Annotated in this window: 113 protein-coding genes and 1 tRNA gene; 69 read left to right on the plus strand and 45 right to left on the minus strand. The window is 44.0% G+C overall.

Features of this window, described 5'->3' with window-relative positions; genetic code table 11:
- Positions 1-18: 18 nt before the first annotated feature.
- The 6 genes from crp to ACOSVQ_RS17070 all read right to left on the minus strand — a co-directional run bounded on the left by crp (position 19) and on the right by ACOSVQ_RS17070 (position 5,656).
- Entirely contained in the window at positions 19-651 is a 633-nt protein-coding gene (gene crp, locus ACOSVQ_RS17045) for a cAMP-activated global transcriptional regulator CRP (RefSeq protein WP_004728582.1), read from the minus strand.
- Between the two features lie 240 nt (positions 652-891).
- On the minus strand, positions 892-1,761 hold the full coding sequence (locus tag ACOSVQ_RS17050) for a phosphoribulokinase (RefSeq protein ID WP_165310126.1): 870 nt from the start codon (positions 1,759-1,761) through the stop codon (positions 892-894).
- A gap of 95 nt (positions 1,762-1,856) precedes the next feature.
- Complete coding sequence (locus ACOSVQ_RS17055; RefSeq protein WP_491983681.1) at positions 1,857-2,066, minus strand: YheU family protein; 210 nt, start codon at positions 2,064-2,066, stop codon at positions 1,857-1,859.
- 99 nt (positions 2,067-2,165) lie between these two features.
- Positions 2,166-3,146 carry a hydrolase gene (locus tag ACOSVQ_RS17060; protein WP_491983682.1) on the minus strand — a complete coding sequence of 327 codons (981 nt, stop codon included), beginning with the start codon at positions 3,144-3,146 and terminating at the stop codon, positions 2,166-2,168.
- A 120-nt stretch (positions 3,147-3,266) separates the two neighbouring features.
- Positions 3,267-3,737, minus strand: coding sequence for a TIGR02444 family protein (locus tag ACOSVQ_RS17065; RefSeq protein WP_491983683.1), 471 nt, complete (start codon positions 3,735-3,737; stop codon positions 3,267-3,269).
- Entirely contained in the window at positions 3,734-5,656 is a 1,923-nt protein-coding gene (locus tag ACOSVQ_RS17070; RefSeq protein WP_491983684.1) for an ABC transporter ATP-binding protein, read from the minus strand. The genes ACOSVQ_RS17065 and ACOSVQ_RS17070 overlap by 4 nt, the downstream gene beginning before the upstream one ends.
- 151 nt (positions 5,657-5,807) lie before the next feature.
- On the opposite strand from ACOSVQ_RS17070, the gene kefG reads away from it, so the two are divergent.
- The 37 genes from kefG (at position 5,808) to rplQ (ending at position 30,048) form a co-directional block, all read left to right on the plus strand.
- Positions 5,808-6,386, plus strand: a complete 579-nt coding sequence (gene kefG / locus ACOSVQ_RS17075) for a glutathione-regulated potassium-efflux system ancillary protein KefG (protein ID WP_491983685.1) — start codon at positions 5,808-5,810, stop codon at positions 6,384-6,386.
- A complete protein-coding gene (gene kefB, locus ACOSVQ_RS17080; protein WP_491983686.1) occupies positions 6,379-8,184 on the plus strand; it encodes a glutathione-regulated potassium-efflux system protein KefB in 1,806 nt (601 codons plus the stop codon). Before kefG ends, kefB begins: the two co-directional genes overlap by 8 nt.
- A gap of 68 nt (positions 8,185-8,252) precedes the next feature.
- Entirely contained in the window at positions 8,253-8,453 is a 201-nt protein-coding gene (locus ACOSVQ_RS17085) for a YheV family putative zinc ribbon protein (RefSeq protein ID WP_491983687.1), read from the plus strand.
- Between the two features lie 98 nt (positions 8,454-8,551).
- Positions 8,552-9,175, plus strand: a complete 624-nt coding sequence (gene slyD, locus ACOSVQ_RS17090; protein WP_491983688.1) for a peptidylprolyl isomerase — start codon at positions 8,552-8,554, stop codon at positions 9,173-9,175.
- Positions 9,176-9,288: 113 nt separating this feature from the next.
- Positions 9,289-10,248: an isoaspartyl peptidase/L-asparaginase family protein gene (locus tag ACOSVQ_RS17095; RefSeq protein ID WP_491983689.1), complete on the plus strand. Its 960-nt coding sequence runs from the start codon at positions 9,289-9,291 to the stop codon at positions 10,246-10,248.
- Positions 10,249-10,375: 127 nt separating this feature from the next.
- Positions 10,376-11,692, plus strand: a complete 1,317-nt coding sequence (locus ACOSVQ_RS17100) for an adenylosuccinate synthase (RefSeq protein ID WP_491983690.1) — start codon at positions 10,376-10,378, stop codon at positions 11,690-11,692.
- Positions 11,693-11,916: 224 nt separating this feature from the next.
- Entirely contained in the window at positions 11,917-12,552 is a 636-nt protein-coding gene (motX, locus tag ACOSVQ_RS17105) for a flagellar protein MotX (RefSeq protein ID WP_491983691.1), read from the plus strand.
- 218 nt (positions 12,553-12,770) lie between these two features.
- A complete protein-coding gene (rnr, locus tag ACOSVQ_RS17110; protein ID WP_491983692.1) occupies positions 12,771-15,218 on the plus strand; it encodes a ribonuclease R in 2,448 nt (815 codons plus the stop codon).
- 7 nt (positions 15,219-15,225) lie between these two features.
- Positions 15,226-15,969, plus strand: coding sequence for a 23S rRNA (guanosine(2251)-2'-O)-methyltransferase RlmB (rlmB, locus tag ACOSVQ_RS17115; RefSeq protein ID WP_491983693.1), 744 nt, complete (start codon positions 15,226-15,228; stop codon positions 15,967-15,969).
- A 412-nt stretch (positions 15,970-16,381) separates the two neighbouring features.
- Positions 16,382-16,693 (plus strand): 30S ribosomal protein S10, encoded by a 312-nt coding sequence (rpsJ, locus tag ACOSVQ_RS17120; RefSeq protein ID WP_001181007.1) that lies wholly within the window; start codon positions 16,382-16,384, stop codon positions 16,691-16,693.
- A 14-nt stretch (positions 16,694-16,707) separates the two neighbouring features.
- Positions 16,708-17,337 (plus strand): 50S ribosomal protein L3, encoded by a 630-nt coding sequence (rplC, locus tag ACOSVQ_RS17125; RefSeq protein ID WP_165310140.1) that lies wholly within the window; start codon positions 16,708-16,710, stop codon positions 17,335-17,337.
- Between the two features lie 16 nt (positions 17,338-17,353).
- Positions 17,354-17,956, plus strand: coding sequence for a 50S ribosomal protein L4 (rplD, locus tag ACOSVQ_RS17130; protein ID WP_102941165.1), 603 nt, complete (start codon positions 17,354-17,356; stop codon positions 17,954-17,956).
- Complete coding sequence (rplW, locus tag ACOSVQ_RS17135; protein ID WP_165310141.1) at positions 17,953-18,255, plus strand: 50S ribosomal protein L23; 303 nt, start codon at positions 17,953-17,955, stop codon at positions 18,253-18,255. Before rplD ends, rplW begins: the two co-directional genes overlap by 4 nt.
- 16 nt (positions 18,256-18,271) lie before the next feature.
- Positions 18,272-19,096, plus strand: a complete 825-nt coding sequence (gene rplB / locus ACOSVQ_RS17140) for a 50S ribosomal protein L2 (protein ID WP_102941164.1) — start codon at positions 18,272-18,274, stop codon at positions 19,094-19,096.
- 20 nt (positions 19,097-19,116) lie between these two features.
- Positions 19,117-19,395, plus strand: a complete 279-nt coding sequence (rpsS, locus tag ACOSVQ_RS17145; protein ID WP_042485188.1) for a 30S ribosomal protein S19 — start codon at positions 19,117-19,119, stop codon at positions 19,393-19,395.
- A 10-nt stretch (positions 19,396-19,405) separates the two neighbouring features.
- A complete protein-coding gene (gene rplV / locus ACOSVQ_RS17150; protein WP_042485189.1) occupies positions 19,406-19,738 on the plus strand; it encodes a 50S ribosomal protein L22 in 333 nt (110 codons plus the stop codon).
- 19 nt (positions 19,739-19,757) lie between these two features.
- On the plus strand, positions 19,758-20,459 hold the full coding sequence (gene rpsC / locus ACOSVQ_RS17155) for a 30S ribosomal protein S3 (protein ID WP_042485192.1): 702 nt from the start codon (positions 19,758-19,760) through the stop codon (positions 20,457-20,459).
- Positions 20,460-20,470: 11 nt separating this feature from the next.
- A complete protein-coding gene (rplP, locus tag ACOSVQ_RS17160) occupies positions 20,471-20,881 on the plus strand; it encodes a 50S ribosomal protein L16 (RefSeq protein WP_165310143.1) in 411 nt (136 codons plus the stop codon).
- Complete coding sequence (gene rpmC / locus ACOSVQ_RS17165) at positions 20,881-21,072, plus strand: 50S ribosomal protein L29 (protein WP_042485196.1); 192 nt, start codon at positions 20,881-20,883, stop codon at positions 21,070-21,072. The genes rplP and rpmC overlap by 1 nt, the downstream gene beginning before the upstream one ends.
- Positions 21,072-21,326 carry a 30S ribosomal protein S17 gene (rpsQ, locus tag ACOSVQ_RS17170; RefSeq protein WP_102941163.1) on the plus strand — a complete coding sequence of 85 codons (255 nt, stop codon included), beginning with the start codon at positions 21,072-21,074 and terminating at the stop codon, positions 21,324-21,326. The genes rpmC and rpsQ overlap by 1 nt, the downstream gene beginning before the upstream one ends.
- A gap of 160 nt (positions 21,327-21,486) precedes the next feature.
- On the plus strand, positions 21,487-21,858 hold the full coding sequence (rplN, locus tag ACOSVQ_RS17175; RefSeq protein ID WP_042485201.1) for a 50S ribosomal protein L14: 372 nt from the start codon (positions 21,487-21,489) through the stop codon (positions 21,856-21,858).
- Positions 21,859-21,871: 13 nt separating this feature from the next.
- Complete coding sequence (rplX, locus tag ACOSVQ_RS17180; protein ID WP_042485205.1) at positions 21,872-22,189, plus strand: 50S ribosomal protein L24; 318 nt, start codon at positions 21,872-21,874, stop codon at positions 22,187-22,189.
- A gap of 24 nt (positions 22,190-22,213) precedes the next feature.
- A complete protein-coding gene (gene rplE / locus ACOSVQ_RS17185) occupies positions 22,214-22,753 on the plus strand; it encodes a 50S ribosomal protein L5 (protein WP_042485207.1) in 540 nt (179 codons plus the stop codon).
- A gap of 17 nt (positions 22,754-22,770) precedes the next feature.
- Entirely contained in the window at positions 22,771-23,076 is a 306-nt protein-coding gene (gene rpsN / locus ACOSVQ_RS17190) for a 30S ribosomal protein S14 (protein ID WP_165310145.1), read from the plus strand.
- 29 nt (positions 23,077-23,105) lie between these two features.
- Positions 23,106-23,498 carry a 30S ribosomal protein S8 gene (rpsH, locus tag ACOSVQ_RS17195; protein ID WP_102941161.1) on the plus strand — a complete coding sequence of 131 codons (393 nt, stop codon included), beginning with the start codon at positions 23,106-23,108 and terminating at the stop codon, positions 23,496-23,498.
- 14 nt (positions 23,499-23,512) lie between these two features.
- Positions 23,513-24,046 carry a 50S ribosomal protein L6 gene (rplF, locus tag ACOSVQ_RS17200; protein WP_165310147.1) on the plus strand — a complete coding sequence of 178 codons (534 nt, stop codon included), beginning with the start codon at positions 23,513-23,515 and terminating at the stop codon, positions 24,044-24,046.
- Between the two features lie 9 nt (positions 24,047-24,055).
- Positions 24,056-24,409 carry a 50S ribosomal protein L18 gene (rplR, locus tag ACOSVQ_RS17205; protein ID WP_165310148.1) on the plus strand — a complete coding sequence of 118 codons (354 nt, stop codon included), beginning with the start codon at positions 24,056-24,058 and terminating at the stop codon, positions 24,407-24,409.
- Between the two features lie 14 nt (positions 24,410-24,423).
- Entirely contained in the window at positions 24,424-24,927 is a 504-nt protein-coding gene (gene rpsE / locus ACOSVQ_RS17210; protein ID WP_165310149.1) for a 30S ribosomal protein S5, read from the plus strand.
- Positions 24,928-24,934: 7 nt separating this feature from the next.
- Complete coding sequence (rpmD, locus tag ACOSVQ_RS17215; protein WP_000201159.1) at positions 24,935-25,111, plus strand: 50S ribosomal protein L30; 177 nt, start codon at positions 24,935-24,937, stop codon at positions 25,109-25,111.
- Between the two features lie 5 nt (positions 25,112-25,116).
- Entirely contained in the window at positions 25,117-25,551 is a 435-nt protein-coding gene (rplO, locus tag ACOSVQ_RS17220) for a 50S ribosomal protein L15 (protein WP_102941159.1), read from the plus strand.
- A gap of 20 nt (positions 25,552-25,571) precedes the next feature.
- Complete coding sequence (gene secY / locus ACOSVQ_RS17225; protein WP_491983694.1) at positions 25,572-26,906, plus strand: preprotein translocase subunit SecY; 1,335 nt, start codon at positions 25,572-25,574, stop codon at positions 26,904-26,906.
- Positions 26,907-26,949: 43 nt separating this feature from the next.
- The gene (gene rpmJ / locus ACOSVQ_RS17230; protein ID WP_000868186.1) at positions 26,950-27,063 is read left to right on the plus strand and encodes a 50S ribosomal protein L36; all 114 of its coding nucleotides are present in this window, start codon (positions 26,950-26,952) and stop codon (positions 27,061-27,063) included.
- Between the two features lie 148 nt (positions 27,064-27,211).
- A complete protein-coding gene (gene rpsM / locus ACOSVQ_RS17235; RefSeq protein ID WP_005450559.1) occupies positions 27,212-27,568 on the plus strand; it encodes a 30S ribosomal protein S13 in 357 nt (118 codons plus the stop codon).
- Positions 27,569-27,586: 18 nt separating this feature from the next.
- The gene (gene rpsK / locus ACOSVQ_RS17240; protein ID WP_001118870.1) at positions 27,587-27,976 is read left to right on the plus strand and encodes a 30S ribosomal protein S11; all 390 of its coding nucleotides are present in this window, start codon (positions 27,587-27,589) and stop codon (positions 27,974-27,976) included.
- A 27-nt stretch (positions 27,977-28,003) separates the two neighbouring features.
- Positions 28,004-28,624 (plus strand): 30S ribosomal protein S4, encoded by a 621-nt coding sequence (gene rpsD / locus ACOSVQ_RS17245; protein WP_042485224.1) that lies wholly within the window; start codon positions 28,004-28,006, stop codon positions 28,622-28,624.
- Between the two features lie 24 nt (positions 28,625-28,648).
- A complete protein-coding gene (locus tag ACOSVQ_RS17250; RefSeq protein ID WP_102941158.1) occupies positions 28,649-29,641 on the plus strand; it encodes a DNA-directed RNA polymerase subunit alpha in 993 nt (330 codons plus the stop codon).
- A 26-nt stretch (positions 29,642-29,667) separates the two neighbouring features.
- Positions 29,668-30,048 (plus strand): 50S ribosomal protein L17, encoded by a 381-nt coding sequence (gene rplQ / locus ACOSVQ_RS17255; RefSeq protein WP_491983695.1) that lies wholly within the window; start codon positions 29,668-29,670, stop codon positions 30,046-30,048.
- A gap of 93 nt (positions 30,049-30,141) precedes the next feature.
- Here rplQ and ACOSVQ_RS17260 read toward each other — a convergent pair whose 3' ends face one another.
- A complete protein-coding gene (locus tag ACOSVQ_RS17260; protein WP_491983696.1) occupies positions 30,142-30,621 on the minus strand; it encodes a DUF2780 domain-containing protein in 480 nt (159 codons plus the stop codon).
- A gap of 99 nt (positions 30,622-30,720) precedes the next feature.
- Positions 30,721-31,341, minus strand: coding sequence for a BamJ family beta-barrel-assembly machinery protein (bamJ, locus tag ACOSVQ_RS17265; protein ID WP_491983697.1), 621 nt, complete (start codon positions 31,339-31,341; stop codon positions 30,721-30,723).
- A gap of 232 nt (positions 31,342-31,573) precedes the next feature.
- Between bamJ and ACOSVQ_RS17270 the strand changes: the two genes are divergently transcribed.
- Positions 31,574-32,137 (plus strand): LysM-like peptidoglycan-binding domain-containing protein, encoded by a 564-nt coding sequence (locus ACOSVQ_RS17270; protein ID WP_491983698.1) that lies wholly within the window; start codon positions 31,574-31,576, stop codon positions 32,135-32,137.
- Between the two features lie 13 nt (positions 32,138-32,150).
- Here the strand turns inward: ACOSVQ_RS17270 and ACOSVQ_RS17275 are convergent, their stop codons facing one another.
- Entirely contained in the window at positions 32,151-33,023 is an 873-nt protein-coding gene (locus ACOSVQ_RS17275) for a DMT family transporter (protein WP_491983699.1), read from the minus strand.
- Positions 33,023-33,475, minus strand: coding sequence for a GNAT family N-acetyltransferase (locus tag ACOSVQ_RS17280; RefSeq protein WP_102941150.1), 453 nt, complete (start codon positions 33,473-33,475; stop codon positions 33,023-33,025). The genes ACOSVQ_RS17275 and ACOSVQ_RS17280 overlap by 1 nt, the downstream gene beginning before the upstream one ends.
- A 192-nt stretch (positions 33,476-33,667) precedes the next feature.
- Here ACOSVQ_RS17280 and dbpA point away from each other — a divergent pair, with 192 nt between their 5' ends.
- Positions 33,668-35,050, plus strand: a complete 1,383-nt coding sequence (gene dbpA, locus ACOSVQ_RS17285) for an ATP-dependent RNA helicase DbpA (RefSeq protein ID WP_491983700.1) — start codon at positions 33,668-33,670, stop codon at positions 35,048-35,050.
- Positions 35,051-35,056: 6 nt separating this feature from the next.
- On the opposite strand, the gene ACOSVQ_RS17290 is transcribed toward dbpA, so the two are convergent.
- Both ACOSVQ_RS17290 and cpdB read right to left on the minus strand, forming a co-directional pair.
- Complete coding sequence (locus tag ACOSVQ_RS17290) at positions 35,057-35,638, minus strand: Crp/Fnr family transcriptional regulator (RefSeq protein ID WP_491983701.1); 582 nt, start codon at positions 35,636-35,638, stop codon at positions 35,057-35,059.
- Positions 35,639-35,710: 72 nt separating this feature from the next.
- Entirely contained in the window at positions 35,711-37,672 is a 1,962-nt protein-coding gene (gene cpdB / locus ACOSVQ_RS17295) for a 2',3'-cyclic-nucleotide 2'-phosphodiesterase (RefSeq protein ID WP_491983702.1), read from the minus strand.
- A gap of 308 nt (positions 37,673-37,980) precedes the next feature.
- Between cpdB and cobA the strand changes: the two genes are divergently transcribed.
- The 4 genes from cobA to cysC all read left to right on the plus strand — a co-directional run bounded on the left by cobA (position 37,981) and on the right by cysC (position 41,982).
- The gene (cobA, locus tag ACOSVQ_RS17300; protein WP_491983703.1) at positions 37,981-38,862 is read left to right on the plus strand and encodes a uroporphyrinogen-III C-methyltransferase; all 882 of its coding nucleotides are present in this window, start codon (positions 37,981-37,983) and stop codon (positions 38,860-38,862) included.
- 99 nt (positions 38,863-38,961) lie between these two features.
- Positions 38,962-39,870 (plus strand): sulfate adenylyltransferase subunit CysD, encoded by a 909-nt coding sequence (gene cysD / locus ACOSVQ_RS17305; protein ID WP_491983704.1) that lies wholly within the window; start codon positions 38,962-38,964, stop codon positions 39,868-39,870.
- A 17-nt stretch (positions 39,871-39,887) separates the two neighbouring features.
- On the plus strand, positions 39,888-41,318 hold the full coding sequence (cysN, locus tag ACOSVQ_RS17310; protein ID WP_491983705.1) for a sulfate adenylyltransferase subunit CysN: 1,431 nt from the start codon (positions 39,888-39,890) through the stop codon (positions 41,316-41,318).
- A 43-nt stretch (positions 41,319-41,361) separates the two neighbouring features.
- Entirely contained in the window at positions 41,362-41,982 is a 621-nt protein-coding gene (gene cysC / locus ACOSVQ_RS17315; RefSeq protein ID WP_491983706.1) for an adenylyl-sulfate kinase, read from the plus strand.
- A gap of 47 nt (positions 41,983-42,029) precedes the next feature.
- Here cysC and ACOSVQ_RS17320 read toward each other — a convergent pair whose 3' ends face one another.
- The 8 genes from ACOSVQ_RS17320 to msrA all read right to left on the minus strand — a co-directional run bounded on the left by ACOSVQ_RS17320 (position 42,030) and on the right by msrA (position 48,273).
- Positions 42,030-42,926: a TIGR03899 family protein gene (locus tag ACOSVQ_RS17320; protein ID WP_491983707.1), complete on the minus strand. Its 897-nt coding sequence runs from the start codon at positions 42,924-42,926 to the stop codon at positions 42,030-42,032.
- Between the two features lie 295 nt (positions 42,927-43,221).
- Entirely contained in the window at positions 43,222-43,722 is a 501-nt protein-coding gene (locus ACOSVQ_RS17325) for a DUF3299 domain-containing protein (RefSeq protein ID WP_491983708.1), read from the minus strand.
- 62 nt (positions 43,723-43,784) lie between these two features.
- The gene (locus ACOSVQ_RS17330) at positions 43,785-45,044 is read right to left on the minus strand and encodes an ABC transporter permease (RefSeq protein WP_491983709.1); all 1,260 of its coding nucleotides are present in this window, start codon (positions 45,042-45,044) and stop codon (positions 43,785-43,787) included.
- The gene (locus tag ACOSVQ_RS17335) at positions 45,041-45,757 is read right to left on the minus strand and encodes an ABC transporter ATP-binding protein (RefSeq protein WP_491983710.1); all 717 of its coding nucleotides are present in this window, start codon (positions 45,755-45,757) and stop codon (positions 45,041-45,043) included. Before ACOSVQ_RS17335 ends, ACOSVQ_RS17330 begins: the two co-directional genes overlap by 4 nt.
- A gap of 93 nt (positions 45,758-45,850) precedes the next feature.
- Complete coding sequence (gene zrgA, locus ACOSVQ_RS17340; protein WP_491983711.1) at positions 45,851-46,492, minus strand: zinc uptake protein ZrgA; 642 nt, start codon at positions 46,490-46,492, stop codon at positions 45,851-45,853.
- A 59-nt stretch (positions 46,493-46,551) separates the two neighbouring features.
- Complete coding sequence (locus tag ACOSVQ_RS17345; protein ID WP_491983712.1) at positions 46,552-46,854, minus strand: DUF2607 family protein; 303 nt, start codon at positions 46,852-46,854, stop codon at positions 46,552-46,554.
- Between the two features lie 106 nt (positions 46,855-46,960).
- A complete protein-coding gene (locus ACOSVQ_RS17350; RefSeq protein WP_491983713.1) occupies positions 46,961-47,512 on the minus strand; it encodes a YtfJ family protein in 552 nt (183 codons plus the stop codon).
- A 122-nt stretch (positions 47,513-47,634) separates the two neighbouring features.
- Positions 47,635-48,273, minus strand: coding sequence for a peptide-methionine (S)-S-oxide reductase MsrA (gene msrA / locus ACOSVQ_RS17355; RefSeq protein WP_491983714.1), 639 nt, complete (start codon positions 48,271-48,273; stop codon positions 47,635-47,637).
- A gap of 178 nt (positions 48,274-48,451) precedes the next feature.
- Between msrA and tamA the strand changes: the two genes are divergently transcribed.
- From tamA to ACOSVQ_RS17375, 4 genes are all read left to right on the plus strand, one after another.
- Positions 48,452-50,167: an autotransporter assembly complex protein TamA gene (gene tamA / locus ACOSVQ_RS17360; RefSeq protein WP_491983715.1), complete on the plus strand. Its 1,716-nt coding sequence runs from the start codon at positions 48,452-48,454 to the stop codon at positions 50,165-50,167.
- Complete coding sequence (gene tamB / locus ACOSVQ_RS17365; RefSeq protein ID WP_491983716.1) at positions 50,164-53,928, plus strand: autotransporter assembly complex protein TamB; 3,765 nt, start codon at positions 50,164-50,166, stop codon at positions 53,926-53,928. The genes tamA and tamB overlap by 4 nt, the downstream gene beginning before the upstream one ends.
- A 63-nt stretch (positions 53,929-53,991) precedes the next feature.
- Complete coding sequence (locus tag ACOSVQ_RS17370) at positions 53,992-54,339, plus strand: gamma-glutamylcyclotransferase family protein (RefSeq protein ID WP_491983717.1); 348 nt, start codon at positions 53,992-53,994, stop codon at positions 54,337-54,339.
- Positions 54,340-54,432: 93 nt separating this feature from the next.
- Positions 54,433-54,768 carry a DUF2799 domain-containing protein gene (locus ACOSVQ_RS17375; RefSeq protein WP_491983718.1) on the plus strand — a complete coding sequence of 112 codons (336 nt, stop codon included), beginning with the start codon at positions 54,433-54,435 and terminating at the stop codon, positions 54,766-54,768.
- 65 nt (positions 54,769-54,833) lie between these two features.
- Here ACOSVQ_RS17375 and ppa read toward each other — a convergent pair whose 3' ends face one another.
- On the minus strand, positions 54,834-55,364 hold the full coding sequence (gene ppa / locus ACOSVQ_RS17380; RefSeq protein WP_042485295.1) for an inorganic diphosphatase: 531 nt from the start codon (positions 55,362-55,364) through the stop codon (positions 54,834-54,836).
- 255 nt (positions 55,365-55,619) lie between these two features.
- Positions 55,620-56,630 (minus strand): class 1 fructose-bisphosphatase, encoded by a 1,011-nt coding sequence (fbp, locus tag ACOSVQ_RS17385; protein WP_491983719.1) that lies wholly within the window; start codon positions 56,628-56,630, stop codon positions 55,620-55,622.
- Positions 56,631-56,890: 260 nt separating this feature from the next.
- Between fbp and mpl the strand changes: the two genes are divergently transcribed.
- The 5 genes from mpl (at position 56,891) to thiQ (ending at position 62,448) form a co-directional block, all read left to right on the plus strand.
- The gene (mpl, locus tag ACOSVQ_RS17390; RefSeq protein WP_491983720.1) at positions 56,891-58,249 is read left to right on the plus strand and encodes a UDP-N-acetylmuramate:L-alanyl-gamma-D-glutamyl-meso-diaminopimelate ligase; all 1,359 of its coding nucleotides are present in this window, start codon (positions 56,891-56,893) and stop codon (positions 58,247-58,249) included.
- Between the two features lie 14 nt (positions 58,250-58,263).
- Positions 58,264-58,884 (plus strand): flavin prenyltransferase UbiX, encoded by a 621-nt coding sequence (locus ACOSVQ_RS17395; RefSeq protein ID WP_491983721.1) that lies wholly within the window; start codon positions 58,264-58,266, stop codon positions 58,882-58,884.
- A gap of 239 nt (positions 58,885-59,123) precedes the next feature.
- Positions 59,124-60,122, plus strand: coding sequence for a thiamine ABC transporter substrate binding subunit (gene thiB, locus ACOSVQ_RS17400; RefSeq protein WP_491983722.1), 999 nt, complete (start codon positions 59,124-59,126; stop codon positions 60,120-60,122).
- Positions 60,123-60,151: 29 nt separating this feature from the next.
- A complete protein-coding gene (gene thiP, locus ACOSVQ_RS17405) occupies positions 60,152-61,750 on the plus strand; it encodes a thiamine/thiamine pyrophosphate ABC transporter permease ThiP (protein WP_491983759.1) in 1,599 nt (532 codons plus the stop codon).
- Positions 61,744-62,448, plus strand: coding sequence for a thiamine ABC transporter ATP-binding protein (gene thiQ / locus ACOSVQ_RS17410; protein WP_491983723.1), 705 nt, complete (start codon positions 61,744-61,746; stop codon positions 62,446-62,448). The genes thiP and thiQ overlap by 7 nt, the downstream gene beginning before the upstream one ends.
- Positions 62,449-62,503: 55 nt before the next feature.
- Here the strand turns inward: thiQ and yjgA are convergent, their stop codons facing one another.
- On the minus strand, positions 62,504-63,034 hold the full coding sequence (gene yjgA / locus ACOSVQ_RS17415; protein ID WP_491983724.1) for a ribosome biogenesis factor YjgA: 531 nt from the start codon (positions 63,032-63,034) through the stop codon (positions 62,504-62,506).
- Positions 63,035-63,154: 120 nt separating this feature from the next.
- On the opposite strand from yjgA, the gene pmbA reads away from it, so the two are divergent.
- On the plus strand, positions 63,155-64,498 hold the full coding sequence (pmbA, locus tag ACOSVQ_RS17420; protein WP_491983725.1) for a metalloprotease PmbA: 1,344 nt from the start codon (positions 63,155-63,157) through the stop codon (positions 64,496-64,498).
- A gap of 112 nt (positions 64,499-64,610) precedes the next feature.
- Here pmbA and mgtE read toward each other — a convergent pair whose 3' ends face one another.
- From mgtE to ACOSVQ_RS17480, 12 genes are all read right to left on the minus strand, one after another.
- A complete protein-coding gene (gene mgtE / locus ACOSVQ_RS17425) occupies positions 64,611-65,966 on the minus strand; it encodes a magnesium transporter (RefSeq protein ID WP_491983726.1) in 1,356 nt (451 codons plus the stop codon).
- Between the two features lie 225 nt (positions 65,967-66,191).
- Complete coding sequence (locus ACOSVQ_RS17430; protein WP_491983727.1) at positions 66,192-66,470, minus strand: HPr family phosphocarrier protein; 279 nt, start codon at positions 66,468-66,470, stop codon at positions 66,192-66,194.
- 10 nt (positions 66,471-66,480) lie between these two features.
- Positions 66,481-67,341, minus strand: a complete 861-nt coding sequence (gene rapZ, locus ACOSVQ_RS17435; protein ID WP_102941125.1) for an RNase adapter RapZ — start codon at positions 67,339-67,341, stop codon at positions 66,481-66,483.
- Positions 67,342-67,350: 9 nt separating this feature from the next.
- Positions 67,351-67,803, minus strand: a complete 453-nt coding sequence (ptsN, locus tag ACOSVQ_RS17440; RefSeq protein WP_491983728.1) for a PTS IIA-like nitrogen regulatory protein PtsN — start codon at positions 67,801-67,803, stop codon at positions 67,351-67,353.
- A 2-nt stretch (positions 67,804-67,805) separates the two neighbouring features.
- Positions 67,806-68,093 (minus strand): ribosome hibernation promoting factor, encoded by a 288-nt coding sequence (gene hpf, locus ACOSVQ_RS17445; protein WP_491983729.1) that lies wholly within the window; start codon positions 68,091-68,093, stop codon positions 67,806-67,808.
- Between the two features lie 23 nt (positions 68,094-68,116).
- The gene (locus ACOSVQ_RS17450; RefSeq protein WP_491983730.1) at positions 68,117-69,580 is read right to left on the minus strand and encodes an RNA polymerase factor sigma-54; all 1,464 of its coding nucleotides are present in this window, start codon (positions 69,578-69,580) and stop codon (positions 68,117-68,119) included.
- Between the two features lie 43 nt (positions 69,581-69,623).
- A complete protein-coding gene (gene lptB, locus ACOSVQ_RS17455) occupies positions 69,624-70,349 on the minus strand; it encodes an LPS export ABC transporter ATP-binding protein (protein ID WP_042485337.1) in 726 nt (241 codons plus the stop codon).
- A gap of 2 nt (positions 70,350-70,351) precedes the next feature.
- Positions 70,352-70,849: a lipopolysaccharide transport periplasmic protein LptA gene (gene lptA / locus ACOSVQ_RS17460; RefSeq protein WP_491983731.1), complete on the minus strand. Its 498-nt coding sequence runs from the start codon at positions 70,847-70,849 to the stop codon at positions 70,352-70,354.
- On the minus strand, positions 70,830-71,393 hold the full coding sequence (gene lptC / locus ACOSVQ_RS17465) for an LPS export ABC transporter periplasmic protein LptC (protein WP_491983732.1): 564 nt from the start codon (positions 71,391-71,393) through the stop codon (positions 70,830-70,832). The genes lptA and lptC overlap by 20 nt, the downstream gene beginning before the upstream one ends.
- Positions 71,390-71,947 (minus strand): 3-deoxy-manno-octulosonate-8-phosphatase KdsC, encoded by a 558-nt coding sequence (gene kdsC / locus ACOSVQ_RS17470; RefSeq protein ID WP_491983733.1) that lies wholly within the window; start codon positions 71,945-71,947, stop codon positions 71,390-71,392. Before kdsC ends, lptC begins: the two co-directional genes overlap by 4 nt.
- The gene (locus tag ACOSVQ_RS17475) at positions 71,947-72,921 is read right to left on the minus strand and encodes a KpsF/GutQ family sugar-phosphate isomerase (protein ID WP_491983734.1); all 975 of its coding nucleotides are present in this window, start codon (positions 72,919-72,921) and stop codon (positions 71,947-71,949) included. The genes kdsC and ACOSVQ_RS17475 overlap by 1 nt, the downstream gene beginning before the upstream one ends.
- A gap of 12 nt (positions 72,922-72,933) precedes the next feature.
- Positions 72,934-73,899 carry a calcium/sodium antiporter gene (locus ACOSVQ_RS17480; RefSeq protein ID WP_491983735.1) on the minus strand — a complete coding sequence of 322 codons (966 nt, stop codon included), beginning with the start codon at positions 73,897-73,899 and terminating at the stop codon, positions 72,934-72,936.
- A gap of 327 nt (positions 73,900-74,226) precedes the next feature.
- On the opposite strand from ACOSVQ_RS17480, the gene mlaF reads away from it, so the two are divergent.
- From mlaF to ACOSVQ_RS17520, 8 genes are all read left to right on the plus strand, one after another.
- Positions 74,227-75,030 carry a phospholipid ABC transporter ATP-binding protein MlaF gene (mlaF, locus tag ACOSVQ_RS17485; protein ID WP_491983736.1) on the plus strand — a complete coding sequence of 268 codons (804 nt, stop codon included), beginning with the start codon at positions 74,227-74,229 and terminating at the stop codon, positions 75,028-75,030.
- Complete coding sequence (gene mlaE, locus ACOSVQ_RS17490) at positions 75,020-75,811, plus strand: lipid asymmetry maintenance ABC transporter permease subunit MlaE (RefSeq protein ID WP_491983737.1); 792 nt, start codon at positions 75,020-75,022, stop codon at positions 75,809-75,811. Before mlaF ends, mlaE begins: the two co-directional genes overlap by 11 nt.
- Before the next feature lie 2 nt (positions 75,812-75,813).
- On the plus strand, positions 75,814-76,305 hold the full coding sequence (gene mlaD / locus ACOSVQ_RS17495; protein WP_491983738.1) for an outer membrane lipid asymmetry maintenance protein MlaD: 492 nt from the start codon (positions 75,814-75,816) through the stop codon (positions 76,303-76,305).
- Between the two features lie 3 nt (positions 76,306-76,308).
- Positions 76,309-76,947 carry an ABC transporter substrate-binding protein gene (locus tag ACOSVQ_RS17500; protein ID WP_491983739.1) on the plus strand — a complete coding sequence of 213 codons (639 nt, stop codon included), beginning with the start codon at positions 76,309-76,311 and terminating at the stop codon, positions 76,945-76,947.
- Positions 76,944-77,273 carry an STAS domain-containing protein gene (locus ACOSVQ_RS17505; RefSeq protein ID WP_491983740.1) on the plus strand — a complete coding sequence of 110 codons (330 nt, stop codon included), beginning with the start codon at positions 76,944-76,946 and terminating at the stop codon, positions 77,271-77,273. The genes ACOSVQ_RS17500 and ACOSVQ_RS17505 overlap by 4 nt, the downstream gene beginning before the upstream one ends.
- Positions 77,266-77,520: a BolA family iron metabolism protein IbaG gene (gene ibaG, locus ACOSVQ_RS17510; protein ID WP_042485365.1), complete on the plus strand. Its 255-nt coding sequence runs from the start codon at positions 77,266-77,268 to the stop codon at positions 77,518-77,520. Before ACOSVQ_RS17505 ends, ibaG begins: the two co-directional genes overlap by 8 nt.
- A 9-nt stretch (positions 77,521-77,529) precedes the next feature.
- Entirely contained in the window at positions 77,530-78,795 is a 1,266-nt protein-coding gene (murA, locus tag ACOSVQ_RS17515; RefSeq protein ID WP_491983741.1) for a UDP-N-acetylglucosamine 1-carboxyvinyltransferase, read from the plus strand.
- Between the two features lie 142 nt (positions 78,796-78,937).
- Positions 78,938-79,663: a 1-acylglycerol-3-phosphate O-acyltransferase gene (locus ACOSVQ_RS17520; RefSeq protein WP_491983742.1), complete on the plus strand. Its 726-nt coding sequence runs from the start codon at positions 78,938-78,940 to the stop codon at positions 79,661-79,663.
- A gap of 84 nt (positions 79,664-79,747) precedes the next feature.
- Here ACOSVQ_RS17520 and ACOSVQ_RS17525 read toward each other — a convergent pair whose 3' ends face one another.
- The 5 genes from ACOSVQ_RS17525 to ACOSVQ_RS17545 all read right to left on the minus strand — a co-directional run bounded on the left by ACOSVQ_RS17525 (position 79,748) and on the right by ACOSVQ_RS17545 (position 84,423).
- On the minus strand, positions 79,748-80,137 hold the full coding sequence (locus ACOSVQ_RS17525; RefSeq protein ID WP_491983743.1) for a RidA family protein: 390 nt from the start codon (positions 80,135-80,137) through the stop codon (positions 79,748-79,750).
- Positions 80,138-80,282: 145 nt separating this feature from the next.
- Positions 80,283-80,750, minus strand: a complete 468-nt coding sequence (gene pyrI / locus ACOSVQ_RS17530; protein ID WP_491983744.1) for an aspartate carbamoyltransferase regulatory subunit — start codon at positions 80,748-80,750, stop codon at positions 80,283-80,285.
- A 12-nt stretch (positions 80,751-80,762) separates the two neighbouring features.
- A complete protein-coding gene (gene pyrB / locus ACOSVQ_RS17535) occupies positions 80,763-81,692 on the minus strand; it encodes an aspartate carbamoyltransferase (RefSeq protein ID WP_491983745.1) in 930 nt (309 codons plus the stop codon).
- Positions 81,693-81,925: 233 nt separating this feature from the next.
- A complete protein-coding gene (gene argF, locus ACOSVQ_RS17540; protein WP_491983746.1) occupies positions 81,926-82,930 on the minus strand; it encodes an ornithine carbamoyltransferase in 1,005 nt (334 codons plus the stop codon).
- Positions 82,931-83,046: 116 nt separating this feature from the next.
- On the minus strand, positions 83,047-84,423 hold the full coding sequence (locus tag ACOSVQ_RS17545; protein WP_491983747.1) for a PhoH family protein: 1,377 nt from the start codon (positions 84,421-84,423) through the stop codon (positions 83,047-83,049).
- Positions 84,424-84,845: 422 nt separating this feature from the next.
- On the opposite strand from ACOSVQ_RS17545, the gene rapA reads away from it, so the two are divergent.
- Positions 84,846-87,755 carry an RNA polymerase-associated protein RapA gene (gene rapA / locus ACOSVQ_RS17550; RefSeq protein WP_491983748.1) on the plus strand — a complete coding sequence of 970 codons (2,910 nt, stop codon included), beginning with the start codon at positions 84,846-84,848 and terminating at the stop codon, positions 87,753-87,755.
- A 125-nt stretch (positions 87,756-87,880) separates the two neighbouring features.
- On the opposite strand, the gene ACOSVQ_RS17555 is transcribed toward rapA, so the two are convergent.
- Positions 87,881-89,155 (minus strand): Nramp family divalent metal transporter, encoded by a 1,275-nt coding sequence (locus ACOSVQ_RS17555; protein WP_491983749.1) that lies wholly within the window; start codon positions 89,153-89,155, stop codon positions 87,881-87,883.
- A gap of 269 nt (positions 89,156-89,424) precedes the next feature.
- Here ACOSVQ_RS17555 and ACOSVQ_RS17560 point away from each other — a divergent pair, with 269 nt between their 5' ends.
- Positions 89,425-90,162 carry a pseudouridine synthase gene (locus ACOSVQ_RS17560; RefSeq protein ID WP_491983750.1) on the plus strand — a complete coding sequence of 246 codons (738 nt, stop codon included), beginning with the start codon at positions 89,425-89,427 and terminating at the stop codon, positions 90,160-90,162.
- Between the two features lie 30 nt (positions 90,163-90,192).
- Positions 90,193-91,155, plus strand: coding sequence for a D-2-hydroxyacid dehydrogenase (locus ACOSVQ_RS17565; protein WP_491983751.1), 963 nt, complete (start codon positions 90,193-90,195; stop codon positions 91,153-91,155).
- Positions 91,156-91,235: 80 nt separating this feature from the next.
- Here ACOSVQ_RS17565 and ACOSVQ_RS17570 read toward each other — a convergent pair whose 3' ends face one another.
- The 3 genes from ACOSVQ_RS17570 to pepA all read right to left on the minus strand — a co-directional run bounded on the left by ACOSVQ_RS17570 (position 91,236) and on the right by pepA (position 96,233).
- Positions 91,236-94,097: a valine--tRNA ligase gene (locus ACOSVQ_RS17570; protein WP_491983752.1), complete on the minus strand. Its 2,862-nt coding sequence runs from the start codon at positions 94,095-94,097 to the stop codon at positions 91,236-91,238.
- Positions 94,098-94,211: 114 nt separating this feature from the next.
- Positions 94,212-94,661 carry a DNA polymerase III subunit chi gene (locus ACOSVQ_RS17575; RefSeq protein ID WP_491983753.1) on the minus strand — a complete coding sequence of 150 codons (450 nt, stop codon included), beginning with the start codon at positions 94,659-94,661 and terminating at the stop codon, positions 94,212-94,214.
- A 63-nt stretch (positions 94,662-94,724) separates the two neighbouring features.
- Complete coding sequence (gene pepA, locus ACOSVQ_RS17580) at positions 94,725-96,233, minus strand: leucyl aminopeptidase (RefSeq protein WP_102941102.1); 1,509 nt, start codon at positions 96,231-96,233, stop codon at positions 94,725-94,727.
- Between the two features lie 191 nt (positions 96,234-96,424).
- Here pepA and lptF point away from each other — a divergent pair, with 191 nt between their 5' ends.
- On the plus strand, positions 96,425-97,528 hold the full coding sequence (gene lptF, locus ACOSVQ_RS17585) for an LPS export ABC transporter permease LptF (protein WP_491983754.1): 1,104 nt from the start codon (positions 96,425-96,427) through the stop codon (positions 97,526-97,528).
- A gap of 3 nt (positions 97,529-97,531) precedes the next feature.
- Complete coding sequence (lptG, locus tag ACOSVQ_RS17590) at positions 97,532-98,602, plus strand: LPS export ABC transporter permease LptG (protein ID WP_491983755.1); 1,071 nt, start codon at positions 97,532-97,534, stop codon at positions 98,600-98,602.
- Positions 98,603-98,658: 56 nt separating this feature from the next.
- Here the strand turns inward: lptG and ACOSVQ_RS17595 are convergent, their stop codons facing one another.
- Entirely contained in the window at positions 98,659-99,132 is a 474-nt protein-coding gene (locus ACOSVQ_RS17595; protein ID WP_491983756.1) for an RDD family protein, read from the minus strand.
- Positions 99,133-99,321: 189 nt separating this feature from the next.
- Between ACOSVQ_RS17595 and ACOSVQ_RS17600 the strand changes: the two genes are divergently transcribed.
- From ACOSVQ_RS17600 to ACOSVQ_RS17610, 3 genes are all read left to right on the plus strand, one after another.
- Positions 99,322-99,406 (plus strand) — tRNA-Leu (locus tag ACOSVQ_RS17600).
- Positions 99,407-99,691: 285 nt separating this feature from the next.
- Positions 99,692-100,657 (plus strand): isopenicillin N synthase family dioxygenase, encoded by a 966-nt coding sequence (locus tag ACOSVQ_RS17605; RefSeq protein WP_491983757.1) that lies wholly within the window; start codon positions 99,692-99,694, stop codon positions 100,655-100,657.
- A 257-nt stretch (positions 100,658-100,914) separates the two neighbouring features.
- Positions 100,915-102,186, plus strand: a complete 1,272-nt coding sequence (locus ACOSVQ_RS17610; RefSeq protein ID WP_491983758.1) for a cyclic di-GMP phosphodiesterase — start codon at positions 100,915-100,917, stop codon at positions 102,184-102,186.
- Positions 102,187-102,543 lie beyond the last annotated feature (357 nt).

The following is a 102,543-nucleotide window of genomic DNA, read 5'->3' on the forward strand; positions in this document are numbered from 1 at the left end:
CTGTAATAGTGTTAACTATTAACGAGTTCCGTACACAACGATAGTCTTACCGTGAGCTGAAATTAGGTTCTGCTCTTCAAGCATCTTCAGAATACGACCTACTGTCTCACGTGAACAGCCAACGATTTGACCGATCTCTTGACGAGTAATCTTGATCTGCATGCCATCTGGGTGAGTCATTGCATCAGGTTGTTTCGCTAGGTTAAGTAGCGTCTGAGCAATGCGGCCTGTTACGTCTAGGAACGCAAGGTCACCAACTTTCTGGCTTGTTACTTGTAGACGGCGAGCCATTTGACCAGAAAGACGCATCAAAATATCTGGGTTAACTTGGATAAGCTGACGGAACTTCTTGAATGAAATTTCTGCAACTTCACATGGAGATTTAGCACGAACCCATGCTGTACGTTCTTGACCTTCTTCAAACAAGCCAAGTTCACCGATGAAATCACCTTGGTTTAGGTAAGAAAGGATCATTTCCTTTCCTTCTTCATCTTTAATCAGTACCGCAACAGAACCTTTAACAATGTAGTACAAAGTTTCTGCTTTCTCGCCCGCGTGAATTAGCGTGCTTTTTGAAGGGTACTTATGAATGTGACAATGTGAAAGAAACCACTCTAATGTTGGGTCGGTTTGAGGTTTACCTAGAACCATAATATCTCACTTCCTCTGCAGGGTACGCTTGCTGCTATCCATATTTAGCAAAGCTTAAAATAGGTTTACTAGAATAAGAGGACTTTATGGTCGCTGCAAGCTATCTTGTGTTTCGGTTAAGAATAGTATCCTTTTTCGGCAACTTTTTCTTGATTTTAATCGTGTCACTGCCATGATTTTGTACGCAAAAATGTGCACATGGTCACGGTATCGAAACTAAACTCTAAAACAGCGTTTCAATTAGCCGATTTTCCCAGTCTCAATCAGTTGTTGTAGGATTGGTCTTACGATTAATTCCATGGCAAAACTCATTTTCCCCCCTGGAACGACAATGGTGTTGTGTCGAGACATAAAGGAACCATCGATCATTGCCAGTAGATAAGGGAAGTCCACATTTTTAATGCCGCGTAGGCGAATGACTACAAAGCTTTCGTCCAAACTTGGGATACCTTTAGCATTAAGCGGGTTAGAGGTATCAACGGTTGGTACGCGCTGGAAGTTGATGTGGGTGCGCGAAAACTGCGGGGTAATGTAGTTCAAATAGTCGTCCATTGAACGGACGATTGAATCCATGACGGCTTCGCGAGAATGCCCTCTGTCACGGGTGTCTCGAACGTATTTTTGAATCCACTCAAGGTTGACGATAGGCACCATGCCGATCAAGAAATCGACATGCTGAGCCACATTCACTTCACCGTCTACCACACCACCGTGTAGCCCTTCATAGAACAGTACATCGGTATTGGTTGGCAGGTCTTGCCAAGGTGTAAACGTACCAGGCATTTGGTTATAGGGAACCGCTTCATCGAAGGTATGCAAGTAGCGTCGAATTTGACCTGTTCCGGCTTTACCGTATTGACGGAAAAATTCGCTTAAAGTAGCAAAATCGTTAGCTTCTGGGCCGAAATAACTAATATGGCGACCCTGTTCGCGGGCTTTACGAATTTCAATGTCCATTTCAGGACGAGTGAATCGGTGGAAGCTATCACCTTCAACCCATGCGGGTTTGACACTCATCATATTGAACATTTTGCGGAATGCTTCTGACGTTGTAGTAGTGCCGGCACCTGATGAACCAGTTACGGCAATAATTGGGTGTTTTGCTGACATGACTAACCTTGTCCATAAATCCTAAAAGAAGGCGCTGAAACCTTTTCATCGCCCAAGTTGCAGCCACTATAACATGGAAATTAAATTGTCACTGATTATCGATTATTAAGTTTGATATCAACACTTTCATGCAGTTCTGAATAAACAATAACCGCTTCTCCGCTCCTTAGTAGAGCTTTGATTTGATCTATTTTGTGTGCCAGAGAGACCTCAACTTCACCGTAGTCTGTACCTTCTCTAAGTACAAATTCGCTGATGAGATTTTCTAGTGTTTCAGGCGCAATATCTTGCCAAGGTACGATCATAAATTACTCGTAAATCAATATTGTATTGTTGCTGATTTTTAGCGTTCAACTACCCATAAACAGGCTAGCTGAACGCTTTCAAATGAATTGCAAAAAGGGTTAAGCGTCGATGTCTTTTAAGCTTTCATAGTAAGCCGGTAAGGCTTTTTCTAACCAAAACTCAGGTTTAAGGATGCTTCCAGATACAAAGCCAACATGTCCGCCTTGGTCAAATAAGCGATAGTCTATGTTGTCTGGCAGGATGAATTTGGGAATAACCGAGTCATTCATGAAAGGGTCGTCTTTGGCATGAATGATCTGAGTCGGTACTTTGATTTGCTGCAGTTTGTTAATGCCCGAGCATTTCTCATAGTAGTCTTGGGAGTTCTTGAATCCATGCAGTGGAGCAGTGATCAAATCATCGAAGTCACTCAGGTGAGTGACACGTTTAATGCTCTGATAGGAAAGCCCAAGTTCACCTTTAAGTAAATGGTGCTTTTTCATAGCGCTGTTTTTTAGCGAAGAGACTAAATAGCGACGATAGACTTTGGAAAAACCGTGCTCAATACGCTGAGCGCAAGCCGCTAAGTCCAAAGGTGCAGAAACTACTGTTGCGGCAGTAACGATGGGATCTTCGTTATAATCCGCCAAATAGTTCACTAACATGTTGCCGCCTAGTGAAATACCAGTTGCAACAATGGTTCGATTCGGGAACTGCTCTCGCAGATATTCCAGAACAAAACGGGCATCTTCCACTTCACCAGAATGGTAAGCACGAGCCAAATTATTCGGTTTACCGCTACAGCCGCGAAAGTGCATCATGACCGATAGCCAGCCGTCTTTGGCAAAGGCTTGCATTAGTCCATTAGCATAAGGGCTATAAAAACAACCTTCCAGACCATGAAACAGGATGAAAATAGGCTTTTTGGATGCGCTTTCGCTATGGGCGTCTTCGCTCCACGCGAGATCGAGAAAGTCACCATCTGGCGTATCTAATGTTTGCCAGATAGGTTCGAACAGCGCTTTCTTGCGAATAAAGCGAGGCACTAAAGTCTGTAAATGTGGGTTCTTCAAGCCTGTAGCGGCAACAAATTGGGTCATCGTCTAACCATCTAATTTAATATAGTTATCTTTGCCTATTTAATGCTGCAGCGCTGGCTACTGCAACTTCAAGTGTTCTGTTTATATTGAGTATATACGTATTTAAACAAGCGGGTAGGTTCAGTGTTTCGGTGCGGGTTTGGCAAATTGTTTAGCAAGATTTTCGGCACCGAGCTGGCGGCAGTAACGTTGCGTTAAAGGCGCATCATCATTGTTAATCAGTGTAAGGCTATTAATGCAGTCCACCAGATCTGACTGTTGTTGTTTCTCCAACTGAAGCTCAAACTGAAGCGCTTCGCGATAGAGCGTATCTGGTAGCGTTGTTTTGAATTTTCGTCTTAGCTCTCGGTAACTATGCAGCAGCGTTTCGGAACGACCAATACATTCGATCACTGTCTGCCAATCGTGTTCTTGGAAAGCGACCTGCTGCTCATCAAGCCATTTGAGCAGCAGAAGTAAATTCACGTTTCCGTTGAAATGGTTTTGCAGGTGTAAGCACGCCTCTTTAACTTCTCGAACGCTGTAGTACTGCAAACTGAATTGCCATAGTCGTTCCAACGTGAGTGAAATTCTGACGTGCTCTTGGCTCATTGACTGTTGAACTCCTGTTCCATTTCTTCCAGCGTTTCTTGCTCGCTCATCCACTCCATCTCAATCTCTTCGAGTTCAGATTTTGCTTTCGCTTGAGTTGCAAGAACTTGGTTAAGTTTAGCTTTGTTTTCTGCATCATACAGTGAGGACTCCGATAATTGTTGTTCAGAGTCCGCGACAATTTCGTTCAACTTATCCATTTTCGCTTCGAGTTGTGTCAGCTTTTTGCGAATTGGCGCAGTAAGTTTGCGTAGTTCTGCTTCACGGCGTTTTTGGTCTTTTTTGGCCGCAGCACTATTGGCGTTATCTTTGGGAGCGACTTGTGCTTGTTGTTCTTTGCGTTCTGCTTTTTGTTGATCCTGAAGCCATTTGTAGTAATCGGTTAAATCACCATCAAATGGTGCGACTTGGCGATCATGAACCAAATACAAATCATCGGTTGTTGCGCGAAGTAGGTAGCGGTCATGGCTGACGATAACCATTGCCCCTTCGAAACTTTGCAGTGCCAGAGTCAAGGCTTGGCGCATATCCAAATCAAGGTGGTTAGTTGGTTCATCGAGTAAGAGCAGGTTTGGTTTTTGCCACACAATCAGAGCAAGCACTAAGCGAGCTTTTTCACCGCCAGAGAACGGGCCAATTTTTTCCAATGCTTTATCGCCATTAAAGCCAAAGCTACCCAGATAGTTACGCAGTTCTAATTCGTTTTTCTCAGGCGCGATTTGCATCATGTGCTGCAAAGGCGTCTCTTCTGGATGAAGTGTTTCAAGCTGGTGCTGAGCGAAGTAGCCGATCTTTACACCTTGCGAATAAGTCAGATCGCCACCTTGCGGTGACAACTCATTGGATAGCAGTTTAATTAAGGTTGATTTACCAGCGCCGTTACGACCAAGCAGACCGATACGGCTACCCGGAACCAAATTAAGGCGAATCTTCTCAAGGATAAGGTTATCGCCGTATCCTGCGCTTACATCATCCATCATCAGAATTGGGTTCGGAAGCGCAGAAGGCTCGCGAAATTCAAAGCTGAATGGGTTATCAAACTGAGCCGGTAGGACCTTCTCCATTCTTTCCAGAGCTTTAATACGACTTTGAGCCTGACGAGCTTTAGAAGCTTTGTAGCGGAAACGGTCGATGTAGCTCTGCATATGACTCATCTGCTTTTGTTGCTTCTGATACATAGCTTGTTGTTGCAACATCTTCTGCGCACGTTGGTTTTCAAACGACGAGTAGTTACCTGTGTACTCGTTGAGCTTTTGGTTCTCGATGTGAATGATGCGGTTGATGATCGGATCGAGGAAATCACGGTCGTGAGAAATCAGAATCAGGGTTCCCGGATAGCTTTGTAACCAGCGCTCTAACCACATAACGGCATCTAAATCTAAGTGGTTGGTTGGTTCGTCGAGAAGAAGTAAATCTGAACGGCAGATCAGAGCTTGAGCAAGGTTGAGGCGCATGCGCCAACCACCCGAAAATTGAGTGAGGTTCCATGACATTTGCTCTTGGCTAAAACCGAGACCATCAAGTAGTTCAGATGCACGAGCGCGGATGCTGTAACCGCCAATAGTTTCTATTTTTCCGTGTAGCTCGGCAACAAGAGTGCCGTTGTCAGCATGCTCAGCTTCAGTGAGCTGACGCTCTAAATCGCGATATTCTCGGTCACCATCGATGACGTATTCCAAAGCACTGCGCTCTAAAGCCAGTGTTTCCTGTGCTACCCAAGCCAGTTCCCATTGAGCTGGCTTGCTGAATGAGCCTGCATCAATAGACAGTTCGTCTTTTAAAAGAGCAAAAAGAGTTGATTTACCGCAACCGTTTTTACCCACTAAACCCACTTTGTCGCCTGGGTTTATGGTTGCTGATGCTTGGTCTAGCAGAGGCTTTCCGCCACGTAGTAACTGGATGTCCGAGAAGATAATCATAAATTTGTATTAGCTATTAGAAAGAGTTGCCGTTGAGATTTCGCCCAGAATAGTAGGGGCAACGAGGATAAATGTCGATCATTATGCAATTTACGTTATGATGCTAAGCAACAGTTACCAATTTGATAACGTTACGGAGTGCAGTCAAGGAATGACAAAAGATACGCCGTCTGCTTCACAAAAGCCCAAAGTCTTAGTGATTTATGCTCATCCTGAGCCACATCACTCTATTGCTAACCAGGTGATGATCAAAAAGATCTCATCACTTGAACATGTCTCCATTCTTGATCTTTATGCGACTTATCCAGACTTCTTTATTGATGTTCAAGCTGAGCGACAGCGCTTACTCGAGCATGATGTGATTGTCTTTCAACACCCGCTATATATGTATTCGTGTCCGGCGCTACTTAAAGAGTGGATGGATAGAATCTTGGCTAAAGGGTTTGCTTTCGGTAATAAAAGTGAGCTGCAGGGCAAAGTCTGGCGTAGTGTGATAACCACTGGCGGTAATGTCGATGCCTTTGGTGAAAAGGGTTATAACCGCTATCCATTGAAAGATATTTTGCAACCTTTTGAACTGACGGCGGCGTTGTGTCGTATGGAATGGATGGAACCTTTGGTGTTGTATTGGTCGCGCAATGTCAGTGATGTTGAACGTTATCAGCATGCAGAAGCCTATCGACAATGGCTAAACGACCCTCTGGCTGAGCAAGGAGAGCATCATGGCTGAGTTAGGCAGTGATTTCCTGCAAAGTACAGCGGTATTCCTTACCGCAGCGGTTGTGGCAGTGCCTTTAGCACAAAGGGCTGGATTAGGTTCTGTTCTTGGATATTTGTTAGCCGGCGTGATTATTGGACCTTGGGGATTAGGTTTAATCAGCGATGTTGAAGCGATTATGCATTTTGCTGAATTTGGCGTAGTGCTACTGCTCTTTTTGATTGGCTTAGAGTTGAACCCAAGAAAACTATGGCAAATGCGCGGTCCTATCTTAGGCTTAGGCGGCGCTCAAGTGGTAGTAACGACCGCAGTGATTGCTAGTATCACCTCGCTAATGGGGAGCGGTTGGCAAAGCAGTTTAGTGATTGGCATGGGCTTGGCGCTTTCCTCTACAGCCATAGCACTGCGAGTCATCGAAGAGCGAGGGCTATCTCGCAGTGAAACTGGGCAATCTGGTTTCGCAGTCTTGCTGTTTCAGGATATTGCAGTCATTCCAATGCTAGCACTGTTACCCGTATTGGCGGGAAATACTGGGGGAAGCTGGCTTGATGTGGTTTGGATGCTGTGTGGCATCGTCGGTTTGCTGGTTGGAGGTCATTTCCTCTTAAGTCCACTGTTCCGCTATATCGTATTGAGCGGAGTACGTGAGCTATTTACCGTAGCCGCATTGCTGCTAGTTATCGGCATTGCACTGCTGATGCAGCAATTAGGTTTGTCGATGGCGCTCGGCACTTTCTTGGCAGGGGTATTGTTAGCCGAAAGTGAGTTCCGTCATGAGCTTGAAATCGCCATCGAACCTTTTAAAGGTTTACTGCTTGGGCTGTTTTTTATCTCTGTTGGTATGGCGGTCGATTTAGGACTGCTTGCTCTTCAGCCGTTAAGCATATTGTTGGCTGTGATTGGGTTGGTGACTGTCAAAGGTCTACTTCTTTATGTCTTAGCACGTTTTTCTGGCACTAGAGCAAAAGCGCGTAGTCGCATGGCCGCGATATTGAGTCAAGGTGGTGAGTTTGCTTTCGTTATTTTTACTGCAGCAAGTAATCAAGGATTGCTAAAATCTGAGCAAGCAGCATTCCTACTGGTCGTCGTGAGTTTATCAATGGTAACTACGCCATTATTGCTTTCCGCTCAGAACCGTTGGTTTGCCCGCAATTTAAATACTGCCGATGATGAAGCTATGGGGTCGGATATTTTTGACACAGAACCTCGAGTGATCATTGCAGGGTTTGGGCGTTTTGGGCAAATTGTTGGTCGCTTGATGTATGCCAACAAGATCAAAATAACCGTATTGGAAAGCGATGCCAGCCAAATAAAATTACTACGTAAATACGGATATAAAGTATTCTATGGCGATGCTACTCAACTTGAGTTACTGCGAGCTGCCGGTGCAGATGAAGCTGAAGCGATTGTTATCTGTACAGATGCTCCTGATGAGGTAGTGAAAATAGTCGAACTTTGTAAGCATCACTTTCCAAAGTTGAAAATACTGGCTCGTGCACGAAGTCGTGTAGAAGCCTATCAACTGATGAATCATGGAGTGGAACGCTACTCCCGTGAGACATTTTTAGGTGCGCTAGATCTTGGTCGACAAACGCTTATCTCATTGGGAATGCATCCTTATGAAGCGAAACGAGCAGAGGCGCATTTCCGTAAGCTTGATATGGCGATGCTCAAAGAGTTATTGCCTCAGCACAATGAAGGTAAACAGCTGAACTTGAGAGCCAAAGAAGCTCGTAAAGAGTTGGAAGAAATTTTTGGTCGCGAGATGGATGGAGACAGACAATCTCGTAGCTATTGGGAAAAAGATTAAAGCAAGAATTCAGTTAGAATAAAGAAGTCAGTTAGAAACTGAGTCGTAAAGTAGTAGGAAGTCCAAACGTGAACATAAAAAAACGCTTTATTGCAGGGGCAAGTTGCCCAAGTTGTAAAGCTCAAGATACTCTGCGCTGGTGGATAGAGAACAATATAGAGTTGGTGGAATGTGTTGAATGTGACTATGCAGAGCAGCGTAAACCGAAATCTGTAGAGAAAAGTGAACACGGGCAAGAACAAATGATCGGCATTTTTAAGCCGGAATAATTGAGTTTCTGCTCACGATCCCCATAATATCCACCGTTAGATTATTTTTAGACATGACTTAATGTGTCTAGAAGCACCAAAACCGCCCTGGAGCCGTTATGAAAATTGAAAAGAACGTGGTTGTAAGCCTTGCTTACCAAGTAAAACTGGAAGATGGCATCGTTGTAGACCAATCTACAGTGGAAGCACCACTAGATTACCTACATGGTCACAACAACCTAATCACTGGCCTTGAGAAAGAGCTAGAAGGCAAAGTAGCAGGCGACAAGTTCACTGCAACTATCGCACCTGAAGATGCATACGGTGAGCACAGCGATGATCTTGTTCAACGCGTTCCTGCAAACGTATTCCAAGGTGTTGACGAAATCGAAGTTGGTATGCGCTTCCTAGCGGATACAGACCAAGGTCCAATCCCTGTAGAAATCACAGAAGTAGACGGCGATGAAGTCGTTGTAGACGGCAACCACATGCTTGCTGGTCACACTCTGACTTTCGACGTTGAAGTTGTTGCAGTTCGTGAAGCGACAGCTGAAGAGCTAGAACACGGCCACGTACACCAAGCTGGTGGCTGTGGTGGTCACGGCCATGACCACGACCACGAAGGCTGTTGCGGCGGCCACGGTCATGAAGATGACCACGAATGTTGTGGTGGTCACGGTCATCACCATGATCACGACCATGACCATAAAGATGGTTGTTGTGGTGGTGGCCACTGCCACTAATAGTTGAGTTATGGGGTTGCGATAAGTAACGCCTAGCCCTATAAAGGAAAGCGCGAATCGAGTGATCGGTTGGCGCTTTTTTATTACCTCTTATCAATTCGTAAGGACGAGTTATGTCGCAGCCATTTTCAATCGCTATTCACGGTGGAGCAGGAACCATATTGCGTGAGCAAATGAGTGATGAACTTAAAGCAGAAATTCTGTCAGCGTTGGAAAAATCAGTAAAAGCTGGACATGATATTTTGGCTCAAGGTGGTGATGCGCTTGATGCGGTAGTGGCAGCAGTTAAAGTGCTGGAAGATGCCCCGCAATTCAACGCAGGCAGAGGTTCTGTCTTAACCAACAAAGAAATGGTTGAGATGGACGCATCCGTTATGCACGGAAGAGAAATGAATGCTGGTGCTGTGACAGGTGTCCGTCATATTAAGAATCCGATTGAACTTGCCCGCGATGTGATGTTGAAAAGCGATCATGTTCTGCTTATGGGAGAAGGCGCAGAAGAGTTCGCATTTAGCTTAGGCTATGAATATACAGAACAAGATTACTTTTTCACTGACCGCCGATATGACCAATTAGTGTCGATGAAAGAAAAAGGCTTGTTTGCGTTATCGGAAGCTAAGTATTCGACAGAAGAACAGTATCCGGATGACAAGAAGTTTGGCACTGTTGGCGCAGTGGCTCTCGATCGGCAGGGGAATCTGGCTGCCGCGACGAGCACTGGTGGCATCACCAACAAGAAATATGGCCGAGTAGGTGATTCTCCGATTATTGGCGCAGGAACCATTGCTGAAAACGATAACGTTGCAGTTTCAACAACGGGGATGGGTGAGTTCTTCATTCGTAAAATGGTCGCAGGTGATGTTGCTGCGAGAATGCGCTATTTACAGGAAGATGTTCACACGGCTTGTGAGCACATTATTCATGGAGATTTAAAAGCAATGGGTGGTGAAGGTGGCTTAATAGCGATAGATGCAAATGGCGAAATTCATTTTGCGATGAATAGCTTAGGAATGTATCGAGCAAGCGTTGATATTAAAGGTGATCTAGTTGTCAAAATATATGCAGATGATTGAGTTTTACTCCAAAAACCGAGAATGATTGTGCTCGCATTTATTCGACTATTTTTTGCCTAAAAAATGACTGCAAGGAATCAAATTCGGTGCTAGAATCCATTTTTAACTAGCAATCAGATTTGGAAAGATGGGTAATAACGTAGTCGTTCTTGGCACCCAATGGGGTGATGAAGGTAAAGGTAAAATCGTAGACCTTTTAACTGAAGATGCAAAATATGTGGTTCGCTACCAAGGTGGTCACAACGCTGGCCATACTCTAGTTATTGATGGCGAGAAAACAGTTCTTCACTTGATTCCATCAGGTATCCTTCGCAACAACGTGAAATGCATTATCGGTAACGGTGTTGTACTTTCACCTGATGCACTAATTAAAGAAATGACCGGTCTAGAAGACCGTGGTGTTCCTGTTAAAGAGCGTCTTTTCATTTCTGAAGCTTGTCCTCTAATTCTCCCTTACCATATTGCTCTAGACCAAGCGCGTGAAGCTGCTCGTGGTAATAAAGCAATTGGTACAACTGGTCGTGGTATCGGTCCTGCTTACGAAGATAAAGTTGCTCGTCGCGGTCTACGTGTTGGTGACCTTTTTGATCGTACAGCATTTGCTGAGAAGCTAAAAGAAGTAATGGCTTTACATAACTTCCAACTAGAGCATTTCTACAAAGTTGAACCAGTAAGCTACGAAGAAGTACTTGAACAAGCAATGGGTTACGCTGACCTACTAACTTCAATGGTTATCGACGTAACTGATGAACTCGATGCAGCGCGCAAGCGTGGCGATAAGATCATGTTCGAAGGCGCTCAAGGTACTCTATTAGATATCGACCATGGTACTTACCCATATGTAACTTCTTCTAACACGACTGCTGGTGGTGTTGCTGCAGGTTCTGGTTTTGGTCCTCGCCACTTAGGTTACATCTTAGGTATCGCTAAAGCGTACTGTACTCGTGTAGGTTCAGGTCCTTTCCCTACTGAACTGTATGATGGCAAAGAGAAGCAAGATCCAGTTGGTAAGCATTTGGGTAGTGTAGGTGCTGAGTTTGGTGCAACAACTGGTCGTCTACGTCGTACTGGTTGGTTCGATGCTGTTGCAATGCGTCGTGCAATCCAAATCAACTCAATTACAGGTTTCTGTATGACTAAACTAGACGTTCTTGATGGTCTAGAAGAGCTTAAGATCTGTACTGGTTACCAAATGGCTGATGGTTCAGTTGCTGAAGTATCACCAATGGCGGCGGATGCGTATGAAAACATTACGCCAATCTACGAAACGATGCCTGGTTGGTCTGAAACGACATTTGGTGCTAAGTCAATCGATGCACTTCCTCAAGCTGCACTTGATTACATCAAGCGTATTGAAGAACTAACTGGTGTTCCAGTTGACATCATCTCTACTGGTCCAGACCGTAACGAAACTATCATCAAAGTACACCCATTCAGCGTGTAACTTAGATACTCGTTTATTGAACCGGCTCAATGAGCCGGTTTTTTTATGCCACGCGTGATGGTATTTTGTACTCAGGTGGCAATTAATTGCCGATTATTTACAAGATTGACCTAAAGAGATTCGCTTAAGCGCCGATAAAAAATCAAACCAGCCATTATGCGTAATAACGCTATACTCAAAACACTGGAGTTGTGTGGCTATCGGAATTAAGTAAGAGTGCATGTATGAAGCTACGAACGGTAGCAGCTTCTCTTATATTGGCATTGCATTCCTCGTTTAGTCACGCAGCCGTGGCCGATGTGGGGGAGCCTGTACCAATTTATACAGAAGCTGAACTCATAAAATTGATTGAAGAAAATAAGCATTTGGAGCGTGTCAAAGCCGACAATTGTCAGTTGGTGGAAGATATCGTTGCACGTGCCACTCGCATCAATTTGCCATCATACGAGTTTTTGTATGGGGATATGTTGGCGTGGGGTGTCTGTGTCGATCAGGATGTCGAGCTAGGTTTGTACTACATGGAAAATGCTGCCCATCAAGGGTTGCCAACGGCACTCGAGCAGTTAGGTCGTTATTATTCTCGCGGAACGTTAGTTCAGCAGGACAAAGAGCGCGCTATTCCGTATTTACGTGAAGCTGCGTCTATGGGCAATTTAAACGCTCGTATTCAGTTAGCAGAGTTGTTGCTGCGAGACTACGGTAGTCCGTTAGATTACGAAGACGCCTATCGTTGGCTTTATAATTCTGCTACGGCTGATCAACGAGTGCATAATCGCATTAATATCCTTCGTCAAGGATTGGAAATGCGTATGCCAGAGAATGTCATCGCACGTGCCAAGCGTCGCGAAACGTTCTGGTAATCTCTCTTACAATTACACCGCACAAAAAGCATACTGGTTCATGCTCACATTTGATAATTGGGCATGAACTTCATTCCTTTCTAGATTGAATTTCACTTTTATTCCTTCAAAGATTGTTCATAAGAACTATCTTATTAGTATTACTCACTTTTTATCCTTAAGCTTGGCTACGCAGTAGGATATACTTTAGTTCCCTCTTACATTAAGTAGGTCTGCCTATGTCTGATTCCACCCATATTGATCCGTTTGCGGATCGCGAAGCCGATAATTACGAAAATCCGATTCCGAGCCGTGAGTTCATCATCGAGTTTTTAACTCAAGCGAACGTGCCAATGAATCGTAATGATTTATTTGAAGCGTTAAATCTCAAAGGTGAAGATCAGTATGAAGGTCTGCGTCGCCGTCTTCGCGCTATGGAACGAGATGGGCAGTTAGTCTTTACTCGTCGCCAATGCTATGCACTGCCAGAAAAACTCGAATTAATTAAAGGCTATGTCATTGGTCACAAAGATGGCTACGGTTGGGTTCGCCCAGACGGCAACACCAATAAAGACAACGATATTCTGTTACCTCACCATCAGATGAGAACCATCATCCATGGTGATTACGTATTAGTTCAACCTGCAGGGACGGATAAGCGCGGTAGAAAAGAGGGGCGTTTAGTTCGTGTATTAGAAGAGCGTAAAACTCAAATTGTGGGGCGTTTCTTCTTTGAGCATGGTTATTCCTATGTCGTACCTGATGACTCAAGAATCCACCAAGACATTTTAATTCCTAATGAGCAACGTAGCGGTGCTCGTATGGGTAATGTCGTGGTGATCGAACTTACCGACCGTGGATCGCGTAATCGCGGCATGATGGGTAATGTTGTTGAAGTGTTGGGCGAGAATATGGCACCTGGCATGGAGACACAAATTGCCATTCGTACCCATCAAATCCCTCATGTGTGGCCAGATGAAGTTGAAAAACAGGTGTCTGGTTTAGGGGAAGAAGTACCGGAAGAAGCGAAGCAAGGTCGAGTGGATTTGCGTGCTTTGCCATTGGTTACCATCGATGGTGAAGATGCACGCGACTTTGATGACGCTGTTTATTGTGAGGCCAAGAGAGGTGGCGGTTGGCGTTTGTGGGTCGCGATTGCAGATGTGAGCTACTACGTTCGCCCTGATACTGCTTTAGATAAAGAAGCGATTAACCGTGGTAACTCGGTATACTTCCCATCTCAAGTAGTTCCAATGCTGCCAGAAGTACTTTCAAATGGTTTATGCTCACTCAATCCTCAAGTAGATCGCCTATGTATGGTGTGTGAAATGACCATTTCAGAAAGCGGTAAACTATCTAGTTACAAACACTATGAAGCAGTGATGAATTCACACGCTCGATTAACCTACACCAAAGTTCATGAAATTTTGGAAGGGGATGAAGAACTACGCGAGCGTTATGTCGATCTTGTGCCACATCTTGAAGAACTGCATAAGATGTATCAAGTTCTTAAAGTTGCTCGTGAACAGCGTGGCGCGATTGAATTTGAAACAGTCGAAACCAAATTCATCTTCACACCAGATCGTAAGATAGACAGTATTGAGCCACTGATTCGTAATGATGCACATAAGCTTATCGAAGAGTGCATGATCATGGCGAACATTGCGTCAGCATCACTTGTTGAAAAAGCAAAAGAGTCAGCTCTATACCGTATTCACGAAACTCCGGGTGAAGAGCGTTTGATGGGTTTCAGAGATTTCCTTGGTGAATTGGGCTTAGAGTTATCAGGTGGGTTAGAGCCATCTCCTACTGACTATGCTCATCTCATGCAGCAAATTGGCGATCGCCCAGATAAAGAGTTGATTCAAACTATGCTGCTTCGCTCAATGAAGCAGGCAATATACAGCCCAGACAACGCTGGACACTTTGGTTTGGCATTGAAGCGCTATGCTCACTTCACGTCGCCTATCCGTCGTTATCCAGACTTATTGCTTCACCGTGCGATTAAATATCTGATTGCAAAACATGAAGGTCGTAACCAAGACCGTTGGACGCCAACAGGTGGTTATCACTATTCATTTGACGATATGAATTACTATGGCGAGCAGTGTTCGATGACTGAACGCCGTGCTGATGATGCAACTCGTGAAGTGTCAGATTGGCTCAAATGTGAGTACATGCAAGACCATGTCGGCGAAGAGCTAGAAGGTGTTATTGCTAACGTCACGGGTTTTGGTTTCTTCGTACGTTTGGCAGACCTACATATTGATGGTTTGGTGCATATTTCTACGTTAGCTAATGACTACTATCGATTTGATCCAATAGGTCAAAGACTTATCGGCGAGTCGTTTGGTAATACTTACCGTCTCGGTGATTCAGTCAAAGTGAAAGTGTTGTCAGTCAACCTTGATGATAGACAAATTGACTTTGAAATCGTTGAAACAAGTCGTAAGCTACGCGGCGCTGGTAAGACTGCTAAGAAACGAGTGACAGAATCGAAAGCAAAAGCGAAAGGCAAAAAAGCAGCTGCAAATATTGGTAGCAAAGCTGTGCCAATGATTGAACCAACTAAACGTCCAGAAGACGGTAGTGGTAAGCAAAAAGACAAAACGAGTAAATCTGCTAAGGTTCGTAAACAGAAAGCTCGAGCTCAAGCTGGCAAAGCTAGAGCGAAAAAGAAGAAATAGGTAACTCATGAGTAACGAATTAATTTATGGCATCCACGCAGTAAAAGCTGTGTTAGAGCGAGATCCTGCTCGCTTTGTGGAAGCTTATGTACTGAAAGGTCGTCAAGACGACCGACTACTACCTGTTCTCAATGAACTTGCACGCTTGGGCGTTTCAATTCAAGAAATGAACCGAAAAGTTCTTGATGACAAAGCGCAAGGTGCTAATCACCAAGGTGTCATTGCTAAGGTAAAACCAGCAAGACAGCTTAACGAGCATGACTTAGAGCTGATTGTCGACCAAACAGAACAACCACTATTTTTAGTACTGGATGGTGTAACTGACCCTCATAACTTAGGTGCGTGCTTGCGTAATGCAGATGCCGCTGGTGTGGCTGCGGTTATTGTACCAAAGGACAAATCAGCGCCATTGACTGCTACAGTAAGCAAAGTAGCATGTGGCGCAGCAGAAACTGTACCGTTAGTTCGTGTAACTAACCTTGCTCGTACTATGCGTGCAATGCAAGAAAAGGGTGTGTGGTTTGTTGGCACTGCTGGTGAAGCAACACATGACATCTACCAAAGCAAACTCACTGGTCCACTAGCGATTGTGATGGGCGCTGAGGGCGATGGTATGCGACGTCTGACTCGTGAAACTTGCGATGACTTAATCAAGATTCCAATGGCTGGTTCTGTATCAAGTCTGAACGTATCTGTAGCTTCGGGTATTTGTCTATTTGAAGCTGTCCGTCAGCGTATTAGTGCAAAATAATTCCTTATCTATAAAGAGAGTCAATGTTAGATGCTGACTCTCTTTTCTTTTATTTATCCTTTCTCTTGTTTGGTTAAAATTTGTTCGTTTATTTTTCAAACAGCGCTTGCATGTGAAACTGTGATCTGTATAATGCAGCGCACTGGTTAAGCCAGTTGTGAACCAATGAGCAGCGAGGAGCTAACAAGTCTTAGGGTTTGTTAGGTAATGTATACTCAGCTTATGTTCGCAGTTAATTAAAATTTAGCTCATAGTTATCTAATTTAGATAACTGAGGTTAATCACCTATTAGCTGACAATGTGCCCGATTTGGGTACTACGGTTTCACATAAATCAATCGGCATTCTCTCGTTTTAACGAGTTTGAGTGGCGATATTGTTTGTGTAATTTTTAATTATTGGAGCTCTGTCTCATGCAGAACCAACGCATCCGTATCCGCCTAAAAGCATTCGATTACAAACTAATCGACGCTTCTACAGCGGAAATCGTTGAAACAGCTAAGCGTACCGGCGCGCAGGTTCGTGGTCCTATCCCACTACCTACTCGTAAAGAGCGTTTCACTGTTCTTATCTCTCCACACGTAAACAAAGATGCACGTGACCAGTACGAAATCCGTACTCACAAGCGTCTGATCGACATCGTTGAACCAACTGACAAGACTGTAGATGCTCTAATGCGTCTAGACCTTGCTGCTGGTGTTGATGTTCAAATCAGCCTAGGTTAAGGGAGATTAGAAGAATGATTGGTCTAGTCGGACGTAAAGTGGGTATGACCCGCGTATTTACCGAAGAAGGCGTTTCTATCCCAGTAACAGTTGTGGAAGTTGAAGCGAACCGTGTTGCTCAAGTTAAAACTCTTGAGAACGATGGTTACACAGCTATCCAAGTAACTGCTGGTGCTAAGAAAGCTAGCCGCGTATCAAAACCAGAAGCTGGTCACTTTGCGAAAGCTGGTGTAGAAGCTGGTCGTGGTCTTTGGGAATTCCGCTTAGAAAGCGGCGAAGAGTTTGAAGTTGGTGCTGAACTAACTGTTGAACTTTTCAACGAAATCAAAAAAGTAGACGTTACTGGTACATCTAAAGGTAAAGGTTTCCAAGGCACTGTTAAGCGCTGGAATTTCCGTACTCAAGATATGACTCACGGTAACTCTTTGTCTCACCGTGCTCCTGGTTCTATCGGTCAATGTCAGACTCCAGGTCGCGTGTTTAAAGGCAAAAAAATGTCTGGTCACATGGGTGCAGAGCGTGTAACGACTCAAAACCTTGAGATCGTACGTGTTGATGCTGAGCGCAATCTGCTTCTTATCAAAGGCGCAGTCCCTGGCTCAATTGGCGGTAATGTTATCGTCAAACCAGCAGTTAAAGCATAACGTCTAGGAGTAAGTAATGGAATTGATGGTTAAAGGTGCTAACGCACTAACTGTTTCCGAAACTACTTTCGGACGTGAGTTCAACGAAGCTCTTGTACACCAAGTAGTTGTTGCGTACGCAGCAGGTGCTCGTCAAGGTACTCGTGCTCAAAAAACACGTTCAGAAGTTTCTGGCGGTGGCGCTAAGCCATGGCGTCAAAAAGGTACTGGCCGTGCGCGTGCTGGTACTATCCGTAGTCCACTATGGCGTACAGGTGGCGTTACTTTTGCTGCGAAACCACAAGATCACAGCCAAAAAGTAAACAAAAAAATGTACCGTGGTGCTATGAAGAGCATTTTCTCTGAGCTAGTTCGTCAAGAGCGTTTAATCGTTGTTGAAAGCTTCTCAGTAGATGCACCAAAAACTAAAGAACTAACAGCTAAGCTGAAAGAACTTGAACTTAACGATGTTCTAATCGTTACTGGTGAAGTAGACGAGAATCTATTCTTAGCTGCGCGTAACCTATACAAAGTTGACGTGCGTGACGTTACTGGTATCGACCCAGTTAGCCTAATCGCATTTGACAAGGTTCTAATGACTGCTGATGCAGTTAAGCAAGTTGAGGAGATGCTGGCATGATCCGTGAAGAGCGTCTACTAAAAGTTCTACGTGCACCGCACATCTCTGAAAAAGCAACTATGGCTGCTGAGAAAGCGAACACTATCGTTTTCAAAGTATCAATGGATGCAACTAAGAAAGAGATCAAAGCAGCTGTAGAAAAGCTATTTGAAGTTGAAGTTAAGTCTGTAAATACTCTTATCACTAAGGGTAAGACCAAGCGTCAAGGGGTTCGCCAAGGCCGTCGTTCAGACGTGAAAAAAGCGTACGTTACTCTTAACGAAGGTCAAGATCTTGACTTTGTTGGCGGCGCGGAATAACAGGAGTAGTTGAAAAATGGCTATTGTTAAATGTAAGCCGACTTCGGCTGGTCGCCGTCACGTTGTTAAAGTTGTTAATGCTGACCTATACAAAGGTAAGCCTTACGCGCCACTTCTAGAGAAAAACTCTAAGAACGGTGGTCGTAACAACAACGGTCGTATCACAGTACGTCACATCGGTGGTGGTCACAAACAACACTACCGTCTGATTGACTTTAAACGTACTAAAGATGGTATCCCAGCGAAAGTTGAGCGTCTTGAATACGATCCAAACCGTAGCGCAAACATCGCTCTAGTTCTGTACGCAGACGGTGAGCGTCGTTACATCCTAGCACCTAAAGGTGTTCAAGCTGGTGATGCTATCCAGTCTGGCGTTGATGCGCCAATCAAAGCTGGTAACGCAATGCCAATGCGTAACATCCCAGTTGGTTCAACTGTACACAACGTTGAACTAAAACCTGGTAAAGGTGGTCAGCTAGCTCGTTCGGCTGGTGCATATGCTCAAATCGTTGCTCGCGACGGTGCATACGTAACTATCCGTCTACGTTCTGGCGAGATGCGCAAAGTATTGTCTGAAGGCCGTGCAACAATCGGTGAAGTAGGCAACGCAGAGCACATGCTACGTGAATTAGGTAAAGCTGGTGCAAGCCGTTGGCGTGGTGTTCGTCCTACCGTTCGCGGTGTGGTAATGAACCCGGTTGACCACCCACATGGTGGTGGTGAAGGCCGTACGTCTGGTGGTCGTCACCCAGTTTCTCCTTGGGGTATGCCAACTAAAGGCTACAAGACTCGTAGCAACAAACGCACTGACAAGTACATCGTACGTCGTCGCAATAAGTAATCTATTTAAGAGGATAAGCCATGCCACGTTCTCTCAAGAAAGGTCCATTTATTGACCTACACTTGCTGAAGAAGGTAGAGAAAGCGGTGGAAAGCGGAGACAAAAAGCCTATTAAGACTTGGTCCCGTCGTTCAATGATCATTCCTACAATGATCGGTTTGACCATCGCTGTCCATAATGGTCGTCAACACGTTCCAGTTTTCGTAACTGACGAGATGATCGGTCACAAACTTGGTGAATTTGCACCAACTCGCACTTACCGCGGCCATGTCGTGGATAAGAAAGCTAAGAAGCGTTAAGGAGTAAATAATGGAAGCATTAGCTAAACATAACTTTGCTCGCATTTCGCCTCAGAAAGCTCGCTTAGTTGCAGATCAAATTCGCGGTAAGAAAGTTGACCAAGCTCTAGAACTTCTAACATTCAGCAACAAAAAAGCTGCTGAGCTAGTTAAGAAAGTTCTTGAGTCAGCAATCGCTAACGCGGAACACAACGAAGGTGCTGACATTGACGATCTACGTGTCGCTAAAATCTTCGTAGATGAGGGCCCTGTCATGAAGCGTATTATGCCTCGTGCTAAAGGCCGTGCGGATCGTATCTTGAAGCGTTCAAGCCACATTACTGTGGTTGTCGCAGATCGCTAAGAGACTAGGAGAGTAAGCAATGGGTCAAAAAGTACATCCTAATGGTATTCGTCTAGGCATCGTTAAGCCTTGGAATGCTACATGGTTTGCTAATACCAAAGATTTCGCTGACAACCTAGACGGCGACTTCAAGGTACGTCAGTTCCTAACTAAAGAACTGTCAAAAGCGTCTCTTTCACGCATCGTTATCGAGCGTCCTGCTAAGAGCATCCGTGTGACTATTCACACTGCTCGTCCAGGCGTTGTTATCGGTAAGAAAGGTGAAGACGTTGAGAAGCTACGCACAGCTGTAGCTAAAATTGCAGGTGTACCAGCGCAAATCAACATCGCTGAAGTACGTAAGCCTGAGCTAGACGGTCAATTAGTGGCTGATAGCATCGCGTCTCAACTAGAGCGTCGCGTTATGTTCCGTCGTGCTATGAAGCGCGCAGTACAAAACGCTATGCGTCTAGGCGCTAAAGGTATCAAAGTGGAAGTAAGTGGCCGTCTAGGCGGTGCTGAAATTGCACGTTCTGAGTGGTACCGTGAAGGCCGTGTGCCTCTACACACTCTACGTGCTGACATTGATTACGCAACTTCTTCAGCTCACACCACATACGGTGTAATCGGCGTTAAAGTTTGGATCTTCAAGGGCGAAATCCTTGGTGGTATGCCAGCTGCAAACGCTGTTGAGCCTAAGGCTGACAAGCCTGCGAAGAAACCGCGTAAAGGCCGTAAGTAAGGAGTCGACAGATGCTACAACCTAAACGTACTAAGTTCCGTAAGATGCATACTGGTCGTAACCGTGGTCTAGCAAAAGGTACTGAAGTTAGCTTTGGTTCTTTTGGTTTGAAAGCTGTAGGCCGTGGTCGTCTAACTGCTCGTCAAATCGAAGCGGCACGTCGTGCGATGACACGTCACATTAAGCGTCAAGGTAAAATCTGGATCCGTGTGTTCCCAGACAAACCAATCACAGAAAAACCGCTAGAAGTTCGTCAAGGTAAGGGTAAAGGTAACGTTGAGTACTGGGTAGCCCAAATCCAACCTGGTAAGGTTATGTACGAAGTTGATGGTGTACCTGAAGAATTGGCTCGTGAAGCGTTCCGCCTAGCGGCACGTAAACTGCCATTCAAGACTACATTTGTAACTAAGCAGGTGATGTGATGAAAGCACAAGATCTACGCGAAAAGAGCGTTGAAGAGCTTAATACTGAGCTATTAGCATTGCTGAAAGAGCAGTTCAACTTGCGCATGCAAGCTGCAACTGGTCAGCTACAGCAAACTCATACTCTAAAAGCTGTCCGCCGTGATATCGCACGTGTGAAAACTGTTTTGACTGAGAAGGCAGGCGCATAATGAGCGACAAAATTCGTACCCAACAAGGTCGTGTTACTAGCGACAAGATGGACAAGTCTATCACTGTTGCTATCGAGCGTTTCGTAAAGCACCCAATCTACGGTAAATTCGTTAAGCGCACGACTAAAGTACACGCACATGATGAGAACAACGAATGTGGCCTAGGCGACTTAGTTGAAATCAAAGAGTGTCGTCCACTGTCTAAGACTAAGTCTTGGACTTTGGTAAAAGTTCTAGAGAAAGCTAAGATTTAATTAGTTTTTTCTGACTGAATAAACGGCTCCAAAAATATTTTTGGGGCCGTTTATTTTTTGACTACCCAATATAAAAAAAGGGTGGTACAATTCGCGTCCCTTTAAAGAGGCAGCCCGACCCGTGATGGGTCTAGTTTTTAATATTTAGCGGAGCACTAACATGATCCAAATGCAAAGTATGCTGGACGCAGCTGATAACTCAGGCGCTCGCAGCGTAATGTGTATTAAGGTTCTGGGTGGCTCTCACCGTCGTTACGCCCACGTTGGCGACATCATTAAAGTTACTGTTAAGGAAGCAATTCCACGCGGTAAAGTTAAGAAAGGTGATGTACTGAAGGCGGTGGTAGTTCGCACCCGTAAAGGCGTTCGTCGTCCAGACGGTTCTGTCATTCGCTTCGACCGTAATGCTTGCGTACTGTTAAACAACAACAGTGAGCAACCTATCGGTACACGTATCTTTGGTCCAGTGACACGTGAACTTCGTACTGCGAAATTCATGAAGATTGTCTCACTGGCTCCAGAAGTTCTGTAAGGAGCACGTAAAGATGGCAGCTAAAATCCGTCGTAATGACGAAGTAATCGTTCTTGCTGGTAAAGATAAAGGCAAGAAAGGTAAAGTAACTAAGGTTCTAGCAACTGGTAAAGTTATCGTAGAAGGTATCAACCTTGTTAAGAAACACCAGAAACCTGTTCCTGCACTAGGCATCCAAGGCGGTGTTGTAGAGCAAGAAGCAGCGATCGACGTTTCTAACGTGGCAATCTTCAACGCAGCTACTGGTAAAGCTGACCGTATCGGTTTCCGTTTCGAAGATGGTAAGAAAGTTCGTTTCTTTAAATCTAACAACGAAATCGTTTCTAACTAATTAGAAGTAATTTGGAGTTCTACTATGGCGAAACTGCATGATTACTACAAGTCGTCTGTAGTCGCTGATCTGACCAAACAGTTCAGTTACACAAGCGTCATGCAAGTCCCTAGAATTGAGAAAATCACCCTCAATATGGGCGTTGGTGAAGCAATCAACGATAAGAAACTGCTAGAAAACGCAGCATCTGATATGGCAACGATCTCTGGTCAAAAGCCACTTATCACTAAAGCGCGTAAATCTGTTGCAGGCTTCAAAATTCGTGAAGGCTACCCAATTGGTTGTAAAGTAACCTTGCGTGGCGAGCGCATGTGGGATTTTCTTGAGCGTTTGATTTCTATCGCTCTTCCACGTGTACGAGATTTCCGTGGTGTTAGCGCTAAGTCTTTTGACGGTCGCGGTAACTACAGCATGGGCGTTCGCGAGCAAATCATCTTCCCGGAAATCGACTACGATAAAGTCGATCGAGTACGCGGTCTTGATATCACTATCACGACGTCTGCTGCTACCGATGAGGAAGGCCGAGCTCTGCTGGCTGCCTTTAACTTCCCATTCCGCAAGTAAGGTGACGGGTTACTGTTATGGCTAAAAATTCAATGAAAGCGCGCGAAGTAAAGCGTGCAAAGCTTGTAGCACAATACGCTGAAAAGCGTGCAGCGCTAAAAGCGACTATCAGCGATGTAAACGCATCTGAAGAAGATCGTTGGAATGCGGTTCTTAAACTGCAAACTCTTCCACGTGATTCAAGTGCATCTCGTCAGCGCAACCGTTGCAACCAAACTGGTCGTCCACACGGTTACCTACGTAAATTCGGTCTAAGCCGTATCAAAGTTCGTGAAGCTTGCATGAAAGGCGAGATTCCTGGACTTCGTAAGGCTAGCTGGTAATTGCCACTTAATCATTTGGAGTAAAGACTATGAGCATGCAAGATCCGATTTCGGATATGCTGACCCGTGTTCGTAACGGTCAGGCAGCAAATAAAGTTGCTGTAACAATGCCTTCTTCAAAGCTTAAAGTTGCAATTGCTGCACTACTTAAAGCTGAAGGTTACATCGCAGACTTCGCTGTTGAAGGCGGAGCAAAACCTGAGCTAGAAATCACTCTTAAGTATTTCCAAGCTAAACCAGTAATTGAGCAAATCAAACGTGTTTCACGTCCTGGTCTTCGTGTTTACAAGAAGAAAGGCGAACTACCTTCTGTAATGGGTGGTCTTGGTATTGCTGTTGTTTCAACGTCAAAGGGTCTTATGTCTGACCGTGCTGCTCGTAAAGCAGGTCTAGGCGGCGAAATCCTTTGCTACGTAGCATAATTAAGGAGTAGAACATGTCTCGTGTTGCTAAAGCACCTGTCGCTATTCCAGCTGGCGTAGAGGTGAAATTGAACGGTCAAGAGATCACTGTAAAGGGCGCAAAGGGTGAATTAACTCGCGTTCTTAACGATGCAGTTGTGATCGCTCAAGTAGAAAACAACCTAACATTCGGCCCTAAAGAAGGTGTCGTTAATGCTTGGGCACAAGCAGGTACTGCTCGTGCACTAGTAAACAACATGGTTGTTGGTGTTACTGTAGGCTTTACTAAGAAGCTAACTCTTAAGGGTGTTGGTTACCGTGCTGCTATGAAAGGCAACGCTGTAGCTCTAACGCTAGGCTTCTCTCACCCTGTTGAGCACGAGTTGCCAGAGGGTATTAAAGCCGAATGTCCAAGCCAAACTGAAATTGTTCTAACTGGTTGCGATAAGCAAGTAGTTGGTCAAGTTGCGGCTGACATTCGTTCTTACCGCGCGCCTGAGCCTTATAAAGGTAAAGGTATTCGTTACGCAGATGAAAATGTGCGTAGTAAAGAAGCTAAGAAGAAGTAAGGTAACACTATGGATAAGAAAGCATCTCGCATCCGTCGTGCTACACGTGCACGTCGTAAGATCGCAGAACTGGGTGCAACTCGCCTAGTAGTACACCGTACTCCTCGTCACGTGTATGCACAAGTGATTGCAGCTAATGGCTCTGAGGTTATCGCAGCAGCATCTACTGTAGAAAAAGCGATCCGTGAGCAAGTTAAATACACTGGTAACGTTGATGCAGCTAAAGCAGTTGGTAAAGCTGTTGCTGAGCGTGCGCTTGCTAAAGGCGTAACTGCAGTTGCATTTGATCGTTCTGGTTTCCAATACCACGGTCGAGTAGCGGCGCTAGCAGAATCTGCTCGCGAAGCTGGTCTGAAATTCTAAGGTAGGGTTGGAAGATGGCTAAAGAACAACAAGTTCAAGCGAATGATTTGCAAGAAAAATTAATCGCTGTTAACCGTGTTTCTAAAACGGTTAAAGGTGGTCGAATCATGAGCTTCACTGCACTAACAGTAGTTGGTGACGGTAATGGTCGTGTAGGTTTCGGTTACGGCAAAGCTCGTGAAGTACCTGCAGCGATTCAAAAAGCAATGGAAAAAGCACGTCGTAACATGACTACGATCGCGCTTAACGAAGGCACTCTTCACCATCCGGTGAAAGGTCGTCACTCGGGCTCTAAAGTTTACATGCAGCCAGCAGCAGTTGGTACTGGTGTTATCGCAGGTGGTGCGATGCGTGCAGTACTAGAAGTTGCAGGTGTACACAACGTACTATCTAAAGCATACGGTTCAACGAACCCTATCAACATCGTTCGTGCAACGATCGATGCATTAGCTAGCGTTAAGTCACCAGAAATGGTTGCTGCTAAACGTGGTCTAACTGTTGAATCTATTTCGGAGTAAGAACACGATGGCAACTATTAAAGTAACTCAAACTAAAAGCTCAATTGGTCGCCTACCTAAGCACAAAGCTACTTTGCGCGGTTTAGGCCTTCGTAAAATCAACCATACAGTAGAACTTGAAGATACTCCGTGTGTACGCGGTATGATCAACAAGGTTTACTACATGGTTAAAGTTGAGGAGTAATCATAATGTTTTTGAATACTCTAGCACCAGCTGCGGGTTCAAAGCCTTCTAAGAAGCGCGTTGGCCGTGGTATTGGTTCAGGCCTAGGTAAAACTGGTGGCCGTGGCCATAAAGGTCAAAAGTCGCGTTCAGGCGGTAAAGTTCGTCCAGGTTTCGAAGGCGGTCAGATGCCATTGAAACAACGTCTACCAAAATTCGGTTTCACTTCTCGTAAGAGCCTAGTGTCTGCTGAAGTTCGTCTAGCTGAGCTAGCGAAAGTAACTGGTGACGTGGTTGATCTAAACAGCTTGAAAGCTGCAAACGTTGTTACAAAGAACATCGAGTTTGTTAAAGTTGTTCTTTCTGGCGAGATCAGCAAGGCAGTGACTGTAAAAGGTCTGCGTGTTACTAAAGGCGCGCAAGCTGCAATCGAAGCTGCAGGCGGTAAAATCGAGGCGTAATCTCGAGGATTGAGGTACAGATGGCTAAGAAACCAGGACAAGATTTTCGTAGTGCTCAGGGCGGCTTGGGTGAGTTAAAGTCGCGCTTATTATTCGTAATTGGTGCACTTTTAGTATTCCGAGCGGGCTCTTTTGTGCCGATTCCTGGTATTGACGCAACTGTACTTGCCGATTTGTTCGAACAGCAAAAAGGTACCATCGTTGAAATGTTTAACATGTTCTCCGGTGGTGCTCTTTCGCGTGCATCTATCTTTGCATTGGGCATCATGCCGTATATTTCGGCATCTATTGTTGTTCAATTGCTTACAGTAGTTCATCCAGCGTTAGCGGAACTCAAGAAAGAGGGTGAAGCAGGCCGTCGTAAGATTAGCCAATATACGCGTTATGGCACGCTTGTACTTGCAACATTCCAAGCTATTGGTATCGCAACAGGTCTACCAAACATGGTCAACAATCTGGTCGTTATCGACCAAACCATGTTTACCCTAATTGCTACCGTGAGTTTAGTAACTGGTACCATGTTCTTAATGTGGTTAGGTGAACAAATTACAGAGCGCGGAATTGGTAACGGTATTTCGTTACTTATCTTTGCAGGTATTGTTGCTGGATTGCCTTCAGCAATCGGACATACTATCGAGCAAGCGCGTCAAGGTGAACTGCATGTACTTCTTCTGTTGTTGATTGCGGTAGTTGCTTTTGCTGTTATTTACTTCGTTGTTTTCATGGAGCGTGGTCAACGTCGAATCGTCGTTAACTATGCGAAGCGTCAACAAGGTCGTAAAGTTTTTGCAGCGCAAAGCACTCACTTGCCATTGAAAATTAACATGGCTGGTGTAATACCTGCGATTTTTGCATCAAGTATTATCCTGTTCCCAGGAACATTGGCTCAGTGGTTCGGTCAGAACGGTGAGAGCAGCACATTCGGTTGGTTAACTGATGTGTCTTTGGCTCTTAGCCCAGGTCAACCTCTGTATGTAATGCTTTATGCAGCAGCGATTATATTCTTCTGTTTCTTCTACACAGCGTTGGTATTTAACCCACGTGAAACAGCAGATAACTTGAAGAAGTCAGGTGCATTCGTACCCGGTATCCGCCCAGGAGAACAGACAGCGAAATATATCGATAAAGTAATGACACGTTTAACCCTAGCTGGTGCGTTGTATATTACCTTTATCTGTCTGATCCCTGAGTTCATGATGGTCGCATGGAACGTACGTTTCTATTTCGGCGGTACATCACTACTTATCGTAGTTGTTGTAATCATGGACTTTATGGCACAGGTTCAGACGCATATGATGTCTAATCAATATGAGTCTGTGTTGAAAAAAGCGAACCTGAAAGGCTACGGTCGATAATTCGACTATACTAACCTTCAGGTCAGATTTACGGAGTTTAGCAATGAAAGTTCGTGCTTCCGTTAAAAAAATCTGCCGTAACTGTAAAGTTATCAAGCGTAACGGTGTCGTTCGCGTGATTTGCAGTGAGCCAAAGCACAAACAGCGCCAAGGCTAATTAGCAGAAATTTTTACTTGAAAATTAAAGGTTGGTCGAGTATATTCCTCGGCCTACCTTTTGCGTGCAAAAGAAGTAGTATGCCGCAACGTATCCTCTACGGGCTTTGTTGCGGATAATTCTTTATATAGAGTACTAGGAGTGCATAGTGGCCCGTATAGCAGGCATTAACATTCCTGATCAGAAACATGCTGTAATCGCCCTAACAGCGATCTACGGTATCGGTAAAACTCGCTCTCAAGCTATCCTAGCTGAAGTGGGTATTGCTGAAGATGTTAAGATCAGTGAACTAACTGAAGAGCAGATCGATCAACTGCGTGATGGTGTAGCTAAATACACTGTAGAGGGTGATCTACGTCGTGAAGTTTCCATGAACATCAAGCGTCTAATGGACCTTGGTTGTTACCGTGGTCTTCGTCATCGTCGCAGTCTACCACTACGTGGACAGCGTACTAAAACCAACGCTCGCACCCGTAAGGGTCCGCGTAAGCCGATCAAGAAATAATCGGGAAGGGTAAGTACAATGGCTAAACAACCAACTCGCGCACGTAAGCGCGTACGCAAGCAAGTTGCTGATGGCGTAGCGCACATTCATGCATCTTTCAATAACACAATCGTAACCATTACTGACCGTCAAGGTAATGCTTTAGCTTGGGCTACTGCAGGTGGTTCAGGTTTCCGCGGTTCTCGTAAGTCTACTCCGTTCGCTGCACAGGTTGCTGCTGAGCGTTGTGCTGAAATGGCTAAAGAATACGGCCTAAAGAACCTAGAAGTTATGGTTAAGGGTCCAGGTCCAGGTCGTGAATCTACTGTTCGCGCACTGAACGCTGCTGGTTTCCGCATCACAAACATCGTTGATGCTACACCAATCCCTCATAACGGTTGTCGTCCACCTAAGAAACGTCGCGTATAACGTTTTTTAGAATACTGGAGAAAGATCATGGCAAGATATTTGGGTCCTAAGCTAAAGCTTAGCCGTCGTGAAGGCACTGACTTATTCCTTAAGTCTGGTGTTCGCGCGATCGATACCAAGTGTAAAATTGAGAACGCACCAGGTGTACACGGCGCTCGTCGCGGTCGTCTATCTGAGTACGGCGTTCAGCTTCGTGAGAAGCAAAAAGTTCGTCGTATCTACGGCGTACTAGAAAAACAATTCCGTAACTACTACAAAGAAGCTGCACGCCTAAAAGGCAACACTGGTGAAAACCTACTTCAGCTTCTAGAAGGTCGTCTTGATAACGTAGTTTACCGTATGGGCTTTGGTGCAACTCGCGCAGAAGCACGTCAACTAGTTAGCCACAAAGCTATCCTAGTTAACGGTAAAGTTGTAAACGTTCCTTCTTTCAATGTTGCGGCTAACGACGTTGTTACTATCCGTGAAAAAGCTAAAAAGCAATCACGTATTGCTGCTGCTCTAGAAGTTGCAGAACAACGCGAAAAACCAACTTGGATTGAAGTAGATGCGAGCAAGATGGAAGGTACTTTCAAGCGTTTGCCTGAACGTTCTGATCTATCAGCTGACATCAACGAACAATTGATCGTCGAGCTTTACTCTAAGTAAGGTTTAAACTAAAGAGAGGACACAATGCAGGGTTCTGTAACAGAATTTCTTAAGCCACGTCTTGTTGACATCGAACAGATCAGCACGACACACGCAAAAGTAACTCTTGAGCCATTAGAGCGTGGTTTCGGCCATACTCTTGGTAATGCACTTCGCCGTATTCTACTATCTTCTATGCCGGGTTGTGCCGTAACAGAAGTTGAGATTGAAGGCGTACTTCATGAGTACAGCACTAAAGAAGGCGTTCAGGAAGATATTCTTGAAATCCTACTAAACCTTAAAGGTTTGGCTGTTCGCGTTGCCGAAGGCAAAGATGAAGTGTTCATTACACTAAACAAATCAGGCTCGGGCCCTGTGGTTGCAGGTGACATCACCCATGATGGTGATGTAGAGATCGCTAACCCAGAACACGTTATTTGCCATCTAACAGATAGCAATGCTGAGATCGCTATGCGCATCAAAGTAGAACGTGGTCGCGGTTATGTTCCAGCTTCAGCCCGTATCCATACTGAAGAAGATGAGCGTCCAATCGGTCGTTTGCTTGTAGATGCGACTTTCAGCCCAGTAGACAAAATTGCTTACTCGGTTGATGCAGCTCGTGTTGAACAACGCACTGACTTAGACAAGCTTGTTATCGATATGGAAACAAACGGAACTTTAGAACCTGAGGAAGCAATCCGTCGTGCAGCAACTATTCTTGCTGAACAATTGGATGCGTTCGTAGATCTACGTGATGTACGTGTACCTGAGGAGAAAGAAGAGAAGCCGGAATTCGATCCGATCCTACTCCGTCCTGTAGACGATCTTGAACTAACAGTTCGCTCTGCTAACTGTCTGAAAGCAGAAGCGATTCACTACATCGGTGATCTAGTACAGCGCACTGAGGTTGAGCTACTTAAAACGCCTAACCTTGGTAAAAAATCTCTTACAGAGATTAAAGACGTGCTTGCATCACGTGGCCTTTCTCTTGGCATGCGCCTAGAAAACTGGCCGCCAGCGTCTATCGCTGAAGATTAATCGATAATAGTTAGAAGGATTAGGTCATGCGCCATCGTAAGAGTGGTCGTCAACTCAACCGCAACAGCTCACATCGTAAAGCGATGTTCAGCAATATGGCTAGCTCTCTTGTACGTCATGAAGTTATCAAGACTACATTGCCAAAAGCAAAAGAGCTACGTCGCGTAGTTGAGCCTTTGATTACACTAGCTAAGACTGACAGCGTTGCTAACCGTCGTCTTGCATTTGCTCGCACTCGTGATAACGAAGTTGTAGCAAAATTATTTAACGAACTAGGTCCACGTTTTTCTGCTCGTCAGGGCGGTTACACTCGTATCCTAAAAGCTGGCTTCCGTGCTGGTGATAAAGCTCCAATGGCTTACATTGAGCTTGTTGATCGCCCAGAAACTGAAGCTGCTGCTGAGTAATCAGTAAGTTCGCTAAACAAGAAGCCGAGCGTAAGCTCGGCTTTTTTGTATCTGAAAATCCCGTAAAAGGGATTTTTTACTTTGTTCGGTTTGTTATTGCCAAATTGAACTTAGTGAACTCACTAAGTCTGAAGATGCACCTTGTCCTGTTAAATACTGAAGAACCAATGGTGCAAACTGAGAGACCATACTCGAATCAAGTCCAAGCTTGTTGAAGACTTTGTTTACAGCTTCAATATCGGCGATGTTTGATAACTTGCTACTTGTACCATTTAGGCTAGTTAACTGATCTAGTCCTGGTAACAGAGATTCTAACTCCGAGCTATTGGAATCAGAAAGTTGGTTTTGAGCCAATGCTAATAAACTACCCACTCCGCCAGCTGCTTGAGTATTTGATACCGGTAATTGGCTAGTAATTTGAGTTAGTAACGCTGAGTTTGACTCCGTTTGCGATAATGTACTGCTGACCATACTTGATAGGTCATTGCTTTCAGTAAGTTTACCTAAGAACGCGTAGCTTGGGGCTGCAAAAATGTTGGCAGCAACTACAGCGAGGATGAGGGATTTTTTCATTATGCTTCCTTTGGCTGACTAAGATGGAATATTGTAAGTCTAGATAAAAAAAGCGACGCTGGGCGTCGCTTTAAATATCGTTATTCGCGAAAATTTCGATTATAGAATTGCTAGTAGTTCTACTTCGAATACTAGAGCTGCGAATGGAGGAATCGCTGCGCCAGCACCACGTTCGCCGTAAGCAAGGTTATGTGGGATGTACAGTTTCCATTTCGAGCCAACAGGCATCATTTGTAGTGCTTCAACCCAACCTTTAATTACACCTGTCACAGGGAATTCAGCTGGCTGACCGCGAGAAACAGAGCTATCGAATACAGTGCCGTCTACTAGTTCACCGTGGTAGTGAACACGCACTGATTTGTCAGCAGAAGGGATTTCACCAGTACCTTCAGTGATAACTTCGTATTGTAGACCAGAGTCTAGAACTGTTACTTCTGAACGTAGAGCATTATCTTGAAGGAACGTTTCGCCTTCTGCAGCTGCTACTTTAGCTGCTTCTTGACGTGCTTCTTCTGCACGAGTGTGCATTGCTTGTAGAGCTTTGTTGATTTCGTCTACTTCGATTGCTGGCATATCGCCAACTAGCGCTGTTGCAATACCCGCAGCAATAGCGTCAACGTTAAGACCTTCAAGGCCACTACCTGCTAGTTGCTGGCCCATTTGTAGACCGATACCGTAGCTAGCTTTTTGCTCAACGGTTTCAAATTTCACTTCAGACATAAATGTCACTCTTTCTAAGATAAAACAAAGTCCAAAGGATACCAGTTTCGAGCAATCGATGAAACGCCCGAACTGAATTCGTTTAATTAACACGATAAGGTGTGACTGAGCGCAGATCCCAGCGAAAAATCTTCAATATTGTGTAAAGCTTTACTAGATAACAGGGGGAAACTCTATACTCATGGCTCTTGAGTTTTTATACTGAGGCTACGAAGTAAAGGAACGGATAAAAATGAACCGTCGACATAAGAAAAAACAGCAGACAGATTACATCGCATTGGCTCAGGATAAGTGGAAGGCTATCGATTGGCAGGCTTATCTTGAAGATGTAAAGCAGTTTTGGATGCGATTACCGAAGTTTCATCAGAGAGCACTAATGGTATTAATCCCTGTGGTGCTTGCTATCAGTATCATTCCATTTCCTGAAAGCTCTAGCTCAAGATCTGCAGAACCCGTTAATAAACGTGTGGAGCTGGATATTAATACTCGTGGGCTGAGTGAGCAAAAAGCATCAAGCAGCTCACCTCTAGAATCAAATGCGTGGCGTGAGTACATTGTTCAGAAAGGTGATACACTCTCTCAGGTTTTTCGTGTAAACGAACTTCCAATGAGTGATTTAAATTCTCTGGTTAAAATCGAAGGTACAGATAAGCCACTGAGCCATATCCAACAAGGCCAGTTGATTCGTTTTAAACTCGCTGAGGATGGCAATTTGGATATTTTGCAACTTGAGCGCAATGGCCAGTCAGTGATGTTCTTCAAACTCTCTGAAGGTGGATTTGGTCGAAGCAAATGATATTAATGCCAGTCTAATTACTGGCATTAATAAGTTTTTTCTTGCCCCGTTTTTTAAATAGCTGAGTTTTCGGAATCAGTGGCAAGACTATCATCCCAATACCTACCCAAGTCAGCATGTCGGGGATTTCATCGAACCACGTAACCCCAAATAACACGACAAAAAGTAAACCTGAATATTCAGCTAATGCTATTTGATTAGCAGCGGCTCTCTGATAAGCGATAACCGCCAGACCATTGTAAGAAAGCACCAGCAATGCACTTAATGCAATCCACACTATCTGAATCCACGTCATTGGCTGCCAATTTATAGAGGCTAGTACTGCTGCTATCGGCAGAGAAAACAGGCTAGTCCACATTAATGTGGTAATAACAGTTTGCTCTTTCGGAATACGCTTCGCCAATATGTTAAACAAAGCCAAAGTAAACGCTGTGACTAATGCAAATCCTGCAGCCCAGTGAAAGTTTTGCGGGCGTAGCACAATAAGTACGCCACAAAATCCAAAGAGGGTCGCCAATATCTTTGTACTGCTTGGTTTTTCTTTCAGTAGCCACATTGAAAGTGGCAGCATCAGAATAGGTGCAGCATAAAAAACAGCATTGGCAGTTGCCAGTGGAAGGTAAGTAATTGCGACCAACATACAACCACTACCAATAAGTACCAAATGCGCTCTTAAAGCTGTCATCGACGTATTTAAAAGCGCTCTTTGCTCTTTTTGTTGCCTCAGCCAAAGTGGCAATATGATGAGCAGAGATATCAGCTGACGTAAAAACATATACTGAAATGCTGACACTTCACCCGCAAGCATCTTTACTGAAACGTCAGATAACGAAGCTGCGAGATTGCCAACGATAAGTGCAATGAGAGCTACCGAATAAGGTGACATTAAGCGATTCGCTTCATTTCAATGTGTGGAATGTCATCTTCCAAATACATTTCTGAAGTCTGTTCAAAGCCATGTTGTCCGTAGTATTTAGCGAGATGTTGCTGGGCACTGATGGTGATATCTTCGTTTGGCCAACGTTGCTGACACTCATGTAAAGCCTGAGACATGAGTTTGTGACCTAAACCATCGCCACGAGCACTTTGTTTGGTGACGACTCTGCCAATACTCAATGTTGAGTAGCTGATGCCCTTAGGTAACAGGCGCGCACAGGCTACCAGCTCTTCACCTTTGTAACCGAGTAGGTGGAAAACTCCCTCTACACGATCTTTATTGTCCAGTTCCGGATATGGACAGGTTTGTTCTACAACAAACACATCGACTCTTAGTTTCAGCATTTCATAGAGTTGCGTGGTGGAAAGTTCAGAAAATGAAAGGCACTGCCAATTGAGCATGACGACTAACTCCTTGTGTTTAATTTGGCAACAATCTAGCAGGATGGTTAGGGGAAGACATTAACAAAAGTTAATTGGCAATCGATTGAAGAAATTAATCGAATATTCATTGGTGGTGAGGGAGAAAAATAACGATAATAGGCGATTATTTTTTCGTATAGCTAGGGCTAATAGACCCTAAAGGACATCCCCTTGAGTGATACTTCATTTTCGGCTTTAAACCTTAAGCCAGAATTGCTTTCTAACCTTGAAACTATCGGCTTTACCAACATGACGCCGATTCAAGCACAATCGTTGCCAGCGATTCTTAAAGGACAGGATGTCATTGGCCAAGGAAAAACAGGATCAGGCAAAACCGCGGCGTTTGGGCTCGGTGTGCTGTCTAACTTGGATGTAAAACGCTTCCGAGTTCAGGCTCTAGTGCTTTGTCCAACTCGTGAGTTAGCTGACCAAGTAGCAACGGACATCCGTACACTAGCTCGCGCTATTCACAATATTAAAGTGCTGACGCTTTGTGGCGGTATGCCGATGGGGCCTCAAATTGGTTCCCTAGAGCATGGCGCGCATATTTTGGTTGGTACGCCAGGACGTATTCTTGATCACCTAAGCAAAGATCGAATCGATTTGAGCGAACTGAATACGCTCGTACTGGATGAAGCTGACCGCATGCTAGATATGGGTTTCCAAGATGCGCTAGAAGCGATTATCGATCAAGCTCCTGCTAAGCGTCAGACTTTGCTATTCAGTGCTACCTATCCTGATTCAATTCAGCAGATCGCACAGAAAGTGACTCATGATGCATTGATGATTAAAGTTGCAGCGACTCACGAAACCTCAAGCATTAAGCAATATTTCTACAAAGTTGAAGGTAGTGAAGCTCGTGATGACGCGCTAGAGGCTTTATTGCTGAAACATCAGCCGGAATCCTCGGTAGTGTTCTGCAATACTAAACGCGAAGTACAGCATGTGGCTGATGAGCTTCATCACCGCGGTTTTAGCGTGATTGAACTGCACGGTGACATGGAACAACGTGAACGTGACCAAGCTTTGGTTCAGTTTGCCAATAAGAGTATCTCAATTCTGGTTGCAACGGATGTGGCGGCTCGTGGTTTAGATGTGGATAATCTTGACGCAGTATTTAACTTTGAGCTTTCTCGTGACCCAGAAGTACACGTGCATCGTATTGGCCGTACTGGCCGCGCAGGAAGTAAAGGACTAGCGTTTAGCTTCTTCAGTGAGAAAGAAATGTACCGCGTGGCTCAGATTGATGAGTACATGGACATCGCTATCGAACCTGCAACTCTGCCACAGAAACCTTCGGGAGTAGCTCCATATCAAGCGTCTATGGTGACAATCCAGATCGATGGCGGGAAGAAGCAGAAAGTGCGTGCCGGAGATATTTTGGGTGCGTTGACATCTGACGGTGAACTCTCTGCCGCTCACATCGGCAAAATTAACCTATCTGCCATGCGTTCTTATGTGGCGGTTGAGAAAGGTATCGCGAAAAAAGCATTGAGCAAATTGTCGAACGGCAAAATGAAAGGACGTCAGTTCCGCGCCCGTTTCATCAAATAACTTTAATTATGCCCCTCTTAAGCGCGCTTTGATGCGGCTTAAACTGATCGGGGTGATACCTAAATAAGCGGCAACGTGAATATCGCTGAGCCGCTTCATTAAGTCAGGAAACTGCTGACACATAATCTGATATCGCTGCTCCGGGCGATACAAAAGCATAAACCTTTCTTTGTTTTCCTTATGCATCAACTGCGTTTCAAGCAACTTGATATAGAGCGGATGCGAGGTTTTTTTCCATTGGTTCAGGTATTCAATTGGCAAACAGAGCAGCGTTACTGGGCTCAGTGTTTCAAGTAAATAAGGATAGGGTGCTTGTTTTATCAAGCTTTCAAATCCGATGATCCAATCTTGTTCCCAATAGAACTCTTTACTGAATGTTTTGCCTTCTTCTGTAAGGTAGCTGGCGTGACATATACCGTGGCTGACAAAATAAAGATGGCTGGCCATTTGCCCTTGATTGACCAGAATATGACGAGTTGGAAGTTCAAGCAGGGATGAAACTTCAAATAACTGCTGTGCTTCTGCGCTACTGAATCCATATTCCAGCATTTGTTTTATAAAATTATCGTAGATAGCTTGGTCCCGCATCGTCATTACTCTTTTGCCTCAAATAAAAAGCCGCAGCGAATGCTGCGGCTAGTATTTTACAGGAATCTAGAATTATTTTTGTAGATTGATTCGGTAAACACCGAAGCCAACTTCATCTGTTGCTACCAATTCCATTGGGTATTGGCCTTTGTCTTTGACAAATTTCGCCGCTTTTTCACTTGGTGAAGTTTCAAAACGAATATCAAGCTTGGTCTTAGACTTGATTGGTGCGAATGACCAGTTATTGTCTGCACTTGGTGTCACTTCACCTTGCTCTTTGCTTACGCGAGCAATGTAATCAGCAACGACGGTGCGGTTTTCATCTGGTGAATCAAATGCGATGAAATCTGAACCAGTGCCTGGGAACTTGTTGCTGTATGCGCGGTAGTTATTGGTCGCAATTAAGAAGGTTTGCGCCGTATCAATTGGCTTACCTTTATATGTCAGGTTCACAATACGCTGAGAATCAGGATTGATAACTTTACAGTCGCCATCGTATTTCGCTGGTTGAGTAATATCGATTTGATAGTCCACACCATCGATCACGTCGAAGTTGTATGTACGGAAACCATCCCAGTCGATAAGCGATTGTGGCTCGCTTGAACTCACATCAATTTGTTTAAACTGACCAGCAGAGCATTCCAACCATTCTTTGACTTCTTTACCTGATACTTTCAAGGTTACTAGCGTATTAGGGTATAGGTATAAGTCCGCTGCGTTACGGAAGGTAAGCTCACCAGATTCTACTTCAGTAAAGTTAGATGGGTCATTCTTACGACCACCCGCTTTGAACGGTGCAGCAGCAGAAAGAACTGGCAGACCATCTAGGTTTGGATCACCTTGGATGAAGCGTTCTACGTAATCTTTTTGTGCCAAACTCACGATTTGAATCGTTGGGTCATCTTGTACTAATGCAAGGAAGCTGTACATCACGTCATTCGATTTACCAATAGGTTGGTTAACGAAGTCACGAGTGCCTTTATGGTCTGCTTCAAGCGCTTTTACGATGCCAGCATCCGCTTCTACAATCGCTTTCTTGCTTGCTTTATCAAAGATTGGACGAGCTTCAGATTGACCATTGGTTACTGCCCATTTGCCATCTTTTTGCTCTAAAGTTAGGTCCATTACACCAACATGGCTACCCCAACGTCCCGGCATCACAGCTGTTACGCCATTGATAGTGCCTTTCTCAACATCTGCACCAGCTACTTTTGCAAACTCTTTGCTTGGGAACACGGCATGTGAGTGGCCGAAGGCAATAGCATCGATGCCTTCTACTTTTGTTAAGTAGTAAACAGAGTTTTCAGCGCCTTCTTGATATTCATCTGTTGAGATACCTGAGTGTGGAATCGCAACAATAATGTCAGCACCTTTCGCTTTCATCTCAGGGATTAGCTTTTCAGCTGTCTTTTTGATGTCGCGAGCAATTACACGACCATCTAGGTTCTTCTTATCCCACACCATGATTTGTGGCGGAACGAAACCGATGTAACCCACTTTGATTTCGTGAGCTTTACCGTCGGTATCTTTGAAGGTATGTGTTTTGATTAGGTATGGCTGGAATAGATGCTCACCCGTTGATGCGTTGTAAACGTTCGCGTTCACGTAAGGGAATTTAGCATCGTTGATGGTTTCTTTTAGGAAATCCAATCCATAGTTAAATTCGTGGTTACCAATGTTACCTACATCGTACGACAGTTGGTTCATTGCTTTGTAAACAGGATGAACTTCGCCAGCTTTGATGCCTTTTGCTGCCATGTAGTCACCCATTGGACTACCTTGGATTAAGTCACCGTTATCAACCAAAATACTGTTAGTCACTTCACCACGAGCTTGTTTTACTAACGTTGCTGCGCGAGTCAAACCGATTTGATCTGATGGCTTGTCTTTGTAGTAGTCATAATCCATCACGTTAGTGTGAATATCAGTTGTCTCGATAATACGTAGTTTGATGGTATCAGCCATAGAAGGACCGGCCATGGTCAACAAACCACCTAAAATGGCAATAGATAGAGGTTTGACTGCAACTGTCATTGTGTACTCCAATTGATTAGGAAAGTGATAACTCGATAAATGTATCAAGTTATTATGAAACAATGATTTCATATTCTATGAAACTGTGAAGTTAGGCATCTAAATGGTTCGCTTTGGTGCCAGTTATCACCATTTCGCACCAAGATGTTACGCCTTCAGCTTCTTAATATAGAAGCTCTTTTCTTCTTTGCTCTACTCCCATGCCAACTACTTATCAGTTTTTCGAATAAAAAATGAAATTTTAGAATTTCAGGTAATAAGTAGATACCACCATAATGCTTCCATTAATTGGGTAAAGGATGACAAACATGGTTGGCTTAGAAAACGTTTCAACGCTGCCAAAGCAGAAAAAAACACGCTTAGTCGCTGTTGATGCCTCTGCACCAGAAAGCAAATGGACAAGTCTTTCTCGTAGCCAGCTACAAGCAGGTGAAGTGGCATTAATCGGTGCTGGTCCCGGTGATCCTGAATTGCTGACGATTAAAGCGCTTAATTTGCTGCAACAAGCCGACGTGGTTTTGTACGACTACCTCGTGTCTGACGACATCATGGCTCTTGTTCCATCGGATAGTATTTTGGTTTGTGTGGGTAAGCGTGCTGGTCACCACAGTGTGCCTCAGGAAAAAACCAATCAACTGTTAGTGGATTTTGCCAAGCAAGGCCATCGAGTTGTTCGTATTAAAGGTGGTGATCCATTCATGTTTGGGCGTGGCGGTGAAGAACTGGAAGTGTTGTTTGAAGCGGGTATCAAGTTTCAAGTGATTCCGGGAATTACTGCAGCAGCAGGCGCTACCGCATATGCCGGTATTCCGCTAACTCATCGCGATTTTGCTCAGTCAGCACTGTTTGTTACGGGTCATTTAAAAGCAGAAGCGGCAGATATGGATTGGTCTACGCTCGCGAGAGGTAACCAGACCTTAGTGATTTACATGGGGCTGATGAAATCAAGCACGATCGCTCAGCAGCTTATTGAGCATGGTCGAAATGCATCAACACCGATTGCAATTATTGAGCGTGGAACTCAAGCAACGCAGAAGGTTTTTCGCGGACAGCTTTGTGAATTGCCACAACTAGCGGCTAACGCACAATCACCATCGTTAATCGTGATTGGTGAGGTTGTGACTTTGGCTGACAAACTCCAATGGTTCAACGACAGCTCAACTCGTCAAGAACAGTACCAATACGCATAAACAAATTTATTCGTTGGGCGCTCTAATTTTATAAATCATAAGAGTTTTATAAATCATAAGCCTGACAAGCCATAAGGCAGCTAAAAGGAAGCACGCAAAATGGATCAACAACGTTTAACCCATTTAAAACAGCTTGAGGCAGAAAGCATTCACATTATCCGTGAAGTTGCTGCGGAATTTGCAAACCCTGTGATGATGTATTCTATCGGTAAAGATTCATCCGTAATGCTTCATTTGGCGCGTAAAGCGTTCTATCCGGGCAAAATTCCATTTCCTCTTCTTCATGTTGACACTGACTGGAAATTCCGCGACATGATCGCGTTCCGTGACGCAACAGCGAAAAAGTATGGCTTTGAGCTTTTGGTACATAAGAACCCAGAAGGTATTGAGATGGGCATTAGTCCATTCGTTCATGGTTCGTCAAAGCATACTGACATCATGAAAACTCAGGGTTTGAAACAAGCATTGAATAAGTACGGTTTTGATGCTGCATTTGGTGGTGCTCGTCGCGATGAAGAGAAGTCTCGTGCAAAAGAGCGCGTGTATTCGTTCCGCGATAAAAACCACACTTGGGATCCAAAAAACCAACGTCCTGAACTGTGGAAAACCTATAACGGTCAGATCAACAAGGGTGAGAGCATCCGCGTTTTCCCTCTGTCAAACTGGACTGAGCTGGACATCTGGCAATACATCTACTTGGAAAACATCGAGATTGTTCCTCTGTATCTTGCTGCGGTTCGACCTGTGGTTGAAAGAGATGGCATGTTGATCATGGTGGATGATGAGCGTATGGAGATCCAACCTCACGAACAAGTTCAACATAAGAGCGTTCGATTCCGCACATTGGGATGTTACCCGCTAACCGGAGCGATCGAATCTGAAGCCAGCACTCTTACCGAAATTATCGAAGAGATGTTAGTAGCAACGTCTAGTGAACGTCAGGGACGTGCGATCGACCACGATCAGTCTGGATCGATGGAATTGAAAAAACGCCAAGGTTATTTCTAAGGATCTAAGGAAATAGAATGAATAGTGCAGTTCAAGCAGAGCTTCTAGAGCTCGGTATCGAAGGTTACCTGAATCAACACCAACACAAATCGCTACTTAGATTCCTAACATGTGGTTCCGTAGACGATGGTAAAAGTACTTTGATTGGTCGTCTGCTACACGACTCAAAGCAAATTTATGAAGATCAACTAGCGGCAGTTCACTCTGACAGTCAGAGAGTTGGTACTACGGGCTCTCGTCCTGACCTTGCTTTGCTGGTGGATGGTCTGCAAGCAGAGCGTGAACAAGGGATCACTATTGATGTAGCTTACCGTTATTTCTCAACGCAGAAGCGTAAGTTCATCATTGCAGATACTCCGGGACACGAGCAATACACTCGCAACATGGCTACGGGTGCTTCGACCTGTGACTTAGCAGTTATCTTGATTGATGCGCGTAAAGGTGTTTTGGATCAGACTCGTCGTCACTCGTTTATCTCAAACCTATTGGGCTTAAAACATTTCATCGTTGCAGTAAACAAGATGGATTTAGTGGATTACTCACAGGATCGTTTTGAAGAGATCCGCGCAGAATATCTGGAGTTTTCTAAGCACCTACAAGGTGAAACCGACATTCAAATTATCCCTATCTCAGCTTTGGAAGGTGATAACGTTGTTGAAAAAGGTGAAAACCTTAACTGGCATCAAGGTCCGTCTCTTCTTGAGTTACTGGAAACCGTGGACATTGATCATGAGAAAGGCAGCGGTGAGTTCCGTTTCCCTGTGCAGTACGTAAACCGTCCGAATCTTGATTTTCGTGGTTTCGCGGGCACTATTTCCTCGGGTTCTGTCAGTGTTGGTGACAAAATTAAAGCGTTACCATCAGGAAAAACTTCGACAGTTAAACGTATTGTGACTTTCGATGGAGATTTGGATACTGCACAAGCTGGTTTAGCCGTAACCCTAACTCTGGCTGATGAAATTGATATCAGTCGTGGTGATCTCATCGTACTTGAGAATGCCCAAATTGAATCGACCAATCATCTACTTGCTGATGTGGTGTGGATGACTGAGCAGCCTCTAAAAGCGGGTCGTGAATACGATATTAAGATTGCAGGTAAGAAGAGCGTTGGACAGATCACGACGATTCGCCATCAGTACAACATCAATAACTTGTCTACTTTCCAGACCGAAGAGCTACCGTTGAATGGTATTGGTCTATGTGAATGGACCTTTAACGCACCTATTGCACTCGATAAATATCTCGATTGCGCAGACACCGGCGGTTTCATTGTGATTGACCGTCTGACTAACGTTACTGTTGGTGCTGGATTAGTTCGTGACAGTTTGCAAAACGTAGCGCAACAGCAAGGTGAGTTTTCGGCGTTTGAAGTAGAGCTAAATGCATTGATTCGCAAACATTTCCCGCATTGGGATGCGAAAGATCTTAGCCAACTGCTAAAGTCATAAAAGTCAGAACGTCTTAACATTTAGCATAGAGAAGGAAATGGTTATGGATTCTGCATCAAGTGTGAAAGACGAGAACGTCGTTTGGCATCAACACGCTGTAGATAAAAGCCTGCGTGCAGAGTTGAAACAACAAAAGCCAGCGGTACTTTGGTTCACAGGGCTTTCCGGTGCTGGTAAATCAACCATAGCTGGAGCGCTTGAAACGCGTCTTGCTCAGTTGGGATACCACACCTATTTACTGGACGGGGATAATGTCCGTCATGGTTTGTGTTCCGATCTTGGTTTTTCAGAGCAAGATCGTCGAGAGAACATTCGACGTATTGGTGAACTGGCAAAACTGATGGCGGACGCAGGGCTTATAGTTTTGACTGCCTTTATTTCACCTCACAGAGCTGAACGCCAGACGGTGCGCGATTTATTACCGCAAAGTGAATTTGTGGAAGTGTATGTGAATACTTCGCTTGAAGTGTGCGAGCAACGCGACCCAAAAGGACTTTACAAGAAGGCTCGAGCTGGAGAAATCGCCAACTTCACGGGAATAGATTCCGCTTATGAAGCGCCTTTAACGCCTGAAATTGATTTACCAGCGGGTGAAGAGAATATCGATACTTTGGTTGATTTGTGTATTGCCGAGTTGGCAAAGCGTAAAATCATCTTTCAATAGATGTTAGCTGTAACAAAAAAGTCAGGCGTAATGCCTGACTTTTTTATTTACACCGTGTGATGAATCGAACTCTTCACATCGGCATGTACCGTAAACTTCTGACTCAGCATAGCGACCACTTGATCGTAGTAATGCGAATTAGGTTTGTGACCTAGCAAGCGACAAAGCTCATTACCCGTAGGACTAAAGCGGTAGTAAAGCAATCTCACGCCTTTGGTTGACGCTTGCAATGATAAGTTCGTACCTTGATACGTAAGCAGCAGAGGTGGGTCTAGCTCAATCTCGCCAGATTCCAACTCAGTTGCGTGTACCAGCCCCAATTCAATTAACACCAACAAGCTGGAGTAGGGTAACTGGTGATTGCCGATATTAATCGTTGTAACGGAATCTCTTTTGCTAAGGCTGAATATCCCACTTGGCATTTTCATACCAAACAAAAGTTTTAAACTTGAATCTGTACCAAAGCTGCAAGCTAATGCCGCTGCTCGTTGCAGTATTTGCGCCTCTTTAGGGGTCATATCTTTTAGGATTTGTAGTGCTTTCATTGAGGTGAAACCCGGATTGGTGGTTTCACGCTTGAGCACTTGTGCCCAGAGACGTTGCATTGAAGAGTTGTGAATGTCTTGCGCCATGTCGAAAAAACGGTAAAGCCAGTCTTGGTCTGGGTCGCCTGCCGTTTCATTTCTACAAGAAACATGCGCCAATTTAACAATCTGCTCTAAGTTTTTCTGTTTTTGCGCTTTGATCTCTTGTTCACGTTTTAACGCTCGCTCTAACGGAGTTTTCTGTGGAGCGACTTTATGTAGCAGTGCATCAATACCATGCTGTTGGGCGATAGAGTAGATTCGACTAGCACTATCTTTAACATAGTTTGATTTTTTATCTTGGCTGTTTTCCATTGTGGCTTCGTGCTCAATCACAACAGGTTGATTCTGTTCGGCCATGGGGTTCCTGAGACTGCTTACAGACATGGAATAAAATGTACCCCGTAATATTAGCGTCGGCTAGTGAAACTATTGAATAATGTGCATAAATTTGCGCTACCACAAATGATAATAAGTTGTTAAAATTGTTATCATGCTTGTGAGGTGCTTATGAAGTATTGGAAAGATAATAGATTTAAAAAGCACCTGTCGACAGCTTTACTCTTTGCGGTATATGTATCGGTAATTGGATATTTATCTACCTATATTTCCTAGAGTTTAGTCACTAAACAGGTGCTCATTTATTTAACAAATTTTACATGTCATCGTATTCGGTAATTTCAGTACCTTCAATGACGTAGCCTGTGTCAGCCAGTTCAACGCTCATAGATTCTGTCTTGAGCGTTCCTATCACGTAAACCACATCCCAAAGTTGCTGGATTGGCGCACCTTGTGGAAATTTCACGTAAATAATCTGATTGGGTGGTGGTGGTGGCACGTGAATACAAGCGCCAAAATACGGCACCAATAAAAATTCAGTCACTGTATTTTCGTCCCCTTCTAAAGGGATAACAAAACCAGGAATTTTTACTGTGCTGCCATTGAGCTCAGGACGAACCGCACCCAATTGAGATTGTTTCGCCGGAGCATCACCATCATGATTTGCCGCAGGCATACCTTGCTGATTAAACTGGCTGCGTTCACTCTCTGGCACCAAATCAATCCAATCGAGGGTCAGAATATCTTCTGCGCTTTGTGCTGCTGCCGTAAAGGCAGGAACAAACACTAACAAAAAACTTAAAAGCAGTTGTTTCATATTTTCCTATTTGTTTTAAGACGTAATGGATTTACCACACCACGCATTACAGATGAATGCATTTACAGTCTAATAGTCATCCCATCGCTGAGAGACTGTCTGTAAGCTCTGATTGCCGGAATGAATCCAATCAAAATGCCTGAGATTTGCACATAAGACAGTAGCTGCCATTCATAACGAGTAATCCCGTTAAGCTCAATTTGAATCCCATACTGGTTTTCAATAAGTGGCGCCGCGATGCCTAATAAGCCATACAGACCCACAAGACCAACAACAATTCCGAGTAAAGTTAAAACACTCGCTTCACTGACTAATAGGGAGAATACATGTTTTGGTCGCGCTCCCATAGCTCTAAGAATCGACATTTCTCTTCTACGCTCTTGTAAGCTGGTTAACAGGCTACTGAGCATACCAAGCAATCCGGCAATAACGACAAATATCGACACTGCCATTAACGCCTGTTCAGCCACAGACATCATCCCCCACAATTCATGTAGGGCTACGCCGGGCATAATGGCGCTAAGAGGCTCTTTTCGATACTCGTTAATTTGTCTTTGCAGAGCGAAAGTTTGAATTTTGGACTTTAATCCGATCATCATTGCCGTGATCTGTTTAGGCTCAAAATCGCGGTGTTCTAATTCTGCTTTATCTGGTGAATTACCTAAGTGTGCTCCTGATTCCCAGCCGACATGAATCGCTTCAATTGCTTGTAGAGAAACGTGTACGGTTTTGTCGACGGGAGTGCCTGTTGGTGCAAGAATGCCGACCACTTTGAAAGGTAAGTTGTCATGGCGACTGAATCCCACATCACTTATCCCATGAGCGATGATGATTTCACTACCAATGTGATAACCCAAATTTTTGGCTACATCTGAGCCCAAGACGGTTTCGAATAAGCCATGGAACTCTTTACCTTGTGAGAAAGTAAGTGGTTGCTTACTTCCATAGCGGAAGTGTTCAAAATAACTTTCGTTGGTTCCCATGACTCGGAAACCTTGGTGTGAGTCCCCCAAGGAAATAGGAATTGCCCATTTTACGGACTTATGTTGGCTAAACTCCTGATAGCTTTTCCAGTCGATATTATTGGTGGCATTACCAATACGAAATACCGAGTAAAGAAGCAGGTTTACTTGCCCTGAACGACCACCGACGATTAAATCTGTTCCTGAGACAGTATTAGCGAAACTACTTTTCGCTTGAGTACGAATTCGTTCAACGCCCATCAGCAGAATAACGGAAATCGCGACCGTCATAATGGTTAACAGAGCGGTTGTTTTTCGATTGAGTAAGCTTTTCCAAGCCAAGCTTGCAATGACTTTCATTGTTGGCCTCCTGCTTGGTTAAGTGTTGGCAGGTGTATAACTCTCTTAAAGAGACTTTCCAGCGTGGGATCGTGGCTAACAAATACCATTGTTGAACCAACACGGTTGGCTTCTTCCATTAATAGTTCGATGAAAGCGCTGCGATTGTCGTAATCGAGAGCTGAAGTCGGCTCATCGGCGATAACAATTTTGGGTTCACCGATTAATGCTCGAGCTGCTGCAACACGTTGCTGCTGACCGATACTAAGATCTATCACTGGCTTTGCGCGTACAGATTTCGGCAAATGCAGTTTATCTAATAGATCATTAGCTCGCTCGGTAAGTGAGCCAGAGACATTATTTTTGCGTTGATTTGAAAACTGGCAAGGAAGAACAATGTTTTCAATCACTGATAGGTATGGCAACAAATTGAATTGCTGAAAAATATAGCCAATATTGTCGGCGCGAAAGCGATCCCTCTGGCTGGAGGATAGTTGGGTGAGATTGCTACCTAGTAGCTGCACTTCACCTTGTGTCGCCGCATTTATCCCAGTCAACAAACTGAGCAGAGTAGACTTACCACACCCGCTTGGACCTTTGATGAACACGTGCTCATTAGCCATTACACTTAACTTTTTAATATCAAGCGTCGCACTATCGCTATTAGGCCATTGAAAAACGACATTATTGAGTTCGATTACCGGAAGGGGTAAATCGAGTTGATTACTGGACATCACTGCTCCCTATAAATAATGGGTAAGTAAGTGCTTACCCATTTTTCTAGGCCTACAAAAGAAAGTTTACAAAGGCATGTTTACCAAGAAAAGTTACAAAGAAATGATGGCTTTGCTTGGCTTTAATTCCAGTGCGGTTTGCACTTTGTCTGTCAGCAAATTCACGTCGATTTCTTGAGTTGCAGGGAACAATGTGAACCATTGAGTCTCAATTTGGCTTAGTTTAGAGATGTCATCACAATGGAAGCTGTACTGTACAGAGAATGAACCATGTGAGCCGCCTTCTTCATGCTCATGACCTTCGTGTGAATCATGGTCATGTTTTTCGTGGTCATCATGGTCTTTATGGTCATGGTCAGCATGATCGTCGTGTCCTTCGTGGTCATGACCCTCATGCTCTTCGTGTTCTCCACCCAAATTGTGTTTAACGTTGGCACTTTCAATATGGCATTTCGCAGCTGGTGACAAAGTAAATACAGCGTCAGCTTGACCCAAAGTTTCTAACGCTTTAGCAAGAACAGTGTTTTGCTCGTCATTTTCAGGAGCGTGCTCAAAACCGACAACATCGGCACCTGGTGCTGTGATTTCCATCAGCAAATCGTGACCGTCTTGAGCAATATTCAATTCAACATGGCCATGAACATGGGCTTCATGTTGACGAAATTCTTCCTGAGCGAAAGCGGTAGTGGTTAATGCTGCAGTGATGCTAAGTGCTAATAGTGGTTTGTTAAACATTGGAAACTCCAAAATAAAAAATAGTAAATTCAGTAGTAAATGGTTTTAAACGTGAATGATTACTTTGGAATTGGTGGTGAACGTGCAAGATACGCCAGATACAGAATTGAAATGCTAAATGGTTCTGTAATTGGTTCGAGGTAGTTATGAGATATCCAAATGGGTAACTCAGGAAGATGCTGTGCTAACGCATGACTTGCACAGGAAAAAAGTTCGCAATGATGTTCACTGTGATGAGCAGGAGAGGCATCTAACTGGTGATCAATGAATGCAATGTTTAGCCATATCATCAACAAGATAGCCGAAAAAGCGACTACCTTAGCTTTAATACGAAATGAGTGAAGGCTAGACAACATTGACATAATAGAGTTGAAATTAAGAATTGTTATAATATAACACTAAAAAAATCAGGCAAGTGATGATTGAGGTAAGAAGCAGAAATCTTCTCACCTCAATGTGACAGAGAAATTAAAGTGACACTTTTACCAGTTCAAGCACTTGTTTGATTTCCTGTTCGTTTAGGGCTCCTTCTTTAACGAACAGAACCTTACCCAGTTTGTCTTGAACGATGATTGCAGAAGACTCAGGTTTTAATTCCCAGCCTATCGCGACATTGCCTGACTCATCTAGAACAATCGATGACCAAGGAAACTCCAGTTTACTGTCTTGTGCTGAAGACTTAACAAAAGATCCCGTTCCCCAAATAGCATCATCTTGATTAATGATGGTCGTTGTCTGGTACTCTTGTTCAGGGAAGTGAGCGGCGGTAATCGCTGCCATTAGGTCTGCATTCATTGCTTTTGCAGCGCTGCGACCAGCGATGGCTTGAATGATGCGAACCTTACCTTTCATTTGTTCGCTATTCCAAGCTTGGAATGCAGTTTCTTTACCTTCAACCAGTATTTCACCGTATTTATCGACTTTCACATTTGGCACAGAACTATCTAGTTGAATGTTGTGTGCTAATGCGATCGCTGGAGAGCAAGCGAAGATAAGCGGCAGTAGTGCTTTCATTTTCATGTGTTTGATTCCTTTATTATAAGCTCTGAAGGTATAGCACAGAAATTTCAGTACATTTTAAAGAGACGTAAAAATTGCAGGACTGAGCCTGCAATTTTAGTTTTATAGGTTTAAGTGAGTGATTACTGACTCAAGCTTGGTGGGAAACACACGCCTGTGCCGCCCAATCCACAATAACCTTCTGGGTTTTTAGCAAGATATTGCTGATGGTATGTTTCAGCAAAGTAGTATGGGCCTGCAGGCAAAATCTCTGTCGTGATTTGCGCTTTCTCTTGTTCTGAAAGCAGTGCTTGGTATTGGGCTTTACTCTGTTTAGCAATCTCTAGTTGCTCATCGTTGTAAACATAAAGAGCAGAACGATATTGAGTACCTAGATCACCACCTTGACGCATACCTTGTGTTGGGTCATGGCGCTCCCAGAAGTGGTTGAGCAATTGCTTTAGTGATAGCACGCTAGGGTTGTAAATCACGCGAACGACTTCAGTGTGGCCAGTATGACCTGTACATACTTCTTCGTAGGTTGGGTTTAACGTAAAGCCGCCTGAGTAACCTACAGACGTCGACACCACACCTTCAATCCCCCAAAACAAGCGCTCCGCGCCCCAGAAACAACCCATGCCGATTAGGATCTGCTCTTCACCTGCTTTTGGTTCTGCACTTAAACTTGTTTGATTGACAAAGTGAGTGTCTTCGACCGTCATTGGCGTATCGCGACCTGGCAGTGCGGTTTCTGCTGTAACCATAGTTTGTTTGTCTAACATGGGACTTCCTTTGTTTTAAAAGCTGGGGTTGAAAATGCAGGCTTGCGATGATTATTTTTTAATTAAATAGCTATTGGCCTGATAATTGACTGATTTCATACAGACTATTATGAGCATTGGCGGTATGATTTCACTATTGCTCAACAATAAGCCTAGTATAACGACGCCATAATTAAGCATGAGACGAAAATCATTACCAGTGCTATTCGCCGCTTTACTCTTTTCTGCTTCTTCTTTCGCCAAAGTGAGCTTGGAGATTGATGGCTTAGATTCAGAGCTAAAAGATAACGTCGATGCTTATCTCTCTTCGATTCCAGAATCTGATTATTCTGTTCAGTTACGTTTCCAGTCTCGTCTGCAAAAAAATATTGTGGAAGCGCTCAATGCGCTTGGCTATTACCATCCTCAAATCAGTTTTGAAGTGAAAAATTCGGGTGAAGTGCTCGCTGTTCATGTGTCCGCTGGAGAAGTGACTCGATTGGAAGTCGTGGACATTGTGATTACTGGCGAAGCGGAAAAAGACCCTGATTTTTTACGAGTGATTAGACAAAGTGGCCTCAAGCAAGGTGAGCCTCTTAATCATGGTAAATATGACAGCTTGAAATCTTCACTACGTAACTTAGCGCTGCAAAAAGGCTATTTCAACGGTACTTATATCACCAGTCGTCTGGAAGTAGCTCCCGAACTTAATCAAGCTTTTGTGCGTATGCATTACGATAGTGGAATCCGCTACCAATTTGGTTCGACGAGTATTTCAGGCAGCCAAATTGATGAGAATCGCGTGGCGTCATTACAACCCTATAAGAAGGGTGATCCTTATTTGGTATCTAAGGTTGGAGAACATAACCAGAATCTGTCTAACACCGAATGGTTCTCATCAGTGTTTGTGGAGCCAGATCTAAGTAACTTAGATGGTGGGCGTGAGCTGCCAATGAAAGTGTCGCTGTCGCCGCAGTCACGGAATCAGTTTGAAACCGGTATGGGTTATTCAACCGACGTTGGCGTGCGAGGTACTTTTAAGTGGAAGAAGCCTTGGATTAACTCGCGTGGTCACAGCTTTGATAGTAGTTTTTCCATTTCTGAGCCTGAGCAGTACATTACTGCCGGTTATAAAATCCCGCTGGACGATGTACTGCATGAGTACTATCGAATTCAATATGGTTTGAAAAAGGAAGACAGCAACGATACTCAAAGTTTGGAATCAAACTTAGCGTTGGAAAGACACTGGTTAGCGGATAGTGGTTGGCATCGTACTATGTACATTCGCTATCTCATTGAAAATTATGAGCAGGGTTTGCTTGATGACGTCGGTCAGTTTGTTTTGCCGGGTTTCACTTTTAGCCGAACCAGAACCCGAGCTAACGGCTCTCTGATCACTTGGGGTGATAAGCAGACTGTCACCGTCGAGTATGGTTCGGATTCGTTTGTTTCAGAAACCAATGTGGTTCGAGTTCTCGCGGGTACTTCTTGGATACGCACGGCTGGTTTGAATCATCGTGGTGTATTTCGCATGGGTGGTGGTGCTAACTTTGTTGAAGATTTCGATAAGTTACCTCCGTCTCTACGTTTTTTTGCCGGTGGTGATAACAACTTGCGTGGTTACGACTATGAGTCGATTTCGCCTCTGGATTCCAGCGGTGCACTTGCTGGTGCCAAATATATGGCAACAGGTTCTGTGGAATATCAATACCGTTTAACCGGTAACTGGTGGGGTGCCGTATTTGTTGATGGTGGCGATGCGTTCGATTACACACCGCGATGGAAAACTGGTACGGGTTTTGGTATTCGTTGGGTGTCTCCCGTTGGTCCACTTCGTCTCGATTTTGCATGGGGGCTTGAATCTGAACCGGGTGAACGTTTCCGAATCCACTTCTCATTAGGGCCTGAGTTATGATTAAACTGGCTCTAAAGTGGAGTAAATGGATATCTATTGGGTTGATAGCACTAACTGTAATACTGGTGCTGTCCATCGCTGGACTTCTTTTTACTAATACTGGATTAAACTTCGCTTTGTGGGGTGTAAACAAATTCGTTCCACAACTTGAAGTTAAATCTACTTACGGCTCGCTATTTCCAAGATTCACCTTAAATGATGTGCGCTTTGTCGATCCTACTTTGAACATGGATATGCAGTTACAAAGTGCCACTCTGGCTATTAATGCGAACTGTTTTTTAGAGCCTTCAGTGTGTATTAATGATGTCAGTATTTCGGGTTTGAAATTTTCATTGCCGTCACTGCCAGAATCCGAAGAGGTTGAAGAAGATGTGAATTCAGAGCCTCTGACAAACATCACAACCCCTGTGCCTATCCGTCTTAATCGTCTTACATTGAATGATATTGAACTCGATATCTTAGGTAATCGTATTGCTTGGCAACATTTCTCTACTCAAGCTTCGTTCCAAGGCAACAACCTTACTATCGGCAAGACTTCGTTAAATCATATCGATGTAACTCTGGCTGAAAACGAAGATAACTCGACCACGGAAGCGGTGAACCCAACGTCTGGCGCTGAGTCTAAAGCTATTGAGTTACCTGATGTGCTCATTCCGCTCAGAGTTGATTTGTCGCGTTTGGACATTAATCATTTTACTCTTCATCAAGCTACTCCGGTGGTCGTGAATCATCTGGGACTCAAAGCCAAGGCATATCAATACGATGTATCAGTCGATACTTTGGAATTGGATATGCCAGAGGTGGATGCACAATTAAAAACCAAGGTAAAACTCAAAGATACCTATCCACTCTCTCTAGAGCTGATATCGAAAGTCAAAATGGAACAAGCGAAAGGGCAATCACTTAGTTTGAAAGCCTCGGGCAGTGTGGCTGATTTAAACTTAGAGGCTGAACTAGCCGAACTGGCGCAAGCGAGCATTAAAGCCAAGCTTCAACCGTTGGAACCTCAGCTTCCTTTTGATATCGACATAAAGAACCTGCATGGACAATGGCCCCTTGTTGGTAAGGGTGACTACTTTGTGGATGCAAGTCATCTCTACGCCAAAGGCTCGTTAGAGCACTACCAACTTGGCTTAGTTGGAAAAATGAAAGGCAAAGATCTCCCTGATATAGAGTTGGAGACCAAAGGCGAAGGTAACTTAAGTGAAATCGCTTTAACCCATATTCAAGTAGATACGCTTGGCGGGCGCACTCTCGGTGAAATCAAAGCGAATTGGGATGGACCGATTCGCTGGCAGGCAAAACTGGATTTGAATCAAATTCAGCCCGGCCTTCAATGGCCAGAAGCAGAAGGCATTATCAGTGGTGAAATAGAAACGTCTGGTGAGTTGACATCCCAAGGTGGTTGGATAGTCAAAGTACCTAAGTTATCAGTTGATGGTCTTGTACGTGATTATCCACTGCATCTACACGGCCAGATTGATGCTTCCGATGTTTCAGGCAAAGGGCAATTTGAGGTGAATACTCAGGGAATCAATCTTGCCCACGGCCCAAACAAGATCACAGCGAAAGGTAAGTTAGACAAAGAATGGCGCATGTCACTGTCATTGAACTTACCGGATCTGTCAAAAACGGTTCCTGAACTAAAAGGTAAAGTCATTGGTGATGTACTGATGCGTGGAGCAATGAAGGAGCCACAAATCAAATTGTCACTTGATGCTGATTCTATTGCTTGGCAGCAAGATGCCAAAGTAAAGCACATTACCTTGACGGGTAATGTAACTCCTTTGCCAACACCACGAGCAGATATACGTCTTAAGGTGAATGACGCTGCTTATCAAGAGCAGTTAATCAACTCGGTGGTCATGCATTTTAGTGGCGAGCAGAAGATGCACGAACTGACTCTGGATGTTAAGTCTGACCTAGTATCAACGAGTTTGAATATTCAAGGTGCTTTAACGGATAAACCTTCACTGGTGTGGGACGGTCAACTCAACCGTATGTCACTAGAGACTGAGCAAGGTGTCTGGACGCTTGATAAGCCGACGAGTATCGATGTGGATGTTGAAAAACAGAATGCAACGTTGGCTGCTCACTGTTGGACTCAGGCGGGGTCATCGGTGTGTCTGGAAAAATCGTCAACAGTGGGCGAGAGTGGTGAGGTTCAGTTATCTGTTAATCAATTCGATTTCTCTCAAGTTAAAGCATTTGTACCAGCCGATACCCATGTGAATGGTGAAGCGAATGCAAAAGTATGGGCAAAATGGCAAGCGAATCAGCCACCGCAGGCTAAAGTGGAATTGAGTTTACCCAAAGGTTCCGTGATACAGGATTTAGAACAGCCTTTAAAGGTGGGTTGGGATAAAGTCTCTGTACAAGCGTCTTTGATTCGTAACCGTCTACAAGCTTATTGGAATGTAGATATGACAGACAATGGCGACTTGTCTGGAAAAATTATCATTGCCGACGTAACAAAAGAAAATAAACGAATGGAAGGAGACCTAAAGCTTTCCACGTTTAACTTAGACTTTCTCTCGCCGCTGGTTGGAGAATATAGCTCGCTGAAATCGGACATAGAATCTGACCTTAAATTTAAAGGCGATATGCTTCATCCTCAAATAGAGGGTGTGGTGAGTATTAGTGATATTCAGGTCAAAGGGGATATTTCACCAGTTGAAGTAGAATCAGGGAAAATGACTTTGTACTTCACCGGTTATCAAGCAAATCTCAATGCCAGTGTGTTAACTCAAGATGGTGAGTTGCAAATTACAGGCGATGCCGACTGGCAAAATCTAGACGATTGGAAAGTCAATAGCCACGTGTTTGCTAAATCCTTGCTGGTGGACATGCCGCCTATTGTAAAAGTGAAAGTTGTACCGGATTTAACACTGAACATGCAGCCAAAATTGGCTAAAGTTACAGGAAATATTGTGCTTCCGTGGGGGCGTATTGTTGTAGAAGAATTGCCACCAAGTGCCGTAAGTGTGTCGAAAGATCAGGTACTGCTCAATGAAGATTTAACGCCAGTCAGTGAGCAGAATTCGCTGCCATTTGATATTGAAACGGATGTGACCATTACCATCGGTGATGACTTTAAGCTCAAAGCTTTTGGTCTTGAAGGCGGGTTAATTGGTCGAGTAAACGTGGTGCAAAAAGACAAAGGTCCTTTAGTTAACGGTGAGATTAATATCCAAGACGGTAAATATCGATCTTTCGGTCAGGATTTGATTATTCAAGAAGGGAAGATCTTGATGAATGGGCCAGTTGATCAACCTTATCTGTCTATTAAAGCTATCCGTAACCCAGATAATACCGACGATGATGTGATTGCTGGTGTTCAGGTAACAGGGCCTGCAAGCGAGCCTCTTGTTACGATATTCTCAGAACCGAGCATGCCTCAAGCGAATGCTCTGTCATACTTACTACGTGGACAAGACCTAGATAGTGAAACTGGTGGAGATGCAATGACAACCGCGTTGATCGGTTTGAGTTTAGCGAGTAGCGGTAAAGTAGTGAGTGAAATCGGCAGTGCGTTTGGTGTACAAGATTTGAAATTAGACACTGCTGGCTCTGGAGACGATTCTCAGGTTACTGTAAGTGGTTACATTCGACCTGGGCTGCAAGTAAAATACGGCGTTGGTATTTTTAACTCGGTAGGGGAGTTTACAGTCCGCTACCGTTTAATGACTGATTTATATGTGGAAGCGGTATCTGGCTTAGATAGTGCGGTTGATCTGTTATATCAATTTGAATTGAATTGAATTGAGCCCTGTTGCCACTGAGCATCTAGTATTTGCTTAGAGGTATATCTTAAGGAGAAGTGAGTGCAACATTTAGTTTTTGTTTACGGCACTTTACGCCAAGGAGAAAGCAATCATAGCTTTTTGGTGAATAGTCAATTGTTGGGCCAATATGTTACCAAGCCAGAGTATGCTCTTTATGACCTTGGTCCTTATCCGGGCTTAGTCGATGGGCATCATACGATCTCTGGTGAAGTGTATCTGATTGATGAAGAGACACTAGCAAAGTTAGATATTTTGGAAGATGTTCCGGTGGAATATCGCCGAGATACGATAGAAACGCCTTTTGGTACTGCGTGGATATATATCTATCAAGAATCGACCTCACAAGAGGCGCTCATTGACTCTGGAGACTGGTGTCAACGAGTGTAAAGGATTGCTTTACTCTCTTTTACAGTAACAGTACGGAAAAATACATTAGTTAAACCTAATATATAGACGGTTACTTGATAAAGGAGATATCCCATGAAAACGCAATGGTTAGCAGCGGTAGCAGTAGCGATTCTTGCTGGTTGTAGTGCACAGCCTGATACCACATCTTTTACATCAGCAGATTGGCAAGCATACGGTTATGAAGAAGGCGCGGCAGGTCGTATTCAAATGACTTCAGTCAGCGGTGACAATGGCGCGTACACCCAAGGATATGAATTGGGTCGTCAAGAGTACTGCGAACAAGATGCTTTTGAACTTGGTAAATTACAACGTCCTTATCGTGGTGTTTGTGACACTGTGAACCCTGATTTTCGATCAGCTTACATCGAAGGAACTTGGTGGGATCACGGCGTAGACATTTCTGATTAATGCATTCTTCAGCCAATAAAAAAGCCAGCAATAAGCTGGCTTTTTCTATTATTCGTTTACAACGATTATTTTTGTTGTGCACGTTCGTATGAAGTTTTGATCTCTTCGCGAGCTGCTGCTGCGTCTTCCCAACCTTCAACTTTAACCCATTTACCTGCTTCAAGGTCTTTGTAACGCTCGAAAAAGTGAGTGATTTGTGCTTTTAGAAGTTCAGGTAGATCGTTCACATCTTGAATGTGGTTGTATTCTTTAGATAGCTTTTCATGCGGTACAGCAATTACTTTCGCATCTTCACCAGACTCATCGCTCATTTTAAGCACGCCAACTGGGCGGCAGCGAATTACTGAACCAGGCATTAGAGGGAATGGAGTTGGTACCAATACGTCTACTGGGTCACCATCTAGAGATAGAGTGTGGTTCACGTAACCGTAGTTACATGGGTAGAACATAGGAGCAGACATGAAACGGTCTACGAATACAGCGCCAGAATCTTTGTCTACTTCGTATTTGATTGGATCTGCGTTAGCTGGGATTTCGATGATAACGTAGATATCGTCAGGAAGAGATTTGCCTGCTGGCACATTGTTTAAGCTCATTAAAGGTTTCCTTTTCGTTAGCCGGACTTCAAGAATCAAGACTTATTGTTATACATGTTATGCGTGGGCTATAAACGGCCACTGCATAGCAAAGGCTAGAGTTTACCCGCAAATGCGGCGATCCCCAAGCAAACCTAAGTCTAATTGATGCAATTGTAGGTTAAAAATTGTGTAATTGACTGATGAAAGAGAGATAAAAAAGCGCCAATGTGAGGCGCTTTTCTGTAAGTGATTGCTTTTTGTAAGTGATAGGTATCAGTCTGGGTAATTCTCTAGAAACTCTTCGACTTTGTTAACCATATTCGGACTACCAACAAAGAAAGGTACACGTTGGTGTAGCTCAGTTGGTTTGAGATCCAAAATGCGATTTTTACCATCAGAGGCGATACCGCCAGCTTGTTCCATCAAGAATGCAATTGGATTGCACTCGTAAAGAAGACGGAGTTTGCCGTTAGGGTGGCTCTCAGTACTTGGGTACATGTAGATACCACCTTTCAACAGGTTACGGTGGAAGTCTGCTACCAAAGAACCGATATAACGAGATGTGTATGGACGATTGTCTTCAGGCACATTTTCTTGGCAGAACTTGATGTATTTTTTCACACCTGTTGGGAAGCGAATGTAGTTACCTTCGTTGATCGAGTAAATCTTGCCGTTTTCAGGAATGCGCATATTTTCGTGCGACAAACAGAAAGAACCGATTGAAGGGTCATAGGTAAAGCCATTTACACCATTACCTGTGGTATAAACCAACATGGTTGAAGAGCCATAAATCACGTAACCAGCGGCAACTTGTTTGTGGCCTGGTTGTAAGAAATCTTCAGCCGTTGGTGGACCTCCAACTGGAGAGATGCGGCGGTAAATTGAGAAAATAGTACCAACCGACACGTTCACATCAATGTTTGATGAGCCGTCTAGAGGATCCATCAAAACGACGTATTTTGCGTTTTTATTTAGGTCCTTATTGAAGGCTACTGCTTCATCTTCCTCTTCACTTGCTACACCACAAACTTGGTCACGAGCTTCTAATGCTGCTTTAAATTTGTCGTTGGCATAAACATCTAGTTTTTGCTGCTCTTCACCTTGCACATTGTCTTGACCAGATGCACCAGTGATATCAGCAAGACCAGCCTTGTTGATTTCTCTGTTTACAATCTTTGCCGCTAGACGAATAGAAGCCAGTAAGGAGGATAGTTCACCACTTGCATGGGGGAAGTCGTGTTGTTTCTCAACAATGAACTCACCAAGGGTGCGCATCTCAGACATGTTATTTCCTTAACACTATATTTTTCGGGGGGATTTTAGTGGGGCTGTGAGGTGTTCTCTTACGGAACTTCATAGACACGCGCGCCCGCAAAGAGTTTAGGTCTTTTATCTTTTTACGGGTACTGAACTAACTGTTTGAGATCTCATTTTTTATGTCGACATATTACAAATTACATTGCTCTGATCTTCGATGCTCGCTTTTACGATGCGAATGAGCATAATGGGAGCCAATACAATAAAGCGTGAAGAGATTAAGCTCTATGCATATTCATATCTTAGGAATTTGTGGCACTTTCATGGGGGGCGTGGCGATGTTAGCGCGTCAATTAGGCCATAAAGTTACCGGTAGTGATGCCAATGTTTACCCACCGATGAGCACAATGCTTGAGTCGCAAGGCATCGAAATTATTGAAGGTTTTGATACGTCACAATTTGAGCCAAAGCCTGATTTGGTGGTGGTTGGCAACGCTATGAGTCGTGGAAACCCTTGTGTTGAATATGTGCTTAACAACAACTTGCGCTATGTTTCAGGTCCTCAGTGGCTACAAGAGTTCCTTCTGCATGACCGCTGGGTATTAGCCGTATCGGGTACACACGGAAAAACGACCACATCCAGCATGTTGACATGGGTACTTGAACACTGCGGATATCAACCGGGCTTCCTTGTTGGTGGTGTACTGGGCAACTTTGGTATCTCTGCTCGTTTAGGTGAAAGCATGTTTTTCGTTGTGGAAGCTGATGAATACGACAGTGCTTTTTTCGATAAGCGTTCTAAGTTCGTTCATTACCATCCAAGAACACTAGTTATGAATAACTTGGAGTTCGATCATGCTGACATCTTCGATAATCTTGAGGCGATCAAGCGTCAATTTCATCATTTAGTGAGAACCGTTCCTGGCAATGGTCGTATCTTTGCACCTGTGCAAGACGAAGCATTAAAGGATGTTTTACAGCGTGGTTGTTGGAGTGAAACAGAGTTCAGTGGTGACAATGCGGAGTGGCAAGCAGAAAAAATCACCAAAGATGGTTCTCAATTCCATGTTTTATTTAAAAACACACGCGTTGGTACGGTGAACTGGGATTTAGTCGGTGATCACAACGTCAGCAACGCTCTTATGGCAATTGCTGCAGCAAGACATGTGGGAGTGACTCCAGATTTAGCTTGTGAAGCGTTAGGGCATTTTATTAACACCAAACGTCGCTTAGAGCTGAAAGGTGAAGCTGCTGGGGTGGCTGTGTATGACGATTTTGCACATCATCCAACAGCGATTGAACTGACTTTAGATGGCTTGCGAAATAAAGTAGGTGAAAAGAAGATCATTGCTGTCTTAGAACCGCGCTCTGCCACAATGAAGCTTGGTGTGCACAAAGAAACTCTTGCGCAGTCGCTCCATGCTGCTGATTCAGTTTATTTGTTCCAGCCAGCCACAATTCCTTGGTCGGTGACAGACGTAGCAGAGCAGTGTGCACAACCCGCTCAGGTTAGCGATAATATTGATGAGTTCGTTGCGATGATTTGCGCTGAAGCACAAGCTGGTGACCAAATTTTGGTGATGAGCAACGGCGGCTTTAACGGTATTCACGATAAATTGCTTGCTGCACTAAAAGCAAAACAGTAAAGAGTTTGAATGATATGAACCCAACAAAAGCAATTACATTAGCGTGGACGGGAGCGTCAGGTGCACCCTATGGTCTACGTTTGCTGCAATGCTTACTCGCGGCAGATTATACCGTGTATCTGCTGATATCCTCTGCTGCACGCGTTGTACTCGCAACGGAGCACAACCTCAAATTGCCTAGTGGCCCTGAAGCTGCGAAAGCGGCGTTAGTTGAGCATTTGCAGTGTGATGCAAACAAACTGATTGTTTGCGGTAAAGAGGATTGGTTCTCGCCAGTCGCTTCAGGTTCAGCTGCGCCAAAACAGATGATTGTTTGTCCTTGTTCTACGGGCAGTGTTGCGGCTATTGCACACGGCATGTCGGACAATCTTATTGAGAGAGCGGCTGATGTGGTAATGAAAGAGCGCGGACAATTACTGTTAGTGGTGCGAGAAACGCCATTCTCTACTTTGCATCTAGAGAACATGCACAAGTTATCGCAAATGGGTGTCACCATTATGCCTGCTGCTCCGGGTTTCTATCATCAGCCTAAATCTATTGATGATCTGATTGATTTTATGGTCGCTCGAATTTTGGATCATTTAGGTATTGAGCAAACTCTTGTGCCGCGCTGGGGGTATGACCAGCGCATATAAGTAGCATATCTACACGTTTACATTTACAATCCACGTTACTCACGGGGGGCTAACCATTCATCAAATGAATGGCGCTGAGATCAAGCTGAGCTTGGGACCCGCAGTCCATTATTATTTTAATAGTGGTATTTACCTGAACCAGATAATGCTGGCGTAGGAATTGAGTTGGGAATGTTATAACCGAATCACGGATTATTCTTGTCCTCCCTCAAGCCTGTCAGCTCTGAGGAGAGCGAGCCTTGAACATCAAACTTTCTGCCATTGCTTTGGCAACTTTATCGTTTATTACCACATCATCTAGCGCTGCCGATAACACGCTAACTGTCTATACCTATGACTCATTCGCTGCAGAGTGGGGACCAGGTCCTGCTATTGAAAAAGCATTTGAAGCACAATGTGGCTGCGATTTGAATTTTGTCGCTCTGGATGATGGTGTTTCTATCTTGAACCGTCTGCGTTTAGAGGGCGATAAAACCAAAGCAGACATCGTATTAGGTTTAGATAACAACCTTATGGTCGAAGCGAAACAAACGGGTTTGTTAGCTTCACATGCCGTGGACACCAAATCACTTCAAGTACCAAATGGTTGGAGCGACGATACTTTTGTCCCTTATGACTATGGTTACTTCGCATTTGTTTACAACAAAGAGAAACTGGCGAATCCGCCAAAAAGCTTAAAAGAGTTGGTTGAAAGCCGCGATGATCTAAAAGTTATTTATCAGGATCCGCGTACTTCAACTCCGGGCCAAGGTCTGTTGCTGTGGATGAAATCTGTCTATGGTGATAAAGCTACTGATGCATGGAAACAGCTAGCGAAGAAAACGGTAACGGTAACCAAAGGTTGGTCCGAGTCTTATTCAATGTTCTTAAAAGGTGAATCAGATTTGGTGTTGTCGTACACGACTTCTCCGGCTTATCACCTGATTGCGGAAAATGACGCACGTTTTGCTACCGCTGATTTTGCAGAAGGTCATTATATGCAGGTTGAAGTAGCGGCTAAGGTTAAAAGCAGTCAGCATCAAAAACTTGCCGATGAATTCATGAGTTTCATTTTGAGCAATGATTTCCAATCAGTGATTCCAACTGGGAACTGGATGTACCCAGTGACCAATACTGAATTGCCAGAAGGCTATGATTCATTGTCTGTTCCACAAAAATCTTTAAGCTTTAGTGCAACAGAAGTAGCCCAAGAGCGTAAAGCTTGGATTCGTGAATGGCAAAATGCTCTAACGTTCTAATGTATACAGTTTTTAAGGTTTGAGTGAGTTTGAACACTGTTCCTAAAATTGGCATTGGGGTCGCGATAGCCGTCGCGACCTTTGTCATTTCTGCACTTTGTGCTTTGCTTCTTCATGCGCCTAGCCTGAACTTTGTGCAGGTTTGGCAAGATCCGTTTTATCGCCATGTGACTCAGTTTAGTTTTTACCAAGCGAGTCTCTCTATGTTGCTGAGCGTTGGATTTGCGATTCCAGTTGCCCATGCGTTATATCGAAGACGTTTTTGGGGCAGAAGTCTGCTTATCAAACTCTTCGCAACCACACTTGTGCTACCTGTTTTAGTTGGTGTGTTCGGACTATTGGCGATATATGGCAACAGCGGAATATTAGCTGAGGTACTGGGGTGGTTTGAACTGAAGCTGCCATTTTCCATTTATGGATTAAACGGCATTTTACTTGCGCATTTCTTTTTCAACTTACCTTATGCGAGTCGCTTATTGCTGCAAGCATTGGAATCGATTCCTGAAGAGCAACATAAGCTCTGCGCACATTTGGGAATGAGCCACTGGCATAAGTTTCGTTGGGTGGAGTGGCCCCGCCTTCGTCAACAGTTGCCACATGTTTGTGGATTAGTGTTTATGTTGTGCTTCACCAGTTTTGCCACTGTGATGGCTCTGGGAGGAGGACCTAAGTCAACCACCATAGAGCTTGCTATCTACCAAGCGATCAAGTTTGATTTCGATCTTCAAGCGGGGGCGCTGCTGGCACTGTGGCAGATCATTTTGTGCAGCATTTTGTATTTGTCGATTCAGCAACTGGCTAAGCCAGTTGCTGTAACGGCGGGTAATGTCGCGACTTCACACTTTATTAGTCGAGATTCATTCAAAGCACGTTGTTGGGATTGGACATGGATACTGTTTGTTATTGCGCTTGTCGTTCCACCTTTGCTAATGGTGGTGTTAAGCGGCATTAATACGCAGGCTTATGCAGTATTAACTGATAGCAAATTCTGGTACGCGTTTTCAGCATCCATACAGGTAGCTTTACTGGCTTCATTGTTTGCTTTGATAGCTGGGATCGCCATTCTCATCACAACAAGATTTTGGCGTATCCGTTATCAAACAACAAAAGCAACCGCGCTTGAGTTAACAGGAACCATCATTTTGGTGACGCCGGGATTGGTGGTGAGTACCGGACTATTCTTGCTGCTGCGTAGCTTTACCGATGCATTTAGTTTTGCGTTTTGGGTTGTCGTGGCGGTGAATGCTTTGATGGCGCTGCCTTATGTTCTCAAAACGCTAGCTCAACCTATGCTGCACATTGAACAGCAATATCAGTTTCTTTGTGCATCGTTAGGCATTCGCGGATGGCATCGGATAAAGTTGATTGAAGGAAAAGCGCTGAGTAAGCCAATAGCGCATGCTTTTGCCATCAGTTTTCTGCTTTCAATGGGTGACCTTAGTGCAATCGCACTGTTCGGGAGTCAAGATTTCAGAACACTGCCACTGTATTTGTTCCAACTGCTTGGCAGCTATCAAATGGGATCAGCTGCGGTGGTGTCACTGACATTACTCATCATGAGCGTTGGTTGTTTTGCTGTGATTGAAAAACTGTTTATTGCTCATTCTTCTCGAGGTCGTGAATGTTAGTTTTAGAAAACGTACGTTATGAATATCACAATGAGTGGTTTGAGTTTTCTCTGAATGTGCCTCAAGGCGCTATCGTGTCTTTGATGGGACCTAGTGGTGCTGGTAAATCAACACTACTCAGTTTAGTTGCAGGATTCATCGAACCTAACAGTGGTGAAATGCGTGTATCAGAAGAGTCGCTTCTAGGTAAGGAATCTTATCAACGCCCATTTTCGATGCTGTTCCAAGAACACAATTTGTTTGCTCATCTGACTGTGCGTGAAAATATCGCGCTCGGATTAAATCCAAGCTTGAAATTAACCGCTCAACAGAAAGCGCTTGTTGATACCGCCGCAAAACAAGTCGGAGTGGATGAGTATTTAAATCGCCTTCCACAAAGTCTCTCTGGTGGGCAACGACAAAGGGTGGCACTTGCTCGCTGCTTTGTGCAACCTCATCCGATTTGGTTGCTCGATGAACCATTCTCGGCATTAGATCCGTTGTTACGTGAAGAAATGCTCAATTTGGTAAAACGCTTAGCCGCTGAGCGAAATATTACGGTGGTCATGGTGACTCACCATTTGAGTGACGCTAGAGCGATAGCCTCACATTTCGCTTTTTTGGCTGAAGGGAAAGTGCAAGTTTTTGACCAAGTAGCAGCCCTTTCATCGTCGCATCCTCATCCTCTGCTCAGCGACTTTGTTAGAGCCGGAGAATAATAAAAAGCCTCACACAATTAGCATTGGTGAGGCCTTTTTAATACAACAAATAGAGTTACAAAATTGATGTGTCGTTATGCTCTTTAAGCACTTGGAAGATTTCACGAGAAGCTTTTGGTGGCTTGTTGCCTTCTTTCTCTTTCTTCGCTTGGCGAGCTAATTGACGTAGACGCTGGCGATCCATATCTGGATATAAGTCCATTGCGTCGTTAATTGCGTCATCACCTTGCTCAACGATACGGTCACGCATCTGTTCAAGTTTGTGTAATACCGCTGTATTTTGTGAGTGCTTGTTACGTAACTTGTCCAGTGCCGCTTGGATTGGCTCAGGATCGATGGTACGCATCATTTTACCGATGTATTGCAGTTGACGACGTCTAGCTTCCATGTTGAAACGTTGCGCATCTTTGATCGCCAGTAGCAGATCTTCAGGCATCGGGATTTTTGATAACTGTGATGATTTCAAACCAACCAGTTCTTCACCGAGCTTTTGCAGCGCAGTCATGTCATTTTTCATTTCGGTTTTACTAACCCAAATGATCTCCTCTTCCTCTTCCCAAGGAGCTTTTTGGTTTTTACGTGCCATTTTCTTCAACTATTGAGGTGTATATGTCAGCTATTTTAGCAAGAATCGTGGGGAGAAAGCGAAATTCTTGTTACTCTATAGCTAAGTAATTATTTCGAAAGCTCAATAGTTGGATGAGATATGGATGTAAAACAGCAAGTCGCTATGCAGCGCACCGAACTTGAAGCCGCAGTAGCTAAGGCTTTAGAGATGGCATCAGCCAGTGCAGATGCTGCTGAAGTTGCCATTACAAAGAGCACAGGATTAAGTGTTTCTACTCGTATGTGTGAAGTAGAGAACGTTGAATTTAATAGTGATGGTGCTTTAGGTATCACAGTCTATCGTGGGCAGCGCAAAGGCAGTGCTTCTACCTCTGACCTAAGTGAGAAAGCAATTCAGCAAACGGTATTAGCTGCATTGGATATCGCGAAATACACTTCAGAAGACCCATACTCTGGACCAGCACCTAAAGAAATGATGGTCAAAGAGATCCCTGATTTAGATCTATTCCACCCAAATGCGATTGATCCAGACAGCGCCGCCAAGATTGCCATTGCCGCTGAACAAGCGGCACTGAATGCTAGCGACAGAATTAAGCAAAGTGATGGTGCAAGCTATGACAGTCACTATGGCGTTAAAGTGTATGGTAACAGCCATGGCTTATTGGGCAGTTACGCATCTAGCCGACACAGCATCAGCTGTTGCGTGATTGGCGAAGGTAAAAATGGCGAGATGGAGCGCGATTACAGCTATACGGTTGCACGCCATTGTGATGATTTATGGGCGCCTGAATTGGTTGGTAAAGAAGCGGCGGAGAAAACCGTTAGCCGATTGGATGCGCAAAAACTTAAAACAGGAAAATTCCCTGTTATGTTTGCTGCAGATGTTGCGACAGGCTTATTAGGGCATCTAGTAATGGCGATCAGTGGCGGCAACTTATACCGTAAGTCATCGTTCTTGCTTGACCACTTAGGAAAACAAATTCTACCAAGCTGGTTTAATGTGTCTGAGCGTCCTCATATCCTACGCGGCCTTGCTTCAAGCCCGTTTGACAGTGAAGGGGTGAGAACTGTTGATACAGAAATCATCACTGATGGTGTGTTGTCTACTTACCTTCTGACTAGCTATGCGGCAAGAAAAATGGGTATGACACCGACAGGTCATGCTGGTGGAATTCACAACTGCTTCGTGAAATCGACTGGTCAGAATTTTGAGCAAATGCTAAAAGAGCTAGGTACTGGTCTGCTAGTTACAGAAGTGATGGGGCAAGGTGTTAACGTTGTTACTGGTGACTATTCCCGTGGAGCTGCAGGTTTCTGGGTTGAAAACGGTGTGATTCAATACCCTGTTTCTGAAATTACTATTGCTGGCAATCTGAAAGATATGTTCAATCAGATTGTGGCTGTGGGTAGCGATGTAGAGACTCGTTCGCAAATCCAAACAGGTTCTATTTTACTAGAATCGATGAAAGTGGCTGGCGAATAGCCAATTTACATTTCAGAACGAGACATTGAGATACAAAAAGCGCTGATGAAATATCAGCGCTTTTTTCATGTTTGTTTTTCAGATAAACAAGTCTTTCAGATAAACCGTCCCTTCAGATAAAAAGGGTAGCTAAACCTAAAAATACGGATAGTCCGACGACGTCAGTGATGGTTGTGAGTGCCATACCGCCAGCTAAGGCTGGGTCGATGTTCATCTTCTTCAGAATGACCGGAATCATTACGCCAGCGACGCCTGCAACAAAGAGATTGGTCATCATCGCGGCAGAGATAATGCCACCTAGCATCCATTCTCCTTTCCATGCCACGACAATAGCACCAATGATCAGTGCCCACAGAATACCGTTTAAAAAGCCGATAGAGGCTTCTTTGAGTAGCAATTCGCGCTTGTTACTGTCACCGATGTGACCTAAAGCTAAACCGCGAATCACCAGTGCTACCGTCTGGTTGCCTGCCACACCACCCATTGAGGGCACGATGGTCATCAAAACGGCAATCGCTGCCATTTGATCGAGAGTCGCTTCAAACATGTTCGATACCGATGCTGCCGCTAGAGCGGCTAACACGTTTGCACCAAGCCAGATACTGCGTTTTCGCGCAGACTTAACTACAGGAGCAAAGGTATCTTCATCGTCGTCCATACCTGCCATACTCATCATTGAGTGCTCAGCGTCTTCACGAATAACGTCAACCACGTCATCGATGGTAATACGACCGACGAGGTGTTGGTTCTCATCCACAACAGGGGCTGAAATCCAGTTACGACGTTCGAACAAACTCGCAATGTCGGAATCTTTGGTATCGACTTTAATCGCTTCGTCAGCGTCTTCCATAATATCTCGGACGGATACATCGACTTGAGCTGTGATTAGCGCAGTTAAAGATAGGTGACCAATTAAACGACTTTCGTCATCGATAACGTAAAGCGCATCTGTTGCTTCTGGTAGTTCACCTTTCATTCTCAGGTAACGTAAAACAACATCCACATCAACATCACTACGAATCGTAATAACGTCGGTGTTCATCAAGCCGCCAGCGGTATCTTCCGGATAAGAAAGCGCGGTTTCGACACGATGTCGATCCGCAGCATCCATTTGAGCAAGAACTTCGCGAGAAAGATCGTCAGGTAAGCTACGAAGTACGTAGGCCACATCATCGGTGTCCATGCCTTCTGTGGCTTCTGCCAACTTCTCCGGCGCCATTTTCGATACTAAAGCATCTTTGACGTCTTCGTTTAGTTCATCAAGAATTTCACCGTAATCTTCAGGATCGGTCAGTTGCCACAATACATTACGTGCTTTGCGAGGCGAGGCTTCAAGTAGGTGTGCAATATCTTCCGGTTCCATGTCTTGTAGTTGTCTACGGACATGGACGAAGCGACCATTATCTAATGCTTCTGTGATTTCTTGGAGGGTGTTATGTGCTTGGTCAAACTCGATTTGCTCGGCCATGGCTTCCTCCTCGTGATTGAATACTTACAATGCGCAGAATATTAACTTAATTCTATGTCTTATTTAATAGTAACTTGCTGGCAAAGATTAATTATTTGTGTGCGTATAACTTTCTCCTGACATTGAAAAGGCTAATTCTATTCATGTCGTGGATGGAGTTATTGAGATTGGAGATTTTATAGATTGAATTTATCCAAAATGGTTCAGATATTTTCTCTGAGGAAGTTATTCTTCCTCGTCGAACTTGTCTTCAATCAGATGGCAAACTGCATCTAAAGCTTGTTCTGCTTGAGAACCTTCTGCCGAAATAGTCACGTTCTGACCTTGGGCTGATTCAAGCATTAATAGTCCCATGACGCTATCGGCTGTAGCTTCTTTACCTTCTTGGCTTTGGATCGTTAACACAGCATCAAAGGATTGAGCTAACTCCACTAGCTTGACTGCCGCTCGAGCGTGTAAACCAAGGCGATTTTGGATAAGAACGGTGCGGCTAGCTTGTGGCATAGGGAATCCTCTATGAGTGATTTTTTTCGAGTGACGTATGGCGGATTTGTACTTGGTGCCCTAACAAAGAGAAGTATTCCCCTAGTTGCTGGGTCAAATAGACTGAACGGTGCTTTCCGCCTGTACAACCAATCGCAATCGTTAAATAGCTTCGATTGTTTTTCTCAAGCAGAGGCAACCATTGTTCAAAAAAGTGTTGGATCTGTTGCTTCAGTTCAAGCACTTCATTGTGGCTTTCTAAAAATGATTTAATCGGTGCGTCCAGACCTGTCAGTGGTCGAAGCTCCGGCTGCCAGTGTGGATTTGGTAAGAAGCGAACATCAAACACATAGTCAGCATCGCTTGGCAAACCATATTTAAACCCGAAAGATTCAAAAACCATCACAAGGTCTTTACGCTCTCGCCCTTCGATACGCATTCTCACCGTTTCACTTAAATCGTGAAGTGATTGTCCTGTGCTATCAAGCAGCAAATCAGCTTGTTCTTTCAATGGTTCCAACAAACGTTTTTCAAGCTCAATGGCCTGTTCTAATGTTGGTTTTTTGTCACTGAGAGATAGGGGATGGATGCGTCGGGTTTCGCTATAGCGTTTGAGCAGCGTTTCTTTGCTTGCATCTAGAAACAGCACACTGACATCATTATTTTGTTTCAGTTGCTGAAGGATATCTTCAACTAAGGTTGGTTCTTTCGGTAGGTTACGAATATCGATGCTAACGGCTACGTTCTGTTTGCTACCTTGGACAGACTGGATAAATGAATCCAACAGCACCACTGGTAGGTTATCAACACAGTAATAACCTAAGTCTTCTAGAACTCTTAACGCAACACTTTTACCTGCGCCAGATTGACCGCTAACAACGATTAAACGCATAAGGCATACCTACTGTGGCTGTTGAACCATTATGTTGTATAGCTCTTCATCACTTTGTGCATTACGAAGCTGTTTCAATGTTTGTTTGTCATTCAAACGTTCCGCCATGCAAGAAAGGGTTTTCAAATGCTCTTTACATTGTTCTTCAGGAACAAGAAGAGCAAATAGAAGGTCAACAGGGCGGTTATCGATAGAATCAAATTCGATAGGTTCTTCACATTGAACCAATACAGCAACTGCATTATCACTTGATGTCATTCGAGCATGTGGAATGGCTATGCCATTACCAATGCCTGTACTGCCCATTTTTTCACGACTGAGCATGCATTCAAATAACTCTGTGGCATTTTGACCGGTGTATTCTGCAGCGATTTCGCTGATGATTTCGAGGGCTCTTTTTTTACTAGAGCATTGAACTGCACTTTTTGTGCAGCTCAATGAAAGTACTTCGCTTAATTGCATGATTAATGGCTACTTAGCTTTTCTTTATGCTTGTTGAGTTGTCTAACGAGTTTATCCACCAGGCCATCTATCGCTGCGTACATGTTTTCGTCATCCGCAGTGGCGTGGATCTCCCCTTGATTTACGTGGAGCGTAGCTTCGGCGATCTGGTGCAATTTTTCAACACGTAAAATCACCTGAATGCTGTTTATATGATCAAAAAAGCGTTCTAGTTTTTCGAATTTGGAGTGAACATAGTCTTGCATTGAATCGGTAAGATCAATGTGATGGCCTTGGATATTGATTTGCATAGACTTTCCTTCTCTGTTTGGCCTTAAAGTAGGCGTTTACGCTGACTAGAGGGGGCAATCCCTAAAGATTCACGGTATTTCGCAATCGTTCGTCTTGCGACCTGAATCCCCTGATCAGCAAGTAGAGCCGCGATTTTACTGTCACTCAACGGTTTTGCCGGGGTTTCCGCAGCAACCAGTTTTTTGATCAGTGCACGAATCGCGGTAGATGAACATTCTCCACCATTGTCAGTGCTGACGTGACTAGAGAAAAAGTACTTCAGTTCAAATATACCTCGTGGGGTATGCATGTATTTCTGTGTCGTAACACGTGAAATGGTTGATTCATGCATTTCCACTGCTAAAGCGACGTCATTTAGAACCATCGGCTTCATGGCTTCTTCGCCATATTCGAAGAAATCACGTTGGTGTTCAACTATGCATTTGGCAACTTTGAGCAAAGTCTCGTTTCGACTTTCTAAGCTTTTGATTAACCATTTTGCCTCTTGCAAATTGGTGCGGATATAGTTGCTTTCAGCACTGTTACCGCGTCCAAGGTTTGCGTACTGCTGGTTCACTTTCAATTTTGGAACGCTATCTGGATTGATAGTAACAATCCATTTGCCATGCTCTTTATACACAGATACATCAGGAATAACGTACTCTGCATGCTCAGAAGCAATACGGCTACCTGGTCGTGGATCCAACTGTTGGATAAGTTGAAGCACTTCGCGTAAGTCTTCTTCTTTGAGTTTAGTCTCTTTCAATATGACTTTGTAATCGCGATTACCAAGTTGATCGATATGATTAGCCAGTATCTGTTTTGCACTGTCTAACCAAGGTGTATCTTCAGGGTAGGTGGCCAATTGTAAAAGCAGGCAGTCTTGAAGGTTTAGAGAGGCAACGCCAAGAGGATCGAATTGTTGAATTCGCTTTCGTACTGCCTCAATTTCGTCCAATTCAATTTCTTCGCTGTGGAAATTTTCTTGGATGTCTTCTAGGGAAACCGTTAGGTAGCCGTAATCGTCAATAGCATCGATAAGGGCGAGTGCAATTGAGCGGTCGTTATCGCTAAACGGTGTTAGATCGAGTTGCCACAACAGGTAATCTTGAAGAGTTTGTGTTGTTTCGCCTTGGTAAATAGGCATATCGTCATCTAACGCAATACCTGTACTACCAGTATTCGCACTGTACACATCTTCCCAAGTGGTATCGATTTCTAGCTCAACACTGATTTCAGATTTCTCAATCAAATCAGAGCTGTCTTGTGGTTCTATATCTAGGATATCCGTACTGTTGTCTTTTTCCTCATGGCTGCTAGTTAAGCTTTCTGCTGATGACAAATCATCTCCTGGTTCTTCAACATCCAATAATGGATTTGAGTCCAATGCTTCTTGGATCTCTTGTTGTAGATCGAGTGTGGACAATTGCAATAAGCGAATCGCTTGTTGCAACTGTGGTGTCATAGCTAACTGTTGGCCTAACTTGAGCTGTAATGAGGGTTTCATTCAGTAACGACTACCTTGTTGTTAGAATTGCCCATGATTTTAATCATAGACGGAATTGTTCACCGAGATATACCTGCTTAACTTGTTCGTTGTTCAGTACTTCTTGCGGCGTTCCTTCAGCGATGAGCTGCCCTTGACTTACAATATAAGCCTTTTCACATACATCCAAGGTTTCTCGGACGTTGTGGTCGGTGATCAGGACTCCCAGTCCGCGATCTCTTAAATGCTCAATGATTTTCTTAATGTCGATAACGGAAATTGGGTCAACACCTGCGAACGGTTCATCCAATAAGATGAATTGAGGGTTTGCAGCTAGGGCTCGAGCAATTTCTACGCGTCGACGTTCACCACCGGACAATGCCATACCAGCACTGCTACGGATATGTTGAATGTGGAATTCGTCGAGCAGGTCTTCCAATTTATCTTGACGCTCTTCTCTGCTCAGCTCCTCGCGAGTTTGTAGTACTGCCATGATGTTATCTTCCACTGATAGCTTGCGGAAGATAGATGCTTCTTGTGGCAAATAACCGATACCCATGCGAGAGCGACTGTGCATTGGCAAAATACTGATGTCTTTGTCATCAATACTAATCGTACCTTCGTCTCGAGCAACCAGACCTACAATCATGTAGAACGAAGTTGTTTTGCCTGCGCCGTTTGGGCCAAGTAGTCCAACGATTTGGCCGGATTCTACTTTTAGGCTTACATCAGAGACGACTTTTCGTTTCTTGTAGCTTTTCGCTAAATGTTCTGCTTTTAGGATCGCCATAGTTATTCTTTTGATGCTGCTTGTGGCTGAAGAACAGTGGAAACGCGTCCGCCCCCGTTGCTGTCAGCAATAAGTTTTTGCGATGAAATCTGGTAACGAATTTTATTACCACGAATCTCACTGTCGTCTTGAGACAACAGGGCTTTTTCTATCATCGTTAATTCATCTGCAGCCATTTTGTAATACAGTTCTTTCGCTTCCCCGTACAGGGTTTTACCATCATCGGTGAGCTGAGAAAAAGTAGCTACATCACCATAGCCTTCTATTTCTTCTATTTGTCCGGTTTTTGCATCACGAATAACGATCAACTTATCAGCATTGATATTAATACTGCCCTGTTTAAGCTTCACATCGCCAACAAAAGTAACACGGTTACTTTTCATATCTAACTGTTGGCTATCAGAATCAATGTACACAGGTTGCTGGCTGTCAGTTGATAGAGCCAGAGCCTGACCAGAAGTCAGTAAGCAAGCAATAAGACTAAGGTGTGAGAGTTTCATATCTACCTTGTACATGGTTATAAAGCACAGCCGAATGGTCACCAAAGTTACCTTTCATCGCCTGTCCATTTGTTTCAAATTGAGGACCGTTCAAATCAACCTGATTGTCAGCCCAAAAATCACGATTCTTGAGATGAATGCTCATTCTTGTGGTCGTGAGCTTATCAAAACCAGAATCGTCGAGTAAATTCTTCACGATAACATCATCATACAGCGTTAAGACGTTATCTTTAGCTAAAATACCGCGCTTTGCTGTGATCTCCCACTCTTGATCGGTTCCTTCGCGATAGATTTTTAATATCGGAGCATCAAAAATGGTATTGCCGCTTTTGGCATAGTGATCCAAATGTGTCGATGTGATCACATAACTTCTCACACCGCTTTCGTTGTAAGAGACGTTATCTAAATTCATTCCGCTAAACATCGGTAGTTCCATGTTAGGAGCTACTTGAATATCAGCAGTTTGTTCCTTGTCGAACAGGTAGTAAGCAGACCATGAAGCGACAAAAAATAGTATCGTATAAAGAATACGAGACAAACTCATATACTTAAGCCTTTATGAACGTCCAACTCATTACGTGCTTGTAGAATCAAATCACAAACTTCACGAACTGCGCCACGTCCACCGTTGATTGTTGTTACATAGTTAGCGCGTTTAACTAGTAGAGGGTGCCCATCGGCCACACATACTCTGAGCGCTACTTTTTCCATTACTGGCCAATCTATTAAGTCATCACCAATATAGCCTGTATGCTCTGGCTTGATCGCCAATTTTTGGCGAATATCGTGATAGGCCTTAACTTTATCATCTTGGCCTTGGTAGATGAGCTTTATACCGAGTGCATTCATTCGGTTTTCAACGATTTTTGACTGACGGCCGGTGATGATAGCGACTTCAATGCCTGCATTCATCAGCGATTTTACGCCGTAGCCATCACGAGTGTGGAAAGTTTTTAACTCTTCACCATCGTTTCCCATATAAACAAGGCCATCGGAAAACACGCCGTCGACATCGCAAATTAGCAGTTTTATGTCCTTTGCGATAGCAAGAATCGATGAATCGACAGAGCCATAAAGGGTTTCAACAGTTTGAGACATTACATCACTCCTGCTTTTAGTAAATCGTGCATGTTAAGTGCACCGACAACTTTTCCTTCTTCGACGAGTAGTAAGCCGTTAATGCGCTTGTCTTGCATCAGATTTAAACCTTCAACCGCCAACAGATTTGGAGAAGCAACCGTCGGGTTTTTCGTCATGACTTCACTGATTGTTGCTGTATGAATATCGATGCGCTTATCTAAGATTCGGCGCAAATCACCGTCGGTGAAAATACCGATTAAGTGATCATCTTCATCTGTTACTGCCGTCATGCCTAAGCCTTTTTGGCTAATTTCTAGCAGTGCTTCTCTTACTAAAGCCGTTGGTTTTACTTTAGGTAAAGCATCGCCGAAATGCATGATATCAGCCAACTTCATCAGCAGTTTACGGCCAAGTGCACCACCCGGATGAGAAAGTGCAAAGTCTTCTGCCGTAAATCCACGAGCTTGCATCAACGCAACAGCTAATGCATCACCCATGACGAGTGTGGCAGTTGTACTAGATGTCGGAGCTAAGCTAAGTGGGCATGCCTCTTTCGGCACTGTAATTTGCAAATGAATATCAGACAGTTTCGCCATATTTGACTGAGGATTGCCTGTCATACTGATAATGCGGTTGTTTAGTCGCTTCAGCACAGGAAATAGCGAGAGAATTTCCGCTGATTCCCCAGAATTAGAGATCGTCAGTACAATGTCGCCTTGCTCAATCATGCCTAAATCGCCGTGTGAGGCTTCACCAGGATGAACAAAAAAAGCTGAAGTACCGGTACTTGCAAATGTTGCTGCTATTTTTTTACCAATATGACCGGATTTACCAATCCCCATCACCACAACTTTGCCGTTTTTGTTGTCTAGTATCATGTCGCATGCGCGGCTAAAATCTTCATTTATGTATTGGTCTAGCTGTTGTAGTGCTTCGATTTCCGTTGTCAGCACTTGCTGAGCAACACTGCGGTAGTCAAAGTGGTTAGACATATTACGCTCCAATTACGCTGCCATGTTCATAAAGAGATAACTTTGGTACGCCAAAAAGGTTAGACAAAGAATCGTGGCTTCAATTCGATTAATACTGCGAGATTTACCTAAAGCCATCACTACAAGCAAAAGAGATACGCCGAGCATTACCCAAAAGTCTCTTCCCATAGCATGCTCGCTAAGCATTGACGGATTTAAAATTCCAGGAATACCCATCACTGCCAAAATATTGAATACGTTAGATCCGACTATATTGCCAACAGCCATATCATCTTCACCTTTTAGAACCCCAGCTACTGATGCTGCAAGCTCTGGAAGGCTGGTTCCCACGGCAATGATAGTTAAACCGATAACAAGGTCACTCATGCCAAAATACTTGGCGATAATCACGGCATTATCAACCAGTAGACCTGCTGAAATTGGCAGCAGAATAAGACCAATAACAATCCACATCGCTGCTTTCGGATTGCTCACGCCTTCAGGTACTTCTGACTCTTGCTCTTCAAGAAGTAGGTCGCCATTCTTTTGTTCATTGCGGCTAATTTTTAGCATCGCTAAGATAAACACACCGAAAAGAGCAAACAGTAATACGCCTTCATAGAAGCCCAAGTGGTTATTCCACATGATAGCACCCGCTAACAGCGTCACCGCTATCATTAATGGGAATTCTCTTCGAAGAACAGGCGAACTGATCGAAAGTGGTTTGATTAAAGCGGTAATACCGAGAATTAATGCAATATTGGCAATATTGGAACCTAATACGTTACCAACAGCCGTGTCGGTTTTTCCATTTAGAGCTGCTGTCGCTGATACCATCATTTCTGGAGCGGATGAACCCATTGCCAGAATCGTCATACCGATAACAAGTGGCGAGATACCGAAGTTGCGTGCTAATGCTGCAGAACCGAAGACCAATTTATCGGCGCTCCAAACTAAAATGATTAGACCTACAATAAGAAACGCAACAGCTTCGATCATGGGGATTCCTATACTTAACCAGCGACTAAAATGTTTAACCGCCGATTTTGACGCTTTGATGGGGAAAAGGGAAGCCGAAGTTCCAATTTATTGTTCTTATTCCAAAGCAAAGTTGTATACAAATGTAGAGCAATTGAAAATTTGCTCCTACGCTTGATGTAAACGAAAAGATGAGTGTTTTATCAATAAATTGACCGATAAAAGTGGAACTAAAGTCTTAATTTGGTTTCAATGTAAAGGTAATTGAACAGTGCTTTTAATTTGGGATGAATATGCTTATTATGGCTTATCACATGGATGAGAACCTTGCAGCAGCGAACAGCCAGTATGTCTAACACTGACTTAGTCACTATAAACAATCTAACCTTTTCCCGAGCTAACCGTATCATTTTTGATGACATCAGCCTTCACGTCCCTAAAGGTAAAATTACCGCAATCATGGGACCTTCAGGAATTGGGAAAACAACGCTTTTACGGCTTATCGGTGGTCAACTGTATCCTGAAAAAGGTGAAATATGGTTTGACGGAAGTAACATTCCCACTTTAAGTCGCAGTAAACTGTACAAAGCTCGTAAGAAAATGAGCATGTTGTTTCAGTCTGGCGCACTGTTTACTGACCTTAACGTATTCGATAACGTTGCTTTCCCAATTCGCGAACATACCGAACTCGATGAATCGTTAATCCGCACATTGGTATTACTCAAACTGGAAGCGGTAGGCCTGCGTGGTGCGGCTGAACTTATGCCTAGTGAATTGTCTGGAGGGATGGCACGAAGAGCGGCACTCGCTCGTGCTATTGCTTTAGACCCTGAACTCATCATGTATGATGAACCATTTGTTGGCCAAGATCCTATTACTATGGGCGTACTCGTGGAACTGATTCGCAATTTGAATCAAGCACTAGGCGTGACGTCCGTTGTGGTTTCTCATGATGTGCCTGAAGTGATGAGTATTGCCGATTGGGTATATCTGCTGGCCGAAGGGAAAGTCATCGCTCAAGGTACACCAGAAGATTTGTATAAAGCTGAAGATCCTCGTGTACAACAATTCTTAAATGGTGATGCGGATGGACCTGTACCGTTCCGCTATCCTGTTCAACCAATCGAAAAGGACCTTTTTCATGTTGGCTGATTTTTCTCAATGGGTTAGCCAGCTTGGGCGTCGTTTTTTTGCCATGTGCGAATCATTTGGACGAGCAAGTCTAATGGTCTTCGGAGCCTTGTTTGGGCGACCACATCCCATCAAAAACTTTCCACTTCTCGTTAAACAGTTATATAGCATTGGTGTCCAATCATTAGCCATTATCATTGTGTCTGGCTTGTTTATAGGAATGGTGCTGAGTTTACAAGGTTACGTCATCCTTGTTGATTACGGGGCGGAAACCAGTTTAGGTCAAATGGTGGCGCTTTCATTGCTGCGTGAACTTGGTCCGGTTGTTACTGCTCTTTTATTCGCAGGGCGTGCGGGTTCAGCATTAACTGCAGAAATTGGTTTAATGAAAGCGACTGAGCAGATCTCCAGTTTAGAAATGATGGCAGTTGATCCTCTCAAGCGCGTGATAGCTCCCAGATTGTGGGCCGGTCTGATTTCTATGCCACTACTTGCGATGATTTTCATGGCCGTTGGTATTTGGGGCGGTCAGTTGGTTGGTGTTGAATGGAAAGGCATTGATCACGGAAGTTTCTGGTCAACGATGCAGGCATCGGTTGAGTTAGGTGAAGATATTGGTAACAGTTTGATCAAGTGTGTGGTGTTTGCCATTACAGTCACTTGGATTTCACTGTTCAATGGGTATGACGCGGTTCCAACTTCGGAAGGGATCAGTCGAGCAACGACAAGAACTGTTGTGCATTCGTCTCTAGCTGTATTGGGGCTAGACTTTGTATTGACTGCATTGATGTTTGGGAACTAATCATGCAACAGACACGTAAACTAGAATTTTGGGTAGGAAGTTTTGTGCTAGCGGGGATTTGCGCAATTCTGGTAATGATTTTTCAAGTCGCTGACGTGAAAGGTCTGGGATCAAACGATACTTATTCCCTCCGAGCTGAGTTTGACAATATTGGTAGCTTAAAAGTACGTGCACCAGTCAAAGTGGGCGGGGTGGTTGTTGGCCGAGTTTCATCTATTGTATTGAATAAGAGCAGTTTGCTACCTGTTGTGACAATGGCAATTGATAGTCAATATGATCAATTTCCAGATAACTCGAGCTTACATATATTGACCTCTGGACTCATTGGTGAACAGTACGTCAGCTTAATTCCTGGCTTTGTTTTTGAAGACGAAGAGATGTTGAAAGATGGCGATCTGATTGAAGATACAAAGTCTGCATTAATCCTAGAAGACTTAATTGGCCAAGTTTTGTATAGCGTAGGCGGCTCGGAAAGTAAGGCAAGCGAGGAGTAAACCATGTTGAAACGTTATGTCACCACATTTTTGGTATTGCTCTTGTCGTGGACAGTAAACGCTCAAGAAATTGACCGTACTGATCCATACAAAATGATGAAACAAGTGGCTGAACAATCATTTGGCCGTTTGAAAGCTGAGCAACCAAAGATTCAAGAAAATCCAGATTATCTAAAAGTGATCGTTGAAGAAGAGTTAATGCCTTATATCAATGATCAATATGCAGCTTTGAAACTGCTTGGCCCTAATTTGAAAGGGGCTAAAAGAGAAGATGTTGGTGAGTTTGTGGCTGCTTTTAGAGCTTACTTGGTAACGAACTACGCTCAGGTTTTGACTCAATATACCACTCAAGAAATTGAGTTTGGACCTGAACCGCAGCTTGAAGATGACCGTCGTATTTCAAGTATTAAAGTGGATATTGTGGATGCGCCACGCCCAAACATAAAGTTGGAATTTAAGCTGCGCAAAGAGAAATCTGGCGATTGGAAAGCTTTCGATATGATTGCTGAAGGGATCAGTTTCTTATCCAGCAAGCAATCGGAATGGAATGGCAAAATTCGCCAAGAAGGTATTTTAGCCGTGGCGAAAGAACTGCAAGATTTGTCTCAACAACCGATTCGATTTGAGAGCAAGACACAATGATGCATCCGCAATGGCAGATGATGAATTCGAGTATTGCGAAGCTGACCGGAGCGCTCGATCGTGATAAGGTGCCGCTCTTATGGCAATCTTTGCAGCACTGGCAACCAGAAACAGCTCAGTTTGAAGTCTCTTTACAGAACGTTGAACGTATTGATTCTGCTGGGATGGTGATGTTGATTCACCTAATAGAGCATGCAAAAAAACGAAATTGTCATATAATGCTCAGCTTTGTGCCAGACCAACTGCGCACACTGTTTCAGTTGAGCAACGTTGATGAGTTGATGGCTCAACATATACAAATTTCCAACGGGGTGAATTGTGGATAGCACACAACTTAAAGAAATCTTAGATCAGGCACTCAACCTTCAAGAGATCCACTGTAAAGGTGAAGGTAGTCACTACGAAGTGATCGCCGTGGATGAATGCTTTGAATCAATGAGCCGTGTGAAGAAACAACAGCTAATATATGGACCATTAATGGAATATATTAAGCGCAACGACGTTCACGCCGTTTCTATTAAAGCGTTCACGCCAGCAGAGTGGGCTCGCGATAAAAAATTGATGTCACTTTAAGGTTAGTGAATGGATAAGTTTCGAGTTATTGGGTCTGATAAGCCACTACAAGGCGAAGTGACCATTTCTGGTGCTAAAAACGCAGCACTGCCAATTTTATTTGCGTCTATTCTGGCGACTGAGCCAGTTGAGGTGGGTAATGTTCCTCACCTACGTGATATTGATACCACAATGGAACTGCTTAAACGCTTAGGCGCAAAAGTAGAACGTAATGGTTCTGTTCACGTTGACCCTAGCCAGATTAACCAGTTCTGTGCACCATACGATTTAGTAAAAACCATGCGTGCGTCTATTTGGGCTTTAGGGCCTCTAGTTGCTCGTTTTGGTGAAGGTCAGGTATCTTTACCTGGTGGTTGTGCTATCGGTGCTCGCCCAGTGGATCTTCATATCCACGGCTTAGAGCAGTTAGGTGCGACGATTGTTTTAGAAGATGGTTACGTGAAAGCCAGTGTTGATGGTCGCCTTAAAGGTGCGCATATTGTGATGGATAAAGTGAGCGTCGGCGCGACAATCACTATCATGTGTGCAGCAACATTAGCTGAAGGTAAAACAGTTCTTGATAACGCAGCGCGCGAGCCTGAAATCGTTGATACCGCTAAGTTCTTAAACCAACTTGGTGCGAAAATTACGGGTGCTGGTACTGACACTATTACTATCGAAGGCGTTGAGTCTCTTGGTGGTGGTAAACATACTGTTGTTGCTGACCGTATTGAAACTGGCACATTCCTAGTGGCTGCAGCGGTGTCAAAAGGCAAAATTGTTTGTCGTAAAACCAACGCTAAATTGCTAGAAGCGGTTATTGCTAAGCTCGAAGAAGCGGGTGCACACGTTGAAACTGGTGATGACTGGATTAGTCTAGATATGACTGGTCGTCAGCTAAAAGCGGTTTCTATTCGCACGGCTCCGCATCCGGGCTTCCCTACCGACATGCAAGCACAGTTCACCTTGCTGAACATGATGGCAAAAGGTGGTGGCGTGATTACGGAAACGATTTTTGAAAACCGTTTCATGCATGTGCCTGAGCTAATGCGTATGGGTGCGAAAGCAGAAATCGAAGGTAACACAGTTATTTGTGGCGATGTGGAATCGTTAAGTGGTGCGCAAGTGATGGCAACAGATCTTCGTGCATCAGCAAGCTTAGTGATCGCGGGTTGTATCGCTCACGGTGAAACCATCGTAGATCGTATTTACCACATTGATCGTGGTTACGAGCGCATTGAAGATAAGCTTTCAGCTCTGGGCGCAAATATTCAGCGCGTACGTGCAGCGAGCTAATTTTCAAGTGAGTTTATAGGCCGAAGTCTCATGATTTCGGCTTTTTATTTTGCCCTGAGCTTTACTTTTACCTGAACTTTATTTGTACACGAACTTTATTTGTATACGAACTTGGGTTGCTAAGCTCCTTTGGAGAAAACAGATGATTGCATTACTTCGTATCATTGCTGTTGCTATCTTTGCGGTGGTGATGTTTATATTCGGATGTGGTTACTGCTTATTAAGCCCTCGTAACCCTAAGCACGTTTTCACGTTTGGTCGCATGTTCGCAGCGATGTCTAAAGTGTTCGGTATCAAGTTGGAACTTCGCCTTCCTGAAGATGCTTACAAACGTGGTCAAGCGGTTTACATCGCGAACCACCAAAATAACTGGGATCTTTTTACCGTTTCTTCTGCGGTGACGCCAAAAGTCGTGACTGTTGGTAAGAAAAGCCTAGCTTGGATGCCACTGTTTGGTCAGCTTTATTGGTTGACCGGTAATATCTTGATTGACCGTGCCAACAAAGCGAAAGCAAAAGGCACCATTAACCAAGTAGTTGATAGCATTAAAAACAGCGACGTATCAGTGTGGATGTTCCCTGAAGGTACTCGTTCTCGCGGTCGCGGCTTATTGCCATTTAAAACTGGTGCTTTCCATGCAGCAATGGGGGCAGAAGTTCCTGTGATTCCAATTGTTTGTAGCTCAACTCGTCATTTGAGTTTAAATCGCTGGGATAACGGTCATGTGATTGTTGAAATGCTGTCACCCATTTCTTACCAAGAGTATAAAGACAAGTCGGTGCGTGATCTTTCAAACCAGTGCTATGAAGCCATGAAAGTGAAATTGGAAGAGCTTGATAAAGAAGTCGCTGAGCGTAACACGAAATAGTTCTGTTTCTGATGTGAAATTAAAAAGGGTTGCTTGTGCAACCCTTTTTGCTGTCTAGTGTTTACAACCTAGTCACGGAAGAAATTATTTACGTACAGCAATGGCTTCGATTTCGATACCCACGTCTTTTGGTAGACGTGCCACTTCCACGCAAGAACGAGCAGGGTAGTGAGTCACATTGTGTTCATCGAAGAACTTACCGTACACTTCGTTAACAGTTCCAAAGTCGTTTAGATCTTTTACGAAAACAGTCATTTTTACGATGTCACTAACCGTTAAACCTGATGCTTCAACCACAGCTTTTACGTTGTCTAGAGATTGACGTGCTTGAACAGCGATATCGTCAGAAACTTCACCCGTTACTGGGTTTACTGGGATTTGGCCAGAAGTTAAAACCATATTGCCAAGGTCAACACCTTGAATGTATGGACCAATTGCCGCTGGAGCAGATTCTGTGTGCAAAACTTTTGTCATGGTTCTTATTCCATTCTTATTCAGGTTATTAGCAATGCTAGCTTTGTAGATTTGGGCTGACATTGATACAAAAAGGGTCTGTATACCGAATTGGAAAACAGACCCTAGCAGTTTGCCTTTTATACCTTAATAGGTAAAGGCTTGATTAACCTTCGCGCTCAGTGACAATTTCGCGAGAGAAAACCTTTTCGCAGTACTTACATTTCAAACGAATATCGTTGTTTTTCTCGAAAATACGAAAGCTGCTTTCTACCGGTTCATTGTGTGAAATACAGTTACTGTTTGGACAAGCAAACACACTGTTGATTTTCTCTGGCAGTTCCAAAGCAAGCTTTTTCACTACTTCGTAATTTTCGATTTGGTTTACCGTAGCATGCGGAGCATAAAGCGCCAGTTTGTTCGCTTGCTCTTCGTTGATAAACACATTCTCAATCTTCAATAGATCTTTATGTCCAAGCGCTGAAGACGGTAAGTTCAAACCAATAGTCACTCGTTGTTGAGTGTTATGCATATCAAATAGCTTTAGAACTTTTATACCCACTTTTGCCGGAATATGGTCAATCACTGTGCCGTTTTTGATGGCTTCAACTTGCAGTTTGGTTTCTTTACTCATGACAGTCTCCAATTACAGTGATTCGTTCAAAACAAGAGCTAACAGCGCTTCGCGTGCATAAACACCGTTGCTCGCTTGTTGGAAGAAATAAGCGTGAGGTGTTTTATCCACATCTGTAGTGATTTCGTCAACGCGAGGAAGTGGGTGAAGAACCTTCATATTCTCGCGTGCGTTTTCAAGCATCGATGCTGTTAAAACGAAAGCTGACTTAATGTGCAAGTATTCAGATGGGTCAAAACGCTCTTTCTGTACGCGAGTCATGTAGAGAATGTCGAGCTCAGGAATTACGCTTTCCATATCGCTGTGTACGCTGTATTCCACGCCAGCTTCATCCAACTCTTCACAAATGTAATCAGGCATTGCTAAGGCGTCTGGTGCCACAAAGAAGAAGCGGTTGTTATCAAATTTCGCCAAAGCTTGAGCAAGTGAATGTACGGTACGACCGTATTTTAAGTCACCAACAAAAGCGACATTCAGGTTGTCTAGTCGACCTTGAGTTTCATACAGAGTAAACAAATCAAGTAGGGTTTGAGTTGGGTGTTGGTTTGAACCATCGCCTGCGTTGATGACAGGAACACCATTAGAAAACTCAGAAGCTAGACGCGCAGCGCCTTCTTGCGGATGACGCATAACAAAAGCGTCCACATAAGAGGTGATGATTTGAACTGAATCAGCCAGTGTTTCCCCTTTGTTTGCTAAAGAGGTATTACCGCCGTTATCAAAACCGATAACACTGCCGCCGATGCGCTGAATAGCGGTTTCAAAGGATAAGCGCGTACGAGTAGACGGCTCAAAGAAACAGCTTGCAACGACTTTGTTTTTAATCAGTTCTGGTTTTGGTTCAGCTTTAAGCTGGCCTGCAGTTTGAACAATCAATTCCAATTCTTGTCTTGAAAGCTCAGAAATGGAGATGATGTGCTTTTTATAAAGCGAGTTAGCCATGATCTTCTTCCCTATCATTTTCTTAAAGTCATAAAAAAGCCCCCCAATATGGGAGGCTTTAAAATTCAACAACGGGGGAAAACAGTTTGCCCTGTAAGCGTAATTGCTTACCGAAATCTTTAGCTGCACGAACGTCAATATGCATCAATTTCATTGAGCCCCCCTAGACAAATTGTTGGGCATTATACGCCTAGTTTTCAGTGACGCAAGCGATTACGCAATTTATCTCCTAGCTAGTCACCGAGCGTAGCCACCATTACCGCTTTGATGGTGTGCATGCGGTTTTCCGCTTCATCAAACACTATTGAGTAGTCTGACTCAAATACGTCTTCTGTCACTTCAAGTCCTTTCATACCGAATTTTTCAGCGACTTGCTTGCCGATAGTGGTCTCATCGTTGTGGAATGCTGGTAAGCAGTGCATGAACTTCACATGAGGATTGCCGGTTGCCTTTATCACATCCATATTGACCTGATAAGGCTTCATTAGCGCAACACGCTCATCCCACGCCTCTGGTGCTTCACCCATAGAGACCCAAACGTCAGTATAAAGAAAATCACAACCTGTGACGCCCTCCACAACATTTTCAGTGAGGGTAATTTTTGCGCCGCTTTCTGCTGCTAATTGTTGGCAGGTTTGCACCAACTCGGCGTCAGGCCAGTACGCTTTTGGTGCAACCAAACGGATATCCATCCCCATTTTTGCCGCACCCACCATGAGTGAATTACCCATGTTATTACGGGCATCGCCGAGGTAAGCGAACTTCACATCGCTCAGTGGTTTACCGCGCGAGTATTCTTGCATGGTTAAGAAATCTGCCAGTATCTGAGTTGGGTGAAACTCATCTGTTAAGCCGTTCCAAACCGGAACACCTGCATATTTACCCAATTCTTCGACGATCTCCTGACCGAAACCACGGTATTGAATACCATCGTACATGCGTCCTAGTACGCGAGCGGTATCTTTCATCGACTCTTTGTCGCCAATTTGTGAACCTGAAGGACCTAAGTAACTGACTTGTGCACCTTGATCAAAAGCAGCGACTTCAAATGCGCATCGAGTACGAGTAGAGGCTTTTTCAAAAATGAGCGCGATGTTTTTACCTATTAATTTTTTTTGCTCAGTGCCCGCTTTTTTTGCTCGTTTTAAATCAGCAGAGAGATCCAACAGGAATTGGATTTCTTTCTGCGTAAAATCAAGCAGTTTAAGATAATTGCGGTGACGTAAATTGAAAGCCATGACTCAGTCCTTAAATACAAATAACGAGTACGGCTAGTTAAACATAGAAATGCTACAAAAGTGAATAATTATTTTAAATAAAAGGCGAGATGCGTTTAACATCTCGCCAAAAATGCTTATAAATTCTCTTCGGCGAACTCTGCTAGGCGGCTGCGAACCACACCGTTAAGGTGAATGTTGGCACTACCTTCAAAGTTTTTGAAGCGTTCAACCATGTAGGTGAGCCCCGATGTTACGGGGGTTAAGTATGGGGAATCGATCTGTGCAAGGTTACCAGAACAGACGATTTTCGTGCCTTCACCACAACGAGTGATGATGGTTTTGATTTGTGAGGCTGTGAGGTTTTGACACTCATCAAGCAATACAAAGGCGTCTTGAATTGAGCGTCCACGCATAAAGTTAATCGATTTGAACTGAATGTTGGCTTTATCAACAATGTATTTCAAAGAGCCTTCTGTACAGTGGTCGTTCTTATGTAGAGCTTCCAGTGTATCGGTAACGGCTGCCAGCCAAGGCATCATTTTTTCTTCCTCTGTACCCGGAAGGAAACCGATAGACTCGCCGATATCAGGGGTGTTACGAGTAACGATGATCTTATCGAACATCTTCTTCTCAACGGTCTGCTCTAATGCCGCAGCCATCGCTAGCAATGTTTTTCCACTACCGGCAGCGCCTGTAAGAATAACGAGGTCAATTTCAGGGTCGAGCAGAGCATCTAACGCCATCGCTTGGTAGATGTTCTTAGGCATGATATCCCAAGCTTTGCGGTGCATCATGCGCTCGCGGCTCTTGTCTCGCAGAGTAATTTTATCTTCGGTAATGGTCTCTACACGCGCTGCAAAATCACTCTCTTCATCGATAACATATTGGTTGATGTAGGTGGGTTCAAAAGGTTCGCGGTCAAGTTTGTGGTAGGTTTTGCCTTCTAATGCATAACTATCTACATTCTCAATCTGATCCCAGAAATTTCCCGGTCTAGTCTGGAAACCTTTGGTTAGGTACTGAACGTCGTCAATCAGTTGGTCAGTACGGTAGTCCTCGACATAACGAACGCCAGCGCCTTTAGCACGTAGACGCATGTTGATGTCTTTGGTGATCAGAACAACCGAGCGAGGGGCGCGTTTGTTCTGCAAATGGAGCACAGCGTTAAGTATACGGTTGTCGCCTTCTTTGTCGGTGAAAGCTTTTACGCTCTCGTGGACATCATAGTCGGCTAAGATTGAAATGGTGCCGGTCGCACTGCTTTGTTTGGTAAAAGGGATCCCTTCTGATATCTCATCTGGTGTCGCATCGTGGAACAAATTCTCCAACGCTCGAATCGCTACACGAGCGTCGCGTGCAACATCGCGTTTGCTGTCTTTGATTCGGTCGAGTTCTTCGAGGACGGTCATGGGGATGACCACATCATGTTCTTGGAAGGAGTAAATGGCTAGAGGTTCATGAAGTAGGATATTGGTATCCAGTACAAACAGTTTCCGATCGGTATCGCCCATAAGCGTCTCCTTGCTATCGTATAGCTTGCTTTCATAGGATGTTTACATCCAGAGGTCGCAACGAATCGTACGCTTTGGGTAGGCTTTCGATCTATTGCGACTTACTGCAAACCCGAGTTGATACTCACTGTTGTGATAAGCAGACTTTGTGCCAAATTTTCATTCGGTTTTATCTGTTTACCTGTATTGAGTATAGCAACTTCATAGCTAAGAAATGCCATCGGTTTTTTACAGTTTGATGTCATCGCACACTAGAATAAAAAATGCTGGGATTGAGCGTGACCTGTATCACGCCATCAAGTAAGATTAGCGACCTTTTTCTGCTGCACTCTCCTAAAGCGATCATAATTAGGAGCTGAATTCTTTATGCGGCAGATTTCTACTTATAATTATCCAATCCAAATTGATGAGGTAGTCGATTAATGACTTTTGCTTTGGGGCAACGCTGGATTAGCGATACGGAAAGCGATTTAGGTTTAGGTACCGTCGTAGCAATGGATGCGCGAACTGTTACTCTTATGTTTGCAGCGTCAGAAGAAAACCGAGTGTATGCTCGCAATGACGCTCCAGTAACACGAGTGACATTTAATGTCGGCGACGTTATTGATAGCCAAGAAGGCTGGTCACTCAAAGTAGAGCAAGTGGTTGAAGAACAGGGCTTGCTAACCTACCTCGGAACTCGTGAAGACACAGAAGAGTCAGGCGTGGCTCTGCGTGAAATCTTCCTAAGCAACCAAATTCGATTCAACAAGCCGCAAGATAAGCTGTTCGCAGGTCAGATTGATCGTATGGACAATTTTGTGTTGCGTTACCGCTCTCTGACTAACCAATTTCAGCAACACAAGAGTCCAATGCGTGGCTTGTGTGGTATGCGTGCGGGTTTGATTCCTCATCAGCTCTATATTGCTCATGAAGTGGGTCGTCGTTATGCACCACGTGTTTTGTTGGCTGATGAAGTGGGTTTGGGTAAAACCATCGAAGCAGGCATGATCATTCACCAGCAGGTGCTTTCTGGTCGCGCAGAGCGCATTCTGATTGTGGTTCCTGAAACACTACAACACCAATGGCTGGTGGAGATGATGCGTCGTTTTAACCTGCACTTCTCTATCTTTGATGAAGAGCGCTGTGTTGAAGCGTTTGCTGAAGCGGATAACCCATTTGAGACTCAACAATATGTATTGTGCTCTTTGGGCTTTTTACGCAAGAGTCGTCAGCGTTTTGAACAGGCAATAGAAGCTGAATGGGACTTGCTGGTAGTCGATGAAGCGCACCACCTTGAGTGGTCTCAGGACAATCCGAGCCGTGAATACCAAGTGATTGAAGGTTTAGCTGAACGTACACCGGGTGTGCTTCTTCTAACTGCAACACCTGAGCAGCTTGGTCGCGAGAGTCACTTTGCACGTCTTCGTCTGCTGGACTCTGATCGTTTCTATGATTACGAAGCCTTTGTTCAGGAAGAAGAACAGTATGCGCCAGTTGCCGATGCGGTAAGCGCACTGCTTTCTGGTCAGAAGTTGAGTGATGATGCGAAAAACCAAATAACTGAATTGCTCTCTGAGCAAGACGTTGAGCCGCTATTCCGTGTGCTGGAAAGCCAAGCGAGCGACGAAGAGAAAGCTTCTGCTAGCCAAGAGTTGGTTGATAACTTAATGGATCGTCACGGAACTGGTCGTGTTCTGTTTAGAAATACACGTGCAGCGGTGAAAGGTTTCCCCACTCGTAATGTGCATTTGATGCCGATGCCAATTCCATCTCAGTATGAGACGTCTATGCGCGTGTCGGGATTGATTGGTGGAAAGATCACTCCTGAAGCTCGCGCGATGAAGATGCTCTATCCAGAAGAGATCTTCCAAGAGTTTGAAGGCGAAAACTCAAGTTGGTGGCAGTTTGATTCACGTGTTAACTGGCTGATTGAAAAAGTAAAAGCAAAACGCAGTGATAAGATCCTTGTTATTGCGTCACGCGCCAGCACAGCATTACAACTTGAGCAAGCGCTTCGCGAGCGTGAAGGTATTCGCGCAACGGTGTTCCATGAAGGTATGTCGATCATCGAGCGTGATAAAGCGGCTGCGTATTTCGCGCAAGAAGAGGGTGGTGCTCAGGTTCTTATCTGTAGTGAAATCGGTTCAGAAGGTCGTAACTTCCAGTTTGCTAGTCAGTTGGTGATGTTTGATCTACCGTTTAACCCTGACTTGCTTGAGCAGCGTATCGGACGTTTGGATCGTATCGGTCAGCAGCGTGACATTGATATTTTTGTTCCTTACCTTGAAGGCACATCGCAAGGCATTTTGGCTCGTTGGTACGATGAAGGTTTAAATGCTTTTGCAGAAACTTGCCCGACGGGTCGCGCGGTTTATGACGCATTTGTATCACGCTTAGTTCCTGCGTTGGCGGCTGGTGGCAGCGATGATCTGGAAGAGATCATTGAAGAATCTGCGAAGCTGAATAAAACACTAAAATCTCAATTAGAACATGGTCGCGATCGTCTGTTAGAGATGCACTCTAACGGTGGTGACAAAGCGTTAGAGATTGCAGAGAAAATTGCAGCGACAGATGGTGATACAAACTTGGTCACTTTCGCATTAAGTCTGTTTGATACCATTGGCTTGAACCAAGATGACCACGGTGAAAATGCGCTTGTAGTAACACCGTCGGAACACATGATGGTGCCAAGCTATCCAGGTTTACCTTATGAGGGTGCGACAATCACTTTTGATCGCGATACCGCTCTGTCCCGTGAGGATATGCACTTTATCAGTTGGGAACACCCAATGATTCAAGGTGGTATTGATCTTCTAATGAGTGAAGGTGTGGGGACTTCTGCGGTATCCCTACTGAAAAACAAGTCGTTGCCAGTAGGGACGATTTTGTTGGAGTTGGTTTATCTAGTGGATGCCCAAGCGCCAAAGCGTAGTGGTATTTCCCGTTTCTTACCACAAACGCCTATTCGTATTCTATTGGATGCGCGTGGTAATAACCTCTCAAGCCAAGTTGAGTTTGAAGGCTTCAACCGCCAGCTCAGCCCTGTGAATCGTCATTTAGCCAGTAAATTGGTCAGCAGTGTACAAAATGATGTACATCGTTTAATCACGGCAAGTGAAACGTTCGCTGTGGAAGAGGTGAAAACAATTCGTGAAAAAGCACAGAAAGAGATGGAGCATAGCTTAAACTCTGAACTGGAGCGTTTACAGGCGCTGAAAGCCGTGAATCCGAACATTCGTGATGAAGAGATTGAAGTGATTGAACAGCAGGTTAACGAGCTTTCTGGTTACATCAGTCAGGCTCAATACCAGCTAGATTCCCTTCGTCTGATTGTTGTTGCACACAACTAAGTGACATTTCAGTAGTAAAAGCTGAGTAGAAAAAGTTATCCAATAAAAAGGCCTTCATCAGAAGGCCTTTTGTTTATCTATTCGTATTCTATCCAAACGACTTGAAATTAAAGTCGCTGGCTAAATTACATAATCCATTTCCACCAGATGAACAGTGCAAGGAAACCAAATAGGTACACTAGGCCAAGAACAGACAGTGCTTTTAGTTTCGGACCTACAGCTAGCTCTTTCGGTAGTGCCGTTTTCGTCACTAGAATGTAGTTCAACAGTGCGAATACAGGTGTTGTCATGAATGCCATGATCATTGCGAAATCAAGCATTGGGATCAATGCTGATGCATAGAACAAAATGATTGCCAATGACACTGCTGAAACCACGATCATCCACGATTGAAGTACTTTAGGGCTTTGCTCTTTGTCTTCTTTGATTAGGCGTTGTGATTCTGCAATTACACGTGAGTAACCATCAATAACTGTAATCGTACTACCGAAGATACAGAAGAACGCGATAACAGCGATTAGGTAACGAGACCATTCACCAATGGTTGATGCGTAAAGACCGACAAGCTGATGCGAGAAGCCCACACCTGATTTAGACAGTTCCACACCTGTGCCATTTAGTACCAATGCACCGAGTGCTAGGAACACAACTGCTAGAATAGCAGTACCGATGTAACCAACGTTGAAGTCAAACAGTGCAGATTGAGCTGTTACTTTTTGGTGGCGACATTGAGATTTCAGCCATACAGAAGTCAGGCTTGAAATTTCGATCGGAGCTGGCATCCAACCCATTGTTACTACTAGGAAGCCAATGGCAGCTAGAGTCCATGGAGATGGTGTTTCCGCTGCAACTGCACTCACTGGTGCAGAGTTTGCTGCAGCAATGGCAACAGCAAGTAGTGTAGCAATCGTTAGTACCGCCATGATGACTTTAGATAACGTGTCTAAAGCTTTGTAGTGGCCTGCGAATAGAATCACTAGACAGGTTACTAATACGATGCCACATAGCACTGGTAGTGACAGTTCAAATGGCACGAAGTAGCCAAGCAAACTTGCACTGAACATCAGTAGTGCTGCTGTGTTTACTACAGCTGAGAAAACAGCAAGGATTGTGAATACCCACAGGTAAGGTTTACCGAGCTTCGCATAACCTTCGACAAGGCTTTGGCCTGTGCCCATGGTGTACTGAACACCTGCTTTAAAAAATGGGTATTTAAATAAGTTTACCAGCAGAATCAGTATTGCTAATTGCCAGCCATAAATAGCGCCAGCTTTGGTTGATGCAACGAGATGTGAGCCACCAACAGCAGCTGCAGCCATCATTATCCCAGGCCCTAAAGAGCGTAATAGTTGAGACAAAGATAGCCGTTGTTCTGATGGATATGATACGGCGTTTTCCATTCTTGTTATTCCTTAGAATTGTGATGTTGTGTTCAATTTATTTTTTATAGCCCGCCAGCTTAGCCGGTCAGGTTGACTTTAATGTCAATACTACACATCAATATCACAGATGTTTTTTGTGTCAATTTATATTTACAAGGTATTTGAAACTTTTTTCGTATTCCGTATCGTTGAGGCATTTGGTGCTGTAATCGTTACTTCATTTTGCAGATAACAGTGGGCTTTTTAGCTGCTATAATGCGCCGATTTTTTTATTTGAGATGACTTTCATGGCGATGACTGAATACCACCCACCAACGGAACCGTGGATTGATGTGGTATATGAGGATGACTACATTATTGCGGTTAATAAACCGTCTGGATTGCTGTCTGTTCCGGGGAGACTTGAAGAGCACTATGACAGCATGTGGAGTCGCTTGGTCGAGCAATACCCAGACGTGAAAGTCGTTCACCGCTTAGATATGTCGACGTCCGGCTTAATGCTGTTTGGCAAGAACACCTATATGGAATCGGCGTTGAAGAAGCAGTTCCAATATCGCCTGACACATAAAATCTATTACGCCCGCGTGTGGGGAATTGTAGAGCAGGATGAGGGCATGATTGACTTGCCTTTAATCTGTGACTGGCCAAACCGTCCAAAACAAATGGTTTGTTTTGAAAATGGTAAACCGTCGCAAACTATGTTCCATGTGGTTAAGCGTGAAGAGAAAACAACTGTCGTTCGTTTGCTTCCAGTGACTGGACGTTCTCATCAATTACGTGTTCATATGATGGCATTGGGTCATCCAATTGTTGGCGATGAATTTTATGCGCCACAGGAAGCGATTGATTTCACAGACCGTTTGGAGCTGCACGCTGCCGAATTGAGTTTTTATCATCCTCGCAGCCATTGGTTACGAAGTATTTTTGTTCCTTGTGACTTTTATCCCGAAGCACAGGAAGAAATTTTGCAGCACTTCGATCCTGAGAGAAAATTGCCAGATTATAAAACGCTGCCTAAATCGTAATGCTTATTAGGTGGCTATAAAGGAGTAAACATGTCAGTCCCTAAAATCGTCTTCCTTGATCGAGCTACTATCCCCAAGCATATCGAGTTACCGCCTCTTGCCATTGAACATGAATGGCAAGAATACGACTTTACCAATCCTGAACAGGTATTTGAGCGCATTTACAACGCAGATATCGTGATTACCAATAAAGTGGTGATTAGCGGTGACATCTTGGCTCAGCTACCTCAGATTAAGCTAATTGCTGTTTCTGCCACTGGCGTGAATAACGTGGATATTGAATTTTGCCGAGCGAACAAAATTGCCGTTTGCAACGTTCAAGGATACGCGACACGTTCCGTGCCAGAGCACGTCATTGGAATGATGTTTGCCCTTCGCCGTAATCTGATGGGGTATCACCACGACATCGCTGCTGGAGAATGGCAGCGTAATAAACAGTTCTGTTTCTTTACTCATCCTATCGGTGATATTGCTGGTTCCACACTGGGCATTATTGGCAGTGGGGCTTTAGGTAAGGCAACGGCTGAGATGGCGAAAGCGCTAGGTATGAATGTTGTTTACGCTGAACGTAAAGGGTCTTCGGATTGTCGCGAAGGATACCTGCCATTTGAAAAAGTATTGCAGCAGTCAGATGTGATTTCGCTGCATTGCCCTCTAAGTGAAGCCACTCGAAATACTATTTCGCAGCAAGAGTTTACTCAGATGAAGCCTAATGCGATTCTGATTAACACTGGTCGCGGTGGATTGGTTGATGAACTTGCGTTGGTGGATGCGCTGAAGAAGCGTCAAATTGCAGGGGCAGGTGTGGATGTCTTTACCCAAGAGCCTGCCGATATTGATAATCCGCTGTTAGCGAATATGGATCTGCCTAACTTATTGCTGACACCCCATGTCGCGTGGGGCAGTGATTCTGCCATCAGTCAGTTAGCAAAGATTCTGATGAATAACATTGAAGCATTCGTTGCAGGAACAGAGCAAAACCGAGTGGTTTAGAATTAATACGAGTAGTTTAGAATTAATAGATAAACAAAAGGCAGCCTAGGCTGCCTTTTTAGTTTGGTTGTTAGCTTAGATTAAAGTGCAGCAATCGTTGCTTTCTGCTCTTCTAACTTCGCAAGAGTATCTTTGTAACCTTCAAGCTTTTCACGCTCTTTCGCAATAACTTGCTCAGGTGCTTTAGCAACGAAACCTTCGTTACCTAGCTTGCCTTCGATACGTTTGATTTCGCCTTCAGTTTTCGCCACTTCTTTCGCTAGACGAGCCAGTTCTGCATCTTTATCGATTAGACCAGCCATAGGGATCATCAGCTCTGATTTCGCTACAAGTGCTGTTGCACATGCAGGCGTTGCTTCACCTGCAGCAAGCACGCGAACGCTTTCCAGTTTCGCTAGAGAAACCAGTACTTGTTTGTTCGCTTCAAGACGCGCAGCATCTTGCTCATTTGCTGCCTTCAGCATCACTTCAAGTGGTTTACCTGGGTTGATGTCGTACTCTGCGCGCAGGTTACGAATCGCCGTAATAAAGGTTTTCACCCATTCGATGTCGTCTAATGCTTCTTGGTTGAAGTTCGCAGCATCGTACTGAGGCAGAGCCTGTAGCATGATAGTGTCTCCTTCAACACCATCTACTAGTGGCTTGATGCTTTGCCAGATAGTTTCAGTGATGTACGGCAATACTGGGTGAGCAAGACGTAGAGTCTTCTCTAGTACTGTGATTAGCGTGCGACGTGTTGCGCGTTGCTGCGCTTCAGTGCCTTTCCACAATACTGGTTTCGTTAGCTCTAGATACCAGTCACAGAATTGGTTCCAGATGAATTCGTACAGCGTGTTTGCTGCCATATCCAAACGGTAGTTGTCGATATGCTCGTTGAACGCTTTAGCAGCGAGTTCAAACTGAGATTCGATCCACTTATCCGCTAGAGAATATTCAAGCTCTGCACCTGCTGCGAAACCACAATCTTGTTCTTCTGTATTCATCATTACGTAACGGCTTGCGTTCCATAGTTTGTTACAGAAGTTACGGTAACCTTCAAGACGCTTCATATCCCAGTTGATATCGCGACCTGTAGAAGCCATTGCTGCTAGGGTAAAGCGTAGTGCGTCAGTACCGTATGGTTCGATACCATTTTCGAAAGTTTTACGCGTGTTTTTCTCGATTTTCGCAGCAAGTTGCGGCTGCATCATGTTACCAGTACGCTTAGTTACCAGTGACTCAAGATCAATACCATCGATCATGTCGATAGGGTCAAGCACGTTACCTTTCGATTTCGACATCTTGTCGCCGTTTTCGTCACGAATTAGACCGGTAACGTAAACAGTCTTAAATGGTACTTGTGGTTTGCCATCTTCATCTTTGATGAAGTGCATGGTCATCATGATCATACGAGCAACCCAGAAGAAGATGATGTCAAAACCAGTCACCAATACTTCAGATGGGTGGAATACTTTTAGTGCGTCGGTTTTCTCTGGCCAGCCAAGTGTGCCGAACGTCCAAAGCGCAGAAGAGAACCAAGTATCCAGAACGTCTTCGTCTTGGTTAAGCGCTACATCAGCAGCAATGTTGTTGTCCGCACGAACTTCTTCTTCAGTACGGCCTACGTATACATTGCCTTGAGCATCATACCAAGCTGGGATACGGTGACCCCACCAAAGCTGACGAGAGATACACCAGTCTTGAATGTCACGCATCCAAGAGAAGTACATGTTTTCGTATTGCTTAGGTACGAATTGAATGTCGCCGTTTTCAACCGCTTCAACAGCTGGCTTCGCAAGAATGCCTGCGCGTACATACCATTGGTCAGTTAGCATTGGTTCGATAACTACGCCACCACGGTCACCGTAAGGAACGGTTAGGTCGTGATCTTTGATTTCTTCTAAAAGACCAAGTTCTTCAAATTCTGCAACGATCGCTTTACGCGCAGCAAAACGTTCAACACCTTGGTATTTAGCAGGAATGTCAGTGCCGTATGCAGTGCTCGCTTCGCCGTTAGAGTTGAATACTTCTGCTGCGTCACGGATGTTTGCATCAAAAGTGAAGATGTTGATCATTGGTAGCTGGTGGCGTTTACCTACTTCATAGTCGTTGAAGTCGTGCGCCGGTGTGATTTTCACACAGCCAGTACCTTTTTCCATATCAGCGTGTTCGTCACCCACAATAGGGATACGACGACCAACGATAGGAAGGATAATTTCTTTACCAATAAGATCTTTATAACGAGGATCTTCTGGGTTTACGGCAACACCTGTATCACCAAGCATGGTTTCAGGGCGAGTAGTTGCAACAACGATGTAGTCTTTACCGTCAGTAGTTTTAACACCATCAGCTAGAGGGTAGCGGAAGTGCCACATGTTGCCTTTAACGTCTTTGTTTTCAACTTCAAGATCAGAAATTGCTGTGTGCAGCTTTGGATCCCAGTTAACCAAACGTTTACCACGGTAGATAAGGTCGTCTTTGTATAGACGAACGAATACTTCCTGAACCGCTTTGTAGAAGCCGTCATCCATAGTGAAACGTTCACGATCCCAATCAACAGATGCACCTAAGCGACGAAGCTGTTTAGTGATTGTGCCACCAGACTCGTTTTTCCATTCCCAAATTTTATCGATGAATGCGTCACGGCCGTAATCGTGCTTGGTTTTGCCTTCTTCTGCTGCGATTTTACGCTCAACAACCATTTGAGTTGCAATACCAGCGTGGTCAGTACCCACTTGCCAAAGGGTGTTTTTACCCTTCATGCGTTGGCAACGAATCAAGGTATCCATAATGGTATCTTGGAATGCGTGACCCATGTGAAGGCTACCAGTGACGTTCGGTGGCGGGATCATGATGCTGTATGCGTCTTTTGATGTGTCACCGTGAGGCTTAAAGTAGCCTTTTTCTTCCCAAGTCTTATACAGATCTTGTTCGATTGATGTTGGGTTGTATGTCTTTTCCATAGTGCTCTTAAATGGATACTTTGATGGTTAATTTAAGTCTATCGCTATAAGTGAGTTCTCTTTAGTAAGAGAGCTTAACTATAAGGATGAACCTTAAGTTTTATCCCGTTAGATTTAGGGATACTGGATTTCAATTGTCTGCAATTGATAGCCAGCTTGGCGGTACAATTTATAACGTTCACGCGCCAATTGTTTTGCTTTTTCTTCGCAGGGGACGAAGTCTACCACCTCTGTGAAGGCGTTCGCAAAGGTTGTATGATTATCGGCCAAATTTATTACCAGTTGGCGGTTCCAAGAAGGTTTCACACCTACATGCCCAATTTCAATGTGAGTGCCGTATTTCGGACCTTCACCCACTAGATTATGCGCAACAAAATCACTCGCTTCCACTTGCCAAAAACATTCCGCAACTCTCTCTGCATGAGCTTTATCGCCACATTGCAAGTACACCTTGGCTCCTTGACGGGTAAAGTGTTGACAGAGATAAACCAAATAATCATTGAACCCTTGCTCAGAGCTCTGTTGGCTATCTTCTTTAACAATGTAGAACGTTGCTGTAGACATAGTGCTTATATTTAGAACCGTATGACTAAAAAAGGGCCTTACGGCCCTTTTTATCAATGAGGATTATTCCTCGGTCTCTTGGCCACTGCGGTTTAGCAAGAATTGGACAAGCATTGAGACCGGACGACCTGTAGAACCTTTAGCTGCGCCAGACTTCCAAGCAGTACCTGCGATATCTAGGTGTGCCCAGTTGTATTTCTTCGCGAACTTAGACAGGAAACAGCCTGCTGTAATTGCGCCACCCGGACGACCACCGATGTTTGCCATATCCGCAAATGGGCTCTTTAGCTGTTCATGGTATTCGTCAGCCATTGGAAGACGCCATGCACGGTCACTTGCTTGCTCTGAAGCATTCACAAGTTCGTGAGCTAGAGGGTTGTGGTTAGATACCACGCCACTGATGTGGTGACCCAATGCGATAACACATGCACCAGTTAGTGTTGCTACATCAACAACACAGTCAGGTTCGAAGCGCTCAACATAAGTCAGAGCATCACAAAGAACCAAACGACCTTCAGCATCGGTGTTCAGTACTTCAACGGTTTGACCCGACATAGTTGTTAGGATGTCACCAGGGCGGTAGGCATTGCTACCAGGCATGTTTTCACAGCCTGCAAGAACACCGATAACGTTTAACGGTAGATTCAGTTTCGCCAATGCTTTCATTGTGCCGAATACAGAAGCTGCACCACACATGTCGTACTTCATCTCATCCATGCCTTCGCCTGGTTTAAGAGAAATACCGCCTGAATCGAATGTTAGACCTTTACCAACTAGAACGATCGGTTTTGCTTCTGAGTCAGGGTTACCTTTGTACTCAATGATGGACATCATAGATTCGTTTTTCGAACCACGACCAACCGCTAGGTATGAGCTCATACCCAGTTTTTCCATCTCTTCTTCACCGATAATCTTTGTTGTTACTGTTTCATAATCGTCTGCAAGACGACGAGCTTGAGAAGCCAAGTAAGCTGGGTTTGCCACGTTTGGCGGCATGTTACCCAAGTCTTTACAAGCTTTCACACCCGATGAAATAGCCAAACCGTGAGAAATCGCACGTTCACCTAGGCTTAATTCACGGCGAGTTGGTACGTTGAATACCAATTTACGCAGTGGGCGACGTGTTTCAGGTTTGATTGTTTTGAACTGATCGAAGGTGTATAGGCCGTCTTTGGTTGCTTCAACAGCTTGACGAACTTTCCAGTAAGTATCGCGACCTTTTACGTGTAACTCAGTCAAAAAGCACACCGCTTCCATTGAACCTGTTTCGTTCAAAGTACTGATGGTTTTTTGGATGATTTCTTTGTATTGTCGCTCACCTAGTTCGCGCTCTTTACCGCAACCAACTAGTAATACGCGCTCAGAAAGAACACCCGGTACTTGATGCAGAAGTAGCATCTGACCCGGTTTACCTTCTAGATCACCACGACGAAGTAGTGAACTAATATAGCCGTCGCTGATTTTATCTAGCTGTTCTGCGACTGGAGAAAGGCGACGTGGTTCGAATACCCCAACAACAATACATGCACTGCGTTGTTTTTCAGGGCTACCACTTTTAACACTGAACTCCATGCGTACTCCTACATCTTGAAGACAAATAGAACTAAATGTTAGATAATGCATCTACACTTGTTGAATCCTTATCAGGATTACCTCTTTGTTAAGTGTACTAACAGTTAGTCAAAAATTAAAAAAATAAAAGATTCAACGAGAAATTATAGTGATTCCATCAAAAAAACAAGTTTTGTATAGGTAATTTCAGCGTGATTATTGTTAGATATTTGATCCGCGAGACACTAAAAAGCCAATTTGCGATATTTTTCGTACTTTTTTTAGTGTTTTTAAGCCAAAAATTTATTCGCGTTTTGGCTGATGCTTCCGACGGTGAAATTCCAGCTCGAATGATTTTATCCATTGTTGGCTTAAATATGCCTGCAATGGGTTTACTAATGCTGCCTTTAAGTCTCTATATCGGGATTCTGCTTACTTTTGGCCGACTTTATGCCGAAAGTGAAATTACAGTGATGAATGCAACGGGGATCGGTAACAAGTTCTTGGTGCGTGCTGCGTTGTATTTAGCAGTGATTACCGCAAGCGTTGCGGCTTTTAACTCAATGTGGCTATCACCTTGGAGTCAAGATAAAGAAGCGCATTTGATGGAGCAGTTGGCTTCGGAAAACAGTGTTGATTTGCTTCAAAAAGGTCAGTTCCAACGTTCTCCTGATGGTTCTTCGGTTGTATTCATCGACAATATCGAAAACCGCAAGCTCTCAAATGTGTTTGTAGCACAATTAGCTCCTCGTGAATCGATTCTTCCGAGTGTGATGTTTTCAAACTATGGCAATGTGAAAGAGTTGAGCGATGGTCGACAAGTGATCACAATGTTCGAGGGTACTCGTTATGAAGGTGTACCGACGCGCGTTGATTACATGGTGACGAAGTTTGATGAATACGAAGGTTTGATCGGACAGCGTGAAGTAAAAGAGCGAGGTCGTGATTGGGAAGCGATTCCTACTATCGAACTGATTAAAAATAAAAGTCGTCAGGCTCAGGCTGAACTTCAATGGCGCATTTCTTTAGTGGTCTGTATTCCATTGTTAACTATGTTGGTTGTGCCTTTGTCTGCGGTAAACCCTCGTCAAGGCCGTTTCGCTAAAATGGGCCCTGCGATTCTGATTTACCTGACGTATTTCTTAGCGATCAGTGCAACCAAATCAGCAATAGAAGATGGCAGTATTCCTTCAATCGTGGGTATGTGGCCTATCAACGCCGCTCTATTGTTAGCTGCAATTTTAGCTAACTTGATGGACAGTGTTGCAATGCGAAGACTGAAAGACAAATTCAAACAAAAGAAAAAGGTAGCTTAAGCCGTGTTTAAGATTTTAGATTGGTATATCGGACGAACAATCATAGCCACGAGCACTTTGGTACTGATTACTTTTGTCGGTTTGTCAGGAATCATCAAATACGTTGAACAGCTACGTAAAGTTGGTGAAGGAACATATGACTTACTTCAGGCACTGATTTTTGTGCTGCTCAGTGTTCCTCGTGATATTGAAATGTTCTTCCCAATGGCGGCTTTATTAGGTGCTTTGATTGGTTTGGGCACATTAGCGGCAAGTTCAGAGCTTGTGGTTATGCAGGCTGCAGGTTTCTCGAAACTCGACATTGGTTTATCCGTTTTAAAGACAGCTGTTCCTTTAATGATCATCATTACTCTCTTAGGGGAGTGGGGAGCACCACAAGCACAAAAAATGGCGCGTGATTTGCGTTCGTTTGCGACGTCTGGCGGTAAAATTCTATCTGTTCGTACCGGGGTCTGGGCTCGAGATGCTAACGACTTTATTTTCATTGCTAAGATAAATGACAATCGCCTGTATGGAATGAATATGTGGCGTTTTGATGAGAACAAGCATCTGCGTCAGGTCTATTTCGCCAAGCAAGTGGATTATATCGGTGAAAATGATTGGCTTATGAAAGATGTTCAAGTGACAGATATGAATGATGACATCGTAATTTCCAAGCAATCTCTTCCAGAATACCGTTGGAAAACAGCTTTAGCTCCCGACAAGTTGGCTGTAGTTACCGTAAAACCGGAAGAGTTAGCGCTTAGTGGTCTTTATGATTATGTGCATTATCTAAAAGCTTCGGAGCAAGATGCTTCACGCTATGAGTTAGCCTTCTGGCGTAAAATTTCTCAGCCTTTCTCCATCGCTGTAATGATGTTGATGGCGCTCTCATTCATATTTGGTCCACTGCGTAGTGTGACTATGGGGGCAAGGATCTTGTCAGGGGTAATCGCAGGGTTCACCTTTTATATCTCCAGTGAATTCTTTGGGCCTCTAAGTTTGGTTTACAGCATACCGCCAATGTTTGGCGCTATTGCCCCAAGTTTGGTTTTCTTAACAGTGGCTCTACTATTGTTGAGACGAAAACTCTAAATGAAAAAGGAAGGCTTAGCCTTCCTTTTTTAATGTTTGTGCTGCGTCAGCTTGTTCTAGCGAACTTTTGGTAATACGACCACTTCAGTTTTTGCCCACATGTCCTGGAAACTGCGTTTCTGAGGATCAATCAGAACCGTCAAATTACCTAAACCAAAACATGAAGTGGCGAGTCGAATTAGAGCCTGAGTAACGGTAATTTTGTTGCCATCAGTGTTTCTAACCACTATTTTCCACGCTCTCATACCAAGTGTTTGTCCTGCTCGCGTCCAGAAATAAACGAAAAAGTAAATCCAAGCCAAAGCAAGATAAATCGTATAAACAGTGCTCCAAATCGGGTGACCGGTTAATAAATCGCTAGCATCTTGATATGGTGCGTAACTCATTAATCCTGCTGCAACAACAGCTTCCATAATGGCTACGACAATACCACCTGCAATCATCAGTATGGCCATGACAATTAGTGAATCATAAATTAAAGCGCCTAAGCGGCGAAAAAAGCCAGCGGGTGGCAAAGTTGTTGTATTCATAACGAACGTGTATTCCTATTTAGATGGCCGCAAGGATATAGGTTGCAATCAGAGCTGAAAAGAGAGCCAGTGCACAGGTTCTGTTTTTATGGCGAAATATTCAGCAAACGATTTTGTTTTCAATATATTGCTATTGCACCCATTAGTTTCTTACGTATAATGCCAAACATCAAAGGCAATAGCCTAGATGCCGGTATGGTGAAATTGGTATACACGACGGATTCAAAATCCGTTGCCTTCGGGCGTGGCGGTTCAAGTCCGCCTACCGGTACCATAATTCATATGATAAAGCCTCGACGTAAGTCGGGGCTTTGTTGTATCTGGTGTTAGCTAACTGAATCGATGAACACACTTAATACCAGCGTGGTGCATTCATCTTCTCTCTCGCATCTATTTGGTGCATTTATTTCTTGCCAATCAACGCGTCTTTCTTCTAAGCCTTATTGTGCCTCAATTGTTTAATTGTTGCCTACTTGGTCAGCTTTTTGCTTATTAGGCATCAAAATAATAACGCTCACGCAAACAAGCTATTTAGCTCGGGAGCCTACAAGGAGAAAGTATGACGCTACCTATAATCGATATTTCCTCGCTAAATTCTGAAAATAGAAATGATTGGCAACCTGTCATTGAACAAATTGATAGTGCTTGTCGTGAGCTTGGCTTTTTCTATGTCATTGGTCACGGCATACCTCAACAGCAATTTGACTACATTCAGTCGATGGCTAACTTATTGTTTAGCATGTCAGAGGAAGAGAAACAGAAAATCTCAATTGAAAAAAGTAACAATCATAGAGGCTGGGGGAGATTAAGCGCAGAAAAGCTAGATCCTTTAGGTGAACTGGATTGTAAAGAGTCATTTGATATGGCATTAGATCTTTCACCGTATCACTCTCAAGTTGAACGATGCCCTAAACTCTATGGCCCAAACCTATATCCAAACATTGAAGGATTTGCCCAAGCTGTTAGCCAACATTATTCACTGACGCTAGATGTCGGATTGAAGATCTTAAAAGCGATGGCAATTGCATTGGGTGAAGAGGAGAATTTCTTTGCGAAAAGTTTTACTCTGCCAATTTCGGTTCTGCGTATGCTTAGCTATCCTAGTCAAGCGCAAGAGACAAATGGGGCTGGTGCACATACAGATTACGGCTGCATAACGTTACTTTATCAAGATCAAAGCGGTGGATTACAAGTTCTGAACAAACAAGATCAATGGATTGATGCAACACCGGTTGAAGGCGCGTTTGTAGTAAACATTGGTGATCTGATGCAACGCTGGACTAACGATATTTACCGTTCAACAAAACACAGAGTATCCAGCCCAACTACAGGTAAGTCTCGCTTCTCAATGCCCTTCTTCGTTGAACCTGATTTCGATACGCCAGTTGAAACATTAGCTTCGTGCCTCAAGGAAAAGCAAGGCAAAGGTGGATACCCTTTGATTACAGCCGGTGATTGGATTCTTTCCCGATTTGAAGATACTTATTCCTACCGACGTGATGAAGAAATAGAAGCGGCTATTTAGTTAGCAGATAAGCTGGTTCTATTCTATAGGGAAGGCGATTGGCTATGATAAACACCATTCGCCTAACTTCTTTCGTTTTTACGTCTCAACTCTCATTTATATTGTTACCTCACTCAATGTAATTCGTTGAATATATGCCTATATGATCAACTTTTGTTACTATGCGGCCTGTTTTTAACTTGAGCAGAACAGGTGATAATGTCACCTTCATCTTCTAGAATGATAACTAAAGATAGGATCAGAGGTTTTAGTAAATTGTGGCGAGTATAAAAATCACTGTCGATAGATTACAACCAGGGCTACATATACGCTTGCCGGTTAAATGGAACGAGCATCCATTCTTATTTAATAGTTTTAAAATTAAAGACCAAGAACAAATCCGCCTGATCAAGCACTTGGGTATTCAGCACGTCTTTCTTAATCCAAGCCAAAGTGACACACAGCCACTTCCTCCTGTAACTAACCTCACTCCCTCGGAAGAGGAAACAACAGAAAACGAAGCTGAAAGTGATATTAATAGTGAAGCGGATAAGCTGTGGCAGGAAAAACAAAACCGAATTGAAAAACTCAGTGCTTATCGTCGTCGAGTGATCAGTTGTGAAAAAGAATTTGAACGTTCGCTTGCCCGTATGCGAGCAGTCATGAATAAAATTCGTAATCGACCAATGGATGCTGTTGATGAGGCAGCCCAACTGGTTGATGACATAGTTGATAAGTTACTTAGCGATGATAGTGTCACTTTGCATCTAATGAATGGTAAGAGTGAATTTGAAGATATTTACTTTCATTCATTAAACGTCTCCGTGATCGCTATGATGATTGGGCGATCGAAAGGATACCCAGCAGAGAAGATAAAAGAGATAGCTTTTGCTTCTTTATTCCATGACATTGGCAAAATCCGTATACCTACAGCAATTGTGCGTAAACAGACTCCTTTGACTGAGCCTGAGAAAAACTACCTTAAAATGCATACGAAATACGGGTTAGAAATTTCGCAAAACATTAAAGAGTTTCCGGATAGTGCAAGAAGGGTGATAGAGCAGCATCATGAACTACTTGACGGTTCTGGATATCCTCAAGGTTTAAAAGGCGATGAGATTGATGAATTAGCTCAAGTTATCGCGGTTGCGAACGCGTTTGATAATTTATGTCACCCGAATGTTCCAAGTGAGCAAAAGATCCCATATGTGGCTCTCTCTTATTTATATAAGAACTGTAAGCATATCTATAACAATGAAAACCTAAACATATTGGTTAAGTTCATGGGCGTGTTCCCTCCGGGTACGGTTGTCCAACTTTCGAATGACATGGTTGGTCTGGTTATATCGGTAAACGCCAACAGCCTTCTATATCCTAATGTACTTATTTATGATCCTTCAGTACCTAGGACTCAGGCACCCATTATCGATTTAGCTGATAAAGATATAAAAATCGTTAACGCTATCTTGCCTCATAAGCTGCCGGATAAAGTAAGAGAGTATTTGAATCCACGTTCACGTATCTCTTACTTCTTTGATAGCGATGACTAGTTATCCACAGGATTTTGTGAGTAACTTGTGCCTTTCTTGAGGGTGAAAAGTGCATAAAAAAGCGTTCGTTGGTTATTTAGACAAACGAACGCTTTTTTTAAATAATTTCACTTTTTCTGCTTGCTAAGTTTAAGTATCTCCCTATAATGCCGCCTCACTGACACGGCAGACGTCGCAAGGCTTCAGCAGGTGTTGGAAGAGGATAAGACTTCTAAAAAAGAAAATTTGAAAAAGTGTTTGACACTGACAATTATCTCGCTAGAATGCACCTCCGCTTCGAGAAGAAACCTTCCAAGAAGCAAAGCTCTTTAACAATTTAAACCTATCAATCTGTGTGGGCACTCGTTGATGAAAATC

It is taken from the genome of Vibrio sp. HM8-C (assembly GCF_058630515.1).

What these genes read in the sequence shown, in the direction of transcription:
- rplX (WP_042485205.1), top strand. Translation starts at nt 21,872, where the DNA reads ATGGCAGCTAAAATCCGTCGTAATGACGAAGTAATCGTTCTTGCTGGT.
- ACOSVQ_RS17335 (WP_491983710.1), bottom strand. Translation starts at nt 45,757, where the DNA reads ATGTCCAGTAATCAACTCGATTTACCCCTTCCGGTAATCGAACTCAAT.
- fbp (WP_491983719.1), bottom strand. Translation starts at nt 56,630, where the DNA reads ATGTCTGAGATGCGCACCCTTGGTGAGTTCATTGTTGAGAAACAACAC.
- ACOSVQ_RS17525 (WP_491983743.1), bottom strand. Translation starts at nt 80,137, where the DNA reads ATGACAAAAGTTTTGCACACAGAATCTGCTCCAGCGGCAATTGGTCCA.
- cysN (WP_491983705.1), top strand. Translation starts at nt 39,888, where the DNA reads ATGAATAGTGCAGTTCAAGCAGAGCTTCTAGAGCTCGGTATCGAAGGT.
- ACOSVQ_RS17250 (WP_102941158.1), top strand. Translation starts at nt 28,649, where the DNA reads ATGCAGGGTTCTGTAACAGAATTTCTTAAGCCACGTCTTGTTGACATC.
- rpsS (WP_042485188.1), top strand. Translation starts at nt 19,117, where the DNA reads ATGCCACGTTCTCTCAAGAAAGGTCCATTTATTGACCTACACTTGCTG.
- ACOSVQ_RS17275 (WP_491983699.1), bottom strand. Translation starts at nt 33,023, where the DNA reads ATGTCACCTTATTCGGTAGCTCTCATTGCACTTATCGTTGGCAATCTC.
- hpf (WP_491983729.1), bottom strand. Translation starts at nt 68,093, where the DNA reads ATGCAAATCAATATCCAAGGCCATCACATTGATCTTACCGATTCAATG.
- ACOSVQ_RS17100 (WP_491983690.1), top strand. Translation starts at nt 10,376, where the DNA reads ATGGGTAATAACGTAGTCGTTCTTGGCACCCAATGGGGTGATGAAGGT.
- ACOSVQ_RS17320 (WP_491983707.1), bottom strand. Translation starts at nt 42,926, where the DNA reads ATGGCCGAACAGAATCAACCTGTTGTGATTGAGCACGAAGCCACAATG.
- cysC (WP_491983706.1), top strand. Translation starts at nt 41,362, where the DNA reads ATGGATTCTGCATCAAGTGTGAAAGACGAGAACGTCGTTTGGCATCAA.
- cysD (WP_491983704.1), top strand. Translation starts at nt 38,962, where the DNA reads ATGGATCAACAACGTTTAACCCATTTAAAACAGCTTGAGGCAGAAAGC.
- zrgA (WP_491983711.1), bottom strand. Translation starts at nt 46,492, where the DNA reads ATGTTTAACAAACCACTATTAGCACTTAGCATCACTGCAGCATTAACC.
- ACOSVQ_RS17475 (WP_491983734.1), bottom strand. Translation starts at nt 72,921, where the DNA reads ATGTCTAACCACTTTGACTACCGCAGTGTTGCTCAGCAAGTGCTGACA.
- ptsN (WP_491983728.1), bottom strand. Translation starts at nt 67,803, where the DNA reads ATGCAATTAAGCGAAGTACTTTCATTGAGCTGCACAAAAAGTGCAGTT.
- ACOSVQ_RS17350 (WP_491983713.1), bottom strand. Translation starts at nt 47,512, where the DNA reads ATGAAAATGAAAGCACTACTGCCGCTTATCTTCGCTTGCTCTCCAGCG.
- ACOSVQ_RS17555 (WP_491983749.1), bottom strand. Translation starts at nt 89,155, where the DNA reads ATGGAAAACGCCGTATCATATCCATCAGAACAACGGCTATCTTTGTCT.
- ACOSVQ_RS17565 (WP_491983751.1), top strand. Translation starts at nt 90,193, where the DNA reads ATGTCAGTCCCTAAAATCGTCTTCCTTGATCGAGCTACTATCCCCAAG.
- rlmB (WP_491983693.1), top strand. Translation starts at nt 15,226, where the DNA reads ATGAGTAACGAATTAATTTATGGCATCCACGCAGTAAAAGCTGTGTTA.
- slyD (WP_491983688.1), top strand. Translation starts at nt 8,552, where the DNA reads ATGAAAATTGAAAAGAACGTGGTTGTAAGCCTTGCTTACCAAGTAAAA.
- mpl (WP_491983720.1), top strand. Translation starts at nt 56,891, where the DNA reads ATGCATATTCATATCTTAGGAATTTGTGGCACTTTCATGGGGGGCGTG.
- ppa (WP_042485295.1), bottom strand. Translation starts at nt 55,364, where the DNA reads ATGAGCTTAAACAATGTGCCAGCAGGCAAATCTCTTCCTGACGATATC.
- ACOSVQ_RS17345 (WP_491983712.1), bottom strand. Translation starts at nt 46,854, where the DNA reads ATGTCAATGTTGTCTAGCCTTCACTCATTTCGTATTAAAGCTAAGGTA.
- ACOSVQ_RS17070 (WP_491983684.1), bottom strand. Translation starts at nt 5,656, where the DNA reads ATGATTATCTTCTCGGACATCCAGTTACTACGTGGCGGAAAGCCTCTG.
- ACOSVQ_RS17395 (WP_491983721.1), top strand. Translation starts at nt 58,264, where the DNA reads ATGAACCCAACAAAAGCAATTACATTAGCGTGGACGGGAGCGTCAGGT.
- ACOSVQ_RS17605 (WP_491983757.1), top strand. Translation starts at nt 99,692, where the DNA reads ATGACGCTACCTATAATCGATATTTCCTCGCTAAATTCTGAAAATAGA.
- ACOSVQ_RS17480 (WP_491983735.1), bottom strand. Translation starts at nt 73,899, where the DNA reads ATGATCGAAGCTGTTGCGTTTCTTATTGTAGGTCTAATCATTTTAGTT.
- ACOSVQ_RS17330 (WP_491983709.1), bottom strand. Translation starts at nt 45,044, where the DNA reads ATGAAAGTCATTGCAAGCTTGGCTTGGAAAAGCTTACTCAATCGAAAA.
- ACOSVQ_RS17520 (WP_491983742.1), top strand. Translation starts at nt 78,938, where the DNA reads ATGATTGCATTACTTCGTATCATTGCTGTTGCTATCTTTGCGGTGGTG.
- rplE (WP_042485207.1), top strand. Translation starts at nt 22,214, where the DNA reads ATGGCGAAACTGCATGATTACTACAAGTCGTCTGTAGTCGCTGATCTG.
- ACOSVQ_RS17280 (WP_102941150.1), bottom strand. Translation starts at nt 33,475, where the DNA reads ATGCTCAATTGGCAGTGCCTTTCATTTTCTGAACTTTCCACCACGCAA.
- rapA (WP_491983748.1), top strand. Translation starts at nt 84,846, where the DNA reads ATGACTTTTGCTTTGGGGCAACGCTGGATTAGCGATACGGAAAGCGAT.
- ACOSVQ_RS17260 (WP_491983696.1), bottom strand. Translation starts at nt 30,621, where the DNA reads ATGAAAAAATCCCTCATCCTCGCTGTAGTTGCTGCCAACATTTTTGCA.
- ACOSVQ_RS17060 (WP_491983682.1), bottom strand. Translation starts at nt 3,146, where the DNA reads ATGACCCAATTTGTTGCCGCTACAGGCTTGAAGAACCCACATTTACAG.
- rplC (WP_165310140.1), top strand. Translation starts at nt 16,708, where the DNA reads ATGATTGGTCTAGTCGGACGTAAAGTGGGTATGACCCGCGTATTTACC.
- rpsH (WP_102941161.1), top strand. Translation starts at nt 23,106, where the DNA reads ATGAGCATGCAAGATCCGATTTCGGATATGCTGACCCGTGTTCGTAAC.
- ACOSVQ_RS17095 (WP_491983689.1), top strand. Translation starts at nt 9,289, where the DNA reads ATGTCGCAGCCATTTTCAATCGCTATTCACGGTGGAGCAGGAACCATA.
- pyrB (WP_491983745.1), bottom strand. Translation starts at nt 81,692, where the DNA reads ATGGCTAACTCGCTTTATAAAAAGCACATCATCTCCATTTCTGAGCTT.
- cpdB (WP_491983702.1), bottom strand. Translation starts at nt 37,672, where the DNA reads ATGACAGTTGCAGTCAAACCTCTATCTATTGCCATTTTAGGTGGTTTG.
- rplD (WP_102941165.1), top strand. Translation starts at nt 17,354, where the DNA reads ATGGAATTGATGGTTAAAGGTGCTAACGCACTAACTGTTTCCGAAACT.
- rpsC (WP_042485192.1), top strand. Translation starts at nt 19,758, where the DNA reads ATGGGTCAAAAAGTACATCCTAATGGTATTCGTCTAGGCATCGTTAAG.
- ACOSVQ_RS17570 (WP_491983752.1), bottom strand. Translation starts at nt 94,097, where the DNA reads ATGGAAAAGACATACAACCCAACATCAATCGAACAAGATCTGTATAAG.
- rplB (WP_102941164.1), top strand. Translation starts at nt 18,272, where the DNA reads ATGGCTATTGTTAAATGTAAGCCGACTTCGGCTGGTCGCCGTCACGTT.
- crp (WP_004728582.1), bottom strand. Translation starts at nt 651, where the DNA reads ATGGTTCTAGGTAAACCTCAAACCGACCCAACATTAGAGTGGTTTCTT.
- rplR (WP_165310148.1), top strand. Translation starts at nt 24,056, where the DNA reads ATGGATAAGAAAGCATCTCGCATCCGTCGTGCTACACGTGCACGTCGT.
- rnr (WP_491983692.1), top strand. Translation starts at nt 12,771, where the DNA reads ATGTCTGATTCCACCCATATTGATCCGTTTGCGGATCGCGAAGCCGAT.
- rpsQ (WP_102941163.1), top strand. Translation starts at nt 21,072, where the DNA reads ATGAGCGACAAAATTCGTACCCAACAAGGTCGTGTTACTAGCGACAAG.
- ACOSVQ_RS17325 (WP_491983708.1), bottom strand. Translation starts at nt 43,722, where the DNA reads ATGAAACAACTGCTTTTAAGTTTTTTGTTAGTGTTTGTTCCTGCCTTT.
- rpsN (WP_165310145.1), top strand. Translation starts at nt 22,771, where the DNA reads ATGGCTAAAAATTCAATGAAAGCGCGCGAAGTAAAGCGTGCAAAGCTT.
- ACOSVQ_RS17500 (WP_491983739.1), top strand. Translation starts at nt 76,309, where the DNA reads ATGTTGAAACGTTATGTCACCACATTTTTGGTATTGCTCTTGTCGTGG.
- rplW (WP_165310141.1), top strand. Translation starts at nt 17,953, where the DNA reads ATGATCCGTGAAGAGCGTCTACTAAAAGTTCTACGTGCACCGCACATC.
- rplQ (WP_491983695.1), top strand. Translation starts at nt 29,668, where the DNA reads ATGCGCCATCGTAAGAGTGGTCGTCAACTCAACCGCAACAGCTCACAT.
- ACOSVQ_RS17270 (WP_491983698.1), top strand. Translation starts at nt 31,574, where the DNA reads ATGAACCGTCGACATAAGAAAAAACAGCAGACAGATTACATCGCATTG.
- rplN (WP_042485201.1), top strand. Translation starts at nt 21,487, where the DNA reads ATGATCCAAATGCAAAGTATGCTGGACGCAGCTGATAACTCAGGCGCT.
- tamB (WP_491983716.1), top strand. Translation starts at nt 50,164, where the DNA reads ATGATTAAACTGGCTCTAAAGTGGAGTAAATGGATATCTATTGGGTTG.
- ACOSVQ_RS17595 (WP_491983756.1), bottom strand. Translation starts at nt 99,132, where the DNA reads ATGAATACAACAACTTTGCCACCCGCTGGCTTTTTTCGCCGCTTAGGC.
- ACOSVQ_RS17055 (WP_491983681.1), bottom strand. Translation starts at nt 2,066, where the DNA reads ATGATCGTACCTTGGCAAGATATTGCGCCTGAAACACTAGAAAATCTC.
- rpsJ (WP_001181007.1), top strand. Translation starts at nt 16,382, where the DNA reads ATGCAGAACCAACGCATCCGTATCCGCCTAAAAGCATTCGATTACAAA.
- rapZ (WP_102941125.1), bottom strand. Translation starts at nt 67,341, where the DNA reads ATGCGTTTAATCGTTGTTAGCGGTCAATCTGGCGCAGGTAAAAGTGTT.
- motX (WP_491983691.1), top strand. Translation starts at nt 11,917, where the DNA reads ATGAAGCTACGAACGGTAGCAGCTTCTCTTATATTGGCATTGCATTCC.
- bamJ (WP_491983697.1), bottom strand. Translation starts at nt 31,341, where the DNA reads ATGTCTGAAGTGAAATTTGAAACCGTTGAGCAAAAAGCTAGCTACGGT.
- rpmD (WP_000201159.1), top strand. Translation starts at nt 24,935, where the DNA reads ATGGCAACTATTAAAGTAACTCAAACTAAAAGCTCAATTGGTCGCCTA.
- rpmC (WP_042485196.1), top strand. Translation starts at nt 20,881, where the DNA reads ATGAAAGCACAAGATCTACGCGAAAAGAGCGTTGAAGAGCTTAATACT.
- thiQ (WP_491983723.1), top strand. Translation starts at nt 61,744, where the DNA reads ATGTTAGTTTTAGAAAACGTACGTTATGAATATCACAATGAGTGGTTT.
- pepA (WP_102941102.1), bottom strand. Translation starts at nt 96,233, where the DNA reads ATGGAGTTCAGTGTTAAAAGTGGTAGCCCTGAAAAACAACGCAGTGCA.
- ACOSVQ_RS17050 (WP_165310126.1), bottom strand. Translation starts at nt 1,761, where the DNA reads ATGTCAGCAAAACACCCAATTATTGCCGTAACTGGTTCATCAGGTGCC.
- ACOSVQ_RS17375 (WP_491983718.1), top strand. Translation starts at nt 54,433, where the DNA reads ATGAAAACGCAATGGTTAGCAGCGGTAGCAGTAGCGATTCTTGCTGGT.
- tamA (WP_491983715.1), top strand. Translation starts at nt 48,452, where the DNA reads ATGAGACGAAAATCATTACCAGTGCTATTCGCCGCTTTACTCTTTTCT.
- yjgA (WP_491983724.1), bottom strand. Translation starts at nt 63,034, where the DNA reads ATGGCACGTAAAAACCAAAAAGCTCCTTGGGAAGAGGAAGAGGAGATC.
- ACOSVQ_RS17430 (WP_491983727.1), bottom strand. Translation starts at nt 66,470, where the DNA reads ATGCCACAAGCTAGCCGCACCGTTCTTATCCAAAATCGCCTTGGTTTA.
- ACOSVQ_RS17505 (WP_491983740.1), top strand. Translation starts at nt 76,944, where the DNA reads ATGATGCATCCGCAATGGCAGATGATGAATTCGAGTATTGCGAAGCTG.
- argF (WP_491983746.1), bottom strand. Translation starts at nt 82,930, where the DNA reads ATGGCTTTCAATTTACGTCACCGCAATTATCTTAAACTGCTTGATTTT.
- ACOSVQ_RS17065 (WP_491983683.1), bottom strand. Translation starts at nt 3,737, where the DNA reads ATGAGCCAAGAGCACGTCAGAATTTCACTCACGTTGGAACGACTATGG.
- msrA (WP_491983714.1), bottom strand. Translation starts at nt 48,273, where the DNA reads ATGTTAGACAAACAAACTATGGTTACAGCAGAAACCGCACTGCCAGGT.
- kdsC (WP_491983733.1), bottom strand. Translation starts at nt 71,947, where the DNA reads ATGTCTCAAACTGTTGAAACCCTTTATGGCTCTGTCGATTCATCGATT.
- kefG (WP_491983685.1), top strand. Translation starts at nt 5,808, where the DNA reads ATGACAAAAGATACGCCGTCTGCTTCACAAAAGCCCAAAGTCTTAGTG.
- ACOSVQ_RS17545 (WP_491983747.1), bottom strand. Translation starts at nt 84,423, where the DNA reads ATGGGCGATACCGATCGGAAACTGTTTGTACTGGATACCAATATCCTA.
- lptC (WP_491983732.1), bottom strand. Translation starts at nt 71,393, where the DNA reads ATGAGTTTGTCTCGTATTCTTTATACGATACTATTTTTTGTCGCTTCA.
- secY (WP_491983694.1), top strand. Translation starts at nt 25,572, where the DNA reads ATGGCTAAGAAACCAGGACAAGATTTTCGTAGTGCTCAGGGCGGCTTG.
- lptA (WP_491983731.1), bottom strand. Translation starts at nt 70,849, where the DNA reads ATGAAACTCTCACACCTTAGTCTTATTGCTTGCTTACTGACTTCTGGT.
- mlaF (WP_491983736.1), top strand. Translation starts at nt 74,227, where the DNA reads ATGTCTAACACTGACTTAGTCACTATAAACAATCTAACCTTTTCCCGA.
- ACOSVQ_RS17575 (WP_491983753.1), bottom strand. Translation starts at nt 94,661, where the DNA reads ATGTCTACAGCAACGTTCTACATTGTTAAAGAAGATAGCCAACAGAGC.
- cobA (WP_491983703.1), top strand. Translation starts at nt 37,981, where the DNA reads ATGGTTGGCTTAGAAAACGTTTCAACGCTGCCAAAGCAGAAAAAAACA.
- ACOSVQ_RS17290 (WP_491983701.1), bottom strand. Translation starts at nt 35,638, where the DNA reads ATGCGGGACCAAGCTATCTACGATAATTTTATAAAACAAATGCTGGAA.
- ACOSVQ_RS17450 (WP_491983730.1), bottom strand. Translation starts at nt 69,580, where the DNA reads ATGAAACCCTCATTACAGCTCAAGTTAGGCCAACAGTTAGCTATGACA.
- rplO (WP_102941159.1), top strand. Translation starts at nt 25,117, where the DNA reads ATGTTTTTGAATACTCTAGCACCAGCTGCGGGTTCAAAGCCTTCTAAG.
- rplV (WP_042485189.1), top strand. Translation starts at nt 19,406, where the DNA reads ATGGAAGCATTAGCTAAACATAACTTTGCTCGCATTTCGCCTCAGAAA.
- pyrI (WP_491983744.1), bottom strand. Translation starts at nt 80,750, where the DNA reads ATGAGTAAAGAAACCAAACTGCAAGTTGAAGCCATCAAAAACGGCACA.
- rpsK (WP_001118870.1), top strand. Translation starts at nt 27,587, where the DNA reads ATGGCTAAACAACCAACTCGCGCACGTAAGCGCGTACGCAAGCAAGTT.
- rpsD (WP_042485224.1), top strand. Translation starts at nt 28,004, where the DNA reads ATGGCAAGATATTTGGGTCCTAAGCTAAAGCTTAGCCGTCGTGAAGGC.
- mgtE (WP_491983726.1), bottom strand. Translation starts at nt 65,966, where the DNA reads ATGGCCGAGCAAATCGAGTTTGACCAAGCACATAACACCCTCCAAGAA.
- kefB (WP_491983686.1), top strand. Translation starts at nt 6,379, where the DNA reads ATGGCTGAGTTAGGCAGTGATTTCCTGCAAAGTACAGCGGTATTCCTT.
- murA (WP_491983741.1), top strand. Translation starts at nt 77,530, where the DNA reads ATGGATAAGTTTCGAGTTATTGGGTCTGATAAGCCACTACAAGGCGAA.
- rplF (WP_165310147.1), top strand. Translation starts at nt 23,513, where the DNA reads ATGTCTCGTGTTGCTAAAGCACCTGTCGCTATTCCAGCTGGCGTAGAG.
- rpsE (WP_165310149.1), top strand. Translation starts at nt 24,424, where the DNA reads ATGGCTAAAGAACAACAAGTTCAAGCGAATGATTTGCAAGAAAAATTA.
- ACOSVQ_RS17560 (WP_491983750.1), top strand. Translation starts at nt 89,425, where the DNA reads ATGGCGATGACTGAATACCACCCACCAACGGAACCGTGGATTGATGTG.
- mlaE (WP_491983737.1), top strand. Translation starts at nt 75,020, where the DNA reads ATGTTGGCTGATTTTTCTCAATGGGTTAGCCAGCTTGGGCGTCGTTTT.
- pmbA (WP_491983725.1), top strand. Translation starts at nt 63,155, where the DNA reads ATGGATGTAAAACAGCAAGTCGCTATGCAGCGCACCGAACTTGAAGCC.
- mlaD (WP_491983738.1), top strand. Translation starts at nt 75,814, where the DNA reads ATGCAACAGACACGTAAACTAGAATTTTGGGTAGGAAGTTTTGTGCTA.
- rplP (WP_165310143.1), top strand. Translation starts at nt 20,471, where the DNA reads ATGCTACAACCTAAACGTACTAAGTTCCGTAAGATGCATACTGGTCGT.
- rpmJ (WP_000868186.1), top strand. Translation starts at nt 26,950, where the DNA reads ATGAAAGTTCGTGCTTCCGTTAAAAAAATCTGCCGTAACTGTAAAGTT.
- lptB (WP_042485337.1), bottom strand. Translation starts at nt 70,349, where the DNA reads ATGGCGATCCTAAAAGCAGAACATTTAGCGAAAAGCTACAAGAAACGA.